This window comes from Erwinia sp. ErVv1, assembly GCF_900068895.1.
Lineage (GTDB): Bacteria > Pseudomonadota > Gammaproteobacteria > Enterobacterales > Enterobacteriaceae > Erwinia.
Window position 1 is genome coordinate 115344 of sequence record NZ_CDPK01000007.1, and the last position, 105483, is coordinate 220826.

Genomic DNA, 105483 nt, shown 5'->3' on the forward strand with positions numbered 1-105483 from the left:
GAAATAACGCCCCCTTCAATGGGATGGTTCCTGCTGCCGATGGTTTACCTGCGCCAGCGTGACGAGCGTCAGGGGAAGCCCTGGCGCTTGTTACAGGTATGGCTGATTTGCACCGTGTTGTCAGCCGTGGCTGGTAATCACTTTAAAACGCAATCGGGTACCGAACGGCTGGCGCAAAGTGCTTGCCCGGTGGTCACTAAAATCCTGCAGCGTCAGGGTATCGAAGAGCACTGTATCCGTATCACAGATATCAAGGAGGAGGTGGCAGGGCGTTTTTATCAGGCTCAGGCTTTGCTGAATACCGGCTCAAAAGAGCCGCTGACGATAGAAGTGCGCTCTGGCGGGAATATTTACGTCACGCTCACAGATTCGGAATAAGTGATTTTTATTGAGGAAATGATGAAGATGAAAAAAATGATAATGATGTTTACCCTGTTGGTCAGCGCTCTGTTGAGCCAGGCCGTATGCGCAGCGGCTTATGATCCCAAGCCGGTAGAATACCGGAATGAGGTGGCTGACAACGTACAGGTTGAGCATGACCGTATTATGGATGGTGTTGATGAATTTATCATCACCGGCAGGAAAGGGGATATCACGGAGAAATTCAGGCTCACCTGCAACGCCGATGAAGCGCGTTTGAATATCTTGTATTACCTGAAAGATATCTATGAGGATAAGGCTGATGGGGCTACGGGAATGACTCTGCAGTATTACCCGGCAGGGGCTCATCTGATGAATATCAGTATCGATCATCCCGACACGCTGATGGATAGCCTGTTGACTGCCAACCTTGCACAGGCGGTTTCTGCCATGCAGGAGCGTAAGACAGGGACCTTTGTTTTTCACTTCTACCATAATGACAGCAGCTTCGATCATGTCCCTCTGGCGTACAGCTTCCAATACCCTGCGAAATTGCTGGCCCCAGCCTTGGGGAAGGCATTGGTTGATGCTAAGGCTACATCATGCGACATCAAATCAGGCAATAGTCAGTTATCACCACTCAAACGTCTTGTTGATCACCAATAGCTAATTGAATAACGCCATCATTCTGTTACTCACTTCGAGCCCTGTCGCTGATCGCGATGGGGCTTTTTGTATTAAGGAACCAAGATGACCTATTTCAAACAGTCTTCCGCGTTACCGATCAAAAAATCCTGAATGCAGTGCCATCATGCATATGAACGACTAAAACAACGGGACTAACCTCATGAACTTAACCTTATCCCCGGCAGTCACTGAACTGCCATTAAGTACGCAGCGTACTATCAAACGTGCTCTGGCCTTGCTTGAGACACATCTGCGTGAACCGGGAACCTCATTCACATCACTCGGGACCGTCAGCGATTGGCTGAGACTGCGAATGGCTAGACTGGAGCGCGAAGTGTTTATGGTGCTCTGGTTGGACAATCAACACCGATTGTTGGCCCACGAAACGTTGTTCACCGGCAGTATCAACAGTACCGAGGTTCACCCCCGCGAAATCGTGAAAGCGGCACTGCAACACAATGCTGCTGCGGTGCTTCTGGCGCATTGCCATCCCTCTGGCCACGCTGAGCCCAGTGTTGCCGACCGGCAAATTACCGGCAAGATTAAAGATGCACTGGCACTGGTTGAGGTCAGGATGCTGGATCACTGTATTGTCGGCGGCATGACGGTGTATTCGTTTGCTGAGCACGGCTTGTTATAGTGGGAGGAGATGATGAACAACCGTGAATGGGGACTGAAGTGCAACCTCGCACCACACTTTGGTGCCAGGCTGGTACAGGAAGGCGAGCGGCTACACTACCTGGCCGGCAGGGCCGGAATAACCGGTAAATTCAGCGAAGAGCAAATCGACTGTATCAATCAGTCATTCCCGCCAATGATCGGCATGCTCGAACATCTGCTGACCACCGGTGAACTCAATTCACACCAGCAGCACTGCATCACAATCTATCAAAACGGACTGACCTGTGAAGCCGATACCCTCGGTTCACACGGCTACGTCTATATAGCAATTTACCCGACACCTCAGTAGAAACCCACTATGGAAATCAATATGCCAACCTCAGCAATACATCCGGGGTGGGCGGCATCGTGCTGCCCGTCACCCGTAGCGCACTGGCAAACACTGCTTGTCTACCTGCTGGAAAAGCACTTCGGGCTGGAGATAAATGATACGCCATTTTGCAGTGAGTCGGTCATCCAGCAGCACATTGAGGCAGGTGTTACCCTGGCCGATGCCATCAACTTCCTGGTGGAAAAATATGACCTGGTGCGCATTGATACCAGCAGTAATCCCTATTCTGAGCCAGAAATCTTTCTTACCGCCGCCGATATCCTGAAGGCAAGTCATGCGACCGGATTAACGCAGCGCAATCTCGATTAAATCCTGTATAACGCATTCCAGATTTACCTTTCTGCTGCTTTCTCCTCTATCTGACAACGCATAATGCCTCTGCCATCACCGGCAGAGGCATTTGCTTATATGGAATTTTTTGTGATGCAAACAGAACCTGAAGTGATTACAGAACATACTGAGCTCATTAACTCAACCAATATTGAGCACATCGTCACCGGACGTAATGCAGCACTTGTGCAGATTGAACAAATCATTGAGCAGCTTGATGCCATTTCACGGCTAACCTCAGAAATTGGTGGTGGTACGGCGCAAGACTGGTCGATGAAGTCAGGGCACCGCTACGATAGTTGGCTGACTGAGAAGGCTGATAAAGCCATGCCTGCCGTTACCCACAATATAGACCGCAGCATCTGGCGCGATTTGATGCTGAAGTCCGGCATGATGGCCTTAATGGATGCGCAGGCTCGCGACCAGTGGCATAAGAACCTGGAGGAGGGCGATCTTCCTGCTATCAGTGAGGCGAATATTCTCAGTACTTTTGATCAGTTACATCTGAACAAAATGGAAGTCTTTGAGCGCGGGATCATTAACGTCTTCAAAGGCCTGTCGTGGGATTACAAAACCAATAGCCCCTGCAGCTTTGGTAAGAAGATAATCATTAACAATCTGGTAACGCATAACCGCTGGGGCTTTAGCCTTAACTGGGGTTGGCGAAGGGATCAGTTAGCTGACCTGGAACGAATGCTGTTTTTACTGAGCGGTAAATCAATACCTGACAACCGTAGCGATATAACTACTCGGTTGATGGCGCATATTCGAGATAACCCGGGTAAGGATGTTTATGAGGATGAGTTCTTCCGCGTTCGCTACTTTCAGAAAGGCACTGCGCACTTAACTTTTAAGCGTCTGGAGTTGGTCGAGAGGATGAACGATATTATCGCTAAACACTACCCAGGAATGTTAGCGAAGTAATTTTGGAGAGTTTTGACGCCTACGGCTAACAAGCTTATGATCCAGCTTAATTTCTTTTCCTCATGAAGGGACGGCTATGGGCAACAGAATGTGGATGATCCGCGGTGATGGCGGCAAGCTCTATGACGATTTTCGCGATAAGCAAATTGTAGGTATCGGTTGGTCTCAGCTGGCTCCTTTGGTCAAACCCGGCCTGTCCCGAGCTCAGTTACTCGCTTTATACCAGAAGGCAGATCCTTTAACGAAGCTGGGAACAGCCCGTTCTGGTGCATCGCAGGTCTGGCGATTTGTGAATGAGATCCAGAAGGGTGATTGGGTTATTACCTATTCGCCAGCCAACCGTACTTACCTGCTAGGCAAAGTTACTTCGGACTTCCAATATCATCCTGAATGGGTGGAAGAGGGGATGGGGATCGCTCGGCAGGTTAAATGGAATACTCAAGAAATCGACCGCGATAGACTGTCTGTTGCTACCAAAAACACATTGGGTTCTACGCTGACGGTCTTCCAGCTTCCAGAATATGCTCTAGAAGAGCTTTTGCAGGATAAGAAACCCACTATAGATGTGATTACTCAGAATCCAGTTGCGATGGATGAAGATGAGGTCGTTTCTGATCCGCTTCGCGATATGGAAATGCTGGCGTTTGAGGGTATCAAAGATCGTATCAACTCTCTTGATTGGGACGAGATGCAAAATCTCGTTGCCGGAGTCCTGCGCAGCATGGGGTATAAAACGCAGGTGTCACCTGCGGGAGCCGCTCGGGGTAAAGATATCATTGCTTCACCTGATGGATTCGGTTTTGAAAATCCACGTATTATCGTTGAGGTAAAACATCGCAGGGAACAGATGGGAAGCCAACAGATCCGTAGCTTTATCGGCGGTCGCCATAAAGACGATCGCGGGCTTTATGTCAGTACAGGGGGCTTTACGAAAGATGCTCGCTATGAGGCCGATCGTTCGACGATACCTCTGACGCTCTGGACGCTTGATGATCTTGTCCGTGCTCTTATTGAGAACTACGAGCAAGTCGATATCGAGACCAAACTTTTGGTGCCTCTGAAGAAAACGTTCCTGCCTGCCTGAATCTGGCTTTGGTAGCCATATCGGTGTTCTACTGGTATGGTTTTATACCCACTCGGGGTGTCTATTTTTTATACGGATTTTAACTTGTGGGTACAAGTGCGGGTATAACTATTTATTACTCGTTATAAACTACATTGATATCAGTCTATTGGGTTTGAAATTCGAGTCCGGCCTTCGTACCAATGGTATGAAAATGGACCTCAACTGAGGTCTTTTTTTGTGCCTAAAATCCAGTATTTATCTAACTTTCTCGCTATATTAACTCTCTCAAGGTCAACCGACATCAACGTACATCTACCAACAGATGTTGGTACAGATGATGGTATTTCCGGTTCGATAATGCTTGTACCAACAGGGAGGGGATAAGCATGGCTCTAACAGATATCAAAGTCAGAACGGCCAAGCTGTAAGTATCCCAGCTTTAGTTCCACGCACTTTTTGAGATTTCCAGTTTCTCAGCCATCAGCCCATATTCTTCCGGCGTCAGGTTATTCANCAGTGTTCTGAACAGATAAAAATCCAGTATTTCTGTCCGGTACGTCCTGTTAAAACGCTCGATAAACGCGTTCTGGGTCGGCTTACCCGGCTTAATAAATTCCAGCATCACACCATGATCTGATCTTACCCACGTAATGTGGGCACGGCCCTAAGCGAGGGTCTGGTTTTCAAACTGGGCCGGGCTGAGACCACCACAGGAACTGTGTCGTCGCCACCGATTGTAATCACACCCGATATAATTAAACACCGTCGTTCGCATTATTTCCCGGCTGGTAAAGTGTTCCCCATGGATGCATTCCACCTTTAGCGAGTGGAAGAAGCTTTCCGCACAGGCATTGTCATAGCACAACCCTTTGCACTCATGCTGCCATGCAGATTGTGTCGCTTCAGTAACGCCTGGTAATCCGCAGAGCAGTACTGTCCGCCACGGTCGGTGTGAACGATGACATTTTCCGGACGTTTTCGCTGCCAGAGTGCCATTTGCAGTGCATCGCACACCATCTGTGCCGTCATCCGTGATGACATTGACCAGCCGATAACGGCACGGGACCACAGGTCAATAACCACCGCCAGATACAGCCAGCCCTCATCCGTGCGAAGGTACGCGATGTCTTCCGCCCACTTCTGGTTCGGGCCGCTGGCGCTGAAGTCCTGCTTCAGTAAATTCTCCGATACCGGCAGGCCGTGCTTACGGTAGCTGACCGGGCTGAACTTCCGGGAGGCTTTCGCCCGCAGCCCCTGACGACGCAGGCTGGCGGCAATGGTTTTGATATTGTACTCCGGCAGTTCTCTGGCCAGACGAGGCGCGCCATAACGCCTTTTGCCTCAGTGAATGCCTTACGGACGGCGGCATCGCAGATAAGACGGCATTGCTGGCGCCGGCCTGGCTGATGGCGGCGCAGACGCCAGGCATACCAGCCGCTGCGTGCAACCCGCAGCACCCGGCACATGGCTTTAATGCTGAACTCAGCCTGATACTTTTCGACAAAGACATACTTCATTTCAGGCGCTTCGCGAAGTATGTCGCGGCCTTCTGTAGAATGACCAGCTCTTCCGCCTGCTCAGCCAGTTGCCGCTTAAGGCGGGCATTTTCAGCGGCCAGTTCACTTTCACGCTCTGACGCGGTCACTATCTGCTGTTGCTTGCTGCGCCAGGTATAAAGCTGTGATTCATACAGGCTGAGTTCGCGGGCCGCGGCAGCAACACCAATTTGCTCAGCAAGCTTCAGCGCTTCGTTGCGAAATTCATGCGAGTGCTGCTTATGGGGCTTTTTGCTGGTCGATGTTGGTTTTTTCATGAGTCACCTCTGGTTGAGAGTTTTCTCACTTAGTTGCCTGTCCACTAATGCTGGGTAAGATCAGAGTGCTATGCTGTTCAGCATTTCTGCCACTTCTGTTGAACGCTGATTCTGCCCCACACGTGATTCGAATACAGGCCCTGAGGCTGCGGTTGTCGGCGCTGTGCGGATTTATTGCGGCGTGGCTGTTTAAGGCGCAGCGACAGCCCCTGTTCGCTGTATAGCCGGTAAATCCTTTTGTGGTTATCGCGCCAGCCTTCCCGCCTGAGCCATCATGTGTACCCGGCGGTAACCGTAATGCACCCGGGTTTCGTTGGTCTCACGGATGCGCAGCCGCAGTGCGCTGTCGTCAGCGGCTACAGAACGATATCTGAACGAGCTACAGCTGACCCGCAGCGCAAAACAGACCTGTCTCTCACTGGCACCGTAGCGGACCTGCAAATCCCTGAACCATTCGCGCAGGCGTTCCAGCGTCAGTTTTTTTGCCAGTAAATCCTGCAGCATCGCCCTGTCGAGGCTCAGATCGGCAACCAGCCTCTTCAGCCGCAGATTTTCTTCTTCCAGCTGCCGCATATGTCTGAGTTCAGAAGGGGAAATTCCGCCGTATTTCTTACGCCACGTGTAAAAAGTGGCATCGGAGGTACCGAGTTTGCGGCAGACGTCAGGTACGGGCGTCCCCAGCCCGACCTGCTTCAGGGCAAAGACAATCTGCTCTTCGGTGAATCGTGACTTTTTCATCGGCACCACCTCCGTTCAGGAGAGTGTTTATCATGCCGGAATTCTGTTTCTGAATGGAGCAGGATTTTGGTCAGGGTCAATGATATTTGCTCCCGCAATATTTGCATTACCCGCGTACGTTCAGTCAGCGTTCTGAGTTATTTTCGGTCCCACGGCCATTTCTTTGCCTAATCTAGATAAGTAAAGTTCAATATGAAATAATTAGCACTAAAAGTAATAAAAAATCACGCCAGCATATGTCCTTTAAATCCTTAAGAAACATAGAATTAAGTTCATTTTTTCAATCTGGGAAATTATTTGAATCATTTAGTTACCTTGTGAAATTATTTTGTCAGTTTATTGTAAGTTTTTTTATATTATAAGTATTACCGACGAATTTAATAAAATTAAGGTTTGTGTATGAGTATTTTAAGTAAAGAGAAACTACTAATAATTATATTTAGCGCAGCCATAACATCCCTGGTGATTCATTTTATCTCAGGTAGTTTTTTTTACGTATCTCATCCTTTTTTAATAATGTTTTTTACTGTGGCCGTAGCTGTGACTATATCTGGATTTATTGTTACTAAAATATTACCAACCGAGGACAAGTAGTATGTTAAGAGAACTGACGCAAGATGAGATAAATATCATTTCCGGCGGGAATGCTAATTCAAATTACGAGGGTGGCTGTGCAAGAGCGTCTGTGAAGGGCGGCCTTAGTGGCGCAGCCGGTGGAGCTGCCGCAAATGCACTGCGTGGGGGAGTTGCGGGAATCGCAGGTGGTCCTGCAGGTATTGCAGCCGGAGCATTAACCGGAGCTGCTGAAGGTGCTGTTTATGGCGCTATATCGGGAGCTATTGGTGGATATATTGGATGTAGAGATAGTCGTTCGAATAACCATGCCGGTGGTGGCAATTTAGGTGGAGACGCAAACGCTCACAGCGTTAATGGACAGTGTCACTGGTAATTAATTATCAGGGGCATGCAGCCTGCCTGGCTTTGCCCCTGATTTGATTATTTACTGATATTTTATCTGCCGGAGCCGGACGGAAATGCTTTTCAGAAAGGAAGCCCTGCATGCCAGGAATAATAACTGAGCTGGCAAAGCTGTGGTGATATTTGGCCATGCCGGATATTACGTTATCGCGTTTACCTCTTTTTTTTCGCCGCCTTCTTCATTCTGATTATTTCATGCTCTTACACCCGTCGCATTAACGTTTCTGGTGAAATTATTCTAACGCCCCGGCAGAAACCGTCTTTTCTCCGCAGCAGGGGTTTATCGTCAGCCGTTCGGCAACTCAGGGCGAATACGTCAGAAAGTGACCTGCCTCCAGGATTAGATATAACCGTTAGTTAGTAATGTACTGACCCTGTGTGCAGAACATATCCCGGCAGGAGGGACAAAGATTTGCTCATCTGTCACGTTCGCCTTAAACGCACCCCCCATACCGAAAAGAGGTAAGGCAGGCGACAAGGCGTTGCTGCTTTTCTCCCCCCGTCGAAATAGCCTCTCTGATATTTTTCTACTTCTGCATGGCTGGTGCAAGCCGGGCAGAACAAGTGATTTTATTGCTGCATCAACGTAATGGCGGGAATTATTCGTCTTTCAGTTTTATTATTCTCCCACCTTTTTCCATGCGATATTCACCATCATCGACTGTAAATATAGTGCCTCTGTTCTTGCTGTGACTGATTGAAAATACCCGATCCTTTTCTATGCAATTTACAGGCGGTTGCATATCAGCAAAGCACAGTCTGTCATATTTACCTTCCTTCATATAACCCTCTCCAAACAACCAAACTATAATGGTGAAGTTTCCGTTGGATGCTGGTTTAGGAATATCATATCGTCGTTTTAGTGTGTCTTTATTCTCTAACCACCAGTCTATTTTTCCCCTGTCAGTAATTGGAAAATTTTTCATTAACACAGAGCTGTAGTTACCGTCTTCATGAGCTGCGACAATTTCTACCGGACGCAGAGACAGCCAGAGCACGCAGGCGAGTAGCGGACAAGCGAAGAACGACAGCGCGAATAGCGTTTTTTTGAGGTTAGCTTTCATTAAGGTCCTGGTAATCTGCTCCTTTAAAGCCCTGTTCAGCGCCATATCCCGGAAGGGTGTACCATTGCCATTCTGCATATGGGTGATCATTTTTTCAATCAGGTGTCTGTACGGTCCGTTAAGGGAAAATTGGCGGGATAATGATCGGAACTCGTCAAAAAGCATAATGGCACACTGTTGGCGGGTAATTTTATCCCCAGATCCCCGCAGCGCATATCACTGGCGCTGTAGTCATCCATCCACTTCTGAGTTTTGAATATGATACAGGGAAACTCTGGTGCGATCATCGTGATACATTCCTTGTGTAATCGTCCGTTAAGATCTGCACGAGGAATCATACGCTGTGAAAAGCCGGAGTGTAAATGGCATAAAGCCGCTGCCATCTTTTTTTACAGGTTCCAGGAACCAGCCAGAAAAATCATATTTAGACTCTCATGGCATGGGATATCAGGGCTTGAGAGTCTGTTTCTGACGATCGTAAAACCGGAACCCAATAACGTTATTTTGGCAAATTAAGGCTGAATTTTTACATAGGCGTATGGAATTTAAGAAACATATTGTAACATTTCTTTCCTTAACTTTACGTGGGCGGGAGGGTATAAAAATTCCAGCTTTAACGGAGGAGACGCTCATGAATATCCGACGAGTTTTAATAATTATTGTATTTGGAGTTATTTTCGCGGCGATTTCTTTCTTTATTACCAACTTTGCCACAAATGTTGGTAATAATAACGAAGCGCTGTCTAACTTCTTTATCATCGTAGTACCGATTGCTCTTGCTTTTTTAGTGGAAAATAAAATTTACCGAAGAAAATCATAACTTATCCTGAATAATAGGGAGTTCAAATGAGAGAACTGACGCTTAATGAGTTGAAGTTTGTGTCTGGTGGTAATGCTAACTCCAATTATGAAGGCGGATGTCGTTCGGCCGTACGTAACGGTGCATACCGTGGGGGACAAGACGGCGCGGTACAGGGGGCTATTCAGGGTGCTATTACCGGGGCAGTGGCTGACGGCGTTGGTGCCATTCCGGGAGCTCTTGGAGGCGGCGCGCTCGGTGGGATTGTAGGGAGCGCCACAGGGGCTTATAAGGCATACCGCGATTCTCCGGCATGTAACAGTAATAGCGGCGGGAATAAAGGCAATTTAGGTGGGGACGCAAACGCTCACAGCGTTAATGGACAGTGTCACTGGTAATTAATTATCAGGGGCATGCAGCCTGCCTGGCTTTGCCCCTAATTTGATTATTTACTGATATTTTATTTGCCGGAGCCGGACGGAAATGCTTTTCAGAAAGGAAGCCCTGGATGCCAGGAATAATAACTGGTCTGGCAAAGCTGTGTTGATATTTGGCCATGCCGGATATTACGTTATCGCGTTTACCTCTTTTTTTTTCGCCGCCTTCTTCATTCTGATTATTTCATGCTCTTACACCCGTCGCATTAACGTTTCTGGTGAAATTATTTCAACGCCCCGGGCGGTAACCGTTTTTTCTCCGCAGCAGGGGTTTATCGTCAGCCGTTCGGCAACTCAGGGCGAATACGTCAGAAAGGGGCAGACCCTCTATCGGATTGACGTCAGCCGCACCACGACCTCCGGCGTGGTCAGTAGGAGGCATCGTGAAAGCCTCGAAAATCGTATTGCAACCCTGAACCGCATTGCTGCCGATATCACCCGTAACCGCAGTCTGACGCTGGCCATGCTGGGTGAGGAAAAGATCCGCTATGAACTGGCGCTGCAGCGCTCCACAGATGTGGTGGCACGGGCCCATGAAGGCCTTCGCCTGATGAAGGAAAATATGGATAACTATCGTCAGTATCAGCGGCAGGGACTGATTAACCGCGATCAGCTTATCAGCCAGACCGCCCTTTATTATCAGCAGCAGAACGATATGCTGGGCCTTGAGAGTCAGAATGAACAGAATGCGCTGCAGGTACTGGCCCTGCGCAGCGCGCTGCAGACTCAGGCGGCCGATTTTGACAGTCAGCTCAACCAGATTGCCGTGCAAAAAAGCACGCTGGAAGGTGAACTGACAGATGCGGATGCCAGCGGTGATCAGGTTATCACTTCTCCCGTGGATGGCGTGGTCGACACGCTGAGTGTCACGCCAGGTCAGACCGTGGCCGCTGGAGACAGCCTTCTGCAGATCATTCCGGGCAATGCACACTACCGTGCTCTGGTCCTCTGGGTACCTGATGCGGCCGTACCCTATCTCACTGTAGGGCAGCCCGTGAATATCCGTTACGATGCTTTCCCTGCCGAAAAGTTTGGCCAGTTTCCGGGAAAAATTGCGGCGGTGGCACACACACCGGCGTCCTGGCAGGAAATGGCCACCTATCCCGGCGCGCCGTTGCGTTCACTTACCGGACCGCAGACGTGGTACCGGGTTGTGGTGACGCCGTCCTCTGACCGCTTCATCTACAAACGCCGTAAGATACAGGCAGAAAACGGCATGAAGGCCTCCGTCACCCTTTTCCTGGATGAACGTCGCCTGTATCAGTGGATCCTCTCCCCGTTGTATGACGTACGCGACAGCGCCACAGGAATTATTCATGGATGATATGCTCCTGAACCGGCTGTGGGGGATGTTACGGTTCACAGGTCGTGGACGTGTCCCCTTACATCTGCAGACGGAAGCAGCTGAATGCGGCCTGGCCTGTCTGGCGATGGTGGCGGGTTTCCACGGTAGCCGTACAGATTTACTGTCCCTGCGCCAGCAGGCTGGGCTGTCGTCTCGCGGCAGTACACTGGCCTCGCTTATCGGCGTGGCAGCGGAAATGAATCTGGCGGCCCGGCCGCTCGCGTTGGAGCTGGCACAGCTTAATGAGTTGCGTAAGCCCTGCATTCTGCACTGGGATTTTAACCACTTTGTGGTGCTGGTCTGCGTCAGAGGGAACCGCTGCATTATTCACGATCCGGCCGCAGGGAGGCTAGACATGCCCCTGACCGCAGTCTCTACACACTTTACCGGTGTGGCACTTGAGCTCTGGCCGGACACCCACTTTACCCCCGAAACGCGACGGCAGCGCCTTAAGGTCAGTACTCTGCTGCGCGGCATTACTGGCTTTCGCGCCACGCTGATAAAAATATTCTGTCTGTCGCTGATGATTGAATTTATTACCCTGCTGCTCCCGGTGGGCACCCAGATGGTAATGGACAACGCAGTGCCGGCGGCAGATAAGGGCCTGCTCACGCTCATCTGTCTCAGCCTGCTTCTGCTCACCCTGCTTCAGGCCGGCGTCAGCCTGTTTCGCGGCTGGATCCTGATGGTGATGGGTACCTGTACCGATTTACAGTGGAAGGACGGTCTTTATCGTCACCTTCTGCGCCTGCCGCTGTCCTGGTTTGAAAAACGCCGGATGGGGGACGTTTAGTCACGTTTCTCATCGCTGGATACCCTGCGCACCACCTTTACCCAGAGCCTGACCGGCGCAATGATTGACGGCATCATGATCATGGGGTCATTTATCCTGCTCGTGCTTTACGGCGGCCCGCTTGTATGGGTGGTCGTGGCATTCACGTTTGTCTTTATCCTGCTGCGGGTACTGACATGGCCCCGCTATCGTCAGGCGCAGGAAGAGCTGCTGATAAAAAATGCACGGGCTGCCTCCTCCTTTACCGAAACGCTGTATGCGGCAGCCACCGTACGCGCTCAGGGGCTGGCAGAGCAGCGCCGTCAGACCTGGCTCAATATGATTGCAGATGCAGCCGGTTCCGGCGTGAGCCTGCTGCGCTTTGACATGCTTGCCAGCATCACCTGTACATTCATTGCCGCCTGCGATGGGGTCATTATTCTGTGGCTGGGAATTTCTGCGGTCATTACTCATACCATGACGTTGGGGGCTTTCGTGGCCTTCAGCGCTTTCCGGGGTATGTTTTCAGACCGGGTACTGTCGCTGACCACACTGGTATTGCAGTTGCGGATGCTGTCGTTACATAACGAGCGCATCGCGGACATCGCGCTCTCAGAACCGGAGCCGCAAAGGAGGGAAAAAGAGATTTTTACACCAGGCCGCCCCTTATCCCTGAAAGGTGAGGGACTGACATTCCGATATGACGGTCATTCCTCCCCGGTATTCAGCGATCTCAGTCTGACCATATCGGCAGGGGAGAGCGTGGCCATCACCGGCCCGTCGGGCACCGGAAAAACCACGCTGATGAAGGTGCTGTCTGGCCTGACCCTGCCGGAGAGCGGGCGTGTCCTGGTCGACGGCATCGACATCCAGGCCGCGGGACTTAATAACTACCGCAGGGCAGTGGCCTGTATCCTGCAGGAAGACCGGCTACTGGCGGGTTCACTGCGCGACAATATCACCGGATTCTCCCCCGATGTCGATGTTGAATGGATGGAGGAGTGCGCCCGACTGAGCCACATTCACGATGACATCATGGCACTGCCGATGAGGTATGAAACCCTGACTGGCGAGCTCGGCGAGGGCCTGTCGGGCGGACAGCGGCAGCGTATTTTTATTGCCCGCGCGCTGTATCGTCGGCCGGGCATTTTGTTTATGGACGAGGCCACCAGCCATCTTGATGAACAGAATGAAGCGCTGATCAATGCGGCGATACGAACCCTCAACATAACCCGCGTCATTATCGCGCACCGACCGTCCACTATCTCCTCGGCCGGACGTACCCTTGTACTGGGAAATGAATCATTGCGCGGCCAGGAAAATTAACCTCACCGGGATAACCGGATGTCCAGATCAAAAAGGGAAAACGGTAAAATGAAAAAGCTCCCCGCTACCACCATCGCGTTGCTGCTGGCGTCAGCCTGCGCACAGGCAAACGTAACGTTCATCAAGAGCGATACCGTGGGCAACGGCCAGGTAAACGAAGCAGGCGTCTATTTTAACGGTCAGGTGAACAATCAGACGGTAACCTGGCTGATATCCGCCCTGGCAGAGATAAGGGAAAACTACCGTAACGTGCATAATATAGACGTTTATCTTAACAGCCGTGGCGGCGACATGGATGCCGGATATGTTGCCTATGAAACGCTGCGTAAAAGCCCGATTACACTCAATATGATTAATGCGTCCGTGACGGCTTCATCCGCCACCCTTATTTACTGTGCCTCGCCTGAGCGCTATTCGATGCCAATGGCGCAGTTTATGCTGCATCCGGCGGCGGCACCTGATGAAAAGACGGATTACATCAGGCCGGACCAGGCACGCCGAATTCTGGAGGAAGACGAAAATTACAACGCCATATTTCGTAAAGTCTATGCCTCATGCACATCGCTTTCGCGTGAGGAATTAGAAAAAATAACTGATTCTGAAACCGGCAGGGTGATATATCCGGCTGACGAAGCGGCGAAACACGGGCTGGTGACCAAAGGCGTCAGGGAAAGTCACAGCTATCCGTTGACCTATTATATTACCGACAGTCAGGGCTGACGTAAGGGTCTGTTCAGGGGTCAGGCACTGATAGGTTGGCGTTAGCAGACCTTCTATTATTGGGACTCCCAAATATACGACCTACTGCCCCACAAAACCAGAAGATAACCCCACAAAAAAACCAATAACATCTGGTCTTAAAATTCGATCAGGAGCTACATAAACTATGGCTACTACAAGGATCCAGAGCAAGCGATGGTATTGAATGAAACACTGATTATTAACGGCGCGGATTACTTACCCTTCAATTGGGGGGGGGNGGGGGGGGGTGAGGTAATTTCCATTGGCAATAACAGCACTTGTCCGTAGGATATCCAAAGTTTTTTCTCTGCGTCACTGATTATTGGGCGCATACTGGGCAGCCCTGAAACATGGTTAGACCATGACTCAGCCACTCGCATCGCTAAAATTTTTATGATGATAATGCAATTGTAGCCAATAATATTTACAATCTGTATTTTTATATCCCTGCAAGCTCCGTCTTTGCCATAATCGCTGTAGTTTACATTTTGTAGTGGTTTACTGAATTTGGCCACCTGAACAGAGGTGATATGCTCACCTCAGAACAACACAGGTGCTCCAATGAAAAGAAGAAATTTTAGTCCTGAATTCAAACGCGAATCTGCTCAGTTGTTTGTTTAACTCATTAAAACATCTCGGGTATGCGAGCATGTTTACGATTAAATATAAATACCTTATATCAGAAGTGGCCGCCAGGGTGGTCACTCAATGTACTAATAAAGTGGTTCATCACTCTGTGGTTGTCCGTTAGTGGCATCGTCTGTGACTTTGATGCCGTTTGTGTGGAATCCGGATATTTTTAGTACCAGGAAAATGAGAATTTGCGACCATTATGGCCCTGGCTGGAGGACTGGTGGTATATCACTGTTATCGTCTGGGAATAGATAATTAGCTGCTATAAACCGGACATACCATACGCCCACATCATCCTTTCGCCGCGCTTTGCTGTTATCTGGTATGGCACAACCCATAGTTTTAAGGTGTCCGAGAAAGCAAAATGCTGCTGTATCGGTTGGCTAAAGTCGTCATGCGCAGGGTAGATCAGGTACATTTCACCAATACCACCAAGGTATTTTTGGCCGTAGGCAAACATTTGATAGAAGTCAGATTGCGCCAGCCCATAGAGTGATTTTGTTTGCTGGCTGCTATTCACCAGCTTCCATTTCGTATCCATCACCATTTTGGTTCGAACAGGTTGGCGTGACTGAATCAATAAGTCTGGGCGAAGCTTAAAGCAATCGCGAAATCCATGCTTAACAAGGGAATAAGTGGCAACCTGTGGTTGAACTTTAAGGTAAGGAGGAAGCTCGTGGGGGAGGGTTTGTGCAACAAAAGACTCAAATACCGCTTCCATTGGGAACAGGAGTGATATTACTTTGGTGTTTCCCTGCAAGGCGCTCGGGCTCATTCCTCTCAGGATCAATTGCGCCCAGGCCATTGGCTCGTTGTAATAAGCCATACCGCGATCCAGACGTAAGTAATCTATATCGTTTTCAATATCCCGGCTAAGTGGAATACCGTCAAACGCAAAGCACAGTTCGTAAAGCCAGCGTTGATTCTCTGATGACAATTTCAAACTAAGTAGCTTATCCAGCGCTGAGTGTAAGAGCCGATTGGCTGCACAATCTTGCATGTATTCATCATAATCGACACAAAACTTATGACGGTTCACCACGTTATGCCTCAACTGCGTAGTAAGCATCAGCTTGCCCTTCATAAAAGGCAGATTGCCTTGCTCGCTCACATAGTCGGAGCGTAAACCTTGTTTGAGCAATTGGCTGACGCTTTGCAAAAACTGACTGATAAAAATCTCAAGCAAAGGCATGCGCTGTGCCTGAAGAGTGGCCTGCTGGGTTTGAATATGCCGAAACCCAGGCAGGTGGCTTAGCATCGTGATGAATGTTTCTCGCGCACTCGCAGTCGTAAGGTTTTTACCAACCTTAGGCAATATCTCAATCTGTAGACCGTGAGGTGTTGAAAGCATTCCCGCGTAGTTTTGCACCTGAAGCAATTTGAAACCTGAGCGAGAGGTGAGTTTGAGAAACTGGCTTCCTTGAATACTCGTTAGGCTAAGCGCTTCCAAATAATCAAAGACCTGTTGAGGGATTAGCTTTGCGCCAACTGAAGCCGCTTTCCCACTCCCTAGCAGGTCATATTCAAAAACAGAGATCACTTCACCCATGGTTTACAGCCTGCTCATCAAGGGTGGTCTGCTGTGGCTGATAAATAGCGCGGTAAGCCTGCGGCATACTCCAGATCTCTTGATCAAATGCTACGAGCTCGTAAGCTGTCGATTGTTGATCATGACGTCGTAAAGCATGATTGTTACCAAAAAGATTATCCAGATCGTCGGTTTTCTCAATCACGAATTGTAGGCTGTCGTCTTGCTTTTGGTTATCTGCCAGCACAAGCCTTATCTTATTCCAGTCATCGAAAAAGTATTCCTGTAACAGTGGAATGATCTTTTTCTGAAATGCGATCTTTAATTGTTTAAACGCAGCTTCTTCATCACCGGCATCGAGTGCATTTTTTACAGGCATAAAAAATGCGTGCCCCAGCGTATGTTCTCGATCGTAAAGCGCTTCGATGCGACTATTGAGTTTCTCTAATAAAGACTCGAGTTCTATGCCTTTCACCTTAGTTCCACTCAGCAAAGAGAGATCAGGCATCATCTCGACAAAGTCAAAGCGACGGCGCAAAGCCGTGTCCATCAGCGCTAAAGAACGGTCCGCTGTATTCATAGCCCCAATAATGTCGACATTAGTGGGTACGCTGAAGTGATCACCGCTATAAGACAGTTGCAGGCTCATTGCATTAGACATACCCGCACGCTTGTCTACTTCAATGAGCGAGATCAGTTCGCCAAAGATCTTGGAAATGTTGCCGCGATTGATTTCATCAATAAAAATGGCGTAACGATGTGCGGGATCGGCATTGGCACGCTGACACAGGCGCATAAAAATACCCGGCTCAATAGGGTAAGAGATATTGCCACTTTCGTCAGAGCGAGCGCGGATACCTTCAATAAATTCTTCATAGCCGTAAGATTGGTGGAAAGTCACGACTGCAAAACGCTGGATGGCTTCGGCAGATTTAGGGCCGCGTTTAAGTTCGGCGTAGAGTTCTACCAAATCCTCCACCTGCTCGAGCTGTGAATCAACTAGCAACCATTCGCTATTATCTGTTTTGTTAAATACGGCAGGTTCACGACGATTCTTATAATCAACGGTTAACGACTCGGGAACGGTATGGGCTTGTAAAGCAGCCCAGGCAGTATTCGATAAATTGCCATTACGACCATTTAATAATGCCTTACGTTGAAACCACGTATGCTCAATAATTGGGCGAACTTTTGCTCGTTTACCAAGATCGAGCAGCACCAGCATTATGACCTGCATCCAGTTCAACGATTCAAGGCGAGAATCCAGCCAGGCATCACGATCGTCTGGTACAGCATAAGATGTATACTCTTTCATCTTTTGCTGCAACGTGAAGGTCTTGCCAGTGCCTGGCGGGCCAAAGTAGATCACATTATTTGGTGAATGTGGATGGGTCAAACTGTCTCTTAGCTCTGTGCTGTCGGCTGTTGTGTTGCTGGTTACTTTTTCCTGTTTTTTTTCATTATCCCGTTCGCGTAATAGTTCATACAGATGCCAGATAGCCATATTTACGTAATAAGGATCTGCATTGGGGCATAGAGCGTGTATGGCTTGCTTCAATTCATAGTTTTTCTGCAGCCAGTTTCCATTGAGCGCCAATCCAAGATGGAATTGCTTATTCAGGAAAACTGCTACACGGTTAAATGCATTCTCATCAACGGTACTGCTGCAGGCCTCTGGCGAAAATGCGGCAAAGACACGGTTTCTCAAGCTCCAATACATACGTTTGAGTAGGCCGGTTTCTTTGGCCTGTAGCAAAGCATCGCCTACAAAGTGATAAGTGGGTTCATCCGGCTGCTGACGAACTCGTTCGGTTAATTCTCTCAGCAGGGGCAAGCTTTGCTCATATTCCGCTAAAGATGGAACACCCTGACGAATACTGGCAACGCCATTATCACGCTCATACCAGAGCCGTTTAACCAAATCATCCGTTTCAGGCTGCGTGAATGTTGGAGTTTGCCATAGCTGCTTTGTAAACTCGCTATACCGCTGATTCCACTCTGAAAAATGGTAGTTTTTATTTTCTGCCAGAGTATTAAGCAATTCATTGAGCGTTAGTTTTCCTGCTTCAACGCTGTCCACAAAATCAATCACGTGGTTTCCTCTGATGTTAAGTAGACTGTTATTTGGTTTCTTTAATAAATTATAACCAAATCTTCACCGTCATTATAGTGATAGACTGAATTTGGCCAAGTGGATAAAGATCTGTGTAGAGAGGGAGGCCCGGCAGCCCCGCATTAAAATTATTAACAATCAGAAGGTAGCCCAGGTTCACCTTCTGCTGGAATTAAATGTAGGTCAAAGAGTAATTCTGGTTAATAAGCGTGATTAACTACATCAATTAAATAGATGTGAAAGCGAAATACCCGGGCCCTGAACGCCTCGATAACCCATGCCTTATTTACGACAGAGAAAAAATCAGCCCTGACAATGTATGTCAGGATGGCCCTGAGTCATTTTTGGCACCGGTAACTTATTTTAACTTACCCCGGACTCGTAGCAGTCAAATTCAGTGTCCCACTACACCCAATTACAGACCAGATATCGGTTAATCAGAGCGGTACTGACTGGACGCTGATGCTTTATGCTACCCTCATGGCCTGAACCATTACGGAGAGATGGCATGAAAAACCTCTACAAAACAGCCCTGGTCGCGATGACCCTACTCAGCGCCCCGGCGATGGCCGATAAAAGCGGCGTGAGCTTCGAGCATAAAGACTGGGAGCTTGCCTGCGACAATACGCTAACCTGCCGCGCAGCAGGCTATGCGAAAGAAGAGGGCGAGGGGGGATCGGTGTTACTGAGCCGCGACGCCGGGCCTGATATCGCGCCAACGGGTGAGGTGATACTGGCCGATACCGATGCGGATAAAGCGGCACCCGTGACGAAGCTAACCCTGTGGATCAACGGCCGGGCGGTCGGCGACCTGGCTTCGGTTAAAGATGAAGCGTGGCAGCTGTCGGCGTCCCAAACCCAGGCCGTTATCCGGGCCGTTAAGGGCAGTGCAAAAGTCGAGTTTAGGGGCGGTGCTGCGCCTTTTATCCTCTCTGGCGAAGGGGCTTCAGCCGTCATGCTGAAAATGGATGAGGTGCAGGGGCGCATTGGTACGCCGGGTGCGCTGACCAAAAAGGGTGATAAGCCCGAAAGCAGCGTGTTACCCGCCGTTCCGGCACCGGTTATTCAGGCTGCGAGCGTCAGTAAAAGCCCCACTCGCCCACTCACGGCAGCGGAAACCGCCCTCTTTAAACCGAAAATGCGGGTTACGCTAAAGGGCAATGATTATTGCGACCGTCAGCAGCCCTCAGATGAGCGCAAGGACGATGCGGAGGACGACAGGCTTTCGGTTACGCCGCTGGATGACAGTCACGTTTTGGTATCCGCGCTCTGCTGGCGGGCCGCCTATAACGAAGGTTATGGCTACTGGGTGACGGATACAAAACTGTCTGAACCCCCCGTGCTGGTGACTGATTCCGGCTCCGAATACGATAAAGGGGTGATTACCATGGCTCAGAAAGGCCGGGGTATCGGTGACTGCTGGAGTTCGGCAAGCTGGGTATGGGATGGAAAAGCATTCCGTCAAAGCCATATCGCCACCACCGGAATGTGCCGCTATATTCGCGGTGGGGGAACCTGGGATTTACCGACTCTGGTGACGGAAGTGAAAGCGGCGCAGTAAGCCCCCCTTTTCCCGGCCACTAGCCAGTGCATGTTGATCTGGCTACTGACCGGGAAAATAGCGCTATAGCCTACTAATGAATATCACTTCCATCAGCCGGCAACGTATCTGCGGCGACATCGATACCGGCTTTACAATCCTCGAAAAAGTTATCGCTGTTGATTTTGCGCCACACGCCCCATTCTCCATCAGAACCCGGTATCACACCCTGGGTTTGCCAGCCGTTTTCCCAGGCATCACCCTGATAGGTCACTTTCTGGCAGGGAGCAGCATAATTAACAGATGCAGACCATGCGGGGATTTTTACCGGTTCACCCTCAGAAATCGTCACCACTGCACCGGTTTTATCTACTGATTTAACGGTGATCAGCTTGCCTGAATAAGTGTCATATAAAGTCTTGCCCGGCATTAGCGGCGCGTCTTCGCGACCGATGCTGCCTGGGGTGGTATTAATAATGACGTTATAGCTTTTCAACAGTCGGGGGTTAATTTCTCTGACAATAACGCCGTTAACGAACGGCGAATTGACAGGCCAGTTGCTGTCAAAGCCCTCAGGCTGACGATATTCCAGCATCAGATAAGGGAAGTTATTATTGTTACGCGCGATACGTAAGCCCTGTTTACCCCCTTTATCATCAAGCAGGGGAGCAATTTTATAGGTACCGTCGCCCACAATCGGGAATTGTTCGTCAGTTAACCAGCCTGCTTCATACATATAATTAACCGGGTACATCCGGCCGCCACCGCCACCCATGGTGTCCGAGATATCATTACTTCCACCGTCTCTGCCACCGATCTTACAGCTGTCATCAATTTTAACGCCGGATTCAGTTGCAGGGCATTCAACCAGAATATTTGAGTGCTCAAACCCCAGCGCATGTCCAAACTCGTGCGACCACACCCAGGGTTTGTGGCCGCTGGCGTTAGAGATCATAAATTTCCCCGGCGCATTTAATGAGGTAGGTAAAGTGGCATTGGCACTATATGAACACTGGCTGTTAATTGTATGCTCTACAATAACCATGTCGTAACTGGACGCGTCCACGCCCTCTTTTTTAGCAAGCTCAAGAGCTTTGTTCCGGTACTGAGTGTAATTGCATGCCTCTCCAGGTGCACCGATATCAAGGTTATCAAGCGTTTTACCCTCTTTAAGGGTCAGGGCACCACGGGAGGCCTGTCTGACATAGTCGCTTAACGAACTATTTGGGCCATTTCCGCCGAAAAGTGCTTCCCTGATTGCATCTGTTGAGCTTTCTTTTTTACCCGAAAAATGGGTGTTTAATAACAGTATGTTCAGCGATCCCTTCATGCTTCTTCTGGGCGGGGAGTAATTTTTTAACGTCCAAAGCCCGTTGGCGTCAGATCCTTTATTTAAGGCGAGTTTATTATTGGCATCGACGGAAAGTTCGCCATTACGCCTGTAATCTTTTTGGATCTTACTGATTATCGAGTAATTAAAGGCTGAACGGGAATCTAAGGACCAGTATGTCTGTGAGCTGTATGTACCGCTATTACAGGCACGCATATCAATGCTCTTTCCATCAAGTGAAGAGAAGAGACAGATCGTCGCCGGAAGCGCACTGTTTTTAATGTTATTGTACTGAAGTGAGACGCTCGATATAAGCCACTTCTGTGACTCCGCACTGCTACACTGGTTAAAGACAATATTCTTATTATCACTCGCAAGATCCATACATTTCTCCGGACCCGATGATATATTGGAAATTGTGATGCCGGCCTCTTTAGCGAAAGTATTATCACTGATCAAACTAATAACAAGGGCGGGTGCCAGTAAAAGAATACTTTTTGGTATCTTATGCATATTTATATTCCTCAGGAAAGAACAATGTTCAGTTCAGTTTATGCCGCGCGTTTTCGACCCTTTATTTTCACGGGGTAGAATATGTTAGATTAAACCTAGGCAGATTCCTGATGCGGGTAGAAAATTGTCGCTGCCGGGAAGGTGAGTACAGTTTAATGTAGCGTGATTTACCCTGGGTGCCTGAGTTATATTTATTGTTTACCGTGCTTATTCTAATTATAGAAATAAGGACTATTACTGATTTCGCCGCCGTTACAATGGTGGATTATTGAGGTTAGATAAGGCGACATCGGCAATCTCCCGCAGCAGGGATACCTTCTGCCTGAAAACGGTGGCATTATCGGTACGAGTAACAGACGTTTTATTCTCAACTTCTCACAACCAGCCAGCACGGGACGGAGCAGAAAATCATGAGTCAGTTATTCAGTCTGGAAAATAAACGCATTTTGGTCACCGGCGCAGCCCAGGGAATTGGCTTTATTATGGCGCGAGGCCTGGCCGCTCACGGCGCAGAGATCATTATCAACGGCACCTCGGCGGAGCGGGCGGAGAAAGCGGTTATACAGCTGCGCGAGGAGGGATACCGTGCGCACTCAGCGGTATTTGATGTCTCAGAGGCACCCGCGGTGGAGAAGGCCATACAGATGATCGAAAAGGATATCGGCCCGATAGACGTCCTGTTTAATAATGCGGGGATCCAGCGGCGGCATCCCTTTACTGAATTCCCGCTGGAGGAGTGGAATCAGATCATCGCCACCAATCAGACCGGTGTATTTGTGGTTTCACAGACCGTTGCTAAACGGATGATTGAACGCAGGGCCGGGAAGATTATCAATATCTGCTCAATGCAGAGCGAGCTGGGGCGCGACACCATCACCCCCTACGCGGCGGCTAAGGGCGCGGTCAAAATGCTGACGCGCGGCATGTGTACCGAGCTTGCCCGCTACAATATTCAGGTCAACGGTATTGCACCCGGCTACTTCGATACCCCGATGACCAAAGCGCTGGTGGAGAATACGGAATTTAGTGACTGGCTGTGCAAACGCACCCCGGCGGCGCGCTGGGGTGATCCGGAGGAGCTGGTTGGGGCCGCAGTGTTTCTCGCCTCAAATGCCTCGAACTTCGTCAACGGCCACCTGCTGTTTGTTGATGGCGGCATGCTGGCTGCGGTGTAGTTTATCCAGCGCGGCTATCGCAATACGGGCCAGATAGTCCGCTGTTGGGTAGAGTGCGCGATCGTCCACGCGAAACTGTGGATGATGCAGTGCAAAGGGGCCACCCGAGCCAATCATCAAAAAGGCACCCGGCAGCCGTTGCAGGTAGAAAGCAAAATCTTCGCCTATCGGGCTGGCGGGCACCTCGCGGGGTTCAAACCCGGCTGCGGGGGCCAGCTCAAGTGCAAAATCGACCCACTCGCGATCGTTCACCACCGATGGCGGGCCGGGCTGCCAGTCCAGCACGATGCTGGCATCAAAGGTGGCGGCGACGCCGTCCAGAACCTGGCGCAGACGCCGTTCAATCAGCGTGCGTGCCGTGGCGCTAAAGGTGCGAACCGTGCCCTCCAGCCAGGCGCCATCCGGGATCACATTCCAGGTACTGCCGCTGTGCACCTGCGTAATCGACAGCACGGCGGTCTCTTCCGGGGGCAGGTTGCGGCTGATCAGCGTTTGCAGCGTGCTAATCAGCTGACCGGCAATTACGATCGGATCGTTGCCATCATGCGGTCGCGCGGCGTGGCTGCCTTTGGCGCTGATGGTAATGGCAAAGCGATCGACGGCGGCGGTGAGCGGACCTTCCCTGCTGCCCGCCACCCCAACCGGTAGAGTCGGGTCGTTATGAATACCGAAAATCACCCCAGCCTTATCCAGCGCGCCGGTAGCCAGCAGCGCCGATGCACCGTGACCCGTTTCTTCGGCGGCCTGGAACAGGATCCGCACCCGGCCAGGGAGCGAAGACTCCTTTTTCTTCAGCAAAATAGCCGCTCCCAGCGCCGCCGTAGCGTGAAAATCATGTCCGCAGGCGTGCATCACCCCCTTATTCAGTGAGCGCCAGGGCACATCGGCCTGCTCCTCAATCGGTAATGCGTCAATATCGGCGCGCAGCACCACCAGTGGGCCATCCACATTGCCCACTTCTGCCACCAGGCCCGTTTCCAGCGGCAGATCCAGAACGCGGATCTGCCGCTCCGTCAGCGCCGCGCGCAGGCGGGCCGTGGTTTCAAACTCCTGGCGAGACAGCTCGGGGTGACGGTGAAGCTCCTGGCGCAGGGCCTGGAGTGAATCGGCGAGCGGCTGATGCTGTGGGGATATTTTCATAGCGATCTCTTCTGGCTGAACGGTCGGGATCATCATGCCGCCGGGGCAGAGAGCAGGGCAAGGCATAAATGCCCTTAGTTTTTATTCATATAAGTTCCTGCTAATTAACACAAAAAGAGGGCGTGTTCTTCTATGGCCGATTACCCGCTCTTACCGGTGCCGCGTCGTTTTGTTTCGTGAGACGTCTCACCGAATCCGCGCTGTCAGCTTTACAGCCAGACGGCGGGTCAACATAGTGTCATCCCGGTGCTGGCTGGTAACCTTTCTGGAGCGACATATGCACGATGCGTCAAGACCCTCCCACAGCGTCAGTTTATCTGCGCTTCTGGCTCGTAAGGACTGGGAAAGCCCGGGTGTTACCCAGCTTCATCGCCTGCCCGCGCACCCGCCTTTTGCCAGCTGGCGAGAGGCCGCGGCCGCCCGCGATGAAGATGAAAGCCCCAGTCTGTGCAGGCTCAGCGGTGACTGGACGTTCAGCTATTTTCACAGCCCTTATCAGGTGCCGGACGCCTGGATCGCGGGCGATCTTGCGGACGCTGCGACGATCCCGGTACCCGCTAACTGGCAGCTGCATGGCTATGATGCGCCGATCTACACCAATATAAACTACCCCATTGCGGGATCCCCGCCAGCGGTGCCGGACGAGAATCCAACCGGCTGTTACTCGCTCAGCTTCCGGGTCTCCGCCAGCTGGCTGGAGAAAGGCAGCACTCGCGTTATCTTTGAGGGTGTTAGCTCGGCTTTTCATCTGTGGTGCAACGGCGTCTGGGTAGGCTATTCACAGGACAGCCGGCTACCGGCCGAATTCGATCTCAGCAGGCTGCTGAAAGCCGGAGAGAACCGGCTGGCGGTGATGGTGCTGCGCTGGAGCGACGGCACCTGGCTGGAGGATCAGGATATGTGGCGAATGAGCGGCATATTTCGCGACGTCTGGCTGCTGCATAAACCGGAGACCTGGCTGGCTGATTTTCATCTGCAAACCGATCTCAACGCTGACTTCTCTGCCGCCAATCTGGTGGCGAATATCCAGCTTGCCGGGGAGGAGGTGGCGGCAAGCCGCATTACCCTTCAGCTGTGGTGGCAGCAGGTACTGGTGGGAGAGTGTAGCGTCCGACCCGGCAGCGCCGTGATAGATGAGCGCGGTCACTACGCCGAGCGGGCCGAACTCAGGCTGCCTGTCGCGCAGCCGCGCTTATGGAGTGCCGAAATGCCGCACCTCTATCGGGCGGTGATCCTGCTGACCGATGCTGAGGGTAATCTCCTGGAGGCAGAGGCCTGCGACGTCGGCTTTCGCCAGGTGCGCTTTGAACAGGGCCTGTTAACGCTTAACGGCCAGCCGCTGTTGATTCGCGGCACTAACCGTCACGAGCATCATCCTGAACGCGGCCAGGTGATGGATCCTGAGACCATGATCCAGGATATCCGCCTGATGAAGCAGAATAATTTTAACGCGGTACGCTGCTCGCACTACCCTAACCACCCGCTCTGGTATCGCCTGTGCGATCGCTACGGACTGTACGTGGTGGATGAGGCGAATATTGAAACCCACGGCATGCAGCCGATGAGCCGTTTGTCGGATGATGTGGCCTGGTTTCCGGCCATGAGCGAGCGGGTGACGCGAATGGTGCAGCGCGATCGCAATCACCCCTGCATCATTATCTGGTCGCTCGGCAACGAATCCGGGCACGGTGCCACGCAGGACGCGCTCTACCGCTGGGTCAAAGCAGCGGACCCCACCCGTCCGGTACAGTATGAAGGAGGCGGGGCCAATATCGCCGCCACGGATATTCTTTGCCCCATGTACGCCAGGGTTGATGAGGATCAGCCTTTTCCCCAGGTGCCGAAGTGGTCGATTAAGAAATGGCTCAGCCTGCCGGGAGAAACCCGGCCGCTGATCCTCTGTGAATACGCACATGCGATGGGAAACAGCCTCGGCGGTTTTCATACCTACTGGCAGGCATTTCGTCAGTATCCGCGCTTGCAGGGCGGGTTTGTCTGGGACTGGGTCGATCAGTCCCTGCTAAAACGGGATGCTGACGGCCAGCAATGGTTTGCCTACGGCGGGGACTTTGGTGATAAGCCGAACGATCGCCAGTTCTGCATGAACGGGCTGCTGTTTGCCGATCGCACGCCGCACCCCTCGCTGTATGAAGCAAAGCGCGCGCAGCAGTTTTATCAGTTCAGACTCATTGCCCACGCGCCGCTGGTGATTGAGATTGAAAGCGAATATCTGTTTCGCCACAGTGATAATGAACGGCTGTGCTGGCAGGTTTGCGCTGAGGGTGTGGTGCTGGAGCAGGGGGAGCAGCCGCTGGCACTTCCGCCACGGGGAAAATGTCAGCTAACGCTGAACCCGGAGACGCTTCGCCTCCCTGTGCCACCTGGCGGGCAGAGAAAGGGGCAGGGGCAGGTCTGGCTTAACGTTGAGGTGCTACAGCCCCGGGCGACGCCCTGGTCAGAGGCAGGGCATAGCGTAGCGCGTGAGCAGTGGCGGCTGCCCGTGGCCCACTCTGTCGCTCCTCTGCCGGATAGCCGGGGCGTGGAAGGGCCGGTGCTGTCGCTCACCGATGCGTGCATTGTGGTGACTTATCAGGATCAGCGCTGGGAGTTCGACCGCCTGCGTGGTGAGCTTACCCAGTGGTGGAAAGCGGATCGCCCGGCCTTTATTACCCCGCTGCGCGATAACTTTATCCGGGCCGCGATCGATAATGATATCGGCATCAGCGAGGTCGATCGTATCGATCCCGGGGCGTGGTCCGAACGCTGGAAGGCCGCCGGATATTGGGAGATGCAGGCGGAGCTGCTGAGCTGTAGCGCCGACAGGCTTCAGGACGAGGTGATTGTCCGCACCGAACACGCATGGAAACACCGGGAAAACACGCTGTTTGTCAGCCGAAAATGCTGGCGTATCGATCGCCTCGGCGAGCTGCATATCGCCGTGGATGTAGAGGTGACCTTCGGCGTGCCTTATCCACCCCGCATTGGCCTAAGCTGCCAGCTTGCGCGGCATGGAGAGCAGGAAAAGCAGGTGGAGTGGCTGGGCAGAGGCCCGCATGAAAACTATCCCGATCGCCAGCTCGCTGCCGACTGGGGCCTGTGGCGGCAGCCGCTGGATAACATGCATACGCCGTATGTTCGCCCCTGTGAAAACGGCCTGCGCTGCGACACCCGGATGCTGCGCTTCGGGGCGCATCGGCTGAGCGGCCATTTCCACTTCAATATTGGCCGCTACAGCCCCCGGCAGCTGGATATCACCACGCACCGGCACCTGCTCACACCCGAGGAGGGGTGCTGGCTGAATATTGATGGTTTTCATATGGGCGTCGGCGGGGATGACTCCTGGAGCCCCAGCGTAGCCCCGGCGTTTCTGCTTAAGGAGAGCGGCTATCGCTATCAGTTCAGCTGGCGACGGGACGATGCCGAACCTGTTTAAGTGCGGCCAGCCGAATGCATATCTATTATTCCGCCATAATGCTGGCGGCCAGCTGGGCGCTGCTGGGGGTATTGCCAATCAGTTCGGTCAGCAGATTATTCACTCCGTCGCTCATGGCGGTGAAGTGGGTATGCGGCGAGCGCGTGATAACAATAAACACCCCGACGCTGTACTGCGGCACCATGGCCATATAGGTAATAAAGCCGCCGCCGCCGCCGGTTTTCTGGATAATGCCCGGCCTGCCGTCTTCAGGAGCCATATAGACCCAGCCCATGCCGAGCGCAGTGGCTTTACCCGGTACGTCCATACCCTCGACTTTCGTCAGCTGGCTGCGCTGATAAATCATGGTCTGGATGCGATCCGCCTGCGCGGTGCGCGGGCTGAGATCGGAAGAGAGGAACTGCTGCATCCAGCGGCCCATATCGTCCGGGGTAGAGTAAATACCGCCGCTGCCGATGGCCGCCAGGGTATTGATACAGGGGCTGGCGCCTTTTTCTGCCACCATCAGCCTGCGGCACTGTTCCGGGGAGGGCGTAAAGGTCGTGTCTTTCATCCCCAGTGGACGGGTGATTTCACGCTGAAGCAGGGTCGGGTAGGGAACGCCCGCAGCCCGGGAGAGAGCATCGCCCAGCAGATCAAACCCCAGGTTGGAGTAGGACGCCTGCGTGCCGGGAGCCGCTTTTAGCTGTGCGCTGTTGAGCCAGTGCCAGCGCTGGCTGTAGGTGGGCCAGACGAAAACCGGACGATTGGCCTTACCGCCTGGCTGTTCGCGCGGCAGACCGCTGGTATGGGTGGCAAGGTTGATCAGACGGATAGTTTGTCCGGCCCCAAAGGGCACACGGCTGCCGGCGGGCGCGTATTTACTGAGCGGATCGTTAAGCTGCACCACCCCCTGTTCGGAAAGCTTCACCAGCAGTTCACTGGTCATCAGCTTGGTCAGCGAAGCGATGCGAATAACCGAATCTTTTTGCGGGCGAACGCTGCTGCCGGGCCGAATGGCCCCCTTGCTGGCAAACACCCGCTGATTGGCATCAATCGCCACCATCGCCATGCCGGTGGCTTTGGTATTATAGAAAATGTTATCAGCGTAGCGGTCTACAATGCGGGAGGCCAGCAGCGGATCGGGCGCGGGGCCTGCCGCCAGGCTGTAAAGAGGGAGTGCGGTAGCGGCAAGCGCCAGCAGTCGGTGAATCAGATATTTCAACGTGCGTACATCCGTCAGAATCAGCCTGTGAGGGGTCATAGTCTAATCTGTTTTGCATCGGCATAAAAAGATATATGGCCTCTTTTTTAGCAAAATGAGTACCGATGTTAATGAATGTTAAACGCGGGGGAAGTGCTAATGCTTCCGCCCGCTATGACGATTAAAACACCAGCGGTTTACGCCCTGGCGGTGTAATGCGTATCGGTCAGTTTGAAGATACTAATAGCCTTGGAGAGCTGTACGGCCTGTTCCTGTAGTGAATGCGCCGCCGAAGCTGACTCCTGCACCAGCGAGGCGTTCTGCTGGGTCACCTGATCCATTTGGGTGATGGCCATATTGATCTCATCAATGCCGGTGCTCTGTTCATTGCTGGCGATCGAAATTTCACCCATGATTTCCGTCACGCTTTTCACGCTGGCCAGCACTTCCTGCATGGTTGAGCCCGCTTTGGCAACCTGCTTGCCGCCTTCATCCACTTTTGAAACCGAGTCCTCAATCAGCTGGGCGATCTCTTTTGCCGCCGACGCCGACCGCTGGGCCAGGCTGCGCACCTCTGCCGCCACCACGGCAAAACCGCGACCCTGTTCGCCCGCGCGGGCCGCTTCCACCGCCGCATTGAGCGCCAGGATATTGGTCTGGAAAGCAATGCCATCAATGACGCTGATGATATCGACGATTTTCCGCGATGAGCCATTAATCATATCCATGGTGGTGACCACCTGATTAACCGCTGCTCCGCTTTGCACCGCTACGCGTGAGGCCTGAGCCGCCAGCTCATTCGCCTGGCGGGCGTTGTCCGCGTTCTGCTTAACGGTTGAAGTCATCTGCTCCATCGCCGAGGCCGTCTCTTCCAGCGAGCTGGCCTGCTGCTCGGTGCGGGAGGAGAGATCCATATTACCGTTGGAGATCTCGCTGGAGGCGGTAGCAATCAGGTCCGTGCCGTTGCGCACTTCCGTCACGATGCGCAGCAGATTATCGTTCATGTTTTTCAGCGCCATCATCAGTTGACCGGTTTCATCGCGTGAGGCGGCCTTGAAGACCGTACGCAGATCGCCAGCTGCAACATTTTCCGCCACCTTCACCGCATCACGCAGCGGCAGCACAATAGAACGGGTCAGGACATAACCGAGGATCATCGCCGCAATGACCGCGATGCAGGAGAAAATCAGGGTAATGGTAATGGCCATTGAGCCTTCGGAGAGGGCAATGGCACCTTCACCCTGTAGCTGCTGCGACTGCGACTGGGCAAACTTTTGCGCCAGCTCCAGATAGGCATTCTGTACCGAGGTGATTTTTAACAACACATACTCTGCCGCTGCATCCTGATTGCCACTCTTTACCAGTGTGATCAGCGCGGCTTTAGATTGTTCAAACGCGGCGGCGGCTTCCTGTACCGCCTGGATTTTTTTCTTCCCGCCCGGCGTGACCTGAATCTTAACCAGGCCGTTGATCGCCTCATTGGTTTTCCGGGTGGCATTATCAAGCTGGGTAAAGCGTTTTACGTTGAACTGTGGCCGGGTGGTATCAATCACCATACCGCGCAGATATTTAATCTGTTCGTTGACCCCATCGCGCACGTCAAACGCCAGTCGGACTTTGATATAGCGATCGTTAACAATACTTTCGATCGCTTTATTAATATTGCCAATTTTTACCGTAGCAGTAACGCTCACAATTATTAAAAGCATCACAATAAGACTAAAGGCTCCGCCGAGGCGAGCTCCGACTTTCATATTGCTGAATAGTGCCATGACGTTGTTCCCTATCGAAACTAAAAGGTTATCAATACCAAAAGGTTGGGTTCGGCAGGGCGCGATCATCAGCAAGTGATGCAGGGATTATCATTCTTCTCACGCCCAGGCCTTCTACATCGGCATAACATCAGAAAACTTCACCATAATCTCGTCCGGGCGGAGGTCGTCAGGTCTGGGGACTGGGTTCAATCTGCAGGCTGACCAGGCCGATGCCCAGCTTGCGGGCTGCAAAACCATCCACCGCGCCTTCCGTTGTCTCTTCGGGCGTCGGCGGCAGGATCTCAAGGGTGCGGGCCTGGGAGGGGTTACTGAAATGCAGCTGTACGCGGGTGTCGCGGGTGCCCAGCGTCACCTGCTGCGATACCCCGCCGACCCGGAGGGTAAAGGGCTGGCGGGCATTGGCACCAAAAGCCCGCGCGGTCAGCGTCAGCGTGAATTCAGCAGGCAATGGAGTCAGATACTCAATGCTGACTGCGGGCATGAGGTTAGCATCGGACCAGCGTCCACCCCAGGGTTCGATATAGGAGAGCCCCGTGACCTTCAGCACCTGCTTTGGCAGCCCCGGCAGAGCAAACAGGATGCGGTCTGAGGTATATTTCAGCGCATCATCAGCGATGCGCAGGCGGGTCACTGCCTGCTGATAGCGCGCGTCACTGCTGTTGCCCACGCCGCGGAAAGCGACCTTGCCCAGCGTCGAGCCGGAGGCGATTTGGGCAATCTCAGGGGGCGAACTTAAAGTGCCGTCCGCAACGCATAGACGGGTATTCAGCTCCAGCTTCTCGTCCCAGACGTCTCCCATTTTGTAGCAGCGGTCTACCCAGACAAATTTCTCATCCGGGGCGAATGCGGCAAGCTGCTGTTTAAGCGGCGTGGCCAGGTAAACGTCAAATTTTGGCTCTATTTTATCGGCTTTTACCGAGAGCAGCAGCGGCAGCTTGAAGTGTACGCCGGAGAAGCTAAAGGTATTTTTATCGGTATCAATTCTGTAATCCGAGATAGCCCGCGGAAAATTCCACAGCTTAATGACGTCCGGTTTCCACTGATTAATTTTCTCCTTTACGTTCAGATAAACGGCTGAGAGGGACGTTGACGAGAGGCTGCTGCGCCCCAGGCCTATATAGTTATCACCGCCCATTGCATCCAGCACGGTGGCACCATTATCCAGCGTGCTGCGCTTCACGTTAATGGTTTTGCTGGTGGCCTCGCTGCCGCGCAGCATAAAGAACAGATCGCTACGGGGATGCTGGTTGAGGTATTTAAAGGCGGTATTGTTCATTGCCAGGTGATCCGAGCTGACCACAATAATCGTATTTTTGAAATAAGGGGTCGCCTGGATGCGGGCGATTAACCGGGCAATATGTTCCTGGCTACAGGCCACGGCGGCGAAGGACTTGTTGGCTTTTCCCTCCCATGGGTAGCTCTTACGCTGGCAGCTACGGGAAATAAAGCCGTCAGGATGGTGCGTATCTACCGTCAGGGCAAACAGCGAAAAGGGCTGGTTTTGCTTCGCCAGCGCCAGGTACTTGTCGAACACCACATCCATCAGCGTGTCGTCATACCAGCCCCAGTCGTTGCGGTAGCGGGTATCGCTGACCACGCTTTTCAGTTCGTCAAAGCCATAAAGATGATCGAAGCCGTGGGAGGAGAGGAACAGATCCTTACCGGCAAAGCTCAGGCTGGCACCCTGGTAGAAATAGTTCTGGTAGCCGGAGGCTTTGAGAATATCGCCCAGACAGATGTTTTGCGGATAAAAGGTTGAGAGCGCGCTGGAGGCGTTGCCGTCAAAGGGGGCAAACAGCGGAATGCCACACTGCGAGGCCACCATACCGGCAATGGTGTATTCGGTGCCGGGAAGCTGCGCGGTGTTACTGAAATCAACGGCGCTGTTTTTTATGCGGCCCAGCTCCGGGGCCAGCCCGGGAAACGCCTTTTCATCAAAGTAGGTGCGCTCCAGGCTCTCGGCATAGATGTAGACCAGATTGGGTTTGCTGCCGCTGATGTGCGTATGCGGAACTTTGTACCAGGCGTAAAAATCGGCGCTGCTTTTGCCCGCCTGTGACTTGATCAGGCTGGAAACCTGCTGATACGCCGGGGTGGTTTGAATTGAAGCCAGCGCCAGGATAACGGCCAGCAGGCTGTACAGCAGGCTGTGGCGATGTCCCTTTCGCAGGCGTAGCACCCAGCATAAAACGAGAAACAGGCCTACCAGGCCCGCAATCAGCCCGACGGCGGGCAGAACGTATTTGCTGATGCCCGCCCCGCTCAGGCTGCTGGTAATGGTGTAGATCACCGCATCATTAATGCCTTCACCCGTAAAGTAGTTACTTGCCACCAGTGAGGCATTAAGAATGATATAGATGCCCAGCAACAAGGCGATCACCGACAGCCAGATTCTGTTTCTGCCGCCTTTCCACGCATAGAGCGCGACAGAAGCAATAAAGAGTATCAGTGAAACCATTTCTGAACCCATGGGCGATTGGTATCCTTAACTGGCGCGATCGACGCCTGATGCTGTGGAGAGTGGGCGGAGTAACAGGTCGTGGCGTAATTTAGCGCAGCGAAATATCCCTGGCAATACGCCCTCTGTAGGGGCAAAAGCGGCGGATCCCCGGCTGATGATTTACTGTTTAGTCTTCGTTTAACTTAGCGGGTTTATCGGGCGGGCGGGCTTAACATTAAGCCATAAGAAAATAAGAGGGTTACGCATAAAATACCATTAAAATCAGTGAGCTAATTACCTTACCCAAATGGGGTAGCCTGGGTAAGTTAAGGAAATATCATGAAATATTCCACCGGTATAAAAGCAAAGAAGATGCCAAAAATCAGATTTACTTCACATCCTGAGAATGCGATGACAAAACCTTGCGTTTTTGACACGAAATGTTCAGATTTATGTGTAAATGATTCATATGACATATTTGCTTAACATTTTAAGCTAATTAAATCGCCTGACAGGTCGTTTATGTCCATTAGCTGTAACACTTCTCACGCTACTATCTTCGGCGGATTGGTTTGGTAATATTTCACAGGGCTACATAATGTTAATAAAAATGCGCGTTTTAACCCGAGCCATTGCGCTGGGGCTGGCAGTTGGTAGTGCATCTTTTGCGGCACACGCAGAAATAACCCTTATTAAGCAGGATCCGCAGGCGGGTGACCCACTCAGCCGCCTGAACTTTACCGTTGGCGGCAGTATCCGTCCACAGTTCAACAACCTGACCGGTGATGACGGTAAAAACGCTTACAAGCGTAACGGCTTCGACGGCGGCACACGTTTTCGTTTCCTCGCCGATTACTATCTGTTTGATGACATCAGCTGGGTAGGCTATTACGAACTGGGTGTGAATATTCCGGCGGTATTTGACTGGGATAACCACCATGCCGACGGCGCACACGATACCAGCCGTCGTATGCTTTATACCGGCTTCCAGAGCAAAACCTGGGGTAAACTGACTTTCGGCCAGCAGAACAGCGTCTATTACGACGTAGTCGGTTCTAAAACCGACGTCTGGGATTACGATATGCTCGCTCAGGCACCTGGCAACGGCATTAACGGCGACTACGATGGTTCGTACCGCTCACGTAAGATGCTGAAATATAAAAACACCTATGGCGCAGCGGATGTCTATGCCTCTTATCTGTTCGCCGATAACGAGTATCTGCCGGGCAACGGCCTGCGCTATAAGCGTCAGGGCGGCGGCTCGCTGGGCGTGGATTATCACCTGACGAAAGATGTGACCTGGGGCGCGGCGTGGAACTATACCGATGCCGAAATGCGTAATCCGGCGAACAACGGGTCAAAATCCTATAATCAGAATATTTACGGCACCTCCATCAGCTGGAAGCCGGATAGCTGGACCTTCTCGTTTGGCGGCGGTTACTACCAGAACTTCCTGACCACCCATAAAAAGGATGTGAACAACTACTTCGCCGGTGACGCGTGGGGTATTGAATACATGGCGGGTTATACCATTCCGGTGGGCCAGTACGGTCTGAAGACCTTTATGCCTTACGTGATGGGCGACCGCCTGGAATACGTTAACGATCGCGACTATCTGCGCATCGACAACGGCGTTGGCGTCACCTTCCAGCTGGATTACGGCTTCCGTGTTGACTACGAACACGTATTCACCTCCAGCACCGACAACCTGGGTGATATGAACCTGGTACGTCTGCGCTACGACTTCTAAGCGCTTTTTACGTCCTCCGGCCCGCGCCGGAGGACATTTATGCCAGCCATCACAACCAAAACCTCAGGCTACCTCGCTGCTGGTGGGATCATAGCTCGCCGGTGACGTACTGCGCGTTGCCGTTGCCGAAGCTCCAGTCCCCTTTGGCATTGGTGATAAAGCTAATCATCACGTCGCTTCCGGCAATACCGCAGCTCTCCTGCAATTCGCGACACAGCTCCTTCATAAAAAACTGCTTCTGTTCGTCGCTGCGTGGGCTGGTAAAGACTCTGACCATCACCAGGTTGTCGGTGCGCGTCAGGCCAAGGCCCGTATCCTCAAAAACCATCTGGTAAGCTTTGTTCTCGTGAACAATCTGGTAGCGATCGCGCGCCGGGACCTGAAAGGCGGTTAATACGGCGCGGTGGGCCGCATCCAGCAGCGTTCTCATCTCAGATTCGGAGCGACCCTGAATCACATCAAATTGAAGTAAAGGCATAAATTCCCCTTAGCAGCGTTAAAAAGTAGGATTGTCGGTTAGTCACTAAGCCCGTATTTAGGGCCGTTCCGCCAGGTAAAAAACGCGACTGTTGAAATGATTATTTTCTCTGATGAACAATAGCAATAAAAGCGCTAATTTAGAACGTTATTCAGGAACAAAACTGTTCTTTGAAAGGTGCGTAGTCATAAGCCAGCCTCCGGCATGACAGCAGGAGTGGCACTCCGGGCTTTAGCGTGGGTATCGCACAGTGAGTACCTTGTTTAAAGCACTCTACATCCTGCTACTGAAAATACGTTCATGTGAATACCGGTAAACACAGGGACATTTATACCGAAATGTGGCATCCACAAAACATAGATAATCGTTTGTATTTATTACTAACGTCACAGCAATTTTACCCTTAAGATCTTACGGGGAAAATGAAAAACGCCAGGCCAATTTTTTTTAACGAAAATCATATGATAATTTTTTTCTGAAGAGATACGATGTCATTAAATATTTCGTGGAGCAATTTCCAGGGGGGGGGCACCAGCAGTTTGTGACACAAAGTTAATCTTATCAGGCAGGGGATTGATGTAGACACTTCACCTATTGAAATAGTTTTAAATTTTAAAATATAAATTTTGAAGGTGACCGAAGGCTCTTGCTGGAAAATCAAGCTGTAAATGGTTACGGTGAAATGATAATGCTGTAAATAAGCTATGACATATTTTCCTGGCTGGCCATATAAAATATGCAGGGATGCTGCATTTTGAAAGATATGGTCTATTTATAATAAAACCTCATGAAGATAGCAGGTAATATCAACAATATATTTTTATGGCGATCATCCGAATGAGGGTGATATATCATATTTAACACTAAAAATCTAATGCTTAAGAAAGGTAATAATGAATATTTCAGATGCTCTGGAAAAAAATGCTGTTATACAAACAGGGAGTTCGGAAAACTCCGGGGAAAAGAGAGGGAGGGAAACCAGTAAAGAAGTGTTGAATCCGACGCAGGTAAAAAATACTGTTTGTAACCTGTCAAAAACACCAAAAAATCCCGAAAAACAGGCTAATGACGTTACAGCTGCCTTAAACGCTGAGCTTACTACCACCCTGGAAAGAATGAGGAAAAACGGTGGTTCAGAGTTTAATCGTCAGAATGATCGGGAAATGACGAAAGTGCAAAAAGAGATATATGGATCAAGAAGAGAATATAATCAATTAGAGATTGTAAGGAAAATCGCTGAGGCCAAAGAAGAGGCAAGAGTAGCTGCTGCGCTGGAGGCTGAAGCGAAACAAAAGGCGACTGAAATCGAGGCTGCGGCTGCGGCTGCGGCGAGCAGAGCACGAGTTCCCCTGAAACTGGACGCAAAAGGCATTCCACCTCCACCTCCACCTCCTGTGGATAAGCTGCCGCAGAAATTAGCCACCTCAATCAACGCAGCAACTACAAAGATTGCCCGTGTGTCTGGTGAAAGTAACCCAACTGGGCCAGCAGATAATTTCGTTCAGAAGCAACTGATTGATGAACTCAACAACAAACTGCTGCTAAGGCGAGCCGACGAAGCCAACATTACGGATAAAAACACGACTGACCCGCTACTGATGACCACAACCGATCGGCCACTTCCTGAATGGAAAAAAGAACTTGCTGAACATAAAGCGTCATATGCCCGTGACGAAGTTCTACGTAAAGCTGCAGAAGCTGAAGAAGAGGCAAGAGTGGCCAGGAATCTTGAGGAGGAAGAGGGAAAACGCAATATTGAAGCGCAACAAAAGGCCGCTGAGGCTGCTGAGGCTGCTAAGGCTGCTGAGGTGAGAAACGCACTCGTTCATCGGGACGAAAGAGGCATTCCTTTACCGCCACCTCTACCGGCTTATAAGTAAAACATACAGTACCAGCAGTTTTACCCACTGGCTTCGGGCGGCTTTTGCAGAACCCAAAAGCGATCGTATTCGCAAAACAAAACGCTAGTTTCCTTTTCCTGTTTTATGAAAAATAAATATCCATTATGATCGCGACCCTCATCTGTTCATACCCGGAGAAATTATGTCTGCCGTTCCCAGTCTGGAGATCCTGCAGGAGCAGGAAAAACGTGTACGTCTGAATCATTTTGGTTTTGGTAGTGCCTGGACACTCGGACAGGCCATCCGCAACCGGGCTGCCAGTGAAAATCTGCCGGTTGCCATTGAGGTGTATGCCTTTGGCCAGGTGCTGTTCAGCGCTGCGTTATCCGGGTCGAGCATAGAAAACATGGAATGGGTCGCCCGCAAGCGCAATACCACCCTGCGCAATGGCCGCGCCTCACTCTATACCGGTCTGCTTAATGAGGCCGCTGGTAAGCGGATGGATGAGATGACGTTTATCGATCAGCAGCGCTACACCGATCACGGCGGCAGCGTGCCTTTACTCCTGGTTGGCGGCGGCGTTATCGGGGCTGTTACCGTCAGCGGACTGCCCGCGCATGAGGATCACGCACTGGCGCTGTGGGGTATTGAGCAAATTTTGTAACCTGTTTAAGGGCGACAGACCTGGCTGATGCGCTACCTTTTAATGATGTAAAACCGACATTTAAGGAGCCATTTGTGAAGTCTGACACCCGTTATGGTCTGATTGCCGTTGATAAGCAGGGCAGCAATGTCCTGTTTCTCAACCCTGAAACCTTTGCCGTCGAGCGTGAGCTTAACGCCTTCCCGCCCCGTCCACACGAGCTGTTGATCCTGCCGAAACAGCATAAGGCCTATGTCCCGATCTTCGGTGACGGTATTCACGGCGATAATCCCCATCCGGGCCATAGGATCGCGGTAATCGATCTGCTTCAACGCGAGCTGACGGGTTTTATCGACGTCAGTCCACAGGAATCACCGCACACGGCGCGCCTGGGACAGGATGGCTACGTCTATCAGTGCTGTGAAAACAGCGCCGCGATTCTGGTCATCGATCCTGAGAGCGATACCATCATCAACAGGATCACGGTGCCGTCGCACAATGCTCATCGCTTAACGATCCTCCCTTCCGGCCAGAAGCTGTTTACCGATAATGAAGAGGATGGGACCATCACCGTGGTTAAGCTGGCAGAGGGACAGGGGAAGGTGATTGAAAATATCGCCATGCCCGGCTCCGTCAACGGTATTGCCGCTTCGCCGGTGTTGCCTTATATCGTGGCAACGGATGGCGATCGCCCCCAGCTGCACGTACTGGACGCACAAACCCACAGTCTGTTGCAGACGCTGACCCTTACCGGCCATCAGAAGGCCAGCCAGCTGGTGCGCTTTAGCGAGGATGGTTCGCTGCTGGTGGTCATTGGCGATCAGGAGCCGGTAATCAGCCTGTTTGATGGCAAACTTAATCCGCTGGGGCAGGTCGCTGTGGGACATAAGCCGATGGATGGCTGCTTCAGCCCGGATAACCGCACGCTGCTGATTGCTAACGAGGATGACGGTACGCTGAGCGTGATTGATATCGCCAGCCTGAAGGTGATCGCCACTCCGTCAGTAGGGAAGGGGTGTGAAGTGCTCAGCTATTTTCGTTTACCTGACTGAGAGAGAGAATGAGCGACATCACGGAGCACGACATCACCGATATTCTGGCTCCCGGCTTGAGGGTAGTCTTCTGCGGTATCAATCCCGGCAAGTCGTCGGCGCATAAAGGCTTCCATTTTGCCCACGGCGGAAATCGCTTCTGGAAAACGATTTGGCAGGCCGGGTTTACTCCGGTGCAGCTTAAGCCGGAGGAGGAGTATAAGCTGCTGGACAGCCGCTGTGGCATTACCATGCTGGTTGAACGGCCCACCCGGGAAGCCACGGAGCTATCCCGCCTGGAGCTGCGTGATGGGGGCCGGGCGCTGCAGGAGAAAATCGCTCACTTCCAGCCCGACGCGCTGGCCGTGCTGGGCAAGCAGGCCTGGCAACAGGCGTCTGGCGTCAGTAAAGTCGCGTGGGGCCGACAGCCGCACCGTATGGGCGTGACGGAGGTCTGGGTGCTGCCCAATCCCAGCGGCTTGAATCGCGCCTCACAGGATGAGTTGTCGGCCGCCTACCGCGAGCTCGAACGTTCACTGGCTGAACGGGGCCTGTGAGCAAATGCAGCCATAAAAAAGCCCCTGCCGGGAGGCAGAGGCTTTTTTAGCGGGCTTAACGACAATTAATCGTCGGGGAAGCTGCGCAGCACTTTTGCCCTCACGCGCCGTGAATACGTTGGTTCACGACCCAAATCCGGCATAAATGTTTTTTGAGTGGGGGTGATACTTTTTTGGAAATTGTATGCGAAACCCCTGTTGTCCGACCAGGTTAACACGGCTTACCCTATATCCATCGCCACCTGGGGAAACCGATATCAATGGACATGATGCTTAAAACAGCGGCTCAGCCTTCTGGCTATGAAAAATGCATAAAAAATTAAAAGCCAAGCTTTTCACAAAGTTCAATTATTTTTATCTGAATATCAGGGGATTCACATTTCTTATAAATGTTGTTCTCAGCTTTATTTTTTAGAAACAAACGGCATAACATGTCAAAAAGCTTATTCAAATAAAAAAACCAATTTTTGTATTGTCTTCGCTATCAGAGAGGTTTTTATTATAAATTATTGTTAAATCGCGCGGTGAGTTTTTTATTATTGAAAATAAATCATTTCTATCAAAGATATAACCCACCCCCCTGACATTTGATATTAAATCAAATACACCAATTTTTTTTAGCTTCTTCCTTAAGCTGAATATTAATTGGAACAAATTATCCTCAAGATTACACTTTTTATCCCATAAGGCGGAAGTGATTAATTCATGTGTCAAGCATGTGGATTTGTTGTCAATAAAAATCAACAATAATGCCAGTTCTTTATTTGTTAGGCTGGTTGATAATCCATATTTACAAATAAATGCTTTATTTTCTAAGTTTATCTCAAGCATAACATCTCCCTGTTATTTTGTATCATATGACATGGTAAAGAGGCAAAAATATTTTCACGCGTCAACGTTAAATATTGAGGAGAAAATACCTTTCCCGGTTAAGTATGGCTTAGGTTGTAAGTCATATATCAACAGATAACATTTTTATCGAGTTATAAATTTATTGCCATACCTGAAATGTTATATTTCATTAAATATTATTTCTAAAGTCTTTATTTTACATTAAATTTGATCCCATGCAGGTTTTTAGAAAAAAGTGACAACATGTAAATCTTTAGTTTTTCTTATGTAAATAAAATTACTAAACAACAGCATATTCGTACTTCCTGCACTAACATGGGATAATGTTAGCAGGGGGGAGGCTACGCCCCCGCTAAATTTAAGAAGAGTAACGCTGAACGCCATGTTAACTCCCCTGAAAATAATCTATAAAAATAACATTTAATCTATAGTCAGTAGAATTTTTATCGGAGTAGGCGTTATTGATAATTAATCTATCAGGAGTGTTTATTTTGCTGCATGTTGGCTGGAATATTTCCAGATTGGATGCCAGTATGACTTAAGCAACTCATCAACAGCTTGTTTCCCCTCGATCATAAAATCAATTTCAGAAAGATAGCCGGGATACATATTATCGGAACCTATGAGATAAAGTTCATCATCTATAATCGTTATTTTTGCATGGTTCCCTGGCGCTGGAGTAACTTTAGGATAGAAAAAACCTGAAGCATGGATAAGGGCCATAGCGGAACTACCAATATTCCCTTTTGATGGTGGTTGCACAGTTAGGGGGGGCGTTTAAGTGTAGCCGTATACGAATTTTCAGGTGCATCGGGCCATTTATAATTAACACCTTCTAATTGGTGGTTTTTATCAACTTTATCTGTGAAATATAATGGTGCTATCTTTATTCTGGTAAGCGCGCTTGCTATTTTTGCATCAGGATCCGGAATCACTTTATCTGTTTCAACATCATGAGTCATATAATAACGAAACAAATCCATAGTTCTTTGCGAACCCGATCCAAAAGAGTATTGGTCTCCTGAAGATCCAGCTGATGCATCAAGTGGTGATACTATAACCTGCACTTCTAACTCAGGATTAGCTAACAGAGCTTCAATTAACCAAATACAAACGTGGTGCTCTTTCCAATTATTTTTCCATGCACTGATTAGATCCTGTTGAGACATTCTAATGATTTTTTTAGCTCCTTTAATTAGGGTTTCTTTCATAACTTCTGCTCCAATTTTAAAATCATCATCATTATTAGGACCAGTCCAGTATTTACCTAAACACAGCACCCTGTCAGCTAATCTATACTCATTAATATTTGTATAAGTAGTGTAAGGCTGAGGAAGTTCAAATAAGGGCGCTTTAAAGTCATCTACATTTGCATCTTTGCGATAACTAACATCACCTGTCAGATTATCATGCACAGTAAAGTTTTGATGTAATTTGATAAGATAATCCCATCGTTGTTGCAATGTATCATAACCTTCAGTACCTTGTGCTAATGGATCGGCTATCTGTAATGAGGTTACATCTCTCCAGGATAATTTATTTTTATCAAGGAAATTTTTAGAGAGTAAATCCCTCCCACAGCTCCAAAGTTCATTAAGGTATAGTTGAGAACCTAATGCAGCTTGACCATGAATGACAGCTGAAATGTCATGTACAGGAGGATAGCTAATAAACAAATCCATTTTCAAATTGTGACCGCCTACCAGTGTCTCAGATCCATCAATAGCAATTACTTTTGCATGGTTCCAGGTCATTTTGGTATTGTCTTCAGAATCTAATATTTCGCCTGAAATTAATTTACTCGTTAATGCGCTGATAATCCCAGCACTAATACGGGAGAAAATACCAATATAAATTTCTGGGGAAACCTCCCAGTCTTGAGAGCGAGCTCGAACTAAACGAAGCAATGATGCCTGGAAATCAATCAAGTTATCGGCTGGGAATAAAAGGTCGTAAGGTGTGTTTCCGAATAAAAAGCGGAATTGTACTGGGTGTGTTCTCCCCATTTTTTGTGACAAACAAACATCCATTGAACGTAAAATAACTTTACCCCATTCAGGATCAGGGCTATGCAACGAAGTGACATCACAGCGATAAACTGCTTTCTGAATGATTTCCTCAATTGAACGTTCAAAATCATCTTTTCTTTTAATCGCTTGATCCATTATTTGTTGATTAAATGGAAGTCCAAAAATATGAGGGGTATCTATCAATCTGATATAGTTAGGAAGCGTTGTCTCGTTGTTAAACAGACCAAGCGCATTCAATTTTACCTTCACGTCTTCAATAAAGCTCATGTTAAGTCCCTTTACTTAATATCTATTTTATAGAAAATACCATTTAACCCAACTACAACCAGAACGCTCCTGGGTTACAGGATAATATTGCTCATATGGAGGATCACCAACCACATCTTCCATATACAATTTATTCCAGGATAAAATTCCACTACCAGATGCAATACGTCTAACATAAGGTCTGAAATATATTCTACTCGTTCGATAGATTCCTCCTCCCATTACATCAAACAAGTCATGATATTTTACTATCGCCCTTCGTAACTCATGAGCTGTATTAGTCACAGCGCAGGATTCTGAGAAAATGGTGCCCCGTTGAGATAAATAAGTTCTGGCCATCAAATAAATTAAATCACCAACATTAGCAAATTTTGATGAATTTTTCGAAGGGTCATATTTACTATCTGTTGTGATGTTTCCTGATAACGTACTATGCCTTCCTCGGCACACATATAAATCATAATGGATAGGTTGAGGTGAAGTACTTCGACCCAAAGGATCGGGTGTTAATACCTTTTCCCCTAAATTCTTCCATGCATTACTAAATGGCCATAATGAATTTGAAGCTTTACTGGTTTTTTTTTGCATCATTTTTTCATTTGGATAGGGTACAACTGGCGTGAAGAGATAATCTGATGACAGTTCAATTGATTCATCCCAGGCGTAAATCGCTGCATAATGTTTAACATTTGGAGACAATGTCGTAAATGTGCTCCACCAATTACCAGGGCCAGGGACAGGTTCTATTGCAAAAATGTTCACCTGAATATCCTTATTGCCATAACTGTAAATAAACCATGCAGCCATAAGTGCAGCAACTGCACCTCGACTGTGACCGATTATATTGACCACCTTAGCACCACTGGCTACAGCCTTATTTGCGCCATGTAATGCAAGTGCTGAAATGTCTTTTCCTTTCGCGTGCTCAGCTTCAGAAAATTGGTTTCCAGATGCATATTTTTTACATAATTACTTAGTGAATCCGGGATTTTTAATGGACCACTCACTAATAAATCCTCACTTTTATCAGAAGGGATAGCCCAATCATTTTCTCCTGAACCTCTAACGCTGACCGCATTATCACTTTCGGTTAATACCCCGTTGATCTCTCTAAATACGCGGACGGGAATATAACCAGATCTTTCTGAGTAAATTCTCTTGTCACTCCTTAAGCGGGACACTTCTCCTTCATCTCTCGTACAGGCTGTCCCAGAAAATGAGAGCGTAAAAACATTATTGATCGTTTTTATATCATCCATATTAACGAATTCTCCATATAATGTTAAATTAACACACTGGTTCCAACTCATTATTCAAATAAAAGAATAGAAGATCACTAAAATTAATAATTAAAACTTTCCTGGCTTGAGTTGCCATGGCTGTAAGCGTTACATTAAGGCTATCTCGTAAGTATCCATGTAAACGGCCATTTACTTTTAGAGATCTTACGACAACCTACTGTTGTCTCCTGAGGAGATATCTATGCATTGAACCCGCGTAGCAAAACACCAGATCATTGCCTCTCTCAACTCGGTCGAAGTCGGAGGGGCAGTGAAGGATGTCCGCTATGAAGCCGATATTTCCATAGTCAGTTATTGCACTTTGAAAGGCTAAATAGGGTGGAAGAGAAAAATCTGATATAGAAAAAATCAAAGATCTGGAGATTTACCGTCTGAAATAGTTTTTTCAAATCTGAGTCTTGATTGTCTCGCTCTGAAAGAATTCATCGGAAAAAATCTTTAAAACCAGCGGAAAAGGGTGAACTTGTCAGGTATCTGACTGCGCAATTTTTCGAGAGCTTGCGTCAGGCATGCAGGGCATTATTGTTGAGCATGATCCCGTACTTTAACCAGCCGGATGATGACTGAAACACGCAAGTTTCAGCGATGCATGGAAATTAAATGGGTATGCTTACATACCTACGACTAAACTGAATAGCTGTATATTTCGGATCAATACAGCCCGTTTTACATCCGTAAAATCAGTAGCATCATAGATTTAACTCATGTACCCGATGGGTTGTTGTAGTACGATGAAAGCGGCCTGAAATTACTGAGCATTACATCGATACCGCGGGTTTCACCGTATTCAAACTGATCCCTACTAAGACGGCAATTTGTTAGCGCATGACGCATAGAACGAGCGTCCAACGGCGTAATCAAAGCCATAAAAAAGCCCCTGCCGGGAGGCAGAGGCTTTTTTAGCGGGCTTAACGACACATTAATCGTCGAGGAAGCTGCGCAGCACTTCGGAGCGGCTTGGATGGCGCAGCTTGCGCAGCGCTTTGGCTTCGATCTGACGAATACGTTCGCGCGTAACGTCAAACTGTTTACCTACCTCTTCCAGCGTGTGGTCGGTATTCATATCAATACCAAAACGCATACGCAGCACCTTCGCCTCGCGCGCTGTCAGCCCTGCCAGCACGTCGTGCGTGGCAGAACGCAGGCTCTCGGACGTCGCGGAGTCCAGCGGCAGCTCCAGCGTGGTATCCTCGATAAAGTCACCCAGATGTGAATCTTCATCATCACCAATTGGCGTCTCCATGGAGATTGGCTCTTTGGCAATTTTCAGCACCTTACGGATTTTATCTTCCGGCATCAGCATCCGCTCGGCCAGCTCTTCCGGCGTCGGCTCACGACCCATCTCCTGCAGCATCTGGCGAGAAATACGGTTGAGCTTGTTAATCGTCTCAATCATATGCACCGGAATACGGATGGTACGCGCCTGGTCAGCGATGGAGCGGGTGATAGCCTGACGGATCCACCAGGTCGCATAGGTCGAGAATTTATAACCACGGCGATATTCAAACTTATCCACGGCTTTCATCAGACCGATATTCCCCTCCTGGATGAGATCCAGGAACTGCAGGCCACGGTTGGTGTACTTCTTGGCGATAGAGATAACCAGACGCAGGTTAGCCTCAACCATCTCTTTCTTCGCACGACGCGCTTTCGCTTCGCCGATAGACATGCGACGGTTGATGTCCTTCACCTGCTCAATGGTCAGGCCGGTCTCTTCTTCAATCTGCGACAGCTTTTGCAGGCCGCGATGCACGTCTTCAGAGACGTCTTTCAGCTTCTCTGACCAGGGTTTGTTCATCGCCAGGGCCGCTTTGAACCAGGTTTCGCTGGTTTCATTGCCGGTAAACAGGGTGATGAAGTTTTTCTTCGGCATCTTACAGATTTCAACACAGAGCTTCATGATCAGACGTTCCTGCGTACGAACGCGGTCCATCATGGTGCGCATGCTGTTCACCAGGAAATCGAACTGCTTCGGCACCAGGCGGAACTGTTTGAAAACGTCTGACAGATTCTGAATTTCAGCTACGGCATCGGCGTGGCTGCGGCCTTTAGCCTTGATTACCGTACGGGCTTTTTCGTACTGAACGCGCAGATCGTTAAACTTCTCGCGCGCCAGTTCCGGGTCGATGCTGTTGTCATCGTCGGCGCTGTCGTCATCGGACTCTTCATCTTCGTCTTCATCATCGTCACGCTCTGCTTCAGAGAGTTCCGAGCCAACGTGCGTGGCGGTGGGCGCGATATCTGCTTCAGCGTTGGGATCAACAAAGCCGGTAATCATATCCGACAGGCGCGCTTCGCCCGCCTCAACGCGGTCATACTGTTCCAGCAGGTAGGTAATGGCTTCCGGGTATTCAGCAACGGAACACTGGACCTGGTTGATACCGTCTTCGATGCGCTTCGCGATGTCGATTTCGCCTTCGCGCGTCAGCAATTCAACGGTACCCATTTCGCGCATATACATGCGCACCGGGTCTGTCGTCCGGCCGATTTCTGACTCAACGCTGGACAGGACCTGTGCGGCCGCCTCGGCAGCATCTTCATCGGTATCGGAGCTGTTTTCGTTCAGCATCAGATCGTCGGCATCAGGTGCTTCTTCAACAACCTGTATGCCCATGTCGTTGATCATCTGAATGATGTCTTCGATCTGATCGGAGTCGACGATATCTTCCGGCAGATGGTCATTGACCTCGGCATAGGTCAGATAGCCCTGCTCCTTACCACGGGTGACAAGTAGCTTAAGCTGTGACTGCGGGTTTTGCTCCATAAGACGGTATCCACACTTCTGTTAAATTAGATTGGTGTCGGTCGGCTAAGCAGCCAACAATAACAGTGAGGGCGTTGGTTTATTGCCGCTGCCCATCTCGGCGGCTGCCAGGGTCGACCTGGCGGATAATCGGCACTTAAGCCGCTGGATATTCGGTTCGACGCGCTATCACCTGCCATTTTTGGTTCGCGCAGCGGCAAAAACCGGTCGTACCGGGGTACGCTGTGGTTCAGGCGCTGGGCGCACAAAAACTGACGGTGGCGATAACGCCTCTCAATGTTATGTCGGGTGACAGGATCGTCACGCTCAGGAATTCGTTTTTTTAGCAAATTCCTGATTGAGCAGCCAGTATTCGCGCCGCTCGTTGGCATCCAGCCCGTGAGTGCGCTCGCGAGCAATTAAATACTCTAAGCGTCGCTCCAGCGCTGCGTCATACATGCTGGCCAGCGAATCGTTAAACATGGTTTCCACTTCATCGTCCACGATCATGTGGTTCCATGTGGCCAGAGTTTCAAGGCTCTGGCTAAATTTTGTGCCACGGTATAACTCTAGTAGCTGTCCCGTCGTCAGGCCAGGATGAGCGACGCAAGTGCTCACTAACTCGACAAAAAGGGAAAATCCCGGCAGTTCAGAAGATTCCAGCCCTTCCAGGGAAGGCACGGCTGCTGCCAGCTGCGGATTCTGAATCAGCAATCCAATCAGTATACGCATGGTTGTGCGTTTTAGCTGAGGCTGCGGTGGGAGTTTCGACTTCTCGCCCACTCTGGGCATCAACTTTTCCAGCTGACTGTCATCCAGAATGCCCAGTTTGTTCCCCAGTTCCTGACGCAGGTAAATGCGCAGGGTTTCACCCGGCACCTGGCTAATTAGCGGCAGGGCCAGGGTACTCAGCTGGGCACGACCATCCGGCGATCGTAAATCTACCTGAGGGAGCAGAGTGTCAAATAAGAAAGCGGAGAGCGGCGTTGCCTGCTCCATTCGCGCTTCAAATGCCTCTTTTCCCTCTTTACGGACCAGCGTATCCGGATCTTCACCGTCCGGCAGAAACATAAAGCGTAGCTGACGGCCATCATTCATGTAGGGAAGGGCGGTTTCCAGTGCCCGCCAGGCCGCTTCACGTCCTGCTCTGTCGCCGTCATAGCAGCAGATGACATTATCGGTCGAGCGAAATAGCAGCTGAATATGCTCAGGCGTCGTCGATGTTCCCAGTGACGCCACGGCATAATCAATGCCGAACTGCGCCAGGGCCACCACATCCATATAGCCTTCGACCACTAATAGCTTCGCCGGTTCCGGATGATTCTTGTGGGCTTCATACAGGCCATACAGCTGTCGGCCCTTATGGAAAATATCGGTCTCCGGGGAGTTCAGATATTTTGGCAACGCATCGCCAACGACGCGGCCACCAAACCCGATAACCCGGCCTCGCTTATCATGGATGGGAAACATGATCCGTTCGCGGAAGCGATCGTAGCTGCGGCCCTGATCGTTGGTGACCAGCATCCCGGCGTCGATAAGCGACTGCCGGTCGTCCTCATTGCGGCCGAATCGCTTCAGCGCGTTGTCCCAGCCTGCGGGCGCAAAACCAATCGAGAAGTGACCGATCACCTCATCGCTCAGACCGCGGCCTGCCAGGTAGTCACGCGCACCCGCGGCGTGACTCTGGGTCAGCGACTGCCGGTAGAACTCATTCAGCCCGGTCATCAGCTGATACAGGCTCTGGCGCTGATGGCGCTCCAGCTGGCTCGGGCCACTTCCGCTTTCGTACGGAATTTCAAGTCCGTAAAGCGTCGCCAGCTCCTCGATGCTCTCTACGAACTCAAGGCGGTCATAGTTCATCAGAAAGTCGACGGCGTTGCCGTGCGCGCCACAGCCGAAGCAGTGATAAAACTGTTTCTCGCCGTTTACGGTAAAAGAAGGGGTTTTCTCATTATGGAAGGGACAGCACGCGTGATAGTTCTTACCCTGCTTTTTCAGCTTTACGCGGGCATCAATAAGATCCACGATGTCCGTGCGCGCCAGCAGGTCATTAATGAATACGCGTGGAATGCGTCCAGCCATAAATCCCCTTCACCTTTCAGCTTCCATTGCTTCTGGCCCATAAACGAGAACAAGCCGCGCATTCCTTTCGGAAAGCACGGCCTTCATAACTACTTACTTGTCTGTGGGACGTGAGGGCGCAAACCCTCAAAAATTAGTACAGACGAGTGCGGCGTGCGTTTTCGCGAGCCAGTTTCTTCGCGTGGCGTTTAACGGCAGACGCTTTAGCGCGCTTACGTTCGGTCGTTGGTTTTTCATAAAACTCACGACGACGAACTTCAGCCAGAACGCCTGCTTTCTCGCATGAACGCTTGAAGCGACGCAGTGCTACGTCGAAGGGCTCGTTTTCACGTACTTTAATTACCGGCATGTAACTCTCACCTCGATAAATTCGGTTTGCTGCTGGGCTGTAAGCCAGCTCATTTCAAAATGGTGCGGAATTTTACTCCAACACAGGCAGCATTGTAAAGCACCATAGCATTAACTCACCAACAGATGCGCCTGTGCCACTGCCGGTATTTTCAGGCGAATGAGTATACAGGATTCCTCGTGGCGCGGCGAAAAAATTTTCGCCTTATGCATCAGTGACAAGGCGAGCCGGGCGGAAAATTACCGCGAACGGCCAGGCCTTCATGCTACACTGCGCGCCGCAAGAATGAGGTAAAAAAGTCATGCGTGTACTTGGAATTGAAACATCCTGCGATGAAACCGGTATCGCGATTTACGACGATCGGGCCGGACTTCTCGCCAATCAACTTTACAGTCAGGTCAAACTGCATGCCGATTACGGCGGTGTCGTACCTGAGCTGGCTTCGCGCGACCACGTGCGAAAAACCGTGCCGCTTATCCAGGCGGCGCTTAAGGAAGCCGGATTACAGGCGTCAGAGATTGATGCGGTGGCCTGGACGGCCGGACCTGGCCTGGTGGGCGCGCTGCTGGTGGGGGCCACCGTAGGTCGTGCGCTGGCGTTTGCCTGGGGTGTCCCGGCTATTCCCGTTCATCATATGGAAGGGCACCTGCTGGCACCGATGCTGGAAGATAATCCTCCCGCCTTTCCCTTTGTTGCCCTGCTGGTGTCGGGCGGTCACACCCAGCTTATCAGCGTTACCGCCATCGGTGAGTATACGCTGCTTGGGGAATCGGTTGATGATGCGGCCGGTGAGGCATTTGATAAAACGGCCAAGCTGCTGGGGCTGGATTATCCCGGTGGCCCGATTCTGTCGAAAATGGCCCAGCAGGGGATTGAGAAGCGCTTTGTCTTCCCCCGTCCGATGACCGATCGGCCAGGTCTGGATTTCAGCTTTTCTGGCCTGAAAACGTTCGCGGCGAATACCATTCGCGGTAACAGCGACGACGATCAGACGCGCGCTGATATCGCCCGCGCCTTTGAAGATGCGGTTGTCGATACGCTGGCGATCAAATGTAAGCGCGCGCTGGAGCAGACCGGGTTCAAACGGCTGGTTATCGCCGGAGGCGTCAGCGCGAACCGCACGCTGCGGGCGAAAATGGCTGAAGTGATGAAAGCCCGGGGCGGGGAGGTCTTCTATGCCCGCCCTGAATTCTGTACCGACAATGGGGCGATGATAGCCTACGCCGGTATGGTCAGGCTGCGCAGCGGTACGGATGCGGAGCTTGGCGTCACGGTTCGGCCACGTTGGCCGCTTTCCGAGCTGGGTGTTGTTGCTGAGCCGGACTGAGCATCAGGATAAACACAGCTCTGCGGCGAGCTGTGTATTAGATGACGCGCAGCGAATGATTAACCTGAAACGGGTGCGTCGCTGCGCCGAAGAGTAAGGCGGGATTAATTACCTAAAATAGCGTTGAAAATTCTCCCTACGAAGGGGATCCCACCCAGTACCGATTCAACGGTGCCACCAATATTACCGCCGATACTGGCACCAATGGAGGTACCCAGCTCGGGGAAGAGCTTTTTGATGTTCATCTCACCCAGCAGCGGTACTGAAACGGTGACGCTGCCAGCCAGCTGATAAATCCCGTTACCTACCAGGCCACCCACCGATGCACTGATATTTTTAATAATGCCTGTGCCGCTCACCGCGGTGATGTCATCCCGCTCTAACTCTCTCATTATTTTCACTCCCTGAAGGTAGTAACGACGTGTTACTGATAAGGTACGTTACAGTGAGACGTTAATGGAGAGAATAGTAATAAAATGATTTACAGAGCTTCTGAATAATCCCCGGCACTGATGTTATTTGCGCTTTCTCCGCCAGATTTTAGTTTCCTGTCCGCGCCAGAGTCGCTGAATATTGTCATGATGCCGCAGCAGCACCAGGCACGAGAGCATTGCAACGGGAAAGGTAAACTGGGGTTTAAACCACCAGACGTAGAAGGGGGCGATTAGCGCGCTGATGATAGCGCCGAGCGATGAATAACCGCTAAGCAGTACGGTTAGCAGCCAGGTGCCGGTCATCAGACCCGTTAAATCCCAGCCGATGGGGGCGATCGCACCGAAAGCGGTCGCCACGCCTTTTCCGCCCTTGAAGCGAAAAAAAACGGGGTAAATGTGCCCAAGGCAGGCGGCGATAGCGGTAAGGCCCAGATATAAAGGCGTGACGCCATAATGCCAGGCAAGCCAGACCGGCAGCATACCTTTAAGAATATCAAAAACCAGCACGGCCGCAGCGGGAACTTTACCGCCGAGCCGCAGCACGTTAGTTGCGCCGGGATTGCCGGAACCATTCTGGCGGGGATCGGGCAATCTGAACAGTCGGCACACCAGAATCGCACTGGAGACAGAGCCACACAGATAGGCAAAAAGGATCATACCCAGTGCGAATGTATTCAACATACCGTTCCGCCCTCCAGGGGTCGTTTTGTTCTCATCATCCGTGGATAATACGCATAAATAGCCGGAAGTGGTATCCGGCATCCACAAAAACAGAGATGGTTATTATGGATATTGTATTTATAGAACAACTGACGGTTATCACCACTATTGGTGTCTATGACTGGGAACAAACTATTCAGCAGAAGCTGGTTTTCGACGTTGAAATGGCATGGGATAACCGCCGGGCGGCGGCCAGCGATGATGTGAATGACTGCCTGAGCTATGCGGATATCTCTGCGGCCATTATTGACCATGTGTCCGCTGGCAAATTTGCGCTGGTTGAGCGCGTAGCAGAAGAGGTTGCCTCACTGCTGCTGACGCGTTTCAGTTCTCCCTGGGTACGGATTAAACTGAGCAAGCCCGGGGCGGTGGCGCAGGCCGCTCAGGTGGGCGTGGTGATTGAGCGCGGGACTAATCCTAAATAAGTGCAATATGATTGCCATCACGATGAAACCCCCCCACATTATGCTCTGTTTTAAAGTTGGCCCGGTTTTTACGGGCACAATTTGGCGGTAGCCTCGGGCAGCCGTCTTTTAAATGATTTTGATACGGACAGGGGTAGTAATTGATGGCAGATATTCATCAGCTATGGGTGGCAGCAATACTCGGCATTGTTGAGGGCCTGACGGAGTTTCTTCCCGTCTCTTCCACCGGGCACATGATCATAGTCGGTCATCTGTTGGGTTTTGAAGGGGATAAAGCGGACACCTTCGAGGTCGTCATCCAGCTCGGCTCAATCTTAGCGGTTGTCGTCATGTTCTGGCGTCGCCTGTTTGGCCTTATCGGCATCCATTTCGGCAAAGTGCCGCATGAGGGGACCGGCAAAGGGCATCTTACGCTGATTCATATTCTTTTGGGGATGGCACCAGCTGTCGTTGTAGGCCTGCTCTTACACGACGCCATCAAGACGTTGTTTAACCCGGTCAATGTGATGTATGCCCTGGTGGTTGGCGGCGTGCTATTGCTCGCGGCGGAATACCTTAAGCCTAAACAGCCCAGGGCAGTGGGCCTGGATGACGTCACCTACCGTCAGGCTTTCGTCATTGGCTGCTTTCAGTGCCTGGCGCTCTGGCCGGGTTTCTCACGTTCAGGCGCGACCATCTCTGGCGGGATGTTAATGGGGGTCAGCCGCTATGCTGCTTCCGAGTTCTCGTTCATTCTGGCCGTACCGATGATGATGGGCGCCACGGTGCTGGATCTCTATAAAAGTGTGGGCTTCCTGACGATGGGTGACATGCCGATGTTTGCCGTCGGTTTTCTTACCGCTTTTGTGGTGGCGCTGATTGCGATCAAAGTCTTCCTGAAGCTGATTCAGAATATCTCCTTCGTCCCGTTCGCCATCTACCGTTTTATTATTGCGGCTGCGGTTTATATGATCTTCGTCTGATAGGCCGAAGAGGCGATGAAGCCGGGCCGAATGGCCCGGTTTTCCTAAGCGTCGTTCTCCGTTTTCCAGCGCTCAAGCGCGACAATCCTGCGCTTCGTCAGCGCTTGCCGAATTTCACTTCCTTTAAACCCCGCCGCAACGACCTCTTTTGTGGATACGGCCAGCGCGACGTTAAACGCCTCGCGCAGATAGCGTCCCTGCGGATACGCATTCTGTTCAAAACCGGTTCGCCCACGGGCGTCCGCTTCGCTGGTCAACGCTATCTGGTCAATACGCTGTGGCTTGCGCCAGGCATCAATCCGGTCAAACAGCGCCACTAACGCCGCTGCCGGCTGCCGCTCAATGGTATGCACCACATCATGAAACTCCGTAACCAGCAGCGCCAGGTCGCGCAGGTGGTTTGGCACCCGTAAACGCTGACAGAGTGCGCTAACCAAAGGGACGCCAGCGGCACCGTGTCCATGGTGGCTGGGCCACAATTCGGGGGGCGTCAGCGCCTTACCCACGTCGTGAAACAGCGTGGCAAAGCGGACATCGACCTCGTTGCTGAGCTGTGCGGCGATGGCCAGCGTCATCAGCGTGTGCACGCCGGTATCAATTTCGGGATGCCACTTTTTAGGTGCCGGGACGCCATAAAGGTTGTCCAGCTCGGGGAAGAGCACCGCCAGCGCACCACAGTCACGCAGCACCTGAAAATAGACCTGGGGGGAGGGCGTTTCGAGAGCCTTCTCCGTCTCTTTCCAAACGCGTTCCGGCGTTAGCGTGTCCAGCTCACCGCTGGCGGCCATGCTGCGCATCAGTCCGAGCGTTTCTGGCGCGACGGTAAAACCCAGATGGGCAAAGCGCGCAGCAAAGCGCGCAACCCGCAGCACGCGCAGCGGATCTTCGTTAAAGGCGGCAGAGACATGACGCAGCTGGCGCTGGACAATATCCTGCTGTCCGCCCCAGGGATCGTACAACACCCCGTTTTTATCGCGGGCAATGGCATTAATGGTCAGATCGCGCCGCTGTAAATCCTGCTCCAGCGTCACATCGGGGGCGAAATAGCAGCTAAAACCGGTATAGCCCGCACCGCTTTTTCGCTCAGTTCTGGCCAGCGCATACTCTTCATGCGAGTCAGGATGTAAAAAAACCGGGAAGTTGCGACCGACCTGCTGATAGCCATTATTGAGCATCTCTTCCGGCGAGCCGCCCACTACCACCCAGTCTTTATCAGTGACCGGTAATTCAAGCAGGGCATCGCGCACCGCGCCGCCGACAAGGTAAGTCTCCACTACTGCGCTCCTCGTTGTGTCGTTTCAGGCATCATACGTGAACGCCCGGCGTTCTCCCACCACCGGCGGGCAGGCTTACGCGGTATTGGCCCACGACGAAAAGGACATCAATGGATGTCCTTTTCGTCCCGGCATACGCTAAGCCTAGTTCATCCAGCGGTCTTTTTTCTTACGGCTGGGGATCATATGCGGCAGTAGCAGGCCAAGCAGCAGGCCGACGCCGGCCACGCCGCCGCCATACATAAACCACTGCATGATAATGGTACGCTGCTTGTCATCGAGCTGAACGTTGGCCGCGCTCACTTTCTTTTGTGCCACCACCAGCTCATTTTTTAGCTTCTGATTCTCATTTTTCAGGTTATTAATGGCACCGTCGCTGCCGGCAACCTTCTTCTGCATTTCGGCGGTCCGCTGATTCCAGCTTCCATCGATATTGGCCAGTTTGTCAGTCAGCTGTTTAACCTGCTGTTCCAGCTGTGGGACGCGCGTACGAAGGCTGGGCTGTTCGCTGAGCTGCGCAAGGGGGATCCAGGTGGTACGGCCCGTTGAGTCGCGAATTTGCGCGTATTTGGTGGCGTCATTGGTTTGCAGCAGCTCCACTTCTTCGCCCGCGTTCAGCGTACCGACCAGGCGATAATCATTGCTGGGGCCACTGCGAACCCAGGTGGAGAGTTCATCAGAAATATAGCGTTTCTCTTCGGCGTGAACGGTAGCAGCAACGCTAAATGTCAGTAAAGTAAGGCCAATTAAGTTAATTTTTTTCATTCGATATCTTTTTTACATGAATCCGGGAAAAAAGTAATGGCACAGTCTGGAGGCGCCTCGCATAAAGCTGAATGAGAACTTTCCTGGTCTCAGGGCATGGCGAGCCGGGTCGTAAAAGCATAAGAAAGCCGAGACAGCCACGGCAATTCTGCATTACTCTTCACGTTATGACTGACTGAGAAAAACCTCGCTGGCTGCCGTATTTATAACGCGCAGAGTCCATAACAACGGCGAGGCATCATCAGGCGCACATCCATTTACCATGCCGGTAATCATTTGATTAAGAAAATATGACCATCGAAATCGAGTTAAAGTTCATCGCCACACCTGCTGCTGCTGAAAATCTGCCAGGCCGACTTGCCGCCTGGCCACATCAGCACAGTGCGCCACAAAAGCTGACTAATATCTATTTTGAAACTGAAAGCAGCCAGCTGCGCCGCTGGGATATGGGACTGCGCATTCGCGGCTTCGGCGACAGCTATGAAATGACGCTGAAAACAGCGGGGCAGACCCTTGGCGGCCTCCACCAGCGTCCGGAATACAATGTCGCTCTGGAGAAGCCAGAACTGGACATCGCCCTGTTACCGGCGGAGATCTGGCCCGCAGGGACCGATCTGGCCACGCTGCAACAGCAGCTAAAGCCGCTGTTCAGCACCCATTTCGTGCGGGAAAAGTGGGTGGTCACTTATCTGCAAAGCGAGATTGAGGTTGCTTTTGACCTCGGCGAGGTCAGTGCGGGTAATGAGAGCGAAGCGCTGAGTGAAATTGAGCTTGAGCTTAAATCTGGTCAGCGTGAGGATCTGCTGGCGTTCGCTGAAGCGCTGTCAACCATTGGTGGGCTGCGTCTCGGCAGCAAAAGTAAAGCCGCGCGCGGCTATGCGCTGGCACAGGGTAAAACGCAGCCTGAACCGCGCCCTATGCCGGTGCTAAAGGTTAAACCGAAAGCAACGGTAGAAGAGGGGATGCGGGCAGCCTTTACGCTGGCGCTTACCCAGTGGCAGTACCACGAAGAGCTTTGGCTGCGCGGCGAAACGGCGGCGCTACATGAAATTCGTCAGGCGCTGGAAAGCCTGCGTCAGGCCTTCTCCCTGTTCGGCGCGCTGGTGCCGCGTAAGGCGAGTAGCGCGCTGCGTCAGTCGCTTACCGGCCTTGAGGAGGTGCTGCTGGAAGAAAACCTCCAGCCGGAGGTCCTCTGCTTTAGTCTCCTCTCATTACAGACCCAGTTAGCACTCACTAACTGGATAGCCACCGAGCGCTGGCGCGGCTTTATTGATAGCAAGTCGGAGACCAGGCTACAGGGATCCTTTAAGCGATTCTGCGATATTATGCTGGGCCGCCTCTCCGCCGATCTCAAAGAGACCTTTCACCGCATCCGCCAGTTCAATGAGTATCAGGACAAGCTGACTCGCCTGAACCGCCAACTGCTGGCCGCGCGCCTGCTGGCCGGGGCTTACCCATCTGAAGCGGTCGCTGCGTGGCTAGGAGACTGGCAGCAGCTGGCGCAGGGCATTGAGTCTAATCAGACCGCAAACCTTGATGCGTACTGCCGTCAGGCCCTTAAGCATCCGGCATTCTGGAAAAACGGTAGCGTCTGACTGCCCGGCTCAGCGCGGCCAGGCATGCGTGCACCGATCATTTGTCACATTAGGGAGTGTTTATGCTGCCATTGCCCCACACGTCTCTGCCTCCTTTAATGGCAGCGCAGGCAGGACGTTTACCCGCCTCTCTGGGTGAGCTGACGCTTGCTGAGCAGAGCGTGTTGGCTTTCAGTGATTTTATCTGCGAGAACCTGAGTCGCCATCCGGCGTGGTGGCAGAGGCTGAGGGAGCAGCCTCCTCAGGCAGATGAATGGCAGCATTATCAGGGGTGGCTGGCGGTAAAGCTGGCAGAGGTATCGGATGAACCCACCCTGATGCGCGAGCTGCGGCTTTTTCGTCGCCATATGCTGACCCGTATTGCCTGGATGCAGGCGCTGGCGACCAGCAGCACGGAGGATTCCCTGAAACAGCTGAGCGTTCTGGCTGAGCTGCTGATTGTCGCGGCGCGGGACTGGCTGTGGCAGGCCTGCTGCCGCGAATTCGGCACGCCGGTGAATGCGCAGGGTGAACCGCAGCCGCTGCTGATCCTCGGCATGGGTAAGCTGGGGGGCGGTGAGCTGAACTTCTCCTCTGACATTGATCTGATCTTTACCTGGCCCGAAAACGGTACGACACAGGGCGGTCGACGCGAGCTGGACAACGCCCAGTTTTTCACCCGACTGGGCCAGCGGCTGATTAAGGTGCTGGACCAGCCCACGGTAGAGGGCTTTGTGTATCGCGTGGATATGCGTCTGCGACCCTTTGGCGACAGTGGGCCTCTGGTGCTGAGCTTTGCCGCGCTGGAGGACTACTACCAGGAGCAGGGACGCGACTGGGAACGCTATGCGATGGTCAAAGTACGGGTGATGGGCGATCGGGATGACCACTGGAGCCAGGAGCTACAGCAGACACTGCGTCCCTTCGTTTACCGCCGCTATATCGACTTCAGCGTCATTCAGTCCCTGCGTAATATGAAAAGTATGATTGCCCGGGAGGTGCGGCGTCGCGGTCTGAAAGACAATATTAAGCTGGGCGCGGGCGGTATCAGGGAAATTGAATTTATCGTTCAGGTTTTCCAACTGATCCGCGGTGGCCGCGAACGGGCGCTCCAGCGCCGCGCGCTATTGCCGACCCTGCAAACGCTGGGTGAACTGGGGCTGCTTCCCGCCGGACAGGTTGAGCAGCTACATCAGGCATGGCAGTTTCTGCGTCGGCTGGAAAACCTGCTTCAAAGCATCAACGATGAACAGACCCAGACCCTGCCTGTGGACCCACTTAACCAGGCACGGCTGGCATGGGCGATGGGCGTACCCGACTGGTCCGTTCTCCAGCAGCAGCTGGAACAGCACATGTCTGCGGTACGGGCGATTTTTGACGAGCTGATTGGCGACGATGCGCCTGAGGCAGACAGCAGCAAAGAGGTCGGGGAGTATGGCGTGCTCTGGCAGGATCGACTGGAGGAGACCGAACTGGCCCCGCTGGTTCCGCATCTGCCCGCGGGTGCGACGGCGGCGCTACTTAAGGCGATCAACGCGTTTCGGCAGGATACGGATAAACGTACGATTGGCCCCCGTGGCCGCCAGGCCCTCGATCAGCTGATGCCGCGACTGCTGGCGGAGGTTTGCCCGCGGGCAGATGCGGCGGTGACCCTTGAACGCCTCACGCCGCTGCTGCTGGGCGTGGTTACCCGCTCAACCTACCTGGAGCTGCTGACGGAATACCCCGGGGCACTGAAGCATCTGATTCGGCTGTGCGCCGCCTCGCCCATGGTGGCCAGCCAGCTTGCCCGCTATCCGCTGCTGCTGGATGAGCTGTTGGATCCGGCTACGCTCTACCAGCCAACGGCTACGGATGCCTACCGTGATGAGCTCCGGCAGTATCTGCTGCGTATTCCAGAAGAGGATGAGGAGCAGCAGCTGGAGGCGCTGCGGCAGTTTAAGCAGGCTCAGCTTTTGCGCATTGCGGCGGCGGATATCGCCGAAACGCTGCCGGTGATGAAGGTCAGTGACCACCTGACATGGCTGGCGGAGGCGATCATTGAGCAGGTTGTCATGCAGGCATGGCAGATGATGACGCAGCGCTATGGGCGGCCCTCACATCTTCAGGACGATGGGGGGCGTGGATTTGCCGTCACAGGCTACGGCAAACTGGGCGGCTGGGAGCTGGGCTACAGCTCCGATCTGGATCTGGTTTTTCTGCATGACTGCCCGGTCGAGGCGGTGACACTGGGTGAGCGCAGTATAGATGGCCGGCAGTTTTATCTTCGCCTGGCACAGCGCATTATGCACCTGTTCAGCACCCGTACCTCCTCCGGAATTCTCTACGAGGTGGATGCCCGGCTGCGACCTTCTGGCGCGGCGGGCATGCTGGTCAGCACGCTCGATGCCTTTGATGACTATCAGCGGCAGGAAGCCTGGACCTGGGAGCATCAGGCGCTGGTGCGCGCCCGCATTGTCTTCGGCGATCCGGCCCTGAGCCAGCGCTTTAACGCCATCCGTCGCGGTATTTTGTGCCTGCCACGGGAGCCTGCGGCGCTGCAAAAAGAGGTGCGCGACATGCGTGAAAAGATGTATTCGCACCTCGCCGGTAAGAACAAGGAGCGCTGGGATATTAAAGCCGACCGGGGCGGCATAACGGATATTGAGTTTATTACGCAGTATTTGGTTTTGCGCCATGCGGCTGCGCTGCCCGCGCTGACCCGCTGGTCTGATAACGTGCGGATACTCGAGCTTATGGCCAGCCATGGGCTGATGGAGGAGGAGGAGGCCCGGGCATTGACCAGCGCCTATATCACTCTGCGCGATGCACTTCATCACCTGGCGCTGGAGGCAATGCCTGGCCATGTGCTCCCCGAGACGTTCAGCCATGAGAAAGCGGTCGTGCAAGCCAGCTGGCAACGCTGGTTTGGTGAGTGAGTCGCGCAACAGAGGTTGGCCCTGAAAGATAAAGGGTCAATGTGCGGGATAACCAGCTTGTGCTATCATCGCGCGCACTATTTTTGACTTATGCCAGGAGTGTCTGGAATGAAAATTACACTGCCCGAGTTTAACCGTGCGGGCGTTCTGGTGGTTGGCGACGTCATGCTGGATCGCTACTGGTATGGCCCTACCAGCCGCATCTCCCCTGAGGCTCCGGTTCCAGTGGTTAAGGTCGATAATATCGAAGAGCGTCCCGGCGGCGCGGCCAACGTCGCAATGAATATTGCATCGCTGGGGGCGGCATCGCGGCTGGTGGGGTTAACCGGCATCGACGATGCCGCACGGGCGCTGAACGCCGCCCTGAGCGGTGTAAATGTGCAGTGTGATTTTGTTCCCGTCTCAACCCACCCGACCATCACCAAGCTGCGTGTGCTTTCGCGTAACCAGCAGCTGATCCGCCTCGATTTTGAAGAGGGCTTTGACGGTATCGATCCCGAGCCGCTGCACCAGCGCGTCAGGCAGGCGCTGCCTGATACCGGTGCACTGGTGTTGTCGGACTATGATAAGGGCGCGCTTGCTACCGTCGAAACCATCATCAGCCTCGCCCGTGAGGCGAAAGTACCTGTGCTGGTGGATCCAAAAGGTACGAACTTTGAACGCTATCGTGGTGCGACCATCCTGACGCCCAACCTCTCCGAGTTCGAGGCCGTCGTCGGCAAATGTAAAGATGAGGCGGAGATCGTTTCGCGCGGTATGGCACTGATGGAGAAATTTGAACTCTCCGCGCTGCTGGTCACGCGTTCAGAAAATGGTATGACGCTGCTACAGCCGGGTAAAACGCCGTTCCACCTGCCGACCCAGGCGCAGGAAGTCTACGACGTGACGGGCGCGGGCGACACGGTAATCGGCGTGCTGGCAGCGGCGCTGGCGGCAGGAAACACCCTGGAAGAGAGCTGCTTCCTGGCGAATGCGGCAGCTGGCGTGGTAGTCGGTAAGCTGGGCACCTCGACCGTTTCACCGGTAGAGCTGGAGAATGCCATTCGTGCCAGGCCGGAATCCGGTTTTGGCGTGATGAGTGAAGAGCAGTTGAAGGAAGCCGTTGCGCTGGCGCGTCGTCGCGGCGAAAAAGTGGTTATGACCAATGGCTGCTTCGATATTCTTCACGCCGGACACGTCTCTTACCTGGCCAACGCGCGCAAGCTGGGCGACCGGCTGATTGTGGCGGTAAACAGCGATGCGTCGACGAAGCGGCTTAAGGGCGAAAGCCGCCCGGTGAACCCATTGGTTAACCGTATGATCGTACTGGGTGCGCTGGAAGCCGTCGACTGGGTGGTGGCTTTTGAAGAGGATACGCCGCAGCGGCTGATTGCCAGCATCCTGCCGGATCTGTTAGTGAAGGGCGGGGATTACAAGCCTGAAGAGATCGCGGGCAGCAAGGAAGTCTGGGCAAACGGCGGCGACGTTCGCGTGCTGAACTTTGAAGATGGCATTTCAACCAGCAATATCATCAGGGCCATCCAGGCTAAAAAATAAGCGCATTCGGGCGTTGGCCGTCGGTCCGGCAAAGAACCCAGACCAGACACTGGCTTAGCGCCGAAGGTGAATAAGCTGGGACTGGGACTGGGACGATCCAGAAAACAAAAAGGCCGATCCTGCGATCGGCCTTTTTGTTTATAACGGGTCCTGCTGTCAATGTCGCAGTTCCGGCTAGAGATCTTCTGTCTTGGTACTCTCTGAGGTGGTAACTGGAGCGGCAGCCGGAGCAGTAGTTGGAGCGGTAGTTGGAGCGGTAGCCGGAGCAGCAGCTGGAGCGGTAACTGGAGTATTGGCTGATGTGGTACCCCGGCTTTCCAGCTCGGCGATGCGCTGCTCCAGCGCACTCAGCTTTTCGCGGGTGCGCAACAGCACCTGCGTCTGAACGTCAAACTCTTCGCGATTGACTAAATCCAGCCGCGTCAGCTGTGACTGCAAGGTCTGGCGGATGCGCTTTTCCACGTCGTCGCCAAACTCGCGGATCCCTTTCGGCATGGATTCATGAACCTGACGGGCGAGTTGTTCAATTTTTTTTGGGTCAATCATGGCGGCTTCCTGATAGCGGCAAAGTTTCTGTAAGTGTAATGCTATAACCAGAAAGGATAAACCTGAAAACAGTAAAGCCACAAAATGGATAACTTATTGCCAGTTTTGTTCATTGCCCTGTGGTTTCTTCGGCGTTATATTAGTTTGCGATGTAAATACTATATGCTTATTCTCAGGGCGGGGCGAAATTCCCCACCGGCGGTAAATCGGCTGAGGCCGAAAGCCCGCGAGCGCTTCAGACCAGCCGGTTTGAAGGTCAGCAGATCCGGTGTGATCCCGGAGCCGACGGTTAAAGTCCGGATGGGAGAGAGTAACGTATGCTGTCGGGCCTGCGCCCGTTCTGCCGTTATTTTTTGTCACTGCATGACACTCCTAAGCATGCCCTGGTTCTGGTAACCGATACATTTTATAAGGTTTTATTACCATGAATCAGACGCTACTTTCTGAATTTGGCACGCCTGAACAGCGTGTACAACGCGCCATTGCCGCTCTCAAGGACGGCCGTGGCGTAATGGTGCTGGACGACGAAGATCGTGAAAACGAGGGCGATATGGTTTTCGCTGCCGAAACGATGACCGTTGAGCAAATGGCACTGACTATTCGTCACGGAAGCGGCATCGTTTGCCTCTGCCTGAACGAACAGCGCCTGCGCCAGCTTGAACTGCCGATGATGGTGGACAACAACACCAGCGCCTACGGGACGGGTTTCACCGTGACGATTGAAGCCGCTGAAGGCGTTACCACCGGCGTTTCCGCCAAAGACCGTATCACCACTATTCGCGCCGCGATTGCCGATGATGCCCGGCCGAGCGATTTAAATCGTCCTGGACACGTTTTCCCGCTTCGCGCCCGCGATGGCGGGGTGCTGACCCGAGGCGGTCATACCGAGGCCACGCTGGATCTGGTTACGCTGGCCGGTTTTAAATCTGCGGGCGTGCTGTGTGAGCTGACGAATGACGACGGCACCATGGCTCATGCACCGGAAGTGGTGGTATTCGCCAGGCAGCATGATATGCCTGTCGTCACCATCGAAGATCTGGTGGCCTGGCGCCGCAGCCACGAAACGCTGCAGGCAAGCTGACACCCATTGCCGGGTGGGGGCGTAAAGCTCCTGTCCGGCGATTATTTCAAACCCATTGGGTGTTCTGCCCGTTGAGGGGGATATCTCAGCATTCATTCAACCTTATCTCCCCCTTCTTCTGTACGTGTCTCATATCTCAGCATCCCTTTTGCCCCAGAATGCTTTGGTCCTTCAATACGCTTTGTTAGTTCCATCGCGCTATCTTCAAATTTCCTGACTAACTTCATCATCCTTATCCGCGTTAATCCCCACGAAAATGGGCGTAATGTAAGCGTCATTAAGCCGACACGTTTAGGGGATTTATCATGAGTCAGTCACGTATGCCCGCACTTTTCCTTGGCCACGGTAGCCCGATGAATGTGCTGGAAGAGAATATCTATACCGAAACCTGGCGCAGGCTGGGCGAAACGCTCCCGCGACCGCGGGCGATTATTGCTGTCTCTGCACACTGGTACACGCGCGGCACGGCCGTCACGGCGATGGAAACACCACGTACCATTCATGATTTTGGCGGCTTCCCGCAGGCGCTATTTGATACACGCTATCCGGCACCCGGTTCGCCGCAGCTGGCACAGCAAATTGCAGAGGCGCTTTCGCCGGTTAACGTGCAGATGGACCGGGAGTGGGGGTTAGATCATGGCGCCTGGGGAGTGCTGATCAAAATGTACCCCAATGCCGATATACCGGTCGTACAGCTGAGCGTTGATGGTACCCAGCCGCCAGCCTTTCATTTCGAGCTGGGCCGCAAGCTTGCTGCCCTTCGCGAACAGGGGGTAATGATTGTCGCCAGCGGTAATGTGGTGCACAACCTGCGAATGGCGCGCTGGCAGGGTGAGGCCGAGGCGTATCCCTGGGCGACCTCATTTGATGCCTATGTGCGCGAAAATGTGGCATGGGAAGGGGCAGCAGCAGCGCATCCGCTGGTTAACTTTATGCAGCATGAAGGGGCAGCGCTGTCGAATCCCACACCGGAGCACTATCTGCCACTGCTGTATGTGCTGGGATCGCGCACGCCAAACGAGGCCGTGTCGATTCCGGTTGAGGGTGTGGTAATGGGATCGCTCAGTATGCTTTCAGTGCAGGTGGGTGGCTAAGCCACCTGCTTCTGAAGAGTTAATCCACTGCGGTTAGTCGATAAACGCATGAGGATAAAAGCGGGAGAGATCCTGGGTGATCAGCGCCCGATCCTCTCGCAGGCCAATACCGGCCGGGCGATCGTTCACCAGCCAGCTGCCGATTAGCGTATAGCTGTCGCCAAACTTCGGCAGCGGATGGAACTGCTGAACAATGGTGCCTTCTTCACCGTATGGCCCGTCTACGCGGGCAATTTCCTGTCCGTTTTCAATGATGCGAATGTTGGCCCCCTCGCGAGAAAACAGCGGTTTGACCACGTATTTGTCCATGGCCGGAACGTTGTCTTCGGAAAAATAAGCGGGCAGGAGATTAGGATGGTTGGGGAACATTTTCCACAGCATCGGCAGCAGCGCTTTATTGGACAGGATGCTTTTCCATGCTGGCTCCAGCCAGCGCACGCCAGCGTCATTCAGCTTGGTTGAAAATACTTCGCGCAGCATAAATTCCCAGGGGTAAAGCTTGAACAGGTTGCCGATCACCTGATCGTTAAGATCGGTAAACTGCCCTTTTTCGCCCAGTCCGATTTCATCCATAAACAGAAACTCGCTCGGCAGACCCGCCTCCGTGGCGCAGTCCTGGAGATACTGAACGGTTCCACGATCTTCATCGCTATCACGACAGCAGGCGAAATGTATCCAACTGAATCCGTGCTGCTGATGCAGGGTAGCAAAGCGTTCAATCAGCTGTTCCTGAAGGCTGTTGAACTGATCGCTGCCGGCAGGCAGTACGCCGCTGGCCAGCTGTTCTTCAAGCCAGATCCACTGGAAAAAAGCGGCTTCGTAAAGCGAAGTCGGCGTGTCCGCATTGTTTTCCAACAGTTTGGCATCGGTGGTGCCGTCCCAGGCCAGATCCAGTCGTGAATAGAGCGACGGCTGGCTGGTTTTCCATGACGAACGGACAAAGTCCCAGGTATGCTTAGGAATACGGAATTTGATCAGCAGCTCTTCGCTGTTTACCACCTTATCCACGACCTGCAAACACATCTGATGCAGCTCGCTGGTCACATCCTCCAGCGTTTCAATTTGCTGCAGGGTAAACTGGTAGTACGCGTCCTCGCACCAGTAGGGTTCACCGTGCATGGTGTGAAAACGGAAACCGTATTCGGTCGCTTTCTCACGCCAGCCGGAACGTTCAGGAATAGAAAGACGCTTCACGGTATCAGCCTCCAAATGACCGGCTGGAGCCGGAAGCTGCGCTACTGCGCTGCATGGAGGACTGCTTAGCCACGCTTTCGCCAAACCCACCGCGGGTCACCGTGCTGGTGGTCGCAGGTTTAGGTGCCAGCGCGCTTTTCGGCACGGTCATGGTACGGCCCGGCGTCGCCGCGCCGAAGCTTTTGCCGCTGGCATCTACAAACTTGCCGTTTGCCGGGCTGTTTGGCGCGCGTGAGGTAAACAGCGGCTGTTTCGCAAAGCCTGCGCCGCCGCCCATCATCCGGCCCATCATATAACCTGCCATCAGCGGCATCCAGAAGCTGCCGCTCTGCTGAGATTCGGCGTTAGTTGTGCCGACGCCCGCCTGAGCAGGTGCCTGCTGACACTGGCCTTCACCAAATTCAGCCACGCAGGCTTCACGGCTGGCATATTTTGGCGCTGTTTTTTCCGCTTCTTTCTTCGCGTCGTTATAGGCCGTTTTGCACTGTTCGCTTTTGCCAGGGTTTGCGCTGGAGCAGTCATCCGCGTTCTGATACAGCGAAACCGTTTCATCGGTCTTTTCACAACCGGCCAGCATAAATACTGCCGTGACCGCGAAGGCCACCGGCGTTAAATGTCGTGCGCTCCAGCTTTTGCGGAAGGAGGCATAATTAATTTTTTTAGTCCGTTTCATCATGTTCTGTCCTGAGCCCAAAGGTAAACCCATAGAATAGGGGAATAGCGGCGAAAAATGAAGCGATGTGGGGAGGGTATAGGGCCTGATTTACATAGCTATACGTTTGATATTGCTGAAATACGCCCGCTGGGGGCGTATGAGTGTATAATAGGGTTAGAAGTAACCCATTTCGTAGCCGTTCTTATATTTTTTATTCCCCGCGCTAATCCAGCCCAGATTGATGTCAATACCTTCAATATTGAGATTGATATCACGACCCGCGTAAATTGAACTCAGATAGTTCCCCATCTGATCGGCATAGATGTTAAGGTTTTGACCCGCTGTAATTTTCTTCCAGTTATTAAATGCGCCATTAATGTCCAATGACATATTATTGCCCGCAGTCAATGTATGGTAGTTAGAAAAGGAGTTGTTGACGGTCAGCTCCAGATCGTCAAAGGCCTGAAATGAGCCCGCCGTACCGGTAATTTTATCAGCAGTAGTAAATATTGTACTGTCAGACTTTATGCTACCTCTTTCATTATTCAGGTTATGTACGTTCATAACAATATCTTTCTGGGCAAAGACGGCGCCCTGAGTATTATCTATATGCTGCGTGTTTAAGAAGATTCCGCCTTTGCTGAGGAGTCGGCCTTGCTGATTATTCAGCGTTTGCGTAGTCAGCTTGAGCGATCCTTCACTAACAATCCCACCGTTAACACCTATGTTATCTATCCATATACCTAAAGTAGGGCTATACAGCGACATATAGCGGTTATCAATTTCTTTTGCAGCGATGGTTACATCGCCACTGGAAGCAATAAGACCCGCATAGTTTGCCAGTTTATCGGTCGTCATATCCAGGGCGCCTACTGATATTACACCTGAGCTGTTTATATAGGAGTGGGTAGCTACTATAGTTGCCTTACCGCCTACCTGAACTGCACCCATTCTGCTGTCTACCTTACGGGCATGCAGAAACAGGTCATTTCCGACGGTTATACCGCCGGAGTTGAGTGTCATCTCATCAAAATTAAGCGACATATTATTTTTCGCGAACAGGCCGCCCATAAAATTATACAGGCTCTTTGCTTCAACCTGCATGTCTGCATCAGTAAGGATTCTTCCTCTCTGATTGTTTATTTTATCAGTGGTTATTTTTAACCCCTTTTCAGAAGAGATAAGCGCATTATTGATATTATCAAGGTTACCGGCAGCAATGGTGATTTTCCCTTTACTGCTAATTTTAGCAGGGAAGATGTTGACACCATTTGAGAAAGTTTCTTTTCCGGTATTAAAGGAGATATCACCTGAACTTTCGATAGATGCCCGATTCTCCAGCCGCCCGCTGTTAACCGTCATCTGCCCTTTTGAAGAAATTTCGCCTTTGTTTTCGACCGCTTTACCCTGGGTTGCGATCGTCAGCGTGGCACCACTTTTGAGTATGCCGCGATTGTCCAGGCTGCCATTGGTATCAATTGAGAGACCACCGGCGGTAGAGATAATACCGGTGTTGGTCAGATATCCCCCGGCCGTCAGCGTTAAATCGTTGAGCGTGGTGGCAATAGAACCCGCATTTTTAACGCCAAAACCCTCTTCCGTCGCCATTATCATAATACTTTCCGCCTGAATCCCGCCCAGCGAAGTGATATCTACAGCTACTTTTGAACTTAACCAGCCATTATCCTGGCCCGTTTTAGTGACGGTCAGCGTATTATTGTCAACGCTATTTTTTCCGGTTATGACTCGCAGTTTTTTGGCTTTAAGGCTGGCACTGACATTGACCATATTGGCGATAATATCGGTATAAGAAGCGCTATCATTCTTAAGGCCGTTGCCATTGATGAGTACTTTTCCGCCATTCACGGCAAAATGACTTAGCGCGCCATTATTAACCTGTGGTGTACCGGTAGTGAGCGTTGCTCTTTCAGTATTGATAAATCCACAGCCACTGCAGGTGATACCCGCCGGATTAGCGATAATCACTTGTGCCCGCTCTCCGGCCACTTCGATCATGCCTTTAAGTTCACTTTTCTTAACAGAGTGTACCTCATTGAGAATGATCGTTGCTGCTTTGCCAGACAGGTTTCCATTTGCCGCAATTAAGCCCGCCAGCTGACTCTGACTGGCTTGTAACCCATTGTTGAGAACGACGCCCTGTTTATCGACGTTAAAATCATTGTAAATATTATGGGACAGTCCAGCGGAGGAAGGCGCATTTATATCAATGAATTGTTGGCCGTTCTGCGTGGTTGTGATGTGCGGTTGATTGGCCTGGCTGGGATGGGAAATAACGACCGCGTAGCTATGTGGCATATAAAAGGGTGTAAAGAAGACGAATAACAGTGCGCTGTTATTTAAAAAAAGGCTCTTGCTTTTTTTTACTTTAAACATAATCATTCCTTTGGTAGTAAATATTTTCTGGTTATGCTTTTCAGTTCAGCCTGATCACAACGGATAAGTCAAATACGGATGAGTGAATCAATATAATGACAGTTAAATCCTGAGTTAATATAGTAAAAATATTATTTAGTGTTTGAATATAGTCTTGTGAGCAATAAATAGAGGTGAGCATAACTCGCACGGATGTAACTCTACTGTTGCGAGGTAATTTTTGGAATAATATCTACTGGTCTTATTTATTAAATGCTATAAACTTTATTCAGAGGTAGGGTGGTTTTACCCTACTGTGGTTTTAGCAGACAACAAGGAGTAAGAATGCGCGAGTTAATGGATAGTGAAATCCAGTATGTTAGCGGTGGGTGTGTGGGTGATATTATTAATATCGGTTCCGGTATGGTAAGCGGTTTTATAGATGGCCCCGTCCATTCAGCTCTAAATATTATACCTAATACGATTAGCAGCGTTGTGAAGCTTAGCGCACAGACGCTGACCTTTATGACCAGCAGCTTCTTTAAAGTGGTAGGTCTTCTGACCTTTTGGGCATAACGACCGGATGCGGCAGGTTAACAGGTTACCCCTTTCAAACCACGTCTTCTGACGTGGTTTTTTTATTTCACTTAACCTGGCCTGGATTATCCCAGCTCTCATGAGTGTAGGGTGCTATCTTTTTGTATTCATTGATAATACTTACTGCCTGGTGATAATCATTTTCCAGGGTATGGAAACGTTCTAGCAGAAATATTCCCAGAGGTAACGTGAGAGCAAAAAGATAGATCAGGGTAAAAGAAAAAACGGCTGCGAATGACGAAATAAGACAGACGAAAATTGTCCAGATACAAACCAATAAACACCAGAAAACCGCCCGGCTGAACCTGTTACCTTTAGTTATAAAAGGAGACTTACAGGTTGGCGCTTCCAGCTCTTCAAGCATTAATTCCCCGCAGAAAAGATAGCGTTTACTCTTCTTTCCCAGCATAAGCATTAAAACCAGAACGATTTCCATCAAAATTATCATTGCGATAATATACGCTGGCGTCTGGCTGCCATTATCGAGTGCAAAGGCAGGTTTCCTGGCAATAGGTAATACCAGTGCAAGGTTTACCGCTAACATTACGACAGTATCTTCAAAAAGATAACGGCTTATCCCATGCTTTGTTACGGGGTAAGGTTTAAGCCTGCTGAGATGATACAGCGACTGGCGAATATTATTTCGTAATGCATAGCTGTGGCAGAGGTACAGCCAAAAAGGTAAAACGATTATTCCACAAAATGCCAGCCAGTCATTAATAACAGCAGGCGACAGTAATATGCCAATAAGACACATTGCTGCCACAACGGCAAGCGTTGCCAGCAGGCTGCACCAGGGCTTGGTCAGGTAGTATTCGGTTTTTATTTCTGGCTGATCAAATAATGACTTTAGCGTTTCAACGTCTTCGTGCGTACGCAGGGTACAAAGCGTATAGATCCAGTAAGCACGTCCCTCGCTGGCCATCATCCAGGCAAAGGATCCGCCAATGGCAGACAGGCCAAAAAACATGTCTGTTAGACCAGCATCAGGGGCATTTCGTGCCAGTGAGGTGGTTAATATTAAGGTGGTAATAAAGCATCCAATCAGAAAAAACAGGAGATGGCGTCGGGTAAATTCATAATAAGAGGGGATCATAATTAGCACCGCTCTTTTGTCTGGGACAATAATGTGCAACAGTGCATTTTTCTTAAGGGCGTTTTATTTTCTTCAATAAATGAGAGTAAATATATTTTGGGACTAATCTCGAGAAAACTCCGCTGACCCTGCTGCTGACAGTTCAGCATGCTTTCCCGCCAGCGGACAGGTTCAACGAGATGTCTGACAAGGTTATCAACGATATTCGCCGTGGAGGTTTCCGCCCGGGCGCTTCGATTCATATAAACCGGAATTTCAGGCGGTTGCAGGGCTAGCGGCGAGAAAAAATCGTGCATCTCCGCAAGGCCTTCAGCCATCAGCGGAGAGTGCCATGCGCCATTCACGCCTAATTTTGCTGGAATATTTCCACCCGCTGAGAGCTGGTGCACAAGGTTTTTTAACGCTGAGGCTTCACCGGAAATAACCTGCCGGTTCGGGGCATTATCACAGGCGATGCTGAGCCTGTCCGTGAGGTTTTGATCCCTGATCAGCTGTTCAAGTTCAGCCCTGCTCACCCCTTGCACATTATACATGGCCCCCGGTGTGATTTTTGCGAGTCGTTGCATTATCGACGCGCGGGTGACAATCGCCTTAAACAGCGCCTCAAGCGTAAAAACTCCGGCCAGCCACAGGGCTGAATATTCTCCTGCGCTGTGACCCGCACATGCCGTCGCATTAAGCGTATGCTGCTCGCGGATCGCCACAACGGAGGCAACGTTTAGTGTCGTCACGGCAATTTGCTGATAATACGTTTGCGTCAGCCGGGCCATGGGGCCTTTGAGGCAGAGTTTACGCACATCAAGGCCGGAGATGTCGCTGGCACATTCGTACACCGCTTTGGTGGCTGAGGAGCGATCGAGGATATTTGCCCCCATACCTACCTGCGCGGTGCCCTGGCCAGCAAACAGCACCATCCAGCCGTGACCGTCATTACCAGTAGTATCGTATTCCTGCATAGTGAACATCCTTCTCACCAAATAAGCTGAATTCGCCGGCTGCATTGCCCAGGGCATAATTTGCACCGGCGTACATCTCAAGATTTTCTCTGACCGGGCTGCTGAGCTGAACGCTGGCCAGGCTGCTAAAATCATTGAGGTTTACTGTTACGGAGGTACGCCAGTTCATCACTCCCGTTTCACTGCGGTTGCGGCTGCTGAAGAGCGTCAGGTAGTGCTTGCCCTGTAGCGCCCCCAGCCGTCCTGTCCTGTCGATTTCAGCCGCCATAATATGGGAATAGTAACGAAAGGCGTCGCGTACCAGGGGGAGCGAGGTGATCCAGTTTGCCGGATGATTAAAACCGTCGGTGGCATAGGCTACATCACGGGATAACTGCTGCCAGGCGCTGCGGGAATAGCCCTGGCTCTGACCGTAGTATTCCAGGCCAGATTCAATCTGCTGGCTGCTGGAGTAGCGAACGCCGGCGCTGATTTCACCGTTTATGCCTTGAGAACTGCGGACGAAGGGAGCTGATGAAGCATTGGTATCCCAGCTGTACAGCCCTTTGCTGGCCTGGGGAGTAAGATGACGCCAGCTCTGGCCTTTTATCAGCCCGGCTTCGAGATTGAAGGCCCAGTTATCGTTCAGAAGATAGTTACCGCCTGCTGCAAGGCGCTTTTGCGTCCCGGCAAGCAGGGATATCGTCGTCGTGGTGTCGTTCAGGCCGGTCGTCGAATAGCTAAGCAGGTAGCGCGCCTGCGAGTTGGTTCGCTCCAGTGAGGCATCGCGGCCCGTCGTTTTCAGGGTGTTATTTTCATGAGTCAACCCTGGTAGCGCTACCACGTCCCAGCTGCCGGTAGGCGTAAAAGCGCTGGCAGAAAATCCCCAGGAACCCTCGTCGTAAAAAGCGGGCCAGCTATCGCCCGCAGCATTGACATGAACGCTACGAAACGCCCCATGAGGATTACGCAGTAAATCCAGCGGCGAAACCGTATAAAGATAGCCATAGCGCCGACGAATTTTCCCGGTATCAATAAAGAGATTGTCCCGCGCGGCCCAGCTTAGCGTGGCCTGGTTAAAAAATATTTTACCCTCGCGGCGACTGTCCTGGAGTGAACCCGGCTGATGGCGGTGCAGGAGGTATTCACCGTTGATTTCACTTTTGAACGTTATGGTCTGTCCCATCCAGCAGTTCAGGGAGACTGACCCATAAACGTTGGCCATCTGATTTTGACGGAAGGCACTGTCTAAACTGTTCCACTGCGTGCTGCCGGTATGGAGCAACACGCCTTCGCCCCCGGCAAAGCCTCGGGGAAATTTGCAGCCCGTGTCTGCCTCAGTGCTCAGCGGCAGGATAACAAGGGCGGTAATCAGAAAGCAGAGGCGTTTCATTGGCTACCTCTGATCAAATAATCTTTCTGGAAATAGCTCTCCGGCAACGATTCCATAACCATTTCGCTGTAGGCCATGGTGGTCCAGTTATCTTTGCGTAACGCGTCTTCAATAACGATCGTTGCCGGACGCATTATCCCCTGAACCTGCTGATAATCACGGTAGCGCGAGCGCTTGATCAGCCGCCCTTCGGTTGAGAGGAAATCAATGCGCTGCGGATGCCAGCTGCCGACTTCAACCCAGTAGAGAATGGCAGGGTAGGGAACCGACGCCCAGCGGCGGGTTAGCGACAGCTTATAGCACTGGCTGTCACCGCACGCTTCGGTCCCGAGCAGCGTTGAAATATAGGAGTAGTCGAAATCAGCTGCCACCACATCTCCATTGGAAACCTGGCCCAGCAGGCGCTGCTGACGGGAGATGGGGATAGGTCGACGTAGCTCCGGCGCGTAGTACCACATTTTGTCGAGATCGGAGAGCAGGACCTTGCCTTTATCCCTTGTTGGGGCAACGAAGCGTACCAGCGCGCGCGCCTCGCCCCTTTCCCGCTGCTCATCGGGCTTGTAAAAGCGCATTGAAATATCCAGTACCTGCCGTTTTTCCAACAGGTCGCGACCGTTTTTGTGTTCGGTTAGCGTCAGGGTATAGCGGAATGGCTGCCCGGGGGCGCGTACCCGGTCTGCACGACGAATAATCTCCCGGGCTTTGCCGTCTTCCTGGGTCAGCTGAGAGAGCTGATCGCGATCCAGCGAAAGAACCTGAGGCGGCGTCTGCGCCAATGCGCAGGCACTGACGTGCATCATGACCAGCAAAATTATGAATCTGAACATGTCTGCTCCTCAGGCCGTCAGCGATACGCCGAGGTCGGCGACCAGCGTCGTTCCACGGATAGCCGCAGACTGGTCAGAGATCAGAAAAGCGACAATATTGGCAATCTCCTGCGGTTCTATCAGCCAGCGACGCGGAGAGGCCTGATAGCGTGCGTACAGATCCGGCCAGAGTTTTTGCAGATAGGGCGCCATGTCGGTGTTCACCATGCCCGCGCACAAACCGTTGACGCGGATATCTCTGCTATGGAGTTCCACCTCGAGATACCCCACCAGAGACTCAAGAGCGGATTTGATAATGCCCAGCGGGTAGTTCGGCAATACGCGACGGCTGCCCATGCTGGATATCACACATATTGAGCCGCCGGCGGGCATCATTGGGGTAATGTCGTTGACGCAGCTGTTGTTACCAATGATGTTGCTGTTCAGCAGTAGCTTCCAGTCGCTGCGGGTCATTTCGCTGAAGGGCTTGAACGGCGCGCTGGCCGCATTGAGGATGAGATGGTCGATATGCTCTACGCCATCCTGTTTTAGCCGCTTAATCATGTCCGTGATTTCACGAGGCTCACTGATATCGGCCCTGGCCAGCCTGACCGATACGCGACTTGCGGCAGAAGAAGTCAGGAATTGCTGCAATCCCGCTGCGCTTTTTCCCTGGTCCTTTCGATAGTTCAAAATCAGGTCGTAACCCTGCGTGGCTAAACACTGTGCTATCGCCATACCGACCCCGCGGCCAGCACCGGTAATAAATACCGTTTTTCCTTTTTTAGACATATCTCTACTCCATTACAAACTGATAACCCTGATTCAGACAAAACGAAATGCTTCGGCGATAACCAGATTGGCTGCTCGTTGCGAAGGAATAATTGAGGCAATTAACGCAGTGACCAGTGGCAGGGCACAGGAGAACCAGAACAGATGCATATCCCGATCCCACATAACAAAAGCCAGATACCCTCTGGTATATCCCGGGGAGGGCGGCATCGGTACGCCGTTAATATTGATAATCATGGCAACGATCAGGCCTAACCCTACGCTGAGAATGGCACCGATAATGCCGATAATAATCCCCTCTAGAATAAACAGACGGCCGATATAGGCCTTACTCAAACCCAGCGCGCGCAGGGTGGCTATTTCTCGCGTACGTTCAATGACGTTCATCATCAGGGTATTACCGATCATAAATACCACGATGATGCTGACGATAGTTTTAATAAACAGGAATATCCCTTCAAACAGATTAACGACCTGATGATAGAAAATGGCCAGCTCATCCCATGAGTGAGCCTCCAGCGGCAGATTATTTTCTTTAATGAGCACCCTTACCCGTTGCAGAACGGCCTGAGTCTGACTGGTATCCTGCAGGAGCAAAATTATCTTACTGACGTCCTGCGTTTGCAGCAGGTGCTGCGCGGTCACAAGGGGAATTTTCACCGCCGTGTCGTCATAATCCTTAATGCCTGAGCGGAAGACGCCGCGAACCTGAGCCGACATTGCATTCTGGCCCCCTTCAGGATTGACGACCAGGAGATCGGTCCAGTCGTCGTATCCCGCCGAAAGCATGCTGGAAACGCCGCTGCCCAGCGTGATATTGAGCGGTTTAACCGCCGAGAGATCGCTACCGGAAATAATACTGTCCAGCGCGCCAAGCAGCAGGGACGTTTGCGGTTCAATGCCTACGCCAGCAAAGAAAGTCGAGACGCCTTTATCGTACTGAGAAATAATGCCTGAGAATTCAAGCTGGCCCGTGATAGTTTTCGTCTGCTCAGCAATAAAGGGATCTGCCAGTAATGTCGCCTTAACAGGAGCATAATCCTTGATGGTGAACTGAAGCGACCGGCTATTGCCGTTAGCCATGTAGCCCTGCTGGTAAATCTGTATATGGCCCAGGTTGGTACGAATAGTCTGTTCGCGAAGAGCGTAAAAAGAGTAATCAACAAAACCACCGAAGATAAATACGGCTACCCCCCCTAAGGTGATTGCTATTAGCGTAACGGCGGAACGGCGACGATGGCGGAATAAGTTTAAAAAAGTGTAGCGAATATCCGTCGGCTTCCGCACCAGCGTGATGAATACTATACAGAGTGACCAGACAATCAGAATATTGGCAACCCAAAAAAGAATATTGCTCATGGCTGCGCCTCCAGAAGCGGCACCAGCACATCGAGTATCTCCCCGGACGTCCAGTCGGGAGGCGCACCGGACTGAATGCGGTAGAGCGGTTCTCCTGCGGCACCCATGGCGCGTAGCGCATTCCATGCCTGCGCTGCTTTTTCAGGCTGATTACAGTTCATCGCCGCGCGTGCCCGCATGAGCGTAAGCATTGGGGTTAGCGAGGTGGGCAGGGGCGGGTTTTGCAGGGCGTTTAAATCCTTATTGGCTACCACACACCGACCACTCTCAGCGGGAACAAACGCATTCATACGCGCCCGCAGGTAAAACAGCAGTGCGTTCTCCGGCTCCTGCTCTGCGGCTTCGTCGATGGCGTAATAGCCCTGTTTCGACAGTTCAGCAGCCCGCATATAGTTCTTTTTCAACATATAATCACCCGCGAGAAAGAGCTGTCCATAGCCACAGAACATTTTCGCCGTGCGGTCCTCAGGCGAGGCGATGAGATGCTGCTGTAACAGGGAGACGGCGCGGTTAAGCTGGCCGGTGTCCCGCTTATCCTTCATCAGCAGCAGCGCCCTGGCCGTGACATTTTTCTCGGCAAGTGGCGCCAGCCGGGTGTCCAGATCCTCTTGCGCAGCACAGACGGTGCCCGTCAGGGCCAGCAACAGCACGATCAGCAGACCGCGTCGCATCAGGGGGGGGTTAGTTAGCATTAACGAAATCATCCTTAATTCTGCCATCCTCAATTTGCACCACGCGGCTGGCCCGGTCGCGCAGCAGGGGCGAGTGGGTAGAAATAATGAAGGTCGTTTTCAGTTCATGATTCATCGTCAGGAGCAGATCGATAATCTCTTCACCCGTATGCGTATCCAGATTGCCCGTCGGTTCGTCGGCCACCACCAGACGCGGTTTTTTTACCAGTGCGCGGGCAATCGCAACGCGCTGTTGCTGACCGCCGGACAATTCGCCTGGCGGACGACGGTAGTGATCGATAAGGCCGACCTTTTCAATGATATGCATCACATATTCGCGGGCTTCACTTCGCCGGAACCCATTGAGCATTAGCGGGTAATAGACGTTGTCGAAAACGCTGAGTACCGGCAGCAGATTAAAAAACTGAAAGACAAAGCCTATGGCGTCGGCCCGCAGGGCAGCCATCTGTCTGTCATTCAGCAGGGCAAGGTCCTGCCCCAGCAAAAACACCTTTCCCTTTGTTGGCTCATCAATGCCTGCGACCAGATTGAGCAGGGTGCTTTTACCGCTGCCTGAGGGGCCACAGAGCGCGATGAACTCACCGTCATGGATCTCGGTAGTGATAGCCTGCAGGGCGTGAATTGGATTAGCCGCACTGCCGTAGCTTTTACTGGCGTTTTGCAATATTGCCAGCGGCAGAGCCTGGATGGGGTGAGCAACACTCATAACGTTTTCTCCCTGTTACGTCTCTCTTCATGACCAAACTGCCCGATATCGCTCTCCCCACAGGATGCTGGCGCAGGCTGACAGCGCACCAGCCACAGGCTGTGACCTGCGTGCAGGCTACTTATCAGGCCTGGCCCAGCGGGCGCGCCATCGTTATGCCAGAGGTGAAGGCCGAGTGCTGGATTCAGACATCCGCTGTCTCCGTAGTGCGCATAAAGGGGAAGATGTGAGGAAAAAGGCGCGCCAGCACGCTGGTTTATGCTTAGCAGTGCAGGCGTGGGCGGTGCAGTACTGTAGATTTGTGTGCAGTCCGCCGCCTGCCAGCATGCGGTCAGCTGGGCCACGGCGGCGCTGGCCCGTTGCGGCAGGATCCGTCGCGGGCTGACTGAAAGCGTCGGCAGACTGTCCGTCATTCGGCTTACCAGCAGGCAGACATTGCGTTCCACCGCGAACAGGGTATTGCCTCCGCAATGATGACGGGCTTTCCCCGCTGGCCAGCCGAGGGTTTCTGACAGGGTCATTACCGGGTAATGTCGGTGCTGACCGCAGATCACCACGTTGTCCGCCACGCCGCTATGCAGACAGTCCTGTGCCATCTCCAGCGCCAGCAGAAAGCCGTTACGTTCGCCGCGTAATTTGCTGCTGAAAGCCTGGATCTTGTACGTCCAGGCGATTTTTTTCGGCAAAATATCGCAGAAGAGTGAGTCCCGCCAGTTATCAATCGCCTCAAACAGACTGCTTTCACCCCAGGTATCAAAAAAGATCATCGCGTTTTGCGCATTGCGCCGTCGCAGATGCCGCTGCGCCTCGGGGGTGTTCAGCGCCAGATGGCAGGTATCGTTGAAGGCGTGCAGCGCATCGCGCAGATGCGTTTTACGTGGCGTAAGCGGTGCATCACCGCCGAAACGCTGGAACATCCAGTTGTGGGTACGAAGGTGCCTGCTGGCTTTTTTACAGAGCGAGGCTTCCCAGACATTGTGCCAGCCGGGCCTGAAAAGCACGGGCTGGCTGGTGGGTTCCTGCATCTGCATTGATACCAGACTCATCGGCATGGCTGATGTGGCAATCATACCGTTCTGTCCTGACCTGAGAGTACGGCGCTGACGATTGAGCCCTCCATCCCCATGGCGGTTTTAACGATATGGCGGCCAGGAAGCTGACAGGCGTCCTTATTGGTATGTAACCGGAGTCGGGGCGGCGCGGTTGACGGTAGCTGAGTATGAAAAGGCAGCAGGCGCCGCTGCTTAAGCGCATCACAGGCCACAATCAAATCCACCAGCGCACTACAGGTTGAAAGATAGCCGATTTGTGCCTTATAGCTGACAACGGGTACGCCTTCCTCGCCCCAGATTTTCCGGATAGCCATGGTTTCGGTATTGTCGCTGATGGGGATGCCGTTGCCGTGGGGGAACAGGCAGCCGACGTCTGCGGCATTGATACCGGCCTGTGCCATCGCCTGCTCTATAGAGTGGACGATGGTGCGAAAATCGCTTATCGCGGCGTTATCACGCATACCGCTGTGCTGATAGCTGACGCTGCTGTCCAGATAGCATTCAGGTTCAAGCCCGGCGCGGCGAGCGATGTTTTCGCTACACATTAGCAGGGCAGCGGCGCCGTTAGACATCAGGACGCTGCTGGCATGGCCATTAAAGGGGCTTGCCGCACTCTCACCGAGCATATTTTGTGCTGCAAGAAAAAGCATATCCTGGGTGAGAATATCGACCCATCCCACCACCAGGGCCACGTCTGCCAGATCGCTGCACACAGCGGCGCGGGCAAGGTGCACCGCAGACATCGAGGAGGCGCTGGCGCTGTAAAGGGTGGCAGGGGGGCGGGTAAGTTGATAATCATCTGCCAGCGCTTCACTTAGCCTGTCCTGAGCATAGGAGCCTGCATGCAGCTTTTTGATCGCAGGGTAATAGAGCAGATCTTCCGGATCGTTGCGATCCTGGTAGGCTACTACCTCAGAAATGTCGGTACGCAGGCCGTTGCCGACGAGATAAACCCGCACGCGCTCCCCCGCCAGCAGCGCTTTCGTCTGTCCAGCCTCCCGTAGTGCCTGATCGATGACGTTTTTCAGCACCTGCCGCACCTGACGAAAGGTCAGGGCGCAGTGATGCTTCTGCGCCGGAAACGGCGAGTGACGGGGATTGATCGCCATCTTCATCGCCGTCTGCGCTCGCGCGGAGCTAAACCAGGGACGCGAAGGGGTGTAGCGACCCGCAGCCAGGGCTGCTATCAGCGAGGGGACGTCGCTGGCAAAGCCACTATAGGTACCACTACCGATCACGGCTACCGGCTGGGAGGTCGTCATGAGCATTTCCTCAGCACGATCGCATAATGATTGCCCCCTTCGGTTGAACCCAGAATTAAGGCAGTATCCACCTGCTGCTGACGGCGTTCAGTAACGAAGTCAATATCATCCACGCAGAAGGATTGCGTATAGGGCAGCGGTGGGATCTCTCCGCGCTGCATAATTTCCGTCACCACAATCAGATTCAGAATTCCCATACAGGACTCAACCGCACCGAACCAGGCGTTGTAGTTCACAAAAGGGATCGTGGCGGCCCGATCGGCAAAGACCTGGCGCACGGCATCAACTTCTGCGCGATCGCTGCTGGTGGTGCCGATGCTTGAGCCACAAATCAGGGAAACGTCATCAATGCTCAACTGAGCCTCTTCCAGCGCCTGACGGATGGCCGTAGCCATGGCCTCGGCGTTGCCCGCGGTATTTTCAACGCTGAAATAGCCGGTATCGTTGGCTTTGCCATAGCCGATGATTTCTGCGAGTACGGGTGCACCCCGTTCCGCCGCCCGCTCCAGATCTTCCAGAAACAGCATCCCCGATCCTTCGCCGGTCAAAAAACCGTTAAAGCGGTCGCTATAAATTTGATACGCCTGCGGCGTATCGGTAATTAGCAGGTTGCGATGCAGAGACTGAAGATAAACGGAAAAAGGATTCATTAACTCATCGGCACCGCCGACGATGGTTTCCGGCTGCAAACCCTGGCGAACCAGTTCATAGCCATAGGTCAGGGCGCCCAGGCCGGCGTTGATCCCGGTGGCAAGCGTCGTGTTATAGCCTTTTATCCCTTCCGAAATTGAGCAAAAGGTTGAGATGGCATTCATCAGCGAACCTGGGAATTCAGAGGTGCGCACGTTGTTCGGATCAGGATAGAGGCTGTTGAGATAGCGCTCGACCCGCCTTTGAGGCCCCCGAGACATGCCTAAAATTAAGCCAAGCCGATGGCCGTCACGTCTGATTTTTCGGCCCGCTTCCTTCATCGACTGGGTCAGCGCCAGCAAGGCAAAGGTGCTGACATCATCGGCTTTGCGGGCATCAAAGCGACGCAGGTACTTGCGCGGTTCCATCTCCGTCACCTGATGCTGCCAGGTTTTTCCCTTGAGCTTTTTGCGCCATGCGTCACCATCGCCGTAGCGCTCAAAAAGAAAGGCCTCAACCTCACTCTGTCCCCGAAGATTGGCGATCATGGCTTCAAACAGCTGCTGCGTTTCATCGTCCAGCGTTAACTCAGTGAGGTTTTGCGGTGAGGTTTCCTGCCAGATACGATCCAGCACGGATCGGACGTCGTGTCCCTGTGACGTCACCATCCCTCGCCCGGTGATCGCCACCCGACGCGGCCTGTATGCTGTCTCTGGTGCGCTTCCCACGTGAGGCGTGGCGATAACGCAGCAGTTGTTACCGCCAAAGGCGTAATTGTTTTTCATAAACAGGCCAACGTGGCCCTGCTGAAAGTCGTTTGGCACGTAGTTGAGATCGCAGTTGATACGCGGTATGCCGAAGTTCAGCGTCGGCAAAATCAGCTCATCTGGCAGCGTAAGGAAGCAGGCGATCATCTCAATGATGCCAGCGGCACCGATATTGTGCCCAATATAGGATTTCGTTGAACTGACCGGCAGAGAGGCAATCTGTGGGAACACTTTTTTCATCGCCAGCGTTTCACAGCGATCGTTGGCTTCGGTGCCGGTTCCGTGGGCATTGATATAGTCAATGTCCTCCGGCGCCAGCTGGCCGTTTGCCAGCGCATCGTTCATCACCTGAACGGCACCCTCCGCTCGCGGATCGGGAGCCGTATCGTGATAGGCGTCCCCGGACGTGGCATACGACACCATTTCGCCATAGATGGTGGCGCCGCGGGCCAGGGCATGCTCGTACTCTTCCAGCAGCAGCGCACCGGCCCCTTCCCCTATCGACATGCCTGGCGTACCTGAAAAGGGGCTGGTGGGCGTGGTTTTCATGGCCTGAAGCGCATAAAAACCGGCGAAGGTGGGCAAATAGATAGGCTCGGTACCAATCACCAGCGCGGTACTGTTTTTATTATTCTGGATCAGGTCAAACGCAATGCCCATCGCGTTGGTACTGGCCGTACAGGCTGTCGCCAGTAGTTCAAAGCCGCCCTTTAGGCCCAGCAGGGAGGATACAATCGCGCTACAGGATGAAAAACAGCCACAAACAATCGCCTTTTTCAGTGAGAAATCATCGGGCTGGTTTTCAAAAAGTGGGATAAAGGCTTCCGTCCCGGCGGAGGAGACGCCGATAATCAGCGCGGTCTTCGCACGCTGTTCTGCCTCCTGCAAACGTGCCGCCTCCAGCGCTTCAAGGCCCACTTTGTAAGCCCACAGAGCCGCGTTATCCAGCGAGGCAATTTGCTCTGGGCTCAGGCCGGGCAGTTCGATCGGTTGCAGTACCTCTGAAGCATTGGCATCGTTGAACCAGCGATGATATTTCTCGCTGGGCCGAATGCCACAGGTCTTATTCAACAGTGCCTGTTTGAACGCCGGCACGTTGCTGGCGATAGATGAAAGCTGCCCCATACCGGTGATCACGACCCGCTTGCGCTGTGTTAGCATTATTTCATTCCCTGAATACTCATTTCCGCCGGGGCGGCAGGCGTAGCCGCTTTTTCCTGTTCTTCACGCTCTTTCTGCCACTCAAACTGCTGCAGGAGATCGCGAGGACGGCGTTTGTCGATATAGCTGTGTTCGGCGGGGTTAATAAGGAAGCTATAGTTGCGGGCGAAAGGAACGGCAGCCGTGCGCAGCGCGATCTCATCGCCGCTGCTGCTGCGGGCCGTAAGATGAGAAAGATCGGCCCAGGCGAATTCGCTGTCGATAAACAGGCGGCCGATGGTTTTATCAATATCAGCAGAGTAGCCGCATTCAATGACCACGCCGACCACCTCTTCATCAAGGAAGACCTCATCGCCAAAGGCGAGCGTCACGGATGGTTGACCATCAACGCTCATCCCGATCGCGCGGCGATGCGGCCCGGCGTCGAGCCGCCCTTTGAGGGCTTCCATACCGATGAATTCATCTTTGTCATAGCGCACCATCCACTGTAGCTGTAGCTCTATCGGGCAGCGGCTAAGGGACAGCAGTGGGGTGGGGATAAAGCACGGGTTTTCGAGCCGCACCTGCTGCTGATAGTCCAGGCCGCCCAGGCAGAGATCGAATTTTTCACCCGCTTCAACCAGCTGCTGCCAGGCATCGGCCAGCGAGGCATAGTCACCAAAAAGTTTATAAGAAAACTCACCGTGCTTACCGGCTCTCAGCAGGATCAGCTCATCACAAACATGCATATGCTCCTGAAAGGGCAGGCCCGCGATGTCCATACCGTAAAGTTCAACCAGCAGCTCCCAGCTGTAGGGACCTTCGATATGCAGTAGCCCCTGGTCATTCAGCGGTATAATCTGTTCAATGTCGTCGAATTCGCCGACGCGCTCGGCCATCAGCGCGGTGATCCTTTCACACAGCGCCTCACTGGTCATCCACTCTGAAAAAAGCAGATAAGACTCTTCGTCGCAGAGGATATACAGGTCGGTAATAATCTGGCCCTGGTCATCCAGCATTAGCGTATACATTGCCTGCTCATCACGAATAGAGGAAACGTCGCCGCTTACCAGAACATTAAGGAGCTCCCAGGCACTCTCTCCGCTGATTTTTGCCTTACCGAAATGGGAATAGTCACAGAGTAGAATATTTTGGCGAACGGCACGATGCTCTTTTTCCGGTGTGTGATAGCGAGCCGGTATTTTAATCCCGTTGCGTTCCGTCATAACGACGTCATTATGCTGGTGTAGTTCAAATAAAAGATTACTCATTTTTATTGCTCCACGCTCGGGACAAAATCGTTGCTATTTGCTAAAGCATCGCTGTGCTTTTTCTCAATAATAAAAGAGGCCAGCGTATTTACACTGCGCATATAAGACGGGTCGTCCCCTTCTCCAACGCGGATGCCAAATTTCTTGTCCAGCAACACCAGGAGTTCAGTTGCGTCAACGGAGTCCAGCTTTAATCCGCTGCCAAACAGAGGCGTATCATCATCAATTTGTTCTGGCGTATGATAAAGGTTCAGGCGTTCAATAAGTCCGCGTTTCACGTTGAGCAGTGTTTCTTTGCGTTCCGTGATGGCTGCTTCAAGTTCTGTTCTGTCCATGAGGTCGACTTCTCCATTTTTATTAATTGATCACTGCACCACGATTTTCAGCCCGGGCGCGCTCGACCCGGAAATTGATAATTTTCCCCTGGCTGGCGATATGCCTGCCTACTCGTGCATTAACGTTATAATGATAAAATCCATGGCTGTCTGACATACTGAGCTGGCTGGTCACCTCAATGGTGTCACCGGGTACAACGACATGTTTGAATTTAAGATCCTGTGCGGCCAGAAAGCCGACAATACGGTGTCTCTCAGCCAGTACCCGTTCTTTCCCTTCCTGCGTATGGAGCGACTGGGAAATATCATCGAATTTTTTTAGTTCGCTGCCGCAAACCTTATAATGCGCCAGACAGTAATCATTTAGCAGGCTGAGATACTCACTTGCCTGACCAAATATCTCTGCAATCATTACGCCGGGCATTACCGGGTTATCCGGGAAATGCCCATTGATATAGGGATCGTTAAAAGAGACATGCTTCATTACGGTAATCGTGCCATTTTCTCCAGGCCTGAAATCAGTGATGCGATCTACCATAAATATCGGTGAGCGCCACGCGCCCATCTTCAGAAGCAGCTGCGGTGAGACAAGGCTTTTACTGTTTTTCACTCGTGTAATCCTTTATTCGCTATCGCATAATCAGACCGCCGTCGACGATCAGCGTCTGACCGACGATGTAGCTGGCCTCGGAGGAGCTTAAAAACGTCGCAACGCTGGCGACCTCATCAACGCTCCCCTGACGGCGAAGGGGGATCGCCGTCATTATTGAGCGCATGATCTGACGAGGGACTTTTTTCACCATACGGGAATCAATCACGCCAGGGGCAATGGCATTCACCCGGATCCCACGGGTGGCAAACTCAGCGGCCAGCGTGCGCGTAAAGCCAATCACGCCCGCTTTTGCCGCGCTGTAGTTGGTCTGTCCAAAGCTGGCGGTAATACCGGCGACGGAGGCGATATTAACGATGGTGGCCGTGTCAGCCAGACTCAGTAACCGAATCATCGCCTTACAGATATTGAAAGTGCCGTAGAGATTTGTCTGTATAACGTCGTCGAACATTTGACAGTTCATCTCTGAAAAGAGCGTATCCCTGCACAGGCCTGCGTTATTTACCAGAATATGCAGCTCTTCGATCTTTTCGCCGATAGCGTTAGCAAGCTGCCCGACTTCGTCGCGTTGGGTAATATCACACCGGCAGAGTTCCAGACGCGCAGCCTGCGGATGCGTATTTTTGAGATCCTGCAGCTGCTGCGGGTTATTTTTATAAACGGCGTAGACATTACACTCCTGACGTAGAAAATGTCGGCAAATAGCGATGCCGATATCGCCACTGGCGCCGGTAACCACAACATTTTTATCAGCAAGATTGGGATAAATAACCATTAATATTCTCCGGTGCTTAGCTCAATGCGGCTACAGCCACCGCATAGGTGGAACAGTGCGAAATACTTAAGGTTGCCGACTGAATTTTTTTTTCACTCGCCAGCCTCAAAAATTCCCCACTGAAGTGATAGCGGGGACATCCGTGTTCATCATGAACGATTTCTATATCGTGAAAGGAGATGCCATAGCGAAATCCCAGCCCCAGTGCTTTAACGGCCGCTTCTTTCGCTGCCCAAAAACCGGCAAATCGCTCAGTATTATCCCGTACTGGTTCCAGATATACTCTTTCCTGTGTCGTGAGTACGCGAGAAATAAATGCTTCACCGCTGTTTGTAAGAGCGCCTGCGAGACGATCTATGGCGACTATATCCACACCAAGATTCACCGATCTGCTTATCCTTTAATTTCCCCACTTGTGCTTAATGATTTTATTCTCTCATCACTATTTAACCTGTGGGGCGTTCATATGTGTTTTTTAAGTACCTTGTTAATTTTCGTCAAACACTACAGGGCATTTATAGCGTTAACAAAGAGGCGTTGGGAGCTTTTAAAAACGAGCCTGTAACCGCCACCTGCTTTTATGAAAATTATTCAGACGACACTGGTGGTATTTTTCCAGTTTTAATTATGCCTGTGGTTATTTATATAGTGCATGAAGAAGGGCATGATAATTAATCGGTGGATAAATTTGAGACGCATTTCAACACAGGGCGTACGATCGTGAAATAGAAAAAAATTTAAATAAAGAGGCGCGGAATATTATTGAGATATGAGGCGTGAGTATTGAAAAAAGGGCAGTTAATACTGCCCTGGGGGGAATAATCAGTGACTGAAGGGATTGCGGCGGGTGCTGACCGGTGCGCTTCGGTGAACCGCTGCAGGTGCTGCTGCTGTGTTGCCCGTATCAGCAGCGGTTTTTTGCACTGCCGATGAGGTATCGCCACTGTTAGCGGAGGCATTTTGCTGCGGCGTTTCAGGCGCGACGGTTTCGGGCGACGTTGGAACATCTTTACCCAGACGGCTGTTCAGCGACTGCAAATCCTGCTCGTTTAGCGTACCCAGCGCTGATTTGATATTCAGCTGGTTGATCATGTAGCTGTAGCGGGCATTGGCAAGCTGCTGCTTCGCGTTATACAGGGTTGAGGTCGCATCCAGCACGTCCACGATCGTGCGGGTACCAACCTGATAACCGGCTTCCATCGCATCCAGAGAGCTTTGAGCGGAAACCACCGCCTGCTTATAGGCTTCGATGCTGCTGATAGAGGCATTCACGTTGTTGAATGACGAACGAACGGTCTGAACCGCCGAACGGTGCGCGCTCTCAAGCTGCTCGCTGGAGGAGACGAAAGCATACTGCGCCTGTTTCACCTGTGAAGTGACCGAGCCGCCGCTATACAGCGGCAGGGAGAAGCTCAGGCCCACCTGGTTAGATCCGCTGATATTATCAGTGGTCGAGGTGGTACGTTCTGCATAGCGGCCGCCGTATTTGCTATTGGTCAGGCCGGTAGAGGCCGTCAGATCCACCGTCGGCATATGACCGGTTTCCGCCAGGCGAATCTCTTCACGAGACAGATCCTGAGTCAGACGCGCGGAGAGCAGGCTCAGGTTGCGGCTTTCCGCTTCCTTCAGCAGCGCGTTAACCGGCTGAGGTTTCTCGGTTCTGAAACTGTCAACGTTCAGCGAGGCCAGGCTTGGGTAGTAGTTGCCGGTGACCTGACGCAGGGTTTCCACGTTGTTATCCAGCGCATTACGCGCGGTCACTTCGTTGGCCAGCACGGTGTCGTACTGTGAGCGGGCATTCTGCACGTCGGTAATCGCGACCAGACCCACGTTAAAGCGCTGGGTGGTCTGATCGAGCTGGCGGTAGATTGACTGTTTCTGCGCTTCGATATAGGAGAGCGTATCAATGGCGTTCAGCACGTTAAAATAGGCGGTCGCCGTGTTCAGAATCAGCGTTTGCTGTGCATTCTGATAGGTGACATCCTGAATGCCCGCCTGCTTCTCCTGCAGGGTCAGGGCGCGCCATTTTGACATATCAAAAATGGTTTGCGTAAGCTGTAGCGAGCCGCTGGCCGTTTTAGAGTGCAGGCCACTGCTGTCGCGATATCCATTATTATAAGTATAATCAGCACCCAGACCGAGCTGGGGAAGCAGTGGGCTACGCGCTTCGTTGATTTTCTCAAAGGCCGCATCGCGGTCGGCTGCAGAACTGCGCAGATCGGGGTTAGACAACCGGGCCTGCTGATAAACCTGCAGCAGGTTCTCCGCCTGACTGCCGACGCTGAAGCCGCCCAGACTCAGGCCGATAAGTAACGGGAGCAGTTTCTTCATTTGCATTCCTTGTAGTGCAGCAAAATTGCTATGGTAGCGCTGACGTAAGCCAAAAAATAATCGCCGATTTTAACGAGTACACGGAAGAGATAAGTTGGCTGAACGTGCCATGTTGCCTTAATTTACTCAAATAATTCATTAAGAACCACACTCTCAGCGAATTCGGGAATTTTTTCTCGATTTTGCCACTCACTCCGACGGGAGAGGAACGATGGAAAACGACAAAAAATACCCAGTGACTTTCACCAAAAACGATGTAGAAATTATTGCACGTGAGACACTCTACAGTGGTTTTTTTTCGCTGACGCGCTACCGTTTTCGCCACCGTATGTTCAACGGTGAGATGAGTGGCGAGGTAAAAAGAGAGGTCTTTGAACGCGGACATGCAGCGGTACTGCTACCCTATGACCCGGTAAGGGATGAAGTGGTCCTGATTGAACAGATACGCATTCCCGCCTGGGACAGCAGTTCTACACCCTGGCTGTTAGAATTAGTCGCCGGTATCATAGAACCCGGCGAGACGCCGGAAGATGTTGTGCGCCGTGAGGCGCAGGAAGAAGCCGGATTAACGCCGGGGCGGGTCAGGCCGGTACTCAGTTATCTGGCCAGCCCGGGCGGCACCAGCGAAAGGCTGGCGATTCTGGTAGGTGAAGTGGATGCCAGCGTGGCTCAGGGAAACCACGGTCTGGAGGAAGAGAATGAGGATATTCTTGTCCATGTGGTCAGCCGCAGTCAGGCGTACCGCTGGGTAGAGGAGGGTAAAATAGATAACGCGGCCTCGGTCATCGCCCTGCAATGGCTGGAACTGCACCACAAAACGCTAAGAGAAGAGTGGAAACCCGAATGATTAAGCGCTACACACCTGATTTCCCTGAAATGATGCGGATCTGCGAAACTAATTTCGCTCAGCTGCGTCGCCTGCTGCCGAAAAACGACCAGGCGGGTGAATCAGTGACCTATCAGGTTAACGACGCCCGTTACTCGGTAACGATTCAGGAGTCGACGCGCTACACCACGCTGGTAGAGATTAAACAAACCTTCCCGGCGGTGAGTTACTGGAGCCTGCCTGCGCTGTCCGTTCGCCTTTACCACGACGCTATGGTAGCGGAAGTGTGTTCAACCCAGCAGATCTTTCGCTTTAAAGCGCGCTATGATTATCCTAATAAAAAGCTCCATCAGCGTGATGAAAAGCATCAAATAAACCAGTTCCTGGCGGACTGGTTGCGCTACTGTTTAGCGCATGGCGCGATGGCCGTACCGGTTTGTTGAGTCGCTGACAAGGCAAGCGGAGATGGCGTTAACCCTAAGGACTTTGATTGGATAGCCTGTTAAAACTTCCTGTAACGAGTGGGGCAGAGGCAAGGATATTGCAGATAACGGACACCCACCTGTTTGCCGGTAAAAACGAAACGCTGCTGGGTGTGAACACCTGGGCCAGCTTTGACGCCGTACTGGAAGCCATTCTGGCAGGTGCGCGTCAATACGATTTGATCGTCGCAACGGGCGATCTGGCGCAGGATCATACGGTTGAAGCCTATCAGCATTTTGCTGAGGGCATCGCGCGTCTGCCAGCGCCCTGCGTCTGGCTGCCGGGCAATCATGATTTCCAACCCGCTATGTTCAGCACCTTTGCCAGTGCGCAAATCGCCGATGAAAAGCAGGTGCTGATCGGCGATAGCTGGCAGCTGCTGCTGCTGGACAGTCAGGTTTATGGCGTGCCGCACGGTGAACTCAGCGAGTATCAGCTGGAGTGGTTGGAAAATGCGCTGGCGGCGTATCCTCAGCGCCATCACCTGATCCTGCTGCACCATCATCCGCAGCCCTCAGGCTGTAGCTGGCTCGATCAGCACAGCCTGCGCAATGCGCACATGCTTGATGCCATACTCCAGCGCTATCCGCTGGCGAAGACGTTGATCTGTGGCCATATCCATCAGGAACTCGATCTCGACTGGAATGGTCGGCGTCTGCTGGCCACGCCCTCAACCTGCGTACAGTTCAAACCGCACTGCACCAGCTTTACCATTGATTCCGAGGCACCGGGCTGGCGCTGGCTGGATCTCTTTGCGGACGGGCGGGTTGAAACCGTGACTGAGCGGCTGCAAACCCGGACATTCATCCCGAATCTCGATTCTGAAGGGTACTGACTGATGGCCACGCTGCTCTATCTTCACGGTTTTAACAGCTCACCTGCCTCGGCCAAGGCGACGCTGTTCGGCCAGTGGCTACGCGCGCAGCATCCCGCGATTCGCTTTCTGGTTCCGCAGCTGCCTGCTTTCCCGGCTGACGCAGGCGCACTGCTAGAGGAGCAGGTGCTCGCTCTGTCGGGTGAGCCGCTGGGCATTGTCGGCTCGTCGCTGGGCGGGTATTACGCCACCTGGCTTTCCCAGCGATTTGGCTTACCGGCCGTGGTGGTCAATCCCGCCGTGCGGCCATTTGAGCTGCTGACGGATTATCTTGGCGACAACGAGAACCCATACACCGGCCAGCAATATGTGTTAGAGTCTCGCCATATTTACGATCTGAAAGCGATGCAGATTGACCCGTTAACGTCGCCGGATCTGCTCTGGCTTATCCAGCAAACGGGTGATGAAGTGCTCGATTACCGCCAGGCTCTGGACTATTACAGCCCCTGCCGCCAGACGGTGGAAGAGGGCGGAAATCACGCTTTTATCGGATTCGAACGCCATTTCTCCCCGATTCTCGACTTCCTGGGCTTATCTTCCGCCTGAAGTGAAGCGCGGAGGCAGGCCACTCTTTTTTAGCCACCAATCAGATTTATACGATGACTCAATCCAGCTACAACGCTGACTCCATTGAGGTACTCAGCGGCCTTGAACCCGTTCGTCGCCGTCCGGGAATGTACACCGATACGTCACGTCCAAACCATTTAGGTCAGGAAGTGATCGATAACAGCGTCGATGAGGCGCTGGCCGGCCATGCCAAACGCATTGAGGTTATCCTTCATGCCGATCAGTCGCTCGAAGTGACGGACGACGGGCGCGGTATGCCTGTCGATATTCACCCGGAAGAGGGTGTGCCCGCCGTTGAGCTGATCTTCTGCCGCCTGCATGCGGGCGGCAAATTCTCAAACAAAAACTATCAGTTCTCCGGTGGCCTGCACGGCGTGGGGATCTCGGTGGTGAATGCCCTTTCAACCCGCGTTGAAGTTACCGTCCGCCGCAATGCGGAAGTGTACGAAATGGCATTTGAGAACGGCGATAAGGTTGAGGATCTCCGCGTAACGGGCACGGTAGGCAAGCGTAACACCGGCACCCGCGTCCGCTTCTGGCCGGATGTTTCCTTCTTTGACAGCCCGCGTTTCTCCGTCTCGCGGATGAGCCATCTGCTCAAGGCGAAAGCGGTGCTTTGCCCCGGCGTTGAAATTGTCTTTAAAGACAAGGTCAATAATACCGAGCAGAGCTGGTGCTACGCCGATGGTTTGACGGACTACCTGTGTGAAGCGGTCAACGGTCTGCCGACCCTGCCGGAAAGGCCCTTTGTCGGCAGTTTTTCCGGTGACGTCGAGGCGGTTGACTGGGCGCTGCTGTGGCTGCCGGAGGGCGGGGAACTGCTGACGGAGAGCTACGTTAACCTGATCCCGACCATGCAGGGCGGTACGCACGTCAACGGCCTGCGCCAGGGCCTGCTGGATGCGATGCGCGAATTCTGCGAATTCCGCAACATTCTGCCGCGCGGCGTTAAGCTGTCGGCGGAGGATATCTGGGATCGCTGCGCCTATGTGCTGTCGGTCAAGATGCAGGATCCGCAGTTTGCCGGGCAGACCAAAGAGCGCCTCTCTTCACGGCAGTGCGCCGCCTTTGTTTCCGGCGTGGTGAAGGATGCTTTCAGCCTGTGGCTTAACCAGAACGTGCAGGCGGCCGAGCAGCTGGCCGAGCTGGCCATCTCCAGCGCGCAGCGCCGTATGCGCGCGGCTAAAAAAGTGGTGCGTAAAAAGCTGACCAGCGGCCCGGCCCTGCCCGGCAAGCTGGCTGACTGTAGCGCTCAGGATCTCAACCGCACCGAGCTGTTTCTGGTCGAAGGGGATTCAGCGGGTGGCTCGGCGAAGCAGGCGCGCGACCGCGAATATCAGGCGATCATGCCGCTGAAGGGGAAGATCCTCAATACCTGGGAAGTCTCTTCTGACGAAGTGCTGGCCTCTCAGGAAGTGCATGATATCTCGGTGGCGATCGGTATCGATCCCGACAGTGAGGATATGAGCCAGTTGCGCTACGGCAAGATCTGCATTCTCGCGGATGCGGACTCGGATGGCCTGCACATCGCCACGCTGCTCTGTGCGCTGTTTATGCGCCACTTCCGCGCGCTGGTGAAAAATGGTCATGTTTACGTCGCCATGCCGCCGCTGTACCGCATCGACCTGGGTAAAGAGGTGTATTACGCGCTGGATGAGGAAGAGAAAGCCGGCATCCTCGATCAGCTCAAGCGTAAAAAGGGTAAACCCAACGTGCAGCGCTTTAAAGGGCTGGGCGAGATGAACCCGCTGCAGCTGCGTGAAACCACGCTCGATCCCAATACCCGCCGTCTGGTACAGCTGACGGTGAGCGATGAGGATGTCGATCAGACGCTGGCGGTGATGGATATGCTGCTGGCGAAAAAACGCTCGGAAGACCGGCGTAACTGGCTGCAGGAAAAAGGCGATACCGCCGAAATCGAGGTATAAGACCTTATCAGGGCGGCCCGTCGGCCGCCCTGACCGTTCAGGATGCGCATTGCGTGAAAATCACCCTTGATGAGCTACGTGCCTGGGTGGTAGTGGTCGACACCGGCTCAATTACCGCCGCTGCTGAGCAGCTCTCCCAGACCACTTCCGGCATCAGCCGCGCGCTGAGCAGGCTGGAAAAAAAGCTGCAAACCACGCTGCTACACCGCACCACCCGTCGCATTGCGCTGACCGAAGAGGGCCAGCTCTTTCTTGCACACGCGCGGGAAATACTGCGCGCGGTAGAAAGCGCGGAGGAGCAGATCGCCCAGCGGCGGGAAATCCCTTCTGGCCGCCTGCGGATCAATGCTGCCACGCCGTTTATGCTGCATGTCATCTTGCCGCTGTTGAATGAATTTACCGCGCGTTATCCCCTGATCCAGCTGGAGCTGAATACCGACGACGTGGTAATTGACCTGCTGGAACAGCAGACGGATATTGCCATTCGCATTGGTGAACTGCGGGATTCCACCATTCATGCCCGATCGCTGGGCTACAGCAAGCTGCGGCTGATGGCCAGTCCGGAATACCTGGCGAAGTACGGTACGCCTGCCAGCGTGGCGGATCTGGCAAATCATCGCCTGCTGGGGTTTAGCCAGCTTGAGCAGCATAATCTGTGGCCGGTCTGGCAGCGCGAAGGGGAGTTTCTGCCGATTGCGCCTTCCGTCTCCGCCTCCAGCGGCGAAACGCTGCGGCAGCTGGCGGTGTACGGGCAGGGGATTGTGCGCCTCTCCGATTTTATGAGTCGCGAAGATTGCGCAACCGGGCGACTGGTGCCGGTGCTGGCAGACGTCACCCGGGATATGCATCATCCGATCCACGCGGTTTACTATCGCAACGTCACCCTGTCGCTGCGAATTCGCTGTTTTCTCGACTTTCTCAGCGAATGCATCACGCAGCGGGGATTGTTATAAAACGAAAGCGCGCGTCCATTCCCTGACGATTACGGCGTCTGTTTCGCCGGCTCCAGCACGTAAATTTTAACGTTAAGTACGTCATCCCGGATGCGGGTACGGTGCTGCTCCATGTGCTCCGCCTGCTGATGTCCCTCCAGATGGCGCAGGGAATCCCACTGCTCAAGCATAAAGATCGAGTCCGGCGAGTGCTGCTTCCACGGAACCTGTGCGCTATGGTCGGTCAGCGCCTGATAGCCGCCGCATCCCGCTTCCTGCAACACTGTGGGCGTAAGTGTCTCAATGGCCTGTAAAACGGCGGCCCGGCGTCCGGGCTTTACGCAAATTTCAGCAATTACGGTCAGCATAGTGGTTCCTTAACAGCATAAGTATTGAATCAGTTAAGCGAAAATTCCGCCCAGGTGCGCCCGATAGCGTGCGAGGTCTTCGGCAATCATCGGCTGCTTGATCACGTCATTACAAATAAACGTCGGCAACCCTTCCATGCCCAGGAACTGATTGGCCTTGTGGAAATGCAGATAAACGCCATCCACGCCTACGCCTTCAAAGAACTGCTGCGGATCGGTAAAGGCGTCCAGTGGTGCATTCCACGTCAGTGACAGCATATATTTTTTACCCTGAAGCAGGCCACCAGAGCCATACTTTTTTGCTGCGTCGGCGCGGGTGCGTCCATCGCTGGCATAGAGGGCGCCGTGGCCTTCGGTAAAGACTTCATCAATATATTTTTTCAGGATCCAGGGTTCGCCCATCCACCAGCCCGGCATCTGGTATATTACCACGTCGTTCTGCACATACTTTTGGACTTCGTCGGCCAGCACATAACCTTCGTCAACGACGGTGACGCTGACCTCATGGCCTGCATCACGCAAAAAGGCGGTGGCGTAGTCGGTCAGCGTATGGTTAAGCTCGCCTTTGGAATGGGCGAAGGCCTTGCCGGCATCGACGATCAGGATTTTGCTCATGCTTCTCTCTCCAGTTCTTGATTTTGCGGCTAGTCTACGTAGAAAAATTTGCCAGAGAAACGTGCATCCGATCACAACACTGTTGCGCATTAAGCAATAATCCGGGCGTGTTGGCCCTTTGATAACGAGAAGAAAATAATGATAAAAACAGGCATCGTCGCACTACTGCTGATATCGGGCAGCGTCTGCGCGCAGTCACACCTTGACCGCGTAAGCCAGAGTAAAACCCTGACGGTTTGCACCACCGGCGACTATAAGCCCTACAGCTACCTGCGCGCTGACGGTCAGTACGAGGGGATTGATGTCAGCCTGGTCGAATCGCTGGCGCAGAGCCTGGGTGCCCAGGTCAAATGGGTGCCGACCAGCTGGAAAATGCTGACGCAGGACTTTCTGGGCAAGCAGTGTGATATCGCCGTGGGCGGCGTCTCCGTCACACTTAAGCGCCAGCAGACCGCCTGGTTCGCCGCGCCGTTGGATACGGACGGCAAAATCCCCCTGGTGCGCTGCGCCGATAAGACCCGCTACCGGTCGATTGCGCAGCTCAATAAGCCCGGGGTTCGCCTGATTGAGCCGGCAGGCGGCACCAATGAGGCTTTTGTGCATCGCTACCTGCCGCAGGCCAACCTCACCCTGTTTCATGACAACGTGACCATTTTCCAGCAGCTGGTGGATAAAAAGGCTGACGTGATGATAACTGACGCCTCGGAAGCGCTCTATCAGCAGAAGCGCTACCCACAGCTCTGTGCCGTTAACCCATCAAAGCCGCTGGAGTATGGCGAGAAGGCGTGGATGATCCCCCGTGACGACATGAGCTGGAAGCTCTATATCGACCAGTGGCTGCATCTGAGTAAGGCCTCCGGCGAGTATCAGCAGGTGGTCGGGCAGTGGCTGGCGGCGGCAAAATAAACTCGCAGCGCGGGCAGGATCCACCTGCCCGTGTGATTCGCCGTCTGCGCACGGTTACCTGTGACAGCACCAGCCCGGATAAGGTACTATCCTCGCCAAACGACCCCAATGTGACGCGCCGCGCGTGCCGCGATGAGAGGAAAAAACAGCAATGAGTGACCTGACGCAGGATGGTGCAGAGCGTCTTGCCCTGCATAAATTTACGGAAAATGCGTACCTGAACTACTCCATGTACGTCATCATGGACAGGGCGCTTCCCTATATTGGCGATGGTCTTAAACCCGTTCAGCGGCGCATCATCTATGCCATGTCCGAGCTGGGGCTGAATAACAGCGCCAAATTTAAGAAATCGGCCCGTACCGTGGGTGACGTGCTGGGTAAATACCATCCACACGGCGACAGCGCCTGTTATGAAGCGATGGTGCTGATGGCGCAGCCCTTCTCCTATCGCTATCCGCTGGTAGACGGCCAGGGCAACTGGGGGGCGCCGGACGACCCTAAATCCTTTGCCGCCATGCGTTATACCGAATCCCGCCTGTCTAAATATGCCGAGCTGCTGCTGGGCGAGCTGGGCCAGGGGACGGTGGATTACGTGCCCAACTTCGACGGGACGCTGCAGGAACCGTCCATCCTGCCCGCGCGGCTGCCGAACATTTTGCTGAACGGCACGACTGGCATTGCGGTCGGTATGGCGACCGATATACCGCCGCATAACCTGCGTGAAGTGGCGCAGGCCGCCATCACGCTGATCGACTCGCCCAAAGCGACAATCGAAGATTTGCTGGAGATCGTGCAGGGGCCGGACTACCCGACCGAGGCGGAGATCATCACGCCGCGTAACGAAATCCGTAAAATTTATCAGACCGGGCGCGGTTCGGTGCGTATGCGCGCGGTCTGGAAGCGAGAAGAGGGCGACGTGGTGATCACCGCGCTGCCGCATCAGGTTTCCGGCGCGCGCGTGTTGGAGCAGATCGCTGCCCAGATGCGCAATAAAAAGCTGCCGATGGTGGAAGATCTGCGCGACGAGTCCAACCATGAGAACCCAACGCGGCTGGTGATTGTGCCGCGTTCGAATCGCGTGGATATGGAGCAGGTGATGAACCACCTGTTTGCCACCACCGACCTGGAAAAAAGCTACCGCATCAATATGAATATGATCGGGCTGGATAACCGCCCGTCGGTGAAAAACCTGCTGGAAATCATCAGCGAATGGCTGGTTTATCGTCGTGAAACCGTGCGTCGCCGCCTCAGCCATCGCCTGGAAAAAGTGCTCAGGCGCCTGCATATTCTTGAGGGGCTGCTGGTTGCCTTCCTTAATATTGACGAAGTGATCCACATCATTCGCAGCGAAGACGAGCCGAAACAGGTGCTGATGTCGCGCTTCGAGATCAGTGAAACTCAGGCCGAAGCGATCCTTGAGCTGAAATTACGCCATCTTGCCAAACTGGAAGAGATGAAAATCCGCGGTGAGCAGGATGAGCTGGCGAAAGAGCGTGACCGTCTCCAGGCTATTCTCGCCTCGGAGCGCAAAATGAATTCGCTGCTGAAAAAAGAGCTTCAGGCCGACAGCGATGCCTACGGTGACGATCGTCGTTCACCGCTGTGCGAGCGGGGCGAAGCAAAGGCAATCAGCGAAAACGAGCTGGTGCCCTCAGAACCGGTCACCATTGTGCTGTCGCAGATGGGCTGGGTACGCAGTGCCAAAGGGCACGATATCGATCCCTCCGGGCTGAGTTATAAAGCGGGAGACAGCTACCGCGCCGCAGCCAGGGGCAAAAGCAATCAGCCGGTCGTGTTTATTGACTCGACCGGGCGCAGCTATGCCCTGGAGCCGACGACGTTGCCTTCTGCGCGCGGGCAGGGTGAACCCCTTACCGGCAAGCTGACGCCGCCGCCGGGTGCCGTGATGGAGCAGGTGCTGATGGAGGCGGATGAGCAGAGGCTGCTCATGGCGTCGGATGCCGGATACGGCTTCGTCTGTACCTTTAGCGATCTGCTCTCACGCAATCGTGCCGGTAAAGCGCTGCTCAGCCTGCCGAAAAATGCCAAAGTGATGACGCCGATGGCTATCCACCACGACGACGACAGGCTGCTTGCTATCACCGCTGCGGGCAGAATGCTGCTGTTCCCGGTGGCCGAGCTGCCGCAGCTGGCGAAAGGCAAAGGCAATAAAATCATCTCTATTCCCTCAGCGCAGGCCGCCGCCGGTGAAGATACGCTGAAATGGCTACTGCTGCTCCCCGCGCAGGCGTCCATCACGCTGCATGCCGGAAAACGTAAGCTCAAAGTGCGCCCCGAGGAGCTGGAGAAGTTCCGCGCGGAGCGGGGACGTCGAGGAACGCTGCTGCCGCGAGGATTGCAGAACGTTGAGCGCATAGAGGTTGACGCGCCGGAAAGAGCGGGTGCAGAGGCCCCCGATAGCGAGGAATAATACGCAATGATAAGCCTTTCTTACGCGGCTAACCCAGTGAAAGGCGGCGTATTTCATTAATTAAGGATATACTTTACCCGCTGGGTAAAGCGTTGAGATTCCCTGTATGTCGGTCCGCTGGCGCGTTTGCGGTAGCGGATTGACCGGGGAGGATCTGGAAGCAATAACGAGGATGTGATGCTCTCAATTTTACGTTTCGCGATCGTGATTATCTATTCAATCCTGATCAGTGTTTTTGGTTGTATTTATTGCCTTTTTAGCCCGCGTAATCCGCGCCATGTTGCCACCTTTGGGCATCTTTTTGGCCGGCTGTCGCCGGTGTTTGGGCTGAAGGTTGAACTGCGCAGGCCCGAAGGGGCAGATAATTACCCGAATGCGATTTACATCGCCAATCATCAGAATAATTACGACATGATTACCGCGGCGAAGATGGTGCAGCCGACAACGGTAACCGTGGGTAAGAAAAGCCTGCTGTGGATCCCCTTTTTCGGGCAGCTCTACTGGCTGACGGGTAATCTGCTGATTGATCGGGAAAACCGCGCATCGGCACATGGTACCATCAGTAAAATGATCGCCCAGTTTAAAAAGAAGCGTATCTCCTTCTGGATGTTCCCGGAGGGGACCCGCAGCCGTGGACGCGGCCTGCTACCTTTCAAAACCGGCGCTTTTCATGCGGCAATTACGGCGGGCGTGCCGATTATCCCCATCGTCGTCTCCAACACGCACGATAAGATCAAACTGAATCGCCTGCATAATGGACATGTCATTATTGAGATGCTGCCACCGGTGGATACCGCGGCCTTTGCCACACTCTCCGCGCGTAAGCTGGCGACCCACTGCCGCGAACTCATGTCAGCTAAGCTGGATGAGCTGAATGCGGAAGTGGCGGCGCGTGAGGCTGCTGATAAGCGCGGCGGAAAGTAATCGCTACGTTTCAGGCCCCACACAGCAATCAGAATGACAAATCAGGCGTGCAGCGGATCATCAGGCTGTTTTTTTAGGTTACGGAGTTGGTATGTCCTTCAGTCGACGTCAGTTTATTCAGGCATCGGGCGTCGCCCTGTGCGCCAGTGCACTGCCCGTACGCGCTTATGCGGCCGGACCCGGAGTCGCCTTACCGGTCCCGCCCCTTATTGAGTCGCGTCGCGGGCAGCCTGTTTTTCTGACCCTGCAACGCAGCCACTGGTCATTCACCGAGGGCAGCAAGGCGCAGGTGTGGGGGATCAACGGTCTCTACCTTGGCCCGACGGTACGGGTATGGAACGGCGACGACGTCAAACTGATCTACAGTAACCGCCTGGCTGAACCGGTCTCGATGACCATCAGCGGACTGCATCTGCCCGGCGCGCTGGCGGGCGGCGCGCCCCGGCTCATGTCTCCCGGCGTGGACTGGGCGCCGGTGCTCCCGGTGCGCCAGGCGGCGGCAACCTGTTGGTATCATGCCAATACGCCCAATCGTATGGCCCCGCATGTTTATAACGGGCTGGCGGGCATGTGGCTTGTCGAAGATGAGCTGAGCAAGTCACTGCCGCTGCCAAATCACTACGGCGTTGATGATTTTCCCCTGATTATTCAGGACAAGCGTCTGGATAACTTCGGTTCGCCGCAGTATGACCCGCCTTCCAGCGGCGGCTTTGTGGGGGATACGCTGCTGGTTAACGGCGTACAGAATCCCTGGGTTGAAGTCTCACGTGGATGGGTTCGCCTGCGGCTGCTGAATGCTTCAAACTCGCGATGCTACCAGCTCCAGCTGAGCGATGGTCGTCCGCTAAACGTCATTGCCAGCGATCAGGGTTTTCTTGCCGCGCCGGTGGCGGTGCAGCAGCTTTCGCTGGCGCCGGGCGAGCGCCGGGAGGTGCTGGTCGATATGAGTAAGGGTGATGAGGTTTCCGTGACGGCTGGAATGCCTGCGGGCCTGGTGGACCGCCTGCGCGGCCTGTTTGAGCCTTCGAGCATTCTCACCTCCACCCTGATCCTGACGCTCCGACCAACCGGGCTGCTGCCGCTGATGACCGATAACCTGCCGATGCGCTTACTGGCCGACCAGGTCATTGAGGGCAGCGTCAGCCGCACGCGGGAGTTCACGCTGGGCGACAGCATCGCCGGTATTAACGGGGCGCTTTGGGATATGACGCGGATCGACAACACCGCGCAGCAGGGAACCTTTGAACGCTGGATCATTCATGCCGATCTGCCGCAGTCATTCCATATTCAGGGCGTGATGTTTCTGATTAAAAACGTCAATGGCGCGCAGCCGATGGCTGAAGATCGCGGCTGGAAGGATACCGTCTGGGTGGACGGCAGCGTTGAGCTGTTCGTGTCGTTTGTTCAGTACTCTTCCGATCACTTCCCCTTTGTCTATTACAGCCAGACGCTGGAAATGGCCGATCGGGGTAGCGCGGGTCAGCTTTTGGTCCAGCCGGCGGGGTAACGCCAGCGGCAACGGGCCTGGCGTTAATCAGGCCCGTTCGTCCGCAGACGGATCGCTTAGTTCAGCTCGTCAGGATCCGGACCCAGGCGATTGCCCCTGTCCAGCGTGGCGATCTCACTGATTTCTGGTTTTTCCAGACGGAAGTCGAAAACCTTAAAGTTCTCTTCAATGCGCGATGGCGTGACCGATTTCGGGATCACCACCAGGCCGCTGTCCAGATGCCAGCGGATAACGATCTGCGCGGGGGTTTTGCCATACTTTTTCGCCAGGTTTTTGATGATCTCCTGATCGAATACGCCTTTCCCCCCCTGCGCCAGCGGGCTCCAAGATTCGGTCTGGATTTGATGCATTGCGTTCCAGGCATGGAGCGTGCGCTGTTGCATCATCGGATGCAGCTCAATCTGATTGATGACCGGGCTGACGCCGGTTTCGTCCAGCAGGCGTTTAAGGTGGGCCTGCTGGAAGTTACAGACGCCAATACTTTTAGTCAGGCCCTGTTTCTGTAGCTCAATCATCGCCTTCCATGCTTCAACGTAGTTATCTTTCGCCGGGCAGGGCCAGTGCATCAGGTAGAGATCGACGCTCTGTAGCTGGAGCTTTTTCAGGCTGGTTTCAATGGCCTGCTCCGCATTCAGCTGGTCGTCATTCCACAGCTTGGTGGTAACAAAGATATCGTCACGCGCGACGTCAGTTTCCTGCAGCGCCTGACCAATCCCCTCTTCATTTTTATAGATAGCGGCGGTGTCGATAGCGCGATAGCCCACGTCAAGCGCCTTAACGGCTGCCTGACGTGCATCGTCGATGCTGGCCTGCCAGACGCCCAGACCTATTTGCGGCATCATGTTGCCGTCGTGGAGTTTAATTACAGGTTGTTCAGCCATGTTCTCTCCTTTATCGCATTTTATCCGGTACGCTTCGCCGGTTAGTGTCACTAAGCTTAGCTGAGTTTATCGTACGCTTTGAGAAATCTTCTTGTGCAGGGTGTTTCATCCTGATGCCGGATGCGTTCACCGTATTCACTGCTTATTCCTGCCAAAGGATTGCCCAATTCTCCACGGCTCTGGAGAAAGATGAAAGAAGCGTTCATGATGTCAAAAGGAATTTCAGAGGGTGAGAATGGTTATGGATCGTAATGCGCTGTGCTCCCGGCTTGCTCAGCAGGTCATTGCCCTGAAAGAGGCACCCTCGCTGTCAATGGTGCCTGACATCAAGCTGCTGTACGTCGATCGGCCGAGCGGACGCACGCCGGTGATGTACTCATCGGGGATTGTGATCCTTTTCCAGGGGCATAAAACGGGGTATCTGGGCAATCACGTTTTCCACTATGACGCCACCAAATACCTGATGCTGACGGTGACCTTGCCCTTTGAGTGCGAAACCTTCGCGACTGCGGAAGAGCCGCTGGTGGGGATGTTGCTGAATGTGGATTCCACCCGCTTACAGGATCTGCTGATTGATATCGGCGATGACGACAGCTTTCACCCCGCGCCGCAGACGCGGGGAATACATACGGCATCCCTGACCGGGGAGATGCTGTGCGCCGCAGAGAGGCTGCTGGACGTCATGGCTAATCCGCGTGATGCCCGCGTGCTCGGGCCACAGATTGTGCGTGAAATCCTCTATTATGTCCTGCTGGGTCCCTGCGGGGGTGCCCTGCTGGCGCAGGTCAGTCGTCAGACTCAGTTCAGCCAGATAGCCCGCGCGCTGCGGCGGATTGAGCATAACTACCGGGATAACATGAGCGTGGATCAGCTGGCCGCAGAGGTGAATATGAGCGTCTCGGCGTTTCATCATAACTTTAAGGCGGTCACCAGCACTTCGCCGTTACAGTACCTGAAAAGCTACCGACTGCATCAGGCGCGGATGATGATGTTGCAGGAGGGGCTGAAAGCGAGTGCGGCGGCAATGCGGGTGGGTTATGAAAGCGCATCGCAGTTTTCTCGTGAGTTTAAACGCTATTTTGGCGTCACGCCGGGGGAAGAAGTGATGCGCATGCGGCAAACGGTATAAGAAGAGGGCCGAAACACCGGCCCTACAGAGAGGATTTTTTGCGCCTGATAACCAGCGTGATGCTACCCACCAGACCTACGCACAACAATACCAGCGGCAGAATCATCAGGATCGCCATGACCTGATCTTCATGACGCTTAATAAAAGGGACCTGGCTGATAGCGTAGCCTAGCGACACCAGAATCGTGACCCACAGCAGGCCGCTCAGCCAGTTGAACAGCTGGAAACGGCTGTTCTTCAGGCCGGAAATTCCCGCCATTGTAGGCAGAATGGTGCGAACAAACGCCAGAAAGCGCCCGACCAGCAGCGCCATCAGGCCGTGGCGATGAAACAAACTCCATGCCCGCTGATGATACTGCGCGGGCAAATGCATCAGCCAGCTTTTGACCAGCCGGGTATTCCCCAGCCAGCGGCCCTGAAGATAGCTCAGCCAGCAGCCGAGGCTGGCGGCAAGGGTGAGGATCAGCAGCGTCGGCATAAATGCCATAACGCCTTTCGCAATCATTGCCCCGGCCAGCAGCAGCAGGCTGTCACCGGGCAGAAAAGAGGCGGGCAACAGGCCGTTTTCAAGCAGCAGAGTGATAAACATAATTCCGTAGACAATCCATATCACATCCGGATTGGCGAGCGCAGCAAAATCCTGATGCCACAATGCCCGCACAATCTCGTGTAGTACACCCATTTCATATCCCAGTGAATACGTTAGTTGGTCAATTGTACTCGTTATTCGGCCCGTTAACCTTGATCGATGCCCATTGCTCTCTGTCGTTTGGTTTTTATTTACTTATTCATCCTGCTCAGTCTTCAAGACGGGCAAAGCCAGCGGCCAGATCGGCAATCAAATCGTCTACGTTTTCCAGGCCGATATGCACTCTCACAAGCGTTCCGCTAAAATCCACGCCCTTCGCAGGACGTATTGCCTCCAGCTCCTCAGGCTGGTTAGCGAGGATCAGCGACTCATAGCCTCCCCATGAGTAGGCCATACTGAAATGTTCAAAGTGATCCAGATAGTGGGCAAGCTGCGCATCGCTCAGGCGTTCTTTTAGCACAAAAGAGAACAGGCCGCTGCTGCCGGTAAAGTCACGCTTCCAGAACGCGTGTCCCCGACATTCAGGCAGCGCCGGGTGATTCACCACCGCTACTTCAGGACGCGCCGCCAGCCACTGGGCGATGTGGATAGCGCTCTCCTGATGCTGGCGCAGACGCACGGCGAGCGTACGCAGGCCGCGACTTGCCATGTAGGCGGTATCCGCGTCGACCATCTGCCCCATCAGATAGGAGTTCTCACGCAGCTGAGGCCAGCAGCGTTCATTTGCTACTGCGGTGCCGATCATGGCATCTGAATGGCCGATCAGGTATTTGGTACCGGCCTGGATAGAGATATCAATGCCAAAGGCCAGCGCCGGAAAGAGGATCCCGGCGGCCCAGGTGTTATCGATCATGATGATGACGTCCGGCGCCACGCGGCGCACCGCTGCGACAATGGCCGGAATATCCTGAACTTCCATGGTGATGGAGGCCGGGGATTCAAGGAAGACCACTGTGGTGTTGGGCTGGACTAGCTCTGCAATTTCATCGCCAATATTGTGATCGAACCACTGGGTTGAGACATTCATTTTACTGAGAATTTTGCTGCAAAAATCCTGAGTGGGCTCATACACCGATCCCGCCATCAGCACATTGTCACCTGCGGCAACAAAAGCGAGGATGGCATTAGCGACGGCCGCCGCCCCGCAGGGATAAAGCGCACAGCCCGCGCCGCCTTCCAGTTCGGTCATGGCGTCCTGAAGAGAGAAGTGGGTGAGCGTGCCGCGACGACCATAGAAAAGTTCACGGTCTGCGCGCCCTGCTGTAGCGCGTTTTTTCTCTGCCACGCTGTCGAATACCAGTGATGACGCCCGTTGAATCACGCTGTTAACGGCGCCCTGGGTATAGCGTTTGCTGCGGCCAGCCGCGATCAGCGTGGTTTCGATTTTTTTTCTGCTCATCAATTGCTCAGTCTGAGAAAGGTTGATTTCTAACGTTAACACGGCGCGCCTGATGACGAAATTGAGCAATGCGCTGTATGACAAAGTTTCAGTCTGAAGCCAGAAAAGCGCTGATAAATGCGGGAAAAAAGCGGGTGGATGTAAATACTAATGATAACCACTATCAATTCAGCATTGATTTGGTATGATCCTGACTGGTTTTTTGCTTTTAGTTGATTTCCGTTGGAGAGACAGCGTGACGAATGATTTGATGCAGACGGACCTTTCCGTTTGGGGCATGTACCATCATGCAGACATCGTGGTTAAAGTGGTAATGATCGGACTGCTGCTGGCATCGGTCGTCACCTGGGCAATGTTTTTCAGCAAAAGCGCAGAACTGAGTTCCGCAAAGCGTCGTCTGAAGCGTGAGCAGCAGGCACTGGCTGAGGCGCGATCCCTACCCGAGGCCTCGAAGACCTGCGCAACCTTTAATGCGGCCAGCCTGACGGCGCTGCTGCTGAAAGAAGCGGAAGATGAGCTACAGCTTTCGCAGGGCTCTGACGACAATGATGGCATTAAAGAGCGCACCGCCTTCCGACTGGAGCGCCGCGTCGCATTCTTCAGTCGCCATGCAGGCCGGGGTAACGGATTCCTGGCGACGGTAGGCTCAATTGCCCCCTTTGTCGGCCTGTTCGGCACCGTGTGGGGAATTATGAACAGCTTTATCGGCATCGCGCAGACGCAGACCACCAATCTGGCGGTCGTCGCGCCGGGTATCGCGGAAGCGCTGCTGGCCACCGCCGTAGGTTTGATTGCGGCAATCCCGGCCGTGGTCATCTATAACGTTTTTGCCCGCATGATCGCTAATTACAAGGCATCAATGGGCGACGTTGCGGCGCAGATCCTGCTGCTGCAAAGCCGCGATCTGGATCTGGCGGCCAGCAATGATTCACCGCGCCACGCCGCCGCTCAGAAACTGCGGGTGGGCTAAGTACGATGGCGATGCGATTGAATGAAGATCACGAAAGCAACGGCGAAATGCATGAGATTAACGTCACGCCGTTTATCGACGTGATGCTGGTGCTGCTGATCATCTTTATGGTCGCCGCGCCGCTGGCGACAGTTGACGTTCGCGTTAATCTGCCTGCTTCTACCAGTACGCCGCAGCCACGTCCCGATAAGCCCGTTTATCTTTCGATTAAGGCTGATAAGCAGTTGTTTATTGGCAATAATGCGGTGACAGACGAGACGCTGGTAAATGCCCTGAACGATCAGACGGCGGGTAATAAGGAAACCACCATTTTCTTCCAGGCCGATAAGTCGGTGGATTATGCCACGCTGATGGAGGTTATGGATAAGCTGCGTCAGGCGGGTTATTTGAAGATTGGCCTGATGGGTATGGAATCCACCGCGAAGTAGCGGACTGGACTGGTCGCGATCGGGCGTTAAAGGAGTAGGGGACTGTTGCCCGGTGTCAGGTATTTCGGCATCCTGTTGCCAGGTTGCCAGGTTGCCAGGTTGCCAGGTTGCCAGGTTAGGTTGTAATACCTGCGATACCGGTGGACAATCCCAGCGTTCGCCGGGCGTCCTCACGCCACGCTCCGCGTGGTGCCTTTGGCTCCGGCTCCAGGCCGGACGGCCCGGTCGCGAGCGGGCGTCCTGCCCGCCGCTCCCTGAGTGCCGCATCCCTGCTGCCCTCGCCTGGCCCTCCGTCTTCGCCGCAGCGCTGCGGATTGCCCGTCAACCGCAGGGATTGTCCACCTCTCAGGCTTCTAAGTTGCTTTAGATCGAACCATTTGTCGTTCCGCAATTACCTGAGCGACTTCAGGCGAAGCCCTGTTCGCATGCGGACTTTTGACCCCTTTCAATGACACTTACTTTCCTGAATTGCATAATTCATTTCGCATTAAACCCGGCGAAAAATTTCCTGTACTCCCCGTAACTGCTTATACCCGCAACCAGAACAATACAAGAGGAGCAGACGGGTGGGGCCCGGTGACAGGCATTCCGATACCCTGCCTGTTGGCAGGCCGGTCGTGCAGGCTGCAATACCTGTGATGCCGGTGGACAATCCCAGCGTTCGCCGGGCGTCCTCACGCCACGCTCTGCGTGGTGCCTTTGGCTCCGGCTCCAGGCCGGACGGCCCGGTCGCGAGCGGACGTCCCTGCCCGCCGCTCCCTGAGTGCAGCATCCCTGCTGCCCTCGCCGGGCCCTCCGTCTTCGCCGCAGCGCTGCGGATTGCCCGTCAACCGCAGGGATTGTCCACCTCTCAGGCTTTTGAGTTGCTTTTACCCGCAGCCAGCACAATNTCGCCGCAGCGCTGCGGATTGCCCGTCAACCGCAGGGATTGTCCACCTCTCAGGCTTTTGAGTTGCTTTTACCCGCAGCCAGCACAATGTTAAAGGAGCAGCGGATGGGGCACGGTGACAGGCATTCCGCCACCCTGCCTGATGGCATTCCGATACCCTGCCTGTTGGCAGGCCGGTCATGCAGGCTGTGTAATACCTGCGATGCCGGTGGACAATCCCAGCGTTCGCCGGGCGTCCTCACGCCACGCTCTGCGTGGTGCCTTTGGCTCCGGCTCCGGCCCGGACGGCCC

Annotated in this window: 90 protein-coding genes, 4 pseudogenes and 1 riboswitch (1 of these 95 cut by a window edge); of the genes and pseudogenes, 42 read left to right on the forward strand and 52 right to left on the reverse strand. The window is 52.9% G+C overall.

The annotated features are described in order from the left end of the window. From A1830_RS12135 to A1830_RS12165, 7 genes are all read left to right on the forward strand, one after another. Positions 1–378: the 3' portion of a hypothetical protein gene (locus A1830_RS12135; protein WP_067706107.1), read on the forward strand. The gene continues 177 nt to the left of window position 1, outside the view; only the last 378 of its 555 coding nucleotides appear in the window; the start codon falls outside the window, past its left edge; its stop codon occupies positions 376–378. Positions 379–405: 27 nt separating this feature from the next. Beyond that, a complete protein-coding gene (locus A1830_RS12140; RefSeq protein WP_067706318.1) occupies positions 406–1026 on the forward strand; it encodes a hypothetical protein in 621 nt (206 codons plus the stop codon). A gap of 181 nt (positions 1027–1207) precedes the next feature. Continuing rightward, positions 1208–1687, forward strand: a complete 480-nt coding sequence (radC, locus tag A1830_RS12145) for a RadC family protein (RefSeq protein ID WP_067706109.1) — start codon at positions 1208–1210, stop codon at positions 1685–1687. 12 nt (positions 1688–1699) lie between these two features. Continuing rightward, positions 1700–2017 carry a type IV toxin-antitoxin system YeeU family antitoxin gene (locus A1830_RS12150; protein ID WP_067706110.1) on the forward strand — a complete coding sequence of 106 codons (318 nt, stop codon included), beginning with the start codon at positions 1700–1702 and terminating at the stop codon, positions 2015–2017. A 21-nt stretch (positions 2018–2038) separates the two neighbouring features. Beyond that, complete coding sequence (locus tag A1830_RS12155) at positions 2039–2368, forward strand: TA system toxin CbtA family protein (RefSeq protein ID WP_067706112.1); 330 nt, start codon at positions 2039–2041, stop codon at positions 2366–2368. 114 nt (positions 2369–2482) lie between these two features. Beyond that, positions 2483–3313, forward strand: a complete 831-nt coding sequence (locus tag A1830_RS12160; RefSeq protein ID WP_067706321.1) for a DUF4942 domain-containing protein — start codon at positions 2483–2485, stop codon at positions 3311–3313. A gap of 76 nt (positions 3314–3389) precedes the next feature. Continuing rightward, positions 3390–4397 (forward strand): restriction endonuclease, encoded by a 1008-nt coding sequence (locus tag A1830_RS12165; RefSeq protein ID WP_067706114.1) that lies wholly within the window; start codon positions 3390–3392, stop codon positions 4395–4397. Between the two features lie 421 nt (positions 4398–4818). Here A1830_RS12165 and A1830_RS12170 read toward each other — a convergent pair. From A1830_RS12170 to A1830_RS22190, 5 genes and pseudogenes are all read right to left on the reverse strand, one after another. Continuing rightward, a pseudogene (locus A1830_RS12170) lies at positions 4819–5004 on the reverse strand (integrase core domain-containing protein); the annotation flags it as partial. A 39-nt stretch (positions 5005–5043) separates the two neighbouring features. Next, complete coding sequence (locus A1830_RS23990; RefSeq protein ID WP_369815708.1) at positions 5044–5310, reverse strand: IS3 family transposase; 267 nt, start codon at positions 5308–5310, stop codon at positions 5044–5046. Beyond that, positions 5199–5693 carry an IS3 family transposase gene (locus tag A1830_RS23995; protein WP_369815709.1) on the reverse strand — a complete coding sequence of 165 codons (495 nt, stop codon included), beginning with the start codon at positions 5691–5693 and terminating at the stop codon, positions 5199–5201. Before A1830_RS23995 ends, A1830_RS23990 begins: the two co-directional genes overlap by 112 nt. A gap of 199 nt (positions 5694–5892) precedes the next feature. Further along, on the reverse strand, positions 5893–6192 hold the full coding sequence (locus A1830_RS24000) for a transposase (RefSeq protein WP_067706118.1): 300 nt from the start codon (positions 6190–6192) through the stop codon (positions 5893–5895). 116 nt (positions 6193–6308) lie between these two features. Further along, positions 6309–6930: pseudogene (locus A1830_RS22190) on the reverse strand (transposase); the annotation flags it as partial. A gap of 595 nt (positions 6931–7525) precedes the next feature. On the opposite strand from A1830_RS22190, the gene A1830_RS21480 reads away from it, so the two are divergent. Beyond that, a complete protein-coding gene (locus A1830_RS21480; RefSeq protein WP_073981005.1) occupies positions 7526–7879 on the forward strand; it encodes a hypothetical protein in 354 nt (117 codons plus the stop codon). Between the two features lie 628 nt (positions 7880–8507). On the opposite strand, the pseudogene A1830_RS12185 reads toward A1830_RS21480, so the two are convergent. Then, positions 8508–9355: pseudogene (locus A1830_RS12185) on the reverse strand (DUF943 family protein). A 248-nt stretch (positions 9356–9603) separates the two neighbouring features. Here A1830_RS12185 and A1830_RS12190 point away from each other — a divergent pair. The 4 genes and pseudogenes from A1830_RS12190 to A1830_RS12205 all read left to right on the forward strand — a co-directional run bounded on the left by A1830_RS12190 (position 9604) and on the right by A1830_RS12205 (position 14371). After that, positions 9604–9792 carry a hypothetical protein gene (locus A1830_RS12190; RefSeq protein WP_067706120.1) on the forward strand — a complete coding sequence of 63 codons (189 nt, stop codon included), beginning with the start codon at positions 9604–9606 and terminating at the stop codon, positions 9790–9792. Between the two features lie 462 nt (positions 9793–10254). Then, positions 10255–11532: an HlyD family secretion protein gene (locus tag A1830_RS12195; RefSeq protein ID WP_067706122.1), complete on the forward strand. Its 1278-nt coding sequence runs from the start codon at positions 10255–10257 to the stop codon at positions 11530–11532. After that, positions 11525–13651 (forward strand): annotated as a pseudogene (locus A1830_RS12200) (peptidase domain-containing ABC transporter). The gene A1830_RS12195 and the pseudogene A1830_RS12200 overlap by 8 nt, the downstream one beginning before the upstream one ends. An 18-nt stretch (positions 13652–13669) precedes the next feature. Then, entirely contained in the window at positions 13670–14371 is a 702-nt protein-coding gene (locus tag A1830_RS12205) for an ATP-dependent Clp protease proteolytic subunit (protein WP_067706124.1), read from the forward strand. 916 nt (positions 14372–15287) lie between these two features. On the opposite strand, the gene A1830_RS12210 is transcribed toward A1830_RS12205, so the two are convergent. Beyond that, the gene (locus tag A1830_RS12210) at positions 15288–16574 is read right to left on the reverse strand and encodes an McrC family protein (RefSeq protein WP_067706126.1); all 1287 of its coding nucleotides are present in this window, start codon (positions 16572–16574) and stop codon (positions 15288–15290) included. Next, the gene (locus A1830_RS12215) at positions 16567–18642 is read right to left on the reverse strand and encodes an McrB family protein (protein ID WP_067706327.1); all 2076 of its coding nucleotides are present in this window, start codon (positions 18640–18642) and stop codon (positions 16567–16569) included. The genes A1830_RS12210 and A1830_RS12215 overlap by 8 nt, the downstream gene beginning before the upstream one ends. Positions 18643–19174: 532 nt before the next feature. Here A1830_RS12215 and A1830_RS12220 point away from each other — a divergent pair. Then, entirely contained in the window at positions 19175–20227 is a 1053-nt protein-coding gene (locus A1830_RS12220) for a DUF1176 domain-containing protein (RefSeq protein ID WP_067706127.1), read from the forward strand. Positions 20228–20300: 73 nt separating this feature from the next. Here A1830_RS12220 and A1830_RS12225 read toward each other — a convergent pair whose 3' ends face one another. Next, complete coding sequence (locus tag A1830_RS12225; RefSeq protein WP_156484995.1) at positions 20301–22049, reverse strand: hypothetical protein; 1749 nt, start codon at positions 22047–22049, stop codon at positions 20301–20303. A 410-nt stretch (positions 22050–22459) separates the two neighbouring features. Here A1830_RS12225 and idnO point away from each other — a divergent pair, with 410 nt between their 5' ends. Continuing rightward, the gene (idnO, locus tag A1830_RS12230; protein ID WP_067706131.1) at positions 22460–23224 is read left to right on the forward strand and encodes a gluconate 5-dehydrogenase; all 765 of its coding nucleotides are present in this window, start codon (positions 22460–22462) and stop codon (positions 23222–23224) included. Here the strand turns inward: idnO and A1830_RS12235 are convergent. Further along, entirely contained in the window at positions 23156–24364 is a 1209-nt protein-coding gene (locus A1830_RS12235; RefSeq protein WP_067706330.1) for an amidohydrolase, read from the reverse strand. The two genes, idnO and A1830_RS12235, sit on opposite strands and share 69 nt — an antisense overlap. A 277-nt stretch (positions 24365–24641) precedes the next feature. On the opposite strand from A1830_RS12235, the gene A1830_RS12240 reads away from it, so the two are divergent. Then, a complete protein-coding gene (locus tag A1830_RS12240) occupies positions 24642–27797 on the forward strand; it encodes a beta-galactosidase (protein WP_067706133.1) in 3156 nt (1051 codons plus the stop codon). Positions 27798–27822: 25 nt separating this feature from the next. Here A1830_RS12240 and ampH read toward each other — a convergent pair whose 3' ends face one another. The 3 genes from ampH to opgB form a co-directional block, all read right to left on the reverse strand. Further along, positions 27823–29040, reverse strand: a complete 1218-nt coding sequence (gene ampH, locus A1830_RS12245; RefSeq protein WP_067706135.1) for a D-alanyl-D-alanine-carboxypeptidase/endopeptidase AmpH — start codon at positions 29038–29040, stop codon at positions 27823–27825. Positions 29041–29177: 137 nt separating this feature from the next. Further along, complete coding sequence (locus A1830_RS12250; RefSeq protein WP_067706137.1) at positions 29178–30752, reverse strand: methyl-accepting chemotaxis protein; 1575 nt, start codon at positions 30750–30752, stop codon at positions 29178–29180. A 169-nt stretch (positions 30753–30921) separates the two neighbouring features. Beyond that, positions 30922–33225: a phosphatidylglycerol--membrane-oligosaccharide glycerophosphotransferase gene (opgB, locus tag A1830_RS12255; RefSeq protein ID WP_067706139.1), complete on the reverse strand. Its 2304-nt coding sequence runs from the start codon at positions 33223–33225 to the stop codon at positions 30922–30924. 568 nt (positions 33226–33793) lie between these two features. Here opgB and A1830_RS12260 point away from each other — a divergent pair. Continuing rightward, positions 33794–34945, forward strand: a complete 1152-nt coding sequence (locus tag A1830_RS12260; protein WP_067706141.1) for a porin — start codon at positions 33794–33796, stop codon at positions 34943–34945. 88 nt (positions 34946–35033) lie between these two features. Here the strand turns inward: A1830_RS12260 and A1830_RS12265 are convergent, their stop codons facing one another. Beyond that, a complete protein-coding gene (locus tag A1830_RS12265; RefSeq protein WP_067706143.1) occupies positions 35034–35423 on the reverse strand; it encodes a tautomerase family protein in 390 nt (129 codons plus the stop codon). An 893-nt stretch (positions 35424–36316) separates the two neighbouring features. On the opposite strand from A1830_RS12265, the gene A1830_RS12270 reads away from it, so the two are divergent. The 4 genes from A1830_RS12270 to mug all read left to right on the forward strand — a co-directional run bounded on the left by A1830_RS12270 (position 36317) and on the right by mug (position 39495). Next, positions 36317–37303: a hypothetical protein gene (locus A1830_RS12270; protein ID WP_067706146.1), complete on the forward strand. Its 987-nt coding sequence runs from the start codon at positions 36317–36319 to the stop codon at positions 37301–37303. A gap of 163 nt (positions 37304–37466) precedes the next feature. Then, positions 37467–37928, forward strand: a complete 462-nt coding sequence (locus tag A1830_RS12275) for a heme-degrading domain-containing protein (RefSeq protein WP_067706148.1) — start codon at positions 37467–37469, stop codon at positions 37926–37928. A 74-nt stretch (positions 37929–38002) separates the two neighbouring features. Continuing rightward, the gene (locus tag A1830_RS12280) at positions 38003–38959 is read left to right on the forward strand and encodes a beta-propeller fold lactonase family protein (RefSeq protein ID WP_067706150.1); all 957 of its coding nucleotides are present in this window, start codon (positions 38003–38005) and stop codon (positions 38957–38959) included. Positions 38960–38967: 8 nt separating this feature from the next. Further along, positions 38968–39495, forward strand: coding sequence for a G/U mismatch-specific DNA glycosylase (gene mug, locus A1830_RS12285; protein WP_067706152.1), 528 nt, complete (start codon positions 38968–38970; stop codon positions 39493–39495). A 447-nt stretch (positions 39496–39942) separates the two neighbouring features. Here the strand turns inward: mug and A1830_RS12290 are convergent, their stop codons facing one another. From A1830_RS12290 to rpsU, 8 genes are all read right to left on the reverse strand, one after another. After that, a complete protein-coding gene (locus A1830_RS12290) occupies positions 39943–40326 on the reverse strand; it encodes a helix-turn-helix domain-containing protein (protein WP_067706154.1) in 384 nt (127 codons plus the stop codon). 507 nt (positions 40327–40833) lie between these two features. Beyond that, entirely contained in the window at positions 40834–41070 is a 237-nt protein-coding gene (locus tag A1830_RS23350; protein WP_231877619.1) for a phospholipase D-like domain-containing protein, read from the reverse strand. Between the two features lie 41 nt (positions 41071–41111). Next, entirely contained in the window at positions 41112–42644 is a 1533-nt protein-coding gene (locus A1830_RS12295; RefSeq protein WP_231877620.1) for a phospholipase D-like domain-containing protein, read from the reverse strand. A gap of 27 nt (positions 42645–42671) precedes the next feature. Beyond that, positions 42672–43496 carry a hypothetical protein gene (locus A1830_RS22200; protein WP_197473330.1) on the reverse strand — a complete coding sequence of 275 codons (825 nt, stop codon included), beginning with the start codon at positions 43494–43496 and terminating at the stop codon, positions 42672–42674. A gap of 14 nt (positions 43497–43510) precedes the next feature. Next, the gene (locus tag A1830_RS22985) at positions 43511–43903 is read right to left on the reverse strand and encodes a hypothetical protein (protein WP_067706156.1); all 393 of its coding nucleotides are present in this window, start codon (positions 43901–43903) and stop codon (positions 43511–43513) included. A 961-nt stretch (positions 43904–44864) separates the two neighbouring features. After that, complete coding sequence (rpoD, locus tag A1830_RS12305) at positions 44865–46709, reverse strand: RNA polymerase sigma factor RpoD (protein WP_067706158.1); 1845 nt, start codon at positions 46707–46709, stop codon at positions 44865–44867. Positions 46710–47015: 306 nt separating this feature from the next. Further along, on the reverse strand, positions 47016–48770 hold the full coding sequence (gene dnaG / locus A1830_RS12310) for a DNA primase (protein WP_067706160.1): 1755 nt from the start codon (positions 48768–48770) through the stop codon (positions 47016–47018). A 133-nt stretch (positions 48771–48903) separates the two neighbouring features. Further along, positions 48904–49119 (reverse strand): 30S ribosomal protein S21, encoded by a 216-nt coding sequence (rpsU, locus tag A1830_RS12315; RefSeq protein WP_001144069.1) that lies wholly within the window; start codon positions 49117–49119, stop codon positions 48904–48906. Positions 49120–49420: 301 nt separating this feature from the next. Here rpsU and tsaD point away from each other — a divergent pair, with 301 nt between their 5' ends. Continuing rightward, positions 49421–50446, forward strand: a complete 1026-nt coding sequence (tsaD, locus tag A1830_RS12320) for a tRNA (adenosine(37)-N6)-threonylcarbamoyltransferase complex transferase subunit TsaD (RefSeq protein ID WP_067706162.1) — start codon at positions 49421–49423, stop codon at positions 50444–50446. Positions 50447–50550: 104 nt separating this feature from the next. Here tsaD and A1830_RS12325 read toward each other — a convergent pair whose 3' ends face one another. Both A1830_RS12325 and plsY read right to left on the reverse strand, forming a co-directional pair. Further along, entirely contained in the window at positions 50551–50838 is a 288-nt protein-coding gene (locus A1830_RS12325) for a hypothetical protein (RefSeq protein ID WP_067706164.1), read from the reverse strand. 123 nt (positions 50839–50961) lie between these two features. After that, the gene (gene plsY / locus A1830_RS12330) at positions 50962–51558 is read right to left on the reverse strand and encodes a glycerol-3-phosphate 1-O-acyltransferase PlsY (RefSeq protein ID WP_067706333.1); all 597 of its coding nucleotides are present in this window, start codon (positions 51556–51558) and stop codon (positions 50962–50964) included. 107 nt (positions 51559–51665) lie between these two features. Between plsY and folB the strand changes: the two genes are divergently transcribed. Then, positions 51666–52025 carry a bifunctional dihydroneopterin aldolase/7,8-dihydroneopterin epimerase gene (gene folB, locus A1830_RS12335; RefSeq protein ID WP_067706336.1) on the forward strand — a complete coding sequence of 120 codons (360 nt, stop codon included), beginning with the start codon at positions 51666–51668 and terminating at the stop codon, positions 52023–52025. Between the two features lie 143 nt (positions 52026–52168). Then, positions 52169–52987 carry an undecaprenyl-diphosphate phosphatase gene (bacA, locus tag A1830_RS12340; RefSeq protein ID WP_067706166.1) on the forward strand — a complete coding sequence of 273 codons (819 nt, stop codon included), beginning with the start codon at positions 52169–52171 and terminating at the stop codon, positions 52985–52987. A gap of 44 nt (positions 52988–53031) precedes the next feature. Here bacA and A1830_RS12345 read toward each other — a convergent pair whose 3' ends face one another. Next, positions 53032–54261 carry a multifunctional CCA addition/repair protein gene (locus A1830_RS12345; protein ID WP_067706168.1) on the reverse strand — a complete coding sequence of 410 codons (1230 nt, stop codon included), beginning with the start codon at positions 54259–54261 and terminating at the stop codon, positions 53032–53034. Between the two features lie 144 nt (positions 54262–54405). After that, positions 54406–55026, reverse strand: a complete 621-nt coding sequence (locus A1830_RS12350) for a TIGR04211 family SH3 domain-containing protein (RefSeq protein WP_067706170.1) — start codon at positions 55024–55026, stop codon at positions 54406–54408. 290 nt (positions 55027–55316) lie between these two features. On the opposite strand from A1830_RS12350, the gene A1830_RS12355 reads away from it, so the two are divergent. The 3 genes from A1830_RS12355 (at position 55317) to hldE (ending at position 61054) form a co-directional block, all read left to right on the forward strand. Further along, positions 55317–56621 carry a CYTH domain-containing protein gene (locus A1830_RS12355; RefSeq protein ID WP_067706172.1) on the forward strand — a complete coding sequence of 435 codons (1305 nt, stop codon included), beginning with the start codon at positions 55317–55319 and terminating at the stop codon, positions 56619–56621. A gap of 62 nt (positions 56622–56683) precedes the next feature. Further along, positions 56684–59518 carry a bifunctional [glutamate--ammonia ligase]-adenylyl-L-tyrosine phosphorylase/[glutamate--ammonia-ligase] adenylyltransferase gene (glnE, locus tag A1830_RS12360; RefSeq protein WP_067706339.1) on the forward strand — a complete coding sequence of 945 codons (2835 nt, stop codon included), beginning with the start codon at positions 56684–56686 and terminating at the stop codon, positions 59516–59518. A gap of 108 nt (positions 59519–59626) precedes the next feature. Beyond that, positions 59627–61054 carry a bifunctional D-glycero-beta-D-manno-heptose-7-phosphate kinase/D-glycero-beta-D-manno-heptose 1-phosphate adenylyltransferase HldE gene (gene hldE / locus A1830_RS12365; protein ID WP_067706174.1) on the forward strand — a complete coding sequence of 476 codons (1428 nt, stop codon included), beginning with the start codon at positions 59627–59629 and terminating at the stop codon, positions 61052–61054. A 174-nt stretch (positions 61055–61228) separates the two neighbouring features. Here hldE and A1830_RS12370 read toward each other — a convergent pair whose 3' ends face one another. Next, positions 61229–61600, reverse strand: coding sequence for a ubiquinone biosynthesis accessory factor UbiK (locus A1830_RS12370; protein WP_067706176.1), 372 nt, complete (start codon positions 61598–61600; stop codon positions 61229–61231). A gap of 164 nt (positions 61601–61764) precedes the next feature. After that, a riboswitch (FMN riboswitch) is annotated at positions 61765–61916 on the forward strand. A 108-nt stretch (positions 61917–62024) separates the two neighbouring features. Between A1830_RS12370 and ribB the strand changes: the two genes are divergently transcribed. Then, positions 62025–62681: a 3,4-dihydroxy-2-butanone-4-phosphate synthase gene (gene ribB / locus A1830_RS12375; RefSeq protein WP_067706178.1), complete on the forward strand. Its 657-nt coding sequence runs from the start codon at positions 62025–62027 to the stop codon at positions 62679–62681. A 305-nt stretch (positions 62682–62986) separates the two neighbouring features. Then, on the forward strand, positions 62987–63775 hold the full coding sequence (gene ygiD, locus A1830_RS12380; protein ID WP_067706179.1) for a 4,5-DOPA-extradiol-dioxygenase: 789 nt from the start codon (positions 62987–62989) through the stop codon (positions 63773–63775). Positions 63776–63808: 33 nt separating this feature from the next. On the opposite strand, the gene A1830_RS12385 is transcribed toward ygiD, so the two are convergent. The 3 genes from A1830_RS12385 to A1830_RS12395 all read right to left on the reverse strand — a co-directional run bounded on the left by A1830_RS12385 (position 63809) and on the right by A1830_RS12395 (position 68018). Beyond that, the gene (locus A1830_RS12385) at positions 63809–64969 is read right to left on the reverse strand and encodes a glutathionylspermidine synthase family protein (RefSeq protein ID WP_067706343.1); all 1161 of its coding nucleotides are present in this window, start codon (positions 64967–64969) and stop codon (positions 63809–63811) included. A gap of 4 nt (positions 64970–64973) precedes the next feature. Beyond that, positions 64974–65642: a DUF1190 family protein gene (locus A1830_RS12390; protein ID WP_067706346.1), complete on the reverse strand. Its 669-nt coding sequence runs from the start codon at positions 65640–65642 to the stop codon at positions 64974–64976. A 156-nt stretch (positions 65643–65798) separates the two neighbouring features. Next, complete coding sequence (locus A1830_RS12395; RefSeq protein WP_067706181.1) at positions 65799–68018, reverse strand: filamentous hemagglutinin N-terminal domain-containing protein; 2220 nt, start codon at positions 68016–68018, stop codon at positions 65799–65801. 324 nt (positions 68019–68342) lie between these two features. Between A1830_RS12395 and A1830_RS12400 the strand changes: the two genes are divergently transcribed. Next, complete coding sequence (locus A1830_RS12400) at positions 68343–68573, forward strand: hypothetical protein (RefSeq protein WP_067706183.1); 231 nt, start codon at positions 68343–68345, stop codon at positions 68571–68573. A 67-nt stretch (positions 68574–68640) separates the two neighbouring features. Here the strand turns inward: A1830_RS12400 and A1830_RS12405 are convergent, their stop codons facing one another. The 17 genes from A1830_RS12405 to tolC all read right to left on the reverse strand — a co-directional run bounded on the left by A1830_RS12405 (position 68641) and on the right by tolC (position 86546). Next, positions 68641–69690, reverse strand: coding sequence for a hypothetical protein (locus A1830_RS12405; protein WP_067706185.1), 1050 nt, complete (start codon positions 69688–69690; stop codon positions 68641–68643). Positions 69691–69692: 2 nt separating this feature from the next. After that, positions 69693–70646, reverse strand: a complete 954-nt coding sequence (locus A1830_RS12410) for an ACP S-malonyltransferase (RefSeq protein WP_197473331.1) — start codon at positions 70644–70646, stop codon at positions 69693–69695. After that, entirely contained in the window at positions 70621–72018 is a 1398-nt protein-coding gene (locus A1830_RS22990; protein WP_067706187.1) for a hypothetical protein, read from the reverse strand. The genes A1830_RS12410 and A1830_RS22990 overlap by 26 nt, the downstream gene beginning before the upstream one ends. Next, positions 72015–72845 (reverse strand): outer membrane lipoprotein-sorting protein, encoded by an 831-nt coding sequence (locus A1830_RS12420; RefSeq protein WP_231877621.1) that lies wholly within the window; start codon positions 72843–72845, stop codon positions 72015–72017. Before A1830_RS12420 ends, A1830_RS22990 begins: the two co-directional genes overlap by 4 nt. 9 nt (positions 72846–72854) lie before the next feature. Then, entirely contained in the window at positions 72855–73616 is a 762-nt protein-coding gene (locus tag A1830_RS12425) for an SDR family oxidoreductase (protein WP_067706189.1), read from the reverse strand. A 33-nt stretch (positions 73617–73649) separates the two neighbouring features. After that, the gene (locus tag A1830_RS12430; protein ID WP_067706191.1) at positions 73650–74975 is read right to left on the reverse strand and encodes an ABC transporter permease; all 1326 of its coding nucleotides are present in this window, start codon (positions 74973–74975) and stop codon (positions 73650–73652) included. Continuing rightward, positions 74972–75667, reverse strand: a complete 696-nt coding sequence (locus tag A1830_RS12435; protein WP_156484996.1) for a hypothetical protein — start codon at positions 75665–75667, stop codon at positions 74972–74974. Before A1830_RS12435 ends, A1830_RS12430 begins: the two co-directional genes overlap by 4 nt. Beyond that, on the reverse strand, positions 75657–76373 hold the full coding sequence (locus tag A1830_RS12440) for an ABC transporter ATP-binding protein (protein ID WP_067706194.1): 717 nt from the start codon (positions 76371–76373) through the stop codon (positions 75657–75659). The genes A1830_RS12435 and A1830_RS12440 overlap by 11 nt, the downstream gene beginning before the upstream one ends. After that, positions 76370–77443 carry a hypothetical protein gene (locus tag A1830_RS12445; RefSeq protein WP_067706196.1) on the reverse strand — a complete coding sequence of 358 codons (1074 nt, stop codon included), beginning with the start codon at positions 77441–77443 and terminating at the stop codon, positions 76370–76372. The genes A1830_RS12440 and A1830_RS12445 overlap by 4 nt, the downstream gene beginning before the upstream one ends. After that, positions 77440–78687 carry a beta-ketoacyl synthase N-terminal-like domain-containing protein gene (locus tag A1830_RS12450; protein ID WP_067706198.1) on the reverse strand — a complete coding sequence of 416 codons (1248 nt, stop codon included), beginning with the start codon at positions 78685–78687 and terminating at the stop codon, positions 77440–77442. The genes A1830_RS12445 and A1830_RS12450 overlap by 4 nt, the downstream gene beginning before the upstream one ends. After that, positions 78684–81245: a beta-ketoacyl-[acyl-carrier-protein] synthase family protein gene (locus A1830_RS12455; RefSeq protein ID WP_067706200.1), complete on the reverse strand. Its 2562-nt coding sequence runs from the start codon at positions 81243–81245 to the stop codon at positions 78684–78686. The genes A1830_RS12450 and A1830_RS12455 overlap by 4 nt, the downstream gene beginning before the upstream one ends. Continuing rightward, positions 81245–82495, reverse strand: coding sequence for an aminomethyltransferase family protein (locus tag A1830_RS12460; protein ID WP_067706202.1), 1251 nt, complete (start codon positions 82493–82495; stop codon positions 81245–81247). The genes A1830_RS12455 and A1830_RS12460 overlap by 1 nt, the downstream gene beginning before the upstream one ends. A 2-nt stretch (positions 82496–82497) precedes the next feature. Then, the gene (locus A1830_RS12465; RefSeq protein ID WP_067706204.1) at positions 82498–82830 is read right to left on the reverse strand and encodes a phosphopantetheine-binding protein; all 333 of its coding nucleotides are present in this window, start codon (positions 82828–82830) and stop codon (positions 82498–82500) included. Between the two features lie 22 nt (positions 82831–82852). After that, a complete protein-coding gene (locus A1830_RS12470) occupies positions 82853–83395 on the reverse strand; it encodes a 3-hydroxyacyl-ACP dehydratase FabZ family protein (protein WP_067706352.1) in 543 nt (180 codons plus the stop codon). 64 nt (positions 83396–83459) lie between these two features. Next, a complete protein-coding gene (locus tag A1830_RS12475) occupies positions 83460–84215 on the reverse strand; it encodes an SDR family oxidoreductase (RefSeq protein ID WP_067706209.1) in 756 nt (251 codons plus the stop codon). A 16-nt stretch (positions 84216–84231) separates the two neighbouring features. Beyond that, a complete protein-coding gene (gene acpS, locus A1830_RS12480) occupies positions 84232–84600 on the reverse strand; it encodes a holo-ACP synthase (RefSeq protein ID WP_067706211.1) in 369 nt (122 codons plus the stop codon). 437 nt (positions 84601–85037) lie between these two features. After that, positions 85038–86546, reverse strand: a complete 1509-nt coding sequence (gene tolC, locus A1830_RS12490) for an outer membrane channel protein TolC (protein ID WP_067706215.1) — start codon at positions 86544–86546, stop codon at positions 85038–85040. A gap of 211 nt (positions 86547–86757) precedes the next feature. Between tolC and nudF the strand changes: the two genes are divergently transcribed. Genes nudF through A1830_RS12520 form a run of 6 tightly spaced genes read left to right on the forward strand, consistent with a single transcriptional unit; the run spans position 86758 to position 92177 of the window. Next, entirely contained in the window at positions 86758–87393 is a 636-nt protein-coding gene (gene nudF, locus A1830_RS12495) for an ADP-ribose diphosphatase (protein WP_067706217.1), read from the forward strand. Then, on the forward strand, positions 87390–87815 hold the full coding sequence (locus A1830_RS12500; protein WP_067706219.1) for a DUF1249 family protein: 426 nt from the start codon (positions 87390–87392) through the stop codon (positions 87813–87815). Before nudF ends, A1830_RS12500 begins: the two co-directional genes overlap by 4 nt. A 47-nt stretch (positions 87816–87862) precedes the next feature. Further along, the gene (cpdA, locus tag A1830_RS12505) at positions 87863–88690 is read left to right on the forward strand and encodes a 3',5'-cyclic-AMP phosphodiesterase (protein WP_067706221.1); all 828 of its coding nucleotides are present in this window, start codon (positions 87863–87865) and stop codon (positions 88688–88690) included. Between the two features lie 3 nt (positions 88691–88693). Continuing rightward, a complete protein-coding gene (gene yqiA / locus A1830_RS12510) occupies positions 88694–89275 on the forward strand; it encodes an esterase YqiA (RefSeq protein WP_067706223.1) in 582 nt (193 codons plus the stop codon). Positions 89276–89328: 53 nt separating this feature from the next. Continuing rightward, positions 89329–91224 (forward strand): DNA topoisomerase IV subunit B, encoded by a 1896-nt coding sequence (parE, locus tag A1830_RS12515; protein ID WP_067706225.1) that lies wholly within the window; start codon positions 89329–89331, stop codon positions 91222–91224. A 53-nt stretch (positions 91225–91277) separates the two neighbouring features. Beyond that, complete coding sequence (locus tag A1830_RS12520; protein ID WP_067706226.1) at positions 91278–92177, forward strand: LysR family transcriptional regulator; 900 nt, start codon at positions 91278–91280, stop codon at positions 92175–92177. Positions 92178–92206: 29 nt separating this feature from the next. Here the strand turns inward: A1830_RS12520 and A1830_RS12525 are convergent, their stop codons facing one another. Next, the gene (locus A1830_RS12525) at positions 92207–92524 is read right to left on the reverse strand and encodes a putative quinol monooxygenase (RefSeq protein WP_067706228.1); all 318 of its coding nucleotides are present in this window, start codon (positions 92522–92524) and stop codon (positions 92207–92209) included. A 33-nt stretch (positions 92525–92557) separates the two neighbouring features. Further along, positions 92558–93139 carry an NAD(P)H-dependent oxidoreductase gene (locus tag A1830_RS12530; protein WP_067706230.1) on the reverse strand — a complete coding sequence of 194 codons (582 nt, stop codon included), beginning with the start codon at positions 93137–93139 and terminating at the stop codon, positions 92558–92560. Positions 93140–93277: 138 nt separating this feature from the next. Between A1830_RS12530 and A1830_RS12535 the strand changes: the two genes are divergently transcribed. From A1830_RS12535 to ftsP, 4 genes are all read left to right on the forward strand, one after another. Further along, complete coding sequence (locus A1830_RS12535; RefSeq protein ID WP_067706232.1) at positions 93278–94045, forward strand: transporter substrate-binding domain-containing protein; 768 nt, start codon at positions 93278–93280, stop codon at positions 94043–94045. Positions 94046–94196: 151 nt separating this feature from the next. Further along, positions 94197–96476, forward strand: a complete 2280-nt coding sequence (parC, locus tag A1830_RS12540) for a DNA topoisomerase IV subunit A (RefSeq protein WP_067706234.1) — start codon at positions 94197–94199, stop codon at positions 96474–96476. 177 nt (positions 96477–96653) lie between these two features. Next, complete coding sequence (locus A1830_RS12545; protein ID WP_067706236.1) at positions 96654–97400, forward strand: 1-acylglycerol-3-phosphate O-acyltransferase; 747 nt, start codon at positions 96654–96656, stop codon at positions 97398–97400. A 91-nt stretch (positions 97401–97491) separates the two neighbouring features. After that, entirely contained in the window at positions 97492–98907 is a 1416-nt protein-coding gene (ftsP, locus tag A1830_RS12550; RefSeq protein WP_067706238.1) for a cell division protein FtsP, read from the forward strand. 56 nt (positions 98908–98963) lie between these two features. Here the strand turns inward: ftsP and dkgA are convergent, their stop codons facing one another. Continuing rightward, entirely contained in the window at positions 98964–99788 is an 825-nt protein-coding gene (dkgA, locus tag A1830_RS12555) for a 2,5-didehydrogluconate reductase DkgA (RefSeq protein ID WP_067706240.1), read from the reverse strand. Positions 99789–100029: 241 nt separating this feature from the next. Here dkgA and A1830_RS12560 point away from each other — a divergent pair, with 241 nt between their 5' ends. Further along, positions 100030–100917, forward strand: a complete 888-nt coding sequence (locus tag A1830_RS12560) for an AraC family transcriptional regulator (RefSeq protein ID WP_067706355.1) — start codon at positions 100030–100032, stop codon at positions 100915–100917. Between the two features lie 22 nt (positions 100918–100939). Here the strand turns inward: A1830_RS12560 and A1830_RS12565 are convergent, their stop codons facing one another. Both A1830_RS12565 and metC read right to left on the reverse strand, forming a co-directional pair. Next, on the reverse strand, positions 100940–101599 hold the full coding sequence (locus A1830_RS12565) for a DedA family protein (RefSeq protein ID WP_067706242.1): 660 nt from the start codon (positions 101597–101599) through the stop codon (positions 100940–100942). A 115-nt stretch (positions 101600–101714) separates the two neighbouring features. Further along, positions 101715–102905, reverse strand: coding sequence for a cystathionine beta-lyase (gene metC, locus A1830_RS12570; RefSeq protein WP_067706244.1), 1191 nt, complete (start codon positions 102903–102905; stop codon positions 101715–101717). Positions 102906–103140: 235 nt separating this feature from the next. On the opposite strand from metC, the gene exbB reads away from it, so the two are divergent. Then, entirely contained in the window at positions 103141–103875 is a 735-nt protein-coding gene (gene exbB, locus A1830_RS12575; protein WP_197473332.1) for a tol-pal system-associated acyl-CoA thioesterase, read from the forward strand. 5 nt (positions 103876–103880) lie between these two features. After that, on the forward strand, positions 103881–104303 hold the full coding sequence (gene exbD, locus A1830_RS12580; protein WP_067706248.1) for a TonB system transport protein ExbD: 423 nt from the start codon (positions 103881–103883) through the stop codon (positions 104301–104303). Positions 104304–105483 lie beyond the last annotated feature (1180 nt).

What these genes read in the sequence shown, in the direction of transcription:
- A1830_RS12140 (WP_067706318.1), top strand. Translation starts at nt 406, where the DNA reads ATGAAAAAAATGATAATGATGTTTACCCTGTTGGTCAGCGCTCTGTTG.
- radC (WP_067706109.1), top strand. Translation starts at nt 1,208, where the DNA reads ATGAACTTAACCTTATCCCCGGCAGTCACTGAACTGCCATTAAGTACG.
- A1830_RS12150 (WP_067706110.1), top strand. Translation starts at nt 1,700, where the DNA reads ATGAACAACCGTGAATGGGGACTGAAGTGCAACCTCGCACCACACTTT.
- A1830_RS12155 (WP_067706112.1), top strand. Translation starts at nt 2,039, where the DNA reads ATGCCAACCTCAGCAATACATCCGGGGTGGGCGGCATCGTGCTGCCCG.
- A1830_RS12160 (WP_067706321.1), top strand. Translation starts at nt 2,483, where the DNA reads ATGCAAACAGAACCTGAAGTGATTACAGAACATACTGAGCTCATTAAC.
- A1830_RS12165 (WP_067706114.1), top strand. Translation starts at nt 3,390, where the DNA reads ATGGGCAACAGAATGTGGATGATCCGCGGTGATGGCGGCAAGCTCTAT.
- A1830_RS24000 (WP_067706118.1), bottom strand. Translation starts at nt 6,192, where the DNA reads ATGAAAAAACCAACATCGACCAGCAAAAAGCCCCATAAGCAGCACTCG.
- A1830_RS21480 (WP_073981005.1), top strand. Translation starts at nt 7,526, where the DNA reads ATGTTAAGAGAACTGACGCAAGATGAGATAAATATCATTTCCGGCGGG.
- A1830_RS12190 (WP_067706120.1), top strand. Translation starts at nt 9,604, where the DNA reads ATGAATATCCGACGAGTTTTAATAATTATTGTATTTGGAGTTATTTTC.
- A1830_RS12195 (WP_067706122.1), top strand. Translation starts at nt 10,255, where the DNA reads ATGCTTTTCAGAAAGGAAGCCCTGGATGCCAGGAATAATAACTGGTCT.
- A1830_RS12205 (WP_067706124.1), top strand. Translation starts at nt 13,670, where the DNA reads ATGTCCAGATCAAAAAGGGAAAACGGTAAAATGAAAAAGCTCCCCGCT.
- A1830_RS12210 (WP_067706126.1), bottom strand. Translation starts at nt 16,574, where the DNA reads ATGGGTGAAGTGATCTCTGTTTTTGAATATGACCTGCTAGGGAGTGGG.
- A1830_RS12220 (WP_067706127.1), top strand. Translation starts at nt 19,175, where the DNA reads ATGAAAAACCTCTACAAAACAGCCCTGGTCGCGATGACCCTACTCAGC.
- A1830_RS12225 (WP_156484995.1), bottom strand. Translation starts at nt 22,049, where the DNA reads ATGCATAAGATACCAAAAAGTATTCTTTTACTGGCACCCGCCCTTGTT.
- idnO (WP_067706131.1), top strand. Translation starts at nt 22,460, where the DNA reads ATGAGTCAGTTATTCAGTCTGGAAAATAAACGCATTTTGGTCACCGGC.
- A1830_RS12235 (WP_067706330.1), bottom strand. Translation starts at nt 24,364, where the DNA reads ATGAAAATATCCCCACAGCATCAGCCGCTCGCCGATTCACTCCAGGCC.
- A1830_RS12240 (WP_067706133.1), top strand. Translation starts at nt 24,642, where the DNA reads ATGCACGATGCGTCAAGACCCTCCCACAGCGTCAGTTTATCTGCGCTT.
- ampH (WP_067706135.1), bottom strand. Translation starts at nt 29,040, where the DNA reads ATGACCCCTCACAGGCTGATTCTGACGGATGTACGCACGTTGAAATAT.
- A1830_RS12250 (WP_067706137.1), bottom strand. Translation starts at nt 30,752, where the DNA reads ATGGCACTATTCAGCAATATGAAAGTCGGAGCTCGCCTCGGCGGAGCC.
- opgB (WP_067706139.1), bottom strand. Translation starts at nt 33,225, where the DNA reads ATGGGTTCAGAAATGGTTTCACTGATACTCTTTATTGCTTCTGTCGCG.
- A1830_RS12260 (WP_067706141.1), top strand. Translation starts at nt 33,794, where the DNA reads ATGTTAATAAAAATGCGCGTTTTAACCCGAGCCATTGCGCTGGGGCTG.
- A1830_RS12265 (WP_067706143.1), bottom strand. Translation starts at nt 35,423, where the DNA reads ATGCCTTTACTTCAATTTGATGTGATTCAGGGTCGCTCCGAATCTGAG.
- A1830_RS12270 (WP_067706146.1), top strand. Translation starts at nt 36,317, where the DNA reads ATGAATATTTCAGATGCTCTGGAAAAAAATGCTGTTATACAAACAGGG.
- A1830_RS12275 (WP_067706148.1), top strand. Translation starts at nt 37,467, where the DNA reads ATGTCTGCCGTTCCCAGTCTGGAGATCCTGCAGGAGCAGGAAAAACGT.
- mug (WP_067706152.1), top strand. Translation starts at nt 38,968, where the DNA reads ATGAGCGACATCACGGAGCACGACATCACCGATATTCTGGCTCCCGGC.
- A1830_RS12290 (WP_067706154.1), bottom strand. Translation starts at nt 40,326, where the DNA reads ATGCTTGAGATAAACTTAGAAAATAAAGCATTTATTTGTAAATATGGA.
- A1830_RS23350 (WP_231877619.1), bottom strand. Translation starts at nt 41,070, where the DNA reads ATGGCCCTTATCCATGCTTCAGGTTTTTTCTATCCTAAAGTTACTCCA.
- A1830_RS12295 (WP_231877620.1), bottom strand. Translation starts at nt 42,644, where the DNA reads ATGAGCTTTATTGAAGACGTGAAGGTAAAATTGAATGCGCTTGGTCTG.
- A1830_RS22985 (WP_067706156.1), bottom strand. Translation starts at nt 43,903, where the DNA reads ATGGATGATATAAAAACGATCAATAATGTTTTTACGCTCTCATTTTCT.
- rpoD (WP_067706158.1), bottom strand. Translation starts at nt 46,709, where the DNA reads ATGGAGCAAAACCCGCAGTCACAGCTTAAGCTACTTGTCACCCGTGGT.
- dnaG (WP_067706160.1), bottom strand. Translation starts at nt 48,770, where the DNA reads ATGGCTGGACGCATTCCACGCGTATTCATTAATGACCTGCTGGCGCGC.
- rpsU (WP_001144069.1), bottom strand. Translation starts at nt 49,119, where the DNA reads ATGCCGGTAATTAAAGTACGTGAAAACGAGCCCTTCGACGTAGCACTG.
- tsaD (WP_067706162.1), top strand. Translation starts at nt 49,421, where the DNA reads ATGCGTGTACTTGGAATTGAAACATCCTGCGATGAAACCGGTATCGCG.
- A1830_RS12325 (WP_067706164.1), bottom strand. Translation starts at nt 50,838, where the DNA reads ATGAGAGAGTTAGAGCGGGATGACATCACCGCGGTGAGCGGCACAGGC.
- folB (WP_067706336.1), top strand. Translation starts at nt 51,666, where the DNA reads ATGGATATTGTATTTATAGAACAACTGACGGTTATCACCACTATTGGT.
- bacA (WP_067706166.1), top strand. Translation starts at nt 52,169, where the DNA reads ATGGCAGATATTCATCAGCTATGGGTGGCAGCAATACTCGGCATTGTT.
- A1830_RS12350 (WP_067706170.1), bottom strand. Translation starts at nt 55,026, where the DNA reads ATGAAAAAAATTAACTTAATTGGCCTTACTTTACTGACATTTAGCGTT.
- A1830_RS12355 (WP_067706172.1), top strand. Translation starts at nt 55,317, where the DNA reads ATGACCATCGAAATCGAGTTAAAGTTCATCGCCACACCTGCTGCTGCT.
- glnE (WP_067706339.1), top strand. Translation starts at nt 56,684, where the DNA reads ATGCTGCCATTGCCCCACACGTCTCTGCCTCCTTTAATGGCAGCGCAG.
- hldE (WP_067706174.1), top strand. Translation starts at nt 59,627, where the DNA reads ATGAAAATTACACTGCCCGAGTTTAACCGTGCGGGCGTTCTGGTGGTT.
- A1830_RS12370 (WP_067706176.1), bottom strand. Translation starts at nt 61,600, where the DNA reads ATGATTGACCCAAAAAAAATTGAACAACTCGCCCGTCAGGTTCATGAA.
- ribB (WP_067706178.1), top strand. Translation starts at nt 62,025, where the DNA reads ATGAATCAGACGCTACTTTCTGAATTTGGCACGCCTGAACAGCGTGTA.
- ygiD (WP_067706179.1), top strand. Translation starts at nt 62,987, where the DNA reads ATGAGTCAGTCACGTATGCCCGCACTTTTCCTTGGCCACGGTAGCCCG.
- A1830_RS12390 (WP_067706346.1), bottom strand. Translation starts at nt 65,642, where the DNA reads ATGAAACGGACTAAAAAAATTAATTATGCCTCCTTCCGCAAAAGCTGG.
- A1830_RS12395 (WP_067706181.1), bottom strand. Translation starts at nt 68,018, where the DNA reads ATGTTTAAAGTAAAAAAAAGCAAGAGCCTTTTTTTAAATAACAGCGCA.
- A1830_RS12400 (WP_067706183.1), top strand. Translation starts at nt 68,343, where the DNA reads ATGCGCGAGTTAATGGATAGTGAAATCCAGTATGTTAGCGGTGGGTGT.
- A1830_RS12405 (WP_067706185.1), bottom strand. Translation starts at nt 69,690, where the DNA reads ATGATCCCCTCTTATTATGAATTTACCCGACGCCATCTCCTGTTTTTT.
- A1830_RS12410 (WP_197473331.1), bottom strand. Translation starts at nt 70,646, where the DNA reads ATGCAGGAATACGATACTACTGGTAATGACGGTCACGGCTGGATGGTG.
- A1830_RS22990 (WP_067706187.1), bottom strand. Translation starts at nt 72,018, where the DNA reads ATGAAACGCCTCTGCTTTCTGATTACCGCCCTTGTTATCCTGCCGCTG.
- A1830_RS12420 (WP_231877621.1), bottom strand. Translation starts at nt 72,845, where the DNA reads ATGTTCAGATTCATAATTTTGCTGGTCATGATGCACGTCAGTGCCTGC.
- A1830_RS12425 (WP_067706189.1), bottom strand. Translation starts at nt 73,616, where the DNA reads ATGTCTAAAAAAGGAAAAACGGTATTTATTACCGGTGCTGGCCGCGGG.
- A1830_RS12430 (WP_067706191.1), bottom strand. Translation starts at nt 74,975, where the DNA reads ATGAGCAATATTCTTTTTTGGGTTGCCAATATTCTGATTGTCTGGTCA.
- A1830_RS12435 (WP_156484996.1), bottom strand. Translation starts at nt 75,667, where the DNA reads ATGCTAACTAACCCCCCCCTGATGCGACGCGGTCTGCTGATCGTGCTG.
- A1830_RS12440 (WP_067706194.1), bottom strand. Translation starts at nt 76,373, where the DNA reads ATGAGTGTTGCTCACCCCATCCAGGCTCTGCCGCTGGCAATATTGCAA.
- A1830_RS12445 (WP_067706196.1), bottom strand. Translation starts at nt 77,443, where the DNA reads ATGATTGCCACATCAGCCATGCCGATGAGTCTGGTATCAATGCAGATG.
- A1830_RS12450 (WP_067706198.1), bottom strand. Translation starts at nt 78,687, where the DNA reads ATGACGACCTCCCAGCCGGTAGCCGTGATCGGTAGTGGTACCTATAGT.
- A1830_RS12455 (WP_067706200.1), bottom strand. Translation starts at nt 81,245, where the DNA reads ATGCTAACACAGCGCAAGCGGGTCGTGATCACCGGTATGGGGCAGCTT.
- A1830_RS12460 (WP_067706202.1), bottom strand. Translation starts at nt 82,495, where the DNA reads ATGAGTAATCTTTTATTTGAACTACACCAGCATAATGACGTCGTTATG.
- A1830_RS12465 (WP_067706204.1), bottom strand. Translation starts at nt 82,830, where the DNA reads ATGGACAGAACAGAACTTGAAGCAGCCATCACGGAACGCAAAGAAACA.
- A1830_RS12470 (WP_067706352.1), bottom strand. Translation starts at nt 83,395, where the DNA reads ATGGGCGCGTGGCGCTCACCGATATTTATGGTAGATCGCATCACTGAT.
- A1830_RS12475 (WP_067706209.1), bottom strand. Translation starts at nt 84,215, where the DNA reads ATGGTTATTTATCCCAATCTTGCTGATAAAAATGTTGTGGTTACCGGC.
- tolC (WP_067706215.1), bottom strand. Translation starts at nt 86,546, where the DNA reads ATGAAGAAACTGCTCCCGTTACTTATCGGCCTGAGTCTGGGCGGCTTC.
- nudF (WP_067706217.1), top strand. Translation starts at nt 86,758, where the DNA reads ATGGAAAACGACAAAAAATACCCAGTGACTTTCACCAAAAACGATGTA.
- A1830_RS12500 (WP_067706219.1), top strand. Translation starts at nt 87,390, where the DNA reads ATGATTAAGCGCTACACACCTGATTTCCCTGAAATGATGCGGATCTGC.
- yqiA (WP_067706223.1), top strand. Translation starts at nt 88,694, where the DNA reads ATGGCCACGCTGCTCTATCTTCACGGTTTTAACAGCTCACCTGCCTCG.
- parE (WP_067706225.1), top strand. Translation starts at nt 89,329, where the DNA reads ATGACTCAATCCAGCTACAACGCTGACTCCATTGAGGTACTCAGCGGC.
- A1830_RS12525 (WP_067706228.1), bottom strand. Translation starts at nt 92,524, where the DNA reads ATGCTGACCGTAATTGCTGAAATTTGCGTAAAGCCCGGACGCCGGGCC.
- A1830_RS12530 (WP_067706230.1), bottom strand. Translation starts at nt 93,139, where the DNA reads ATGAGCAAAATCCTGATCGTCGATGCCGGCAAGGCCTTCGCCCATTCC.
- A1830_RS12535 (WP_067706232.1), top strand. Translation starts at nt 93,278, where the DNA reads ATGATAAAAACAGGCATCGTCGCACTACTGCTGATATCGGGCAGCGTC.
- parC (WP_067706234.1), top strand. Translation starts at nt 94,197, where the DNA reads ATGAGTGACCTGACGCAGGATGGTGCAGAGCGTCTTGCCCTGCATAAA.
- A1830_RS12545 (WP_067706236.1), top strand. Translation starts at nt 96,654, where the DNA reads ATGCTCTCAATTTTACGTTTCGCGATCGTGATTATCTATTCAATCCTG.
- ftsP (WP_067706238.1), top strand. Translation starts at nt 97,492, where the DNA reads ATGTCCTTCAGTCGACGTCAGTTTATTCAGGCATCGGGCGTCGCCCTG.
- dkgA (WP_067706240.1), bottom strand. Translation starts at nt 99,788, where the DNA reads ATGGCTGAACAACCTGTAATTAAACTCCACGACGGCAACATGATGCCG.
- A1830_RS12560 (WP_067706355.1), top strand. Translation starts at nt 100,030, where the DNA reads ATGGATCGTAATGCGCTGTGCTCCCGGCTTGCTCAGCAGGTCATTGCC.
- A1830_RS12565 (WP_067706242.1), bottom strand. Translation starts at nt 101,599, where the DNA reads ATGGGTGTACTACACGAGATTGTGCGGGCATTGTGGCATCAGGATTTT.
- metC (WP_067706244.1), bottom strand. Translation starts at nt 102,905, where the DNA reads ATGAGCAGAAAAAAAATCGAAACCACGCTGATCGCGGCTGGCCGCAGC.
- exbD (WP_067706248.1), top strand. Translation starts at nt 103,881, where the DNA reads ATGGCGATGCGATTGAATGAAGATCACGAAAGCAACGGCGAAATGCAT.